At 43.7% G+C, this 115,343-nt stretch carries 93 protein-coding genes and 1 tRNA gene (2 of these 94 only partly in view); 36 read left to right on the top strand and 58 right to left on the bottom strand.

Going from position 1 to position 115,343, the window contains the following annotated elements; all coding sequences use genetic code 11:
- From ACX0G7_RS05830 to ACX0G7_RS05735, 20 genes are all read right to left on the bottom strand, one after another.
- Window positions 1-473, bottom strand: the beginning of a protein-coding gene (locus ACX0G7_RS05830) for an exopolysaccharide biosynthesis polyprenyl glycosylphosphotransferase (RefSeq protein WP_458922491.1). The gene continues 592 nt to the left of window position 1, outside the view; the window shows 473 of its 1,065 coding nt (coding positions 1-473); it begins with the start codon at window positions 471-473; its stop codon lies beyond the left edge, outside the window.
- A gap of 94 nt (window positions 474-567) precedes the next feature.
- Window positions 568-1,635 (bottom strand): DUF354 domain-containing protein, encoded by a 1,068-nt coding sequence (locus ACX0G7_RS05825; protein WP_458922490.1) that lies wholly within the window; start codon window positions 1,633-1,635, stop codon window positions 568-570.
- Between the two features lie 26 nt (window positions 1,636-1,661).
- Complete coding sequence (locus ACX0G7_RS05820; protein WP_458922489.1) at window positions 1,662-2,633, bottom strand: polysaccharide deacetylase family protein; 972 nt, start codon at window positions 2,631-2,633, stop codon at window positions 1,662-1,664.
- A gap of 66 nt (window positions 2,634-2,699) precedes the next feature.
- Window positions 2,700-3,695, bottom strand: a complete 996-nt coding sequence (locus ACX0G7_RS05815) for a glycosyltransferase family 4 protein (protein ID WP_458922488.1) — start codon at window positions 3,693-3,695, stop codon at window positions 2,700-2,702.
- Between the two features lie 72 nt (window positions 3,696-3,767).
- Window positions 3,768-5,645 carry an asparagine synthase (glutamine-hydrolyzing) gene (gene asnB, locus ACX0G7_RS05810; RefSeq protein WP_458922487.1) on the bottom strand — a complete coding sequence of 626 codons (1,878 nt, stop codon included), beginning with the start codon at window positions 5,643-5,645 and terminating at the stop codon, window positions 3,768-3,770.
- A gap of 108 nt (window positions 5,646-5,753) precedes the next feature.
- Window positions 5,754-6,596, bottom strand: a complete 843-nt coding sequence (locus tag ACX0G7_RS05805; protein ID WP_458922486.1) for a class I SAM-dependent methyltransferase — start codon at window positions 6,594-6,596, stop codon at window positions 5,754-5,756.
- Window positions 6,597-6,695: 99 nt separating this feature from the next.
- The gene (locus ACX0G7_RS05800; protein ID WP_458922485.1) at window positions 6,696-7,862 is read right to left on the bottom strand and encodes a hypothetical protein; all 1,167 of its coding nucleotides are present in this window, start codon (window positions 7,860-7,862) and stop codon (window positions 6,696-6,698) included.
- A gap of 3 nt (window positions 7,863-7,865) precedes the next feature.
- Window positions 7,866-9,038 carry a glycosyltransferase family 4 protein gene (locus ACX0G7_RS05795; RefSeq protein ID WP_458922484.1) on the bottom strand — a complete coding sequence of 391 codons (1,173 nt, stop codon included), beginning with the start codon at window positions 9,036-9,038 and terminating at the stop codon, window positions 7,866-7,868.
- Window positions 9,039-9,075: 37 nt separating this feature from the next.
- Window positions 9,076-10,185, bottom strand: a complete 1,110-nt coding sequence (locus ACX0G7_RS05790; RefSeq protein WP_458922483.1) for a glycosyltransferase family 4 protein — start codon at window positions 10,183-10,185, stop codon at window positions 9,076-9,078.
- A complete protein-coding gene (locus ACX0G7_RS05785) occupies window positions 10,160-10,966 on the bottom strand; it encodes a hypothetical protein (protein ID WP_458922482.1) in 807 nt (268 codons plus the stop codon). Before ACX0G7_RS05785 ends, ACX0G7_RS05790 begins: the two co-directional genes overlap by 26 nt.
- A gap of 7 nt (window positions 10,967-10,973) precedes the next feature.
- A complete protein-coding gene (locus tag ACX0G7_RS05780) occupies window positions 10,974-12,254 on the bottom strand; it encodes a hypothetical protein (RefSeq protein ID WP_458922481.1) in 1,281 nt (426 codons plus the stop codon).
- Window positions 12,255-12,301: 47 nt separating this feature from the next.
- A complete protein-coding gene (locus ACX0G7_RS05775) occupies window positions 12,302-12,994 on the bottom strand; it encodes a hypothetical protein (RefSeq protein ID WP_458922480.1) in 693 nt (230 codons plus the stop codon).
- A 67-nt stretch (window positions 12,995-13,061) separates the two neighbouring features.
- The gene (locus ACX0G7_RS05770; RefSeq protein WP_458922479.1) at window positions 13,062-14,189 is read right to left on the bottom strand and encodes a glycosyltransferase family 4 protein; all 1,128 of its coding nucleotides are present in this window, start codon (window positions 14,187-14,189) and stop codon (window positions 13,062-13,064) included.
- Window positions 14,190-14,209: 20 nt separating this feature from the next.
- The gene (locus tag ACX0G7_RS05765; protein WP_458922478.1) at window positions 14,210-15,784 is read right to left on the bottom strand and encodes a lipopolysaccharide biosynthesis protein; all 1,575 of its coding nucleotides are present in this window, start codon (window positions 15,782-15,784) and stop codon (window positions 14,210-14,212) included.
- A 56-nt stretch (window positions 15,785-15,840) separates the two neighbouring features.
- Window positions 15,841-17,397 (bottom strand): nucleoside/nucleotide kinase family protein, encoded by a 1,557-nt coding sequence (locus tag ACX0G7_RS05760; RefSeq protein ID WP_458922477.1) that lies wholly within the window; start codon window positions 17,395-17,397, stop codon window positions 15,841-15,843.
- A gap of 77 nt (window positions 17,398-17,474) precedes the next feature.
- Window positions 17,475-18,557, bottom strand: a complete 1,083-nt coding sequence (locus ACX0G7_RS05755) for an NAD-dependent epimerase/dehydratase family protein (protein ID WP_458922476.1) — start codon at window positions 18,555-18,557, stop codon at window positions 17,475-17,477.
- Between the two features lie 64 nt (window positions 18,558-18,621).
- On the bottom strand, window positions 18,622-19,167 hold the full coding sequence (locus ACX0G7_RS05750; protein ID WP_458922475.1) for a UpxY family transcription antiterminator: 546 nt from the start codon (window positions 19,165-19,167) through the stop codon (window positions 18,622-18,624).
- A gap of 119 nt (window positions 19,168-19,286) precedes the next feature.
- Window positions 19,287-21,629, bottom strand: a complete 2,343-nt coding sequence (locus ACX0G7_RS05745; protein ID WP_458922474.1) for a GumC family protein — start codon at window positions 21,627-21,629, stop codon at window positions 19,287-19,289.
- Window positions 21,630-21,690: 61 nt separating this feature from the next.
- Complete coding sequence (locus ACX0G7_RS05740) at window positions 21,691-22,479, bottom strand: polysaccharide biosynthesis/export family protein (protein ID WP_458922473.1); 789 nt, start codon at window positions 22,477-22,479, stop codon at window positions 21,691-21,693.
- Between the two features lie 473 nt (window positions 22,480-22,952).
- Window positions 22,953-24,155, bottom strand: a complete 1,203-nt coding sequence (locus ACX0G7_RS05735) for a hypothetical protein (protein ID WP_458922472.1) — start codon at window positions 24,153-24,155, stop codon at window positions 22,953-22,955.
- A gap of 692 nt (window positions 24,156-24,847) precedes the next feature.
- Here ACX0G7_RS05735 and ACX0G7_RS05730 point away from each other — a divergent pair.
- The 12 genes from ACX0G7_RS05730 (at window position 24,848) to ACX0G7_RS05675 (ending at window position 36,866) form a co-directional block, all read left to right on the top strand.
- Window positions 24,848-25,174, top strand: a complete 327-nt coding sequence (locus ACX0G7_RS05730; RefSeq protein WP_458922471.1) for a DMT family transporter — start codon at window positions 24,848-24,850, stop codon at window positions 25,172-25,174.
- 217 nt (window positions 25,175-25,391) lie between these two features.
- Window positions 25,392-25,465: transfer RNA gene (locus tag ACX0G7_RS05725), tRNA-Asp, on the top strand.
- 35 nt (window positions 25,466-25,500) lie between these two features.
- Entirely contained in the window at window positions 25,501-25,770 is a 270-nt protein-coding gene (locus ACX0G7_RS05720; protein ID WP_458922470.1) for a GIY-YIG nuclease family protein, read from the top strand.
- Window positions 25,771-25,806: 36 nt separating this feature from the next.
- A complete protein-coding gene (locus ACX0G7_RS05715) occupies window positions 25,807-26,145 on the top strand; it encodes a GIY-YIG nuclease family protein (protein WP_458922469.1) in 339 nt (112 codons plus the stop codon).
- 174 nt (window positions 26,146-26,319) lie between these two features.
- Window positions 26,320-27,249, top strand: coding sequence for a 1-phosphofructokinase family hexose kinase (locus ACX0G7_RS05710; protein WP_458922468.1), 930 nt, complete (start codon window positions 26,320-26,322; stop codon window positions 27,247-27,249).
- A gap of 531 nt (window positions 27,250-27,780) precedes the next feature.
- Window positions 27,781-29,154 (top strand): DUF1254 domain-containing protein, encoded by a 1,374-nt coding sequence (locus tag ACX0G7_RS05705; RefSeq protein WP_458922467.1) that lies wholly within the window; start codon window positions 27,781-27,783, stop codon window positions 29,152-29,154.
- Window positions 29,155-29,173: 19 nt separating this feature from the next.
- Window positions 29,174-30,145, top strand: coding sequence for a DUF1254 domain-containing protein (locus ACX0G7_RS05700; RefSeq protein WP_458922466.1), 972 nt, complete (start codon window positions 29,174-29,176; stop codon window positions 30,143-30,145).
- A 228-nt stretch (window positions 30,146-30,373) separates the two neighbouring features.
- Window positions 30,374-30,796 (top strand): META domain-containing protein, encoded by a 423-nt coding sequence (locus tag ACX0G7_RS05695; RefSeq protein ID WP_458922465.1) that lies wholly within the window; start codon window positions 30,374-30,376, stop codon window positions 30,794-30,796.
- A gap of 368 nt (window positions 30,797-31,164) precedes the next feature.
- Window positions 31,165-32,019 carry an N-acyl homoserine lactonase family protein gene (locus ACX0G7_RS05690; protein ID WP_458922464.1) on the top strand — a complete coding sequence of 285 codons (855 nt, stop codon included), beginning with the start codon at window positions 31,165-31,167 and terminating at the stop codon, window positions 32,017-32,019.
- 470 nt (window positions 32,020-32,489) lie between these two features.
- Window positions 32,490-33,659, top strand: a complete 1,170-nt coding sequence (chrA, locus tag ACX0G7_RS05685) for a chromate efflux transporter (protein WP_458922463.1) — start codon at window positions 32,490-32,492, stop codon at window positions 33,657-33,659.
- 290 nt (window positions 33,660-33,949) lie between these two features.
- Window positions 33,950-34,927, top strand: a complete 978-nt coding sequence (locus tag ACX0G7_RS05680; RefSeq protein ID WP_458922462.1) for an ankyrin repeat domain-containing protein — start codon at window positions 33,950-33,952, stop codon at window positions 34,925-34,927.
- A 601-nt stretch (window positions 34,928-35,528) separates the two neighbouring features.
- Complete coding sequence (locus tag ACX0G7_RS05675; protein ID WP_458922461.1) at window positions 35,529-36,866, top strand: porin; 1,338 nt, start codon at window positions 35,529-35,531, stop codon at window positions 36,864-36,866.
- 135 nt (window positions 36,867-37,001) lie between these two features.
- On the opposite strand, the gene ACX0G7_RS05670 is transcribed toward ACX0G7_RS05675, so the two are convergent.
- Together ACX0G7_RS05670 and ACX0G7_RS05665 are read right to left on the bottom strand one after the other, a co-directional pair.
- Window positions 37,002-37,307 carry an antibiotic biosynthesis monooxygenase gene (locus tag ACX0G7_RS05670; RefSeq protein ID WP_458922460.1) on the bottom strand — a complete coding sequence of 102 codons (306 nt, stop codon included), beginning with the start codon at window positions 37,305-37,307 and terminating at the stop codon, window positions 37,002-37,004.
- Window positions 37,308-37,464: 157 nt separating this feature from the next.
- The gene (locus ACX0G7_RS05665) at window positions 37,465-37,908 is read right to left on the bottom strand and encodes an SRPBCC family protein (RefSeq protein ID WP_458922459.1); all 444 of its coding nucleotides are present in this window, start codon (window positions 37,906-37,908) and stop codon (window positions 37,465-37,467) included.
- A 248-nt stretch (window positions 37,909-38,156) separates the two neighbouring features.
- On the opposite strand from ACX0G7_RS05665, the gene ACX0G7_RS05660 reads away from it, so the two are divergent.
- On the top strand, window positions 38,157-39,233 hold the full coding sequence (locus ACX0G7_RS05660; protein WP_458922458.1) for an NAD(P)H-dependent flavin oxidoreductase: 1,077 nt from the start codon (window positions 38,157-38,159) through the stop codon (window positions 39,231-39,233).
- Between the two features lie 38 nt (window positions 39,234-39,271).
- Here the strand turns inward: ACX0G7_RS05660 and ACX0G7_RS05655 are convergent, their stop codons facing one another.
- Window positions 39,272-41,227: a family 10 glycosylhydrolase gene (locus tag ACX0G7_RS05655; protein WP_458922457.1), complete on the bottom strand. Its 1,956-nt coding sequence runs from the start codon at window positions 41,225-41,227 to the stop codon at window positions 39,272-39,274.
- A 713-nt stretch (window positions 41,228-41,940) separates the two neighbouring features.
- Here ACX0G7_RS05655 and ACX0G7_RS05650 point away from each other — a divergent pair.
- Both ACX0G7_RS05650 and ACX0G7_RS05645 read left to right on the top strand, forming a co-directional pair.
- Entirely contained in the window at window positions 41,941-43,071 is a 1,131-nt protein-coding gene (locus tag ACX0G7_RS05650; protein WP_458922456.1) for a ScyD/ScyE family protein, read from the top strand.
- A 196-nt stretch (window positions 43,072-43,267) separates the two neighbouring features.
- Complete coding sequence (locus ACX0G7_RS05645; RefSeq protein ID WP_458922455.1) at window positions 43,268-44,449, top strand: FG-GAP repeat domain-containing protein; 1,182 nt, start codon at window positions 43,268-43,270, stop codon at window positions 44,447-44,449.
- A 24-nt stretch (window positions 44,450-44,473) separates the two neighbouring features.
- Here ACX0G7_RS05645 and ACX0G7_RS05640 read toward each other — a convergent pair whose 3' ends face one another.
- Window positions 44,474-44,920, bottom strand: a complete 447-nt coding sequence (locus ACX0G7_RS05640; protein ID WP_458922454.1) for an SRPBCC family protein — start codon at window positions 44,918-44,920, stop codon at window positions 44,474-44,476.
- Between the two features lie 513 nt (window positions 44,921-45,433).
- On the opposite strand from ACX0G7_RS05640, the gene ACX0G7_RS05635 reads away from it, so the two are divergent.
- Entirely contained in the window at window positions 45,434-47,983 is a 2,550-nt protein-coding gene (locus tag ACX0G7_RS05635) for a TonB-dependent receptor (RefSeq protein ID WP_458922453.1), read from the top strand.
- Between the two features lie 307 nt (window positions 47,984-48,290).
- On the opposite strand, the gene ACX0G7_RS05630 is transcribed toward ACX0G7_RS05635, so the two are convergent.
- From ACX0G7_RS05630 to ACX0G7_RS05605, 6 genes are all read right to left on the bottom strand, one after another.
- Window positions 48,291-49,409: a vWA domain-containing protein gene (locus tag ACX0G7_RS05630; RefSeq protein ID WP_458922452.1), complete on the bottom strand. Its 1,119-nt coding sequence runs from the start codon at window positions 49,407-49,409 to the stop codon at window positions 48,291-48,293.
- Window positions 49,406-50,320 (bottom strand): AAA family ATPase, encoded by a 915-nt coding sequence (locus tag ACX0G7_RS05625; protein ID WP_458922451.1) that lies wholly within the window; start codon window positions 50,318-50,320, stop codon window positions 49,406-49,408. The genes ACX0G7_RS05630 and ACX0G7_RS05625 overlap by 4 nt, the downstream gene beginning before the upstream one ends.
- Window positions 50,321-50,345: 25 nt before the next feature.
- A complete protein-coding gene (locus ACX0G7_RS05620) occupies window positions 50,346-51,179 on the bottom strand; it encodes an FAD binding domain-containing protein (protein ID WP_458922450.1) in 834 nt (277 codons plus the stop codon).
- A gap of 9 nt (window positions 51,180-51,188) precedes the next feature.
- The gene (locus ACX0G7_RS05615; RefSeq protein WP_458922449.1) at window positions 51,189-53,567 is read right to left on the bottom strand and encodes a xanthine dehydrogenase family protein molybdopterin-binding subunit; all 2,379 of its coding nucleotides are present in this window, start codon (window positions 53,565-53,567) and stop codon (window positions 51,189-51,191) included.
- The gene (locus ACX0G7_RS05610) at window positions 53,564-54,037 is read right to left on the bottom strand and encodes a (2Fe-2S)-binding protein (protein WP_458922448.1); all 474 of its coding nucleotides are present in this window, start codon (window positions 54,035-54,037) and stop codon (window positions 53,564-53,566) included. The genes ACX0G7_RS05615 and ACX0G7_RS05610 overlap by 4 nt, the downstream gene beginning before the upstream one ends.
- 147 nt (window positions 54,038-54,184) lie before the next feature.
- A complete protein-coding gene (locus tag ACX0G7_RS05605; protein ID WP_458922447.1) occupies window positions 54,185-54,637 on the bottom strand; it encodes a CoxG family protein in 453 nt (150 codons plus the stop codon).
- Between the two features lie 296 nt (window positions 54,638-54,933).
- Here ACX0G7_RS05605 and ACX0G7_RS05600 point away from each other — a divergent pair, with 296 nt between their 5' ends.
- Window positions 54,934-56,418, top strand: coding sequence for a Gfo/Idh/MocA family protein (locus tag ACX0G7_RS05600; RefSeq protein ID WP_458922446.1), 1,485 nt, complete (start codon window positions 54,934-54,936; stop codon window positions 56,416-56,418).
- Window positions 56,419-56,559: 141 nt separating this feature from the next.
- Window positions 56,560-57,552 carry a 2-hydroxyacid dehydrogenase gene (locus ACX0G7_RS05595; protein WP_458922445.1) on the top strand — a complete coding sequence of 331 codons (993 nt, stop codon included), beginning with the start codon at window positions 56,560-56,562 and terminating at the stop codon, window positions 57,550-57,552.
- Window positions 57,553-57,668: 116 nt separating this feature from the next.
- Here the strand turns inward: ACX0G7_RS05595 and ACX0G7_RS05590 are convergent, their stop codons facing one another.
- The 3 genes from ACX0G7_RS05590 to ACX0G7_RS05580 form a co-directional block, all read right to left on the bottom strand.
- Entirely contained in the window at window positions 57,669-59,123 is a 1,455-nt protein-coding gene (locus ACX0G7_RS05590) for a RagB/SusD family nutrient uptake outer membrane protein (protein WP_458922444.1), read from the bottom strand.
- A 51-nt stretch (window positions 59,124-59,174) separates the two neighbouring features.
- Window positions 59,175-62,489 (bottom strand): SusC/RagA family TonB-linked outer membrane protein, encoded by a 3,315-nt coding sequence (locus ACX0G7_RS05585; RefSeq protein ID WP_458922443.1) that lies wholly within the window; start codon window positions 62,487-62,489, stop codon window positions 59,175-59,177.
- Window positions 62,490-62,732: 243 nt separating this feature from the next.
- Complete coding sequence (locus ACX0G7_RS05580; RefSeq protein WP_458922442.1) at window positions 62,733-63,092, bottom strand: hypothetical protein; 360 nt, start codon at window positions 63,090-63,092, stop codon at window positions 62,733-62,735.
- Window positions 63,093-63,644: 552 nt separating this feature from the next.
- On the opposite strand from ACX0G7_RS05580, the gene ACX0G7_RS05575 reads away from it, so the two are divergent.
- Genes ACX0G7_RS05575 through ACX0G7_RS05560 form a run of 4 tightly spaced genes read left to right on the top strand, consistent with a single transcriptional unit; the run spans window position 63,645 to window position 67,825 of the window.
- Complete coding sequence (locus ACX0G7_RS05575) at window positions 63,645-64,208, top strand: hypothetical protein (RefSeq protein WP_458922441.1); 564 nt, start codon at window positions 63,645-63,647, stop codon at window positions 64,206-64,208.
- Between the two features lie 21 nt (window positions 64,209-64,229).
- Window positions 64,230-65,552 carry a Dyp-type peroxidase gene (locus tag ACX0G7_RS05570; RefSeq protein WP_458922440.1) on the top strand — a complete coding sequence of 441 codons (1,323 nt, stop codon included), beginning with the start codon at window positions 64,230-64,232 and terminating at the stop codon, window positions 65,550-65,552.
- Window positions 65,553-65,570: 18 nt separating this feature from the next.
- Window positions 65,571-66,593, top strand: a complete 1,023-nt coding sequence (locus tag ACX0G7_RS05565; protein ID WP_458922439.1) for a hypothetical protein — start codon at window positions 65,571-65,573, stop codon at window positions 66,591-66,593.
- A gap of 26 nt (window positions 66,594-66,619) precedes the next feature.
- Complete coding sequence (locus tag ACX0G7_RS05560) at window positions 66,620-67,825, top strand: DcaP family trimeric outer membrane transporter (RefSeq protein WP_458922438.1); 1,206 nt, start codon at window positions 66,620-66,622, stop codon at window positions 67,823-67,825.
- Window positions 67,826-67,873: 48 nt separating this feature from the next.
- On the opposite strand, the gene ACX0G7_RS05555 is transcribed toward ACX0G7_RS05560, so the two are convergent.
- Entirely contained in the window at window positions 67,874-68,854 is a 981-nt protein-coding gene (locus tag ACX0G7_RS05555; RefSeq protein ID WP_458922437.1) for a GlxA family transcriptional regulator, read from the bottom strand.
- Window positions 68,855-68,998: 144 nt separating this feature from the next.
- Here ACX0G7_RS05555 and ACX0G7_RS05550 point away from each other — a divergent pair, with 144 nt between their 5' ends.
- Window positions 68,999-69,508 (top strand): SRPBCC family protein, encoded by a 510-nt coding sequence (locus tag ACX0G7_RS05550; protein WP_458922436.1) that lies wholly within the window; start codon window positions 68,999-69,001, stop codon window positions 69,506-69,508.
- Window positions 69,509-69,572: 64 nt separating this feature from the next.
- Here ACX0G7_RS05550 and ACX0G7_RS05545 read toward each other — a convergent pair whose 3' ends face one another.
- Genes ACX0G7_RS05545 through ACX0G7_RS05535 form a run of 3 tightly spaced genes read right to left on the bottom strand, consistent with a single transcriptional unit; the run spans window position 69,573 to window position 77,615 of the window.
- On the bottom strand, window positions 69,573-74,687 hold the full coding sequence (locus tag ACX0G7_RS05545) for an adenylate/guanylate cyclase domain-containing protein (RefSeq protein ID WP_458922435.1): 5,115 nt from the start codon (window positions 74,685-74,687) through the stop codon (window positions 69,573-69,575).
- Window positions 74,688-74,693: 6 nt separating this feature from the next.
- Entirely contained in the window at window positions 74,694-76,817 is a 2,124-nt protein-coding gene (locus ACX0G7_RS05540) for an NAD(P)-binding protein (RefSeq protein ID WP_458922434.1), read from the bottom strand.
- Window positions 76,818-76,820: 3 nt separating this feature from the next.
- Window positions 76,821-77,615 (bottom strand): acetoacetate decarboxylase family protein, encoded by a 795-nt coding sequence (locus ACX0G7_RS05535; RefSeq protein ID WP_458922433.1) that lies wholly within the window; start codon window positions 77,613-77,615, stop codon window positions 76,821-76,823.
- 775 nt (window positions 77,616-78,390) lie between these two features.
- Between ACX0G7_RS05535 and ACX0G7_RS05530 the strand changes: the two genes are divergently transcribed.
- The 6 genes from ACX0G7_RS05530 to ACX0G7_RS05505 all read left to right on the top strand — a co-directional run bounded on the left by ACX0G7_RS05530 (window position 78,391) and on the right by ACX0G7_RS05505 (window position 85,060).
- Window positions 78,391-78,957, top strand: a complete 567-nt coding sequence (locus tag ACX0G7_RS05530) for a helix-turn-helix domain-containing protein (RefSeq protein ID WP_458922432.1) — start codon at window positions 78,391-78,393, stop codon at window positions 78,955-78,957.
- A gap of 365 nt (window positions 78,958-79,322) precedes the next feature.
- Window positions 79,323-81,584, top strand: coding sequence for a heavy metal translocating P-type ATPase (locus ACX0G7_RS05525; protein ID WP_458922431.1), 2,262 nt, complete (start codon window positions 79,323-79,325; stop codon window positions 81,582-81,584).
- Window positions 81,585-81,616: 32 nt separating this feature from the next.
- Entirely contained in the window at window positions 81,617-81,832 is a 216-nt protein-coding gene (locus ACX0G7_RS05520) for a heavy-metal-associated domain-containing protein (protein ID WP_458922430.1), read from the top strand.
- Between the two features lie 36 nt (window positions 81,833-81,868).
- A complete protein-coding gene (locus ACX0G7_RS05515; protein ID WP_458922429.1) occupies window positions 81,869-82,366 on the top strand; it encodes a DUF3347 domain-containing protein in 498 nt (165 codons plus the stop codon).
- 20 nt (window positions 82,367-82,386) lie between these two features.
- Window positions 82,387-84,660 carry a multicopper oxidase family protein gene (locus ACX0G7_RS05510; protein WP_458922428.1) on the top strand — a complete coding sequence of 758 codons (2,274 nt, stop codon included), beginning with the start codon at window positions 82,387-82,389 and terminating at the stop codon, window positions 84,658-84,660.
- 49 nt (window positions 84,661-84,709) lie between these two features.
- Entirely contained in the window at window positions 84,710-85,060 is a 351-nt protein-coding gene (locus ACX0G7_RS05505) for a four-helix bundle copper-binding protein (protein ID WP_458922427.1), read from the top strand.
- 137 nt (window positions 85,061-85,197) lie between these two features.
- Here ACX0G7_RS05505 and ACX0G7_RS05500 read toward each other — a convergent pair whose 3' ends face one another.
- Window positions 85,198-85,761, bottom strand: a complete 564-nt coding sequence (locus ACX0G7_RS05500) for a D-sedoheptulose-7-phosphate isomerase (RefSeq protein WP_458922426.1) — start codon at window positions 85,759-85,761, stop codon at window positions 85,198-85,200.
- Window positions 85,762-85,773: 12 nt separating this feature from the next.
- Entirely contained in the window at window positions 85,774-86,703 is a 930-nt protein-coding gene (locus ACX0G7_RS05495; RefSeq protein WP_458922425.1) for an ROK family protein, read from the bottom strand.
- 306 nt (window positions 86,704-87,009) lie between these two features.
- On the opposite strand from ACX0G7_RS05495, the gene ACX0G7_RS05490 reads away from it, so the two are divergent.
- The gene (locus ACX0G7_RS05490) at window positions 87,010-88,272 is read left to right on the top strand and encodes a sensor histidine kinase (RefSeq protein ID WP_458922424.1); all 1,263 of its coding nucleotides are present in this window, start codon (window positions 87,010-87,012) and stop codon (window positions 88,270-88,272) included.
- A 25-nt stretch (window positions 88,273-88,297) separates the two neighbouring features.
- Here ACX0G7_RS05490 and ACX0G7_RS05485 read toward each other — a convergent pair whose 3' ends face one another.
- The 3 genes from ACX0G7_RS05485 to ACX0G7_RS05475 all read right to left on the bottom strand — a co-directional run bounded on the left by ACX0G7_RS05485 (window position 88,298) and on the right by ACX0G7_RS05475 (window position 91,309).
- Window positions 88,298-89,146 carry a glycoside hydrolase family 16 protein gene (locus ACX0G7_RS05485; RefSeq protein ID WP_458922423.1) on the bottom strand — a complete coding sequence of 283 codons (849 nt, stop codon included), beginning with the start codon at window positions 89,144-89,146 and terminating at the stop codon, window positions 88,298-88,300.
- 126 nt (window positions 89,147-89,272) lie between these two features.
- Entirely contained in the window at window positions 89,273-90,742 is a 1,470-nt protein-coding gene (locus ACX0G7_RS05480; protein WP_458922422.1) for a PQQ-dependent sugar dehydrogenase, read from the bottom strand.
- A gap of 174 nt (window positions 90,743-90,916) precedes the next feature.
- Window positions 90,917-91,309, bottom strand: a complete 393-nt coding sequence (locus ACX0G7_RS05475; RefSeq protein WP_458922421.1) for a winged helix-turn-helix transcriptional regulator — start codon at window positions 91,307-91,309, stop codon at window positions 90,917-90,919.
- Between the two features lie 81 nt (window positions 91,310-91,390).
- On the opposite strand from ACX0G7_RS05475, the gene ACX0G7_RS05470 reads away from it, so the two are divergent.
- The 3 genes from ACX0G7_RS05470 (at window position 91,391) to dapA (ending at window position 94,354) form a co-directional block, all read left to right on the top strand.
- Window positions 91,391-92,272, top strand: a complete 882-nt coding sequence (locus tag ACX0G7_RS05470) for an NmrA family NAD(P)-binding protein (protein ID WP_458922420.1) — start codon at window positions 91,391-91,393, stop codon at window positions 92,270-92,272.
- Window positions 92,273-92,417: 145 nt separating this feature from the next.
- A complete protein-coding gene (locus ACX0G7_RS05465; protein WP_458922419.1) occupies window positions 92,418-93,419 on the top strand; it encodes an acetyl-CoA carboxylase carboxyltransferase subunit alpha in 1,002 nt (333 codons plus the stop codon).
- 41 nt (window positions 93,420-93,460) lie between these two features.
- Complete coding sequence (gene dapA, locus ACX0G7_RS05460; RefSeq protein ID WP_458922418.1) at window positions 93,461-94,354, top strand: 4-hydroxy-tetrahydrodipicolinate synthase; 894 nt, start codon at window positions 93,461-93,463, stop codon at window positions 94,352-94,354.
- Between the two features lie 15 nt (window positions 94,355-94,369).
- Here dapA and ACX0G7_RS05455 read toward each other — a convergent pair whose 3' ends face one another.
- Both ACX0G7_RS05455 and ACX0G7_RS05450 read right to left on the bottom strand, forming a co-directional pair.
- Window positions 94,370-95,725 (bottom strand): Nramp family divalent metal transporter, encoded by a 1,356-nt coding sequence (locus ACX0G7_RS05455; protein ID WP_458922417.1) that lies wholly within the window; start codon window positions 95,723-95,725, stop codon window positions 94,370-94,372.
- 47 nt (window positions 95,726-95,772) lie between these two features.
- A complete protein-coding gene (locus ACX0G7_RS05450; RefSeq protein WP_458922416.1) occupies window positions 95,773-96,678 on the bottom strand; it encodes a ribonuclease Z in 906 nt (301 codons plus the stop codon).
- A gap of 229 nt (window positions 96,679-96,907) precedes the next feature.
- Between ACX0G7_RS05450 and ACX0G7_RS05445 the strand changes: the two genes are divergently transcribed.
- Together ACX0G7_RS05445 and ACX0G7_RS05440 are read left to right on the top strand one after the other, a co-directional pair.
- Entirely contained in the window at window positions 96,908-97,378 is a 471-nt protein-coding gene (locus tag ACX0G7_RS05445; protein WP_458922415.1) for a CHRD domain-containing protein, read from the top strand.
- A 997-nt stretch (window positions 97,379-98,375) separates the two neighbouring features.
- Window positions 98,376-99,308: a nucleotidyltransferase domain-containing protein gene (locus ACX0G7_RS05440; protein WP_458922414.1), complete on the top strand. Its 933-nt coding sequence runs from the start codon at window positions 98,376-98,378 to the stop codon at window positions 99,306-99,308.
- A 16-nt stretch (window positions 99,309-99,324) separates the two neighbouring features.
- On the opposite strand, the gene ACX0G7_RS05435 is transcribed toward ACX0G7_RS05440, so the two are convergent.
- From ACX0G7_RS05435 to ACX0G7_RS05410, 6 genes are read right to left on the bottom strand one after another with little or no spacing between them, the layout of a single operon-like run.
- Entirely contained in the window at window positions 99,325-100,146 is an 822-nt protein-coding gene (locus ACX0G7_RS05435) for a class I SAM-dependent methyltransferase (RefSeq protein WP_458922413.1), read from the bottom strand.
- Complete coding sequence (locus tag ACX0G7_RS05430; RefSeq protein WP_458922412.1) at window positions 100,146-101,597, bottom strand: B12-binding domain-containing radical SAM protein; 1,452 nt, start codon at window positions 101,595-101,597, stop codon at window positions 100,146-100,148. The genes ACX0G7_RS05435 and ACX0G7_RS05430 overlap by 1 nt, the downstream gene beginning before the upstream one ends.
- 23 nt (window positions 101,598-101,620) lie before the next feature.
- The gene (locus ACX0G7_RS05425) at window positions 101,621-102,673 is read right to left on the bottom strand and encodes a radical SAM protein (RefSeq protein ID WP_458922411.1); all 1,053 of its coding nucleotides are present in this window, start codon (window positions 102,671-102,673) and stop codon (window positions 101,621-101,623) included.
- The gene (locus ACX0G7_RS05420) at window positions 102,670-103,371 is read right to left on the bottom strand and encodes a class I SAM-dependent methyltransferase (RefSeq protein WP_458922410.1); all 702 of its coding nucleotides are present in this window, start codon (window positions 103,369-103,371) and stop codon (window positions 102,670-102,672) included. Before ACX0G7_RS05420 ends, ACX0G7_RS05425 begins: the two co-directional genes overlap by 4 nt.
- A gap of 50 nt (window positions 103,372-103,421) precedes the next feature.
- Window positions 103,422-104,096, bottom strand: a complete 675-nt coding sequence (locus ACX0G7_RS05415; protein WP_458922409.1) for a HemK2/MTQ2 family protein methyltransferase — start codon at window positions 104,094-104,096, stop codon at window positions 103,422-103,424.
- On the bottom strand, window positions 104,096-105,595 hold the full coding sequence (locus tag ACX0G7_RS05410; protein ID WP_458922408.1) for a B12-binding domain-containing radical SAM protein: 1,500 nt from the start codon (window positions 105,593-105,595) through the stop codon (window positions 104,096-104,098). The genes ACX0G7_RS05415 and ACX0G7_RS05410 overlap by 1 nt, the downstream gene beginning before the upstream one ends.
- 182 nt (window positions 105,596-105,777) lie before the next feature.
- On the opposite strand from ACX0G7_RS05410, the gene ACX0G7_RS05405 reads away from it, so the two are divergent.
- Window positions 105,778-106,887, top strand: coding sequence for a glycosyltransferase family 4 protein (locus ACX0G7_RS05405; protein ID WP_458922407.1), 1,110 nt, complete (start codon window positions 105,778-105,780; stop codon window positions 106,885-106,887).
- Window positions 106,888-107,038: 151 nt separating this feature from the next.
- On the opposite strand, the gene ACX0G7_RS05400 is transcribed toward ACX0G7_RS05405, so the two are convergent.
- The 8 genes from ACX0G7_RS05400 to ACX0G7_RS05365 all read right to left on the bottom strand — a co-directional run.
- Window positions 107,039-108,097, bottom strand: coding sequence for a glycosyltransferase family 4 protein (locus ACX0G7_RS05400; protein WP_458922406.1), 1,059 nt, complete (start codon window positions 108,095-108,097; stop codon window positions 107,039-107,041).
- A gap of 41 nt (window positions 108,098-108,138) precedes the next feature.
- Complete coding sequence (locus ACX0G7_RS05395) at window positions 108,139-109,311, bottom strand: Ig-like domain-containing domain (protein ID WP_458922405.1); 1,173 nt, start codon at window positions 109,309-109,311, stop codon at window positions 108,139-108,141.
- Window positions 109,268-110,365, bottom strand: a complete 1,098-nt coding sequence (locus ACX0G7_RS05390; protein WP_458922404.1) for a hypothetical protein — start codon at window positions 110,363-110,365, stop codon at window positions 109,268-109,270. The genes ACX0G7_RS05395 and ACX0G7_RS05390 overlap by 44 nt, the downstream gene beginning before the upstream one ends.
- A gap of 154 nt (window positions 110,366-110,519) precedes the next feature.
- Window positions 110,520-111,404, bottom strand: coding sequence for a fructosamine kinase family protein (locus ACX0G7_RS05385; RefSeq protein WP_458922403.1), 885 nt, complete (start codon window positions 111,402-111,404; stop codon window positions 110,520-110,522).
- Between the two features lie 39 nt (window positions 111,405-111,443).
- Window positions 111,444-112,187: an RraA family protein gene (locus ACX0G7_RS05380; protein ID WP_458922402.1), complete on the bottom strand. Its 744-nt coding sequence runs from the start codon at window positions 112,185-112,187 to the stop codon at window positions 111,444-111,446.
- A 34-nt stretch (window positions 112,188-112,221) separates the two neighbouring features.
- A complete protein-coding gene (locus tag ACX0G7_RS05375) occupies window positions 112,222-112,986 on the bottom strand; it encodes a LamG-like jellyroll fold domain-containing protein (protein WP_458922401.1) in 765 nt (254 codons plus the stop codon).
- A gap of 16 nt (window positions 112,987-113,002) precedes the next feature.
- Window positions 113,003-114,289, bottom strand: coding sequence for an MFS transporter (locus ACX0G7_RS05370; RefSeq protein WP_458922400.1), 1,287 nt, complete (start codon window positions 114,287-114,289; stop codon window positions 113,003-113,005).
- A gap of 11 nt (window positions 114,290-114,300) precedes the next feature.
- Window positions 114,301-115,343 carry the 3' end of a glycoside hydrolase family 2 protein gene (locus tag ACX0G7_RS05365; RefSeq protein ID WP_458922399.1) on the bottom strand. 1,807 nt of this gene lie beyond the right edge of the window, so the window shows 1,043 of its 2,850 coding nt (coding positions 1,808-2,850); the start codon falls outside the window, past its right edge — the gene reads right to left on this strand; it ends in the stop codon at window positions 114,301-114,303.

Genomic DNA, 115,343 nt, shown 5'->3' with positions numbered 1-115,343 from the left:
TATGCCGAGTCCAGGGGCGATTTATGAATGCTGAGCGCGTCTATCTGTCCGAAACGGGTAAGCTGATAATCGGTACCAAACAGATCATCGTAATCCGGTATATACTTAACCCGTATCCCATAATAGTCTGCAGCTGACAAAATACTTTGGATCTTGTGAATCGGCTTACCCGGTAAAGCTATCACGATCTCATCCACGGGGTTATCTTTGAGAAAGTCATTTAAGTTCTGCAATGTGCCTATCACCATGCTGCGTTCAACCCGGCATTCTTCATGATTAGCACAATTAATGAAGCCCTTAATCTCGTAACCATTTACCTTATGAGCCATCAGTTGCATCTGTACTTTCATTGCCATGCTACCGGTGCCGGCAATTAATGCATACTTGGTATTTTTATTCCGTTTTAAAGGATTAGCCATCAGTTTATATCCTACGGAGCTGACGACACTGCCTCCCGGCTTTGCACTGATCATAAACTTTAAGTTGAGGGGGTTTAAGAAAATGTGTTTGATTAAATAAAAAATAAGACTGGAAAATCAAACAGGAAGAAACTGCTGCGTTACAGTTTTATACAAAATCCTTAGCGTAGACAGCAGGATGTGATTCATACTTCAGGACTTCATCTACCATATACTGGGTAGTATCAATACAATCATCCAGTAGCTTTAGGCTTTTCTGTTTATATTCTTTCTTCCCAATAGGGTCGGTCAGAATCCGGATACATTTGTCGATTGCCATTTCCTGTTCTCTTTCACTATTACCGAAATTGTAAATCAATCCATACTTACTTTCAAGATCGTCCAGGTATCCCAGTTGATTGTAACTGATCCGGACAACCGGGGTGCCAAGTATGGCAGCCTCCGAAGACATTGATCCACTTTCACCGAAAACAAGCGAGCTGTAGTAAAGAGCATCATGCATTCGGTCGAATGGAATATTTATTTTAAATTTTTCAAGATCTTGTGGCAACTGGGATTCCGATGAAATAAACACTTTGGCCCACTTTGATAATTCCATGACCGCCTTTCTCTTATTTTTAAGATTCATTCCTGACTGACCAAAATCGTGGGTGGCGTGCCAGGACACAAAACGCATAATGACAAATTTTTCCGAATGCTTGATTCCCATTGTTTCCAATATTGTGGGATCGGGTTTGAAATAATTCGGATGCAGATATGCTAAATCCATATATCCCCGGAATCTTACATGTTTTTCCCCCAAATCAATTTTATAACAGTCGGGCGTAAATATCTTAGTTGCATAAGGAACGGTGAGTTTGTGATGAAGTCTTGCATGTTCGCTATCACTGAACACCAAAGATGTTTTGTTCAATAACTTTGCAACCTGTGATGGATATGGATGAAGAAAGTTTATAAAAAGATCAATCTTCAATTTGCGGGCAATATTAAAAAGAACGACGTCAGCATAGATCATATACAAAAACTTACCGAATCTCCCACTCTTACCTTTTCCCCTGTCAATAAAAGGAATGCTATATAATTGCAAAAGTTTATGTTCTATCTCTTTATTACGTGAAACACAATATACTTCGTGCCCGTGCGCAACCATTAGCTTATAAAAATTTCTAAAATAATGAACATGGGATGGGTGATTAATGTCAATTAATATTCTCATATACTTTGGGCTTTATAAGGAATTGATTATTTGAAGTCTGAAAACTTTCTAAGGATTGGCAGCACTTTAAACCTAAAAAGCATTTTATTCATAGGAAATTCCAGGTTGTCACGTTGCCACCGCAGGGGATTCTGATAATTTTCTAACCTGTTTTTTGTTCCGAGAAATGTTTTTACCGGAACGCGGGTTTCGTTTAGTAATTTTTGTTCAAACACGTCACTGGACTTTCGACCGAATGGATAAGAGAAAGAATTTATTTCCGTGTTGAACCTCGCTTGAAGAGAATTCACGGACACCAAAATTTCATGTCTGAACTCTTCATATGAAAGCTTCGAAAAATCCGGGTGAGATAATGAATGGGAACCAATTTCAAATCCTTCATTCAGCAAGCTATTAATCTCTTTTGTTGTAAGATATGGTTTATGTAAATCCAGGTATTCTTCAAGTGGACCAAGTGCAGCAGCATTCCAGAAATAGTTAGCTATCTCATCTTTTTTGTTCATCGGCCAGGTCCTCAGGCTCCATCTCAATATATCCTCATGGTAGAAAATAGCAGGCAAAGAAAATATGCGGGTTGCGTTGGCTATCAGATCAGGCAAGGGTGCTGAATTCTTACGTTTCACTACGATCAACTTATTTCTCCACATCAGATCCTTATTATCAATACAATTCCCTATCAAAAAGAAAGTAGCAGGGATTCCCGCATCCTTTAGAATTGGAGCTATTACACTGTAGTTTTCTGAGAAGCCATCATCAAAAGTCAATACCAGCTTTCGTTGAAGTGATTCTCCTTGCTCTGCCATTTTCATGGCTTCATTTAACGTGACTATCTCAAAATGCCTGGCAAAAAAAGAAAGATGTTTTCGAAATACTTCCGGAGAGATGATTTTGTTGTCGAAATAATAATCCGGGCTTTGACTGGCTACTATGTGGTAGTATGCAATCCGGAGGCTATCTTTTCCATAGCTTAAACCTGTCGATGATAGAAGAAAAGCCATAAAAGAAAATGCTTGAAATTGTAGCTTAACGTGCCTGTCCAATGAGACTTTTATATCAGCATATCGTCAGCCATGGACCTGAAGCATAGTAGCACGGCTTAATACTGCGTTATACACTTCTATAACCCTTTTTGCAATACAGTCTTCATCAAGTCCGAGCCTGATAAGCCGCTGGCCCCCATTGGTCCTCCCTTTTGTTTCAGCAAATTTCAAAGCCAGACCAAGTTTGGCGGCAAATTCATGTATGTTGAAAGAAGACACATAACAGCCCGGGGTGTCACCTATTACCCATTTTACATCCCCGGTGTCGGTAGCAACTATTGGACAATTACATGCCATAGCTTCCTTTACGATGTTAGGAGAACCCTCCATCAGTGAAGGAACTGCAAGAACATCCGCAACACTTAACAAAGCCGGGACATCGGCATGTTTTACCGGATAGGGATTCACTAATTCCACGTCCGGGCATTTCATGAGACCAACTGCCGCTTTAACTAAAGAATAGTTCTTTCGCACGTCTTCTTTGTTGCCGAGAAAAAGAACAATTTTTTTATCGTCAGAAAAATAAGCTGACTTCTTAAGTTCTTGCCGGGTTTGAAACTTTACCGTATCTATACCGTTTGGAATTGTGTAGGATTTGCTTTTCAGGAATACGTATTTTTCAATATTGTGCGATTTGGAAATTATAGCTTTTACAAAGGGTTGGATGCACCAGGTCAAAAGAGTATAAAACCTGCTACTGATTCGCACAGTATTTACGCCAGTATAAGTACCATATGCGTCATCACCCATAAGGGACAGCACAACGGGAATACCCCTGCTCCCTAGTACAGCAGCCCACCCTGAAAGAACAAAATGAGCATGAATCAAATCATATTTGTTTTGTCGCAAATAGTTGCGAAGGCGTATGGCCGACTGTAAGTAGCCAGATATTCCTTTTCCAACAACCGGAAAATAATCCACCTCGACGCCCTTTTTTGTAAGAGATTCACCTTGTTGCTTAATAAAAGGCGCAATGCCTATCTTCTTATCATTACCACTGCACACGAAAAGTACTTTCATAGTAAATTATCAAAACAGTCTAACATTTATAATTCTATGATCTCAGGATTCCTTGATACTTTTTTTTCAATTTTATACTGAAACCAAAACAGGGTTGCTTTTTTTTACTGTCAATAAATATATACTCATGATCAATATCAATTCTTTCTCCCGATTTCCATATTGGCCATGCTCCCTGATCAATTCAAAAATCTTGTTTCGATTGAATATTTTCCAGAAAAGCTGGTTTTCATTTACAAGGAACAACTCCCTCACCTCCCCTACATGATCCTGAAAATATGCTTTTGATGGAGCATGAAAAGCCAGCTTCTTCCGGGAAATCATTTCTGCAGGTAAATATTCTCTTGCAAACGCTTTGTGTATGATCTTGCTGTTTCTGAAATCGAATTTCTGAACCCTGGGCAAAGACTCTATAAATTCCACTAAATCATTGTCAAGCATTGGAACCCGGCATTCCAATGAAAAGTGCATAGTGATTTTGTCAGTATACTTCAGCAACGTTTCCGCGAGTTTGGTTCTTGTGTCGAGGTATGTGTATAGATCACTTCTTCTGACTGGCAGATTTTTTCTGGCTTGCAATGCGTCGTGAAAACGATTCAATGCGTCATAGTGTTTCAATGAAATCTGGTGTGCATCCTCTGTATTTAACAATTTCGTGATAGCGTGATTGCCGAAAAGGCTGTTAAACTCGAAATAAGCATGCAGGTCGTCCCTCGTTCCCGAAGCGGACAGAATTCTCCGCAAGTCCTGATTCGCGGTTTTTCTTGAAAAAAAGCGGAATAAAGGATGCATTTTGTTTGCGGACGACAATACATCAATAAAGGGCAAAGCTTTATATTTCCTGTACCCACCTAATGGTTCATCCGCCCCCTGACCGCTAAGCACCACTTTTACTTTAGATGAGGCCAATTTTGAAAGCGTGTACATTGACAGTAGTGATCCTGAATCAACCGGCTCTTCGACAATATCTACGATTTGCGCAAACTGTTTCAGAAGGTTGCCGGATTTTACCTCAGCACAATAATGGTCCAATTCGAGATAGCCGGCTGTGATACGCGCATTCTCCCTTTCATCAAGTTCTTTATCATCGAATCCCACAGTAAAAGCCTTGATGTTTTTCACCTTCGATTTCGCTATTGCAGCGATCAGCGAAGAATCAACCCCACCACTTAATAATATCCCAACTTCTACATCAGAAAGCAGCTGGCGTTCTACTGCCCTCTCCAGGATTTGTCCATACTCTGTCACGAGTTGCTTGCGGGTTGTATTGCCTCTTCTTTGTATTTTAACGAGGTCAGCAAAATACCTTTTTGAAACGATGAGATTGTCACCCAATTTTATTTCGATGACTTGTCCAGGTTCAACTTTGAATATCTGTTTGAATAAAGTTGCGGGAGCTGGAACATGACGTAGCTCCAGTGCAGAAGTGATTGAGCTCACTGAAAATGTTGCACCAATTGTTTCTGCTATAGGCCTGATTTCAGAAGAGAAAATTGCCTGGTTTTGGTGAAAATAATAATATAGGGGCTTAACTCCAAAGCGATCGCGTACGAGATAAAGCGATTTATTTTGCGTATCCAGGTAGGCAAAGGCAAAAATCCCGTTTAGCTGTGAAAGAAAGTTCTCAGTACATCCAAGTCTGCACAAATTAACAAGGGTCTCCGTATCCGAATGACCTCTGAAATGTATACCAGGCATTGCTTCGCGCAATTCTGAATGATTATATATTTCACCATTAAAGATGATCAGACCTTTCCCGTCAAAAGACTCCATTGGCTGACTGCCATTGGCACTTAAATCCAATATAGAAAGCCTGTGATGAAAAAATCTGACGATATTATCGTCAATAAGAACTTCTTTCGCTCCGAATTCATCCGGCCCTCTGTGCCTGATTGATTGTACCGCTTCATCAGGCATATGACAATTGATACTACCAACGATTCCACACATATTTAGCGTTTTAGAGTGAGTTTGTTTTGGATCGCAGTTAGAAGCGATAAAAGACAAATAAAATTATTTACCATAGAAAGTATCGAACATGTACTCAGGATTACGTTGTTAGTGCCTTTTAGTGAGCACCGCCAGACTCGTAGAATGCGAGTTTATTTTTGTTTTCCATGGCAATTCGCCCAATGGAAGTACTGCAATATCCTTTTGCTTGCTGACAATTTTACGAATTGCCAGGTATGGCCCTGGGATTGTTGGCTTATCTTGCCAGATTGGCTTGTTGTGCGGAAAATAGTCATGAAGCAATACTACTCCGTTGTCATTCAATACCCCCATGACCAATGGAATTTCCTTGAATATTGTCTTCGCTATATGAGATCCATCCAAAAAAACAAAGTCAAACTTTTGCCTGCAATTTTTCAGAAAATGAATAGAATTATCTTTGACGAAACTAACCTTAGTTAGGGCTCCGACCATTTCAATAAGTTGGCATGGGGCATATTTGCAGTTGAACCCTTGCCAATGTTTAATGACAGGATCATTTACGTCAATTAAGTCGACCGTTGTAAGATGACTGTTTATATTTTTCATCAGTGCCAAAGCGATGTGGACGGTTGAACAACCTATATGTGTCCCGATTTCCAGGACGTTATTTGGCCTTATAGCATTGATCAAATAAAAAATAGCTCTTTGATCCCCGGGATTAACTCCGCCCTGCATTTCGGGCAACTCCAGTTTTTTTATCAATTCAGTAGATTTGATCCACTCCGTCTCGTTAACGGGATCAGTAAAGATCTCTTCAAGATCATTGTGCGATAGATACCGTAAATGGACTTCCGGAAAAATGTCATTTGTTAACATTTTCAGCTCCATTCTTTCTTTGTACCCGAGCATATGCCGCGCAACTACGGAGTTGCCCAGGTGCCCCATCAAAGCGTTCAAATTAGCTTTCATAAAACCCGTTTAGAAGATTCAATTAAAATGATTGTATTTTTAGTCAACTTGAATACCTGTGGCAAGATTCGATCTTATCCACAAACAGATATGAACTAACTAGATAACGTGTTGTTCAAGAAAGAATTTGTCGTACGTGGCATTTAATGAATTTGTTCCTGCAGCTTCTCTGAGAAACATGTATACGCGATTGTCCAGTTCAAGCAAAGCGTTCTTGTACGCCAATCTGCCACCCTCGGCGATACTGGCATAATTCGCTTTGTGATTTGACACGGAATTAATTATCTCGTCTAAATTAATCCCATCCCAGTCAACAGGCAGGTAAGTTTTCGAGTTCAGATATACATCTGGCCAGGTTTCCAGGTGACTCATATCGGGTTTAATCAATAACGCGCCATTCAAAATAGTTTCAAAATCCCGGAAACAAACTTCTCCCCAGCCAAAAGGACTTAAAACTGAAGCAACTTTTCTGATTTCCCTGTTATATAATTTTGAATTTATCTTTCCAGACAGAACAAACTCGTTATTAACACAACTCTCCAGGAACAGTCTTCTTTGAAACGCAACAGTCTCAGGCAGGACATTGTTTCCAAAACGAGCCTGAACTTTATTTAGCTTTGTGGAAGTCTCAACGGGTCTACTCAAAGTCTCTATCATTTTTCTATAGCTATATAGAAACCACGGCCTAAGCGATTTTGAAAAGCCAATTTTTGCCGCAGTTTTTGCAAGTCCTACCAACTTTTTGCCAGGCATGGGGAACATTCCATATCCAAGGTTCCAGGATACCCGTAGTCTTTTCAACAGATCCGGATCATCCGGTATTTCCCTTACTTTTTCATTAGCATCAACAATATCATACCGCTTATGGTAGTAATCGGTGAATAACTGTCTGCCATACATTGGCCTTAAATAATTAGTACGGTCCCTAAGTAGCTTTCCTTTATAATACAGATCAACCAGATCCATGTATTCAAAGTGAAGACTGTCGCTTCCCGCACCATCGTCAAGCATAATTATCCTATCAAATCGTTTCCTTAAGTTTTCAATATAATCTCTCTTCTTCTGATTGTTTGATGCCAGGCTCCTATTACCCTTAAAAACCCGGATCAATATGACACAACCGCCAGATATTATGTTTACTTCTCTGGAATCAACATGGATATAAACCATAAGATGATTAAAACGGGAAACTATCAGTGGAAACAATGTATACATTGTTTCTATTGTAGACCCTGAATGAATCACATATATACGATCCTTTAACATAAATCAGGTTTTTTGAGTTAAAACGGATTGTCTTATTTCTCGAATCACCGTTCCATCTACTAAAGCATCCATGTAAACCTTTTCAAATGCCTTTCCCATGACATCGCTTGAAAATTCCTCATGAATTTTTCTTTTGCTTCTTTCTCCGAATAAACGTGCTTTTTCAGGATCGTCAATTAATCCGATAATAAGATTGCAGATTTCACTGACGGTTTCAGTGCCAATCAGGTATCCGTTATTACCGTTCCTGATTAACTCAGAGTTGCCCCCTGCATCAGTGGCCAGCACGGGTTTACCGAGTGCCATATATTCCAGGATTGAATTAGACGTACCTTCCCCGTTTGTAGAGAATAAGACTCCTATGGTACATGCATTAACGAGCGCTTCTGGATCCCGAATTTCACTTTGAAAGATAATTCGTGGAAAATCTTCACTTAATTTGCACATCCTTTGATACTCAGAATCATTTCCATCATAACCACCTACACCAATAAAACTTATGTCATCCCGGAGCCCGGTTACCATCCGGGCGAGCTTAAAAAACAAATCATAATCTTTAGCGGGGGAAAATGACGCTAACATTATAACTGTATATGGCGTGGTGATTTTATACTTCGTTTTAATAGCTGTAGTCGGAGGAAGATTTTCAAAACGAGACAGATTAAGGCCGTTAAGAATAAGTTTTCGTTTATTAAAGGGTGGCTTGAATGCATCAAATCCCTTCCTGGAATTGGCAAGTATAATATGTGAAAAACGGAAATTGATAAGGTCAATCAGCCGGTTTAGAGTCAGGTTATTGATTTCCGCGGGAGCACTGGTAATCTGGCCATTTACCATCGGCGTGTTTTTCATAATAACTGCAGGAACGGCATATAAAGACTGCATTCTGCCCCATGTATGAATGATATCCGGATTGAATTCTTTGCATATTTTATAGAACTGAATAAAGACAGTAATAGCATTTTTTCGCCATTTTTTTCTTATGATCCTGTATTCTATGTTCAGGTTATAAAATTCTGAATAATGAATTTCATTTTTGGTCATTACAACAAGAATGCGAAACGAATTCCTGGCTTTGAGGTAAGACAATAATTCAATTAAGCGCCTTTCTTTGCCACCAGCACGGAGGCTTCCGATAAAAATCAGGATACGGGGTTTTTCTATATAAAATGGCATTCGTTCAAATTAAGTCTTATGATTCACTAAGATCTGGTCAGTTTGCAGAAAGCATGCCCAGCAATTTTTTTGACAGTAATTTATAGTCATGCTGCTCTATATAACTCATCACGTTTTTCGCCATCGATGTATAAATTTCCGGCGAAATAGAAGAAAGTTTTTGCTGCAGATCAGCAAGATCTCTATAGACAATCCCCAGCTGATGATTGGAAATTATACTATCCGGGTTAACCCGTTCACTCGTGATAATAGGGGTTGCAACGGTCATCGCCTCTAAAAACGTATTGCTGAAGCCTTCATAATGAGAAGTATTTAGTAAGTACTTCGCTTTTGAAAAAAAAGGTAATACCTGGTCTCTTTCTAAAAATCCTACAAATTTTACATTCGGTAGCTGACCTAATTTTTGAAGGTAGTCCCGGGTTGTTGCATCACATTTTGGGTGCTCCCTGCCTGCAATAAGGAAATTTTCATTTTTCATCGAAGAGGCAATTTCAAATAAAAGCGGAATATTTTTTTGGTATTGGTATATGCCCAGCCAGGCAATGTATTTTTTTGCTGGAAGTTCGTCAAGAAACCCATTGGGTTTTAAAAACAGAGGATTTGAAATCTGAAATATTCTTTTCCCGGGAAATTGTTTTTTCACCTGATTAAACTGATAATTGTTCTGACAAAGAATGCAGTACGACAGTTTCATTCCTAATCGCTGAAAAAACAGATGAAGCCGTGAGCGGGTCTTGTATGCCCGCTTATCCAACAGGCAATCATTAGAAATTCGCAGGATATATTTAACGTTCAACCGGCGACAAATCAGGGCCAGAAAAAATGACTGCCAACAGGGAATACCTGAATAAAGATAATCAGGCTGGCTCCTTTTAACGGTTTGGTATAAATACGGCAAGCGGTAATATAGCCACCGGACCCAACGCAAACCCTTTTGTTGATTATATAAGGGCAGTAGTACAATATCCAGGCAGTCTTCTTTTACTATCCGGTTCTTTGAGACATTAGTGAGTACGTTAATCTCTTCTCCTGCATCTAAAAGTCCTCTTATCCATCCATAAGCCTGGACAGCAGCGCCACCAGACGGCCTTTCATCTTTAGCGAGGATGTTAATGATCATATCATCGTAGAACAGGAATTTTGCCATGGGGGTAATGATTTGAAATTTCAAAATTCTTTTCTTCCTCCAATCGTTCTGTTATAATTGAAACATTCTCTTTAATAGATCTGGCACCATCAATAGTGTATACCGGAACGTGATGGCTAATTAGTGCTGCGCAGATCAGGCTAAGTTGAAACTGCCATTTGATAATATCTTTATGCAAATCATTATTATTTTTTCCAATATGCGAAGCGATAACTTTTGGGCGTTTGATCAATCGATCGACAATTAATCCGATATCGTCAGTATTAATAGAAACAATGGCCCTGGGCAAGGGAACAAGAGACAAGTAGGTATCGATCACATCCGGTAAAAGTTTGATGTCAGCTTGTACCAAAAAAGACTTCTGTAACAGACCCTCGTTAAGAAGACAGGGAACCCTTGGCCGCAGTTCTGTAATCGCCTGGTACCGGCAAAAATCCTGATAAAGAAGATAGCCGGAGCGAAACCGAAGCCCTCCCATTTCATCCGGAAACACATTTTCATCCGACAATTGTCTCCAGCAAAAATTGACCAGTCGGGGGTTACATTGTGCAAAGCGTAATCCAAACTCAAGAGGGACGCTTTTGGAAAGATCCATATTGAAAAGCTTTTTAGCCTGGTAACGGATCCACTTACTTAAATCAGATAACGAAGGGGCAGGATGTAAAATCGCGTTCTGGTGAGTCCATTTCATCGAGCTGCGCCAATTTTTACACAAAGCATTATACAACGTCGTTTTGCCAATACCAGGGGGCCCGATAATCTCTATTATTTCAACAGACATAAATTACTTAACTGTGTAACGAGAATTGTGATTCATTGTGATCTATGCCGGGCGCCGGGACTTGGGTTTGTCCTGCTCTCTCATCACGCGCTAATGGTAGCATTAATACAAGGAAGATAAGCGACATTGCACCCGTCTCTGTGAAGCGTCCGGTGATATCAAATACCAGGAATGCCACGGCAGCGAAAAATATGATTGATTTATCTATGAGTGCGGAAGCCGAGCGTATCGACATTTTGAAGACTGTAATGATCATCAGGCAATACAATATAACCCCAAGAATGCCACTTGAATGAGCTATACTCGGCAAATCTCCGTGGAGTGATCTCAATTCAAAAACGCCTCTGCCATAATTTCCTGCGCTATTGAAAAGCTCAAAGCCAATTAGTGGACTGTATGCATTATAGACGAACATGTCGGTATAAATAAGGTCGTATTCGGCGAACCTCGGTTCATTCTCTAGCTCCCTGTCATCCAGCTGCCGCAACTCATACCGTTCCTTGAATTCATCCTTGAAACCTGTATTCGAATAAATTAATATTCCGGCGATAGCAACCAGGGCTCCTATTAAAATGAACTGTTTAGCTTCTTTTTTAAACAATAGAGTTAACATGGCTACTGCAATGCCTATAGTAGTTACCATCATTACCGACCGCCTCAAACTAAGCAGAATGAAAGTGTAAACAACCAGAACAACCAGCAGATACAGCAGCTTCCGGCTCATCATCAATTTCAGAGCCACAATAAAAACCGCGACAGACAGTATGTTGAAACCTGCGGCATAAACATTTCCATATAATACTCCCCTGGATATTCCATACATATTTGCAGGTGAATAGTGGTTTATAGTTGACATCAGCACATTGGCAATGAACAATAGCAATATCAATAATGCAGAATTAGATAGCTCAGTAAAAATGACATGGGCCGGATACTTTTTGTATACTGCAGCGATCAAGGGAATCGAGATAAATAGCCAGAAAACAGAAAAGACATGTGGGCGGATTGCAACCAGATCACTCACCCTGGTTAACAACAGTAAAAAGTAGCAAAACAAAACCAGGGCAAAGATATTGTTCTTATAAAATGTTCCATTCCGGAAAATTGCGTACAAAATTAAGAAAGAGACTGTGCCATAATAAATAGATGCTGAGAATACCGGCTCAATTACGTTATTAGAAAAGACTAAAACCGGCAGATAGACAATGCCCAGGTCTTTCTTTTTCGAAAGAAGATATCCTGCAAATAAGTAACTTAAAACCTCTATAATTAAAAAAAAACGGTCCATCTGGTTTAGGAATATGGCATTTCCTGCATGATCAATGAATAGTTTTATCAGACTGTTTCAAGAGAATATTCGCTTAATAATACTCCGAGGTTGGTGACATCGATATTCCTTTTAATCCGGAAAGCAACCAGGCTTTCGGCTGATTCTATCTCCTCAAGAAAATCAAGAACTACATGATATCTGGTGCGACGCCAAAAATCATGAATTACGAAAATAATATCGGTCCAATTGAACTCTATTGCTTTCAGTATGGAGTATAAGCAGCAACATACACGGAAACGGCCATCAATGAAAATTACATCTATTTTATGCAAGGCCGGATCTATTTCCTGCCAGATTTCTTCGTAATAATAAGGCCAGTTATCACTATGGTCCGCAGATAGCGGCTTTCCCCATTGATTCGTAGGACCCAGGTCAATAAATTTGTAGAGCAGATTAACGTTTAAAGCTTCTTTCACAAAACTTATTGAACACATATACCGGAAAAAATAGGGATTTGATTCCACGGAAAACACAGTTTTTTTATGTTTGAGGAGAAATATCGTAGATCCCCCGGACCCATATTCTAAAAAGACTTTTTTATTTTTGCAAAGTTTTCTGAAAAGGAAATATTCTCTCTTCTCCATATGTGGATAAAATAACAGCTTGGGAAATCGTCGCATAATATCCCATTTGGATTCAGGACTTTTGACGGTCTTAAGGACCTTGAATACTGCTTTTGAAAAGTAATAAGCCTCCATATTATTTGTTTAGAGATCGATGGATGTTGTATTAGGACCATCAGGGCAGGCTAATGAACAGATAATGTCAGTTACTACAAGTAACCTGAAATCGTTGCTGAAGCAGATACGAAAAACGCCGGTAAAAAACATCTCCCGACAACTGCGCCCGGACATAATTTTCTGAATTTCTGCCCATCTGTTCAAGTTTGCCCTTATCACTGATAAGCGATTCAAGCGCCGTTGTGAGAGCAGACAAAGAATTAGATTTGACTATTAATCCATTTACTCCGTCTTTTATATTGAAGCGAGCACCGCATGTGTCTGTGCAGATAACTGGCAGCCCGTAACCCAGAGCTTCTGTAACTGAAATTCCATATTGCTCGTCGACTGCCGGCAAAACAAACAGATGATGGCTTTTGTATAACTCTCCTATCTGACTAAACGGAACATCTGTTTTCATATCAACAATATCTGATAACCCTAACCTGTAGACGGACTCCTTTATTTTTTCGAATCTGAATACCTGTTGGTCCCTCGAACATTCACCAACCATCGTGAGTTTCAATTTGTATCTCTCCTTCAATGTATTAATTGCGTTTAACAGCAGCAGATGGTTTTTTCTTTCCTGGTTATACTTTCCGATCATCAGAATTTTTATCTCATCAAAGTCGCTATGATCGCGGGAAAATGATTTAACCGGAATCGGTAAAGGAATGTGATACATATGTCTGATCTGGCTACCATTCCCGTTTTTATCGCTTTTGATAGGCACCATCCATGCGGCTTTGAAAAACGAAATCATCATCTGTTGGGCTACTTTCGTCTTTATACCACGAGGTCTAAAAAGATTTTCCTGGGTATAAAAAATTATTTTAGCCTTCAAAAGAGCAGAATAAAAAGCAGCGATAAGCGAAAAGTACTTGAAAGGGTCGCGGATGATAACAATATCTGGCCTGAGACAACGCAACGTTTTCCAATATTGAAGGAGCCCGGGAAAATAATTTGGACGGTTAACGCCTCCCTTTCCATATATCCTTTCAATGAGAACAGATAGCCTGCTTTGCCTGTAATTCGACGGCGTCAGTAAGCTGTAATCTTCTGTATATCCAAGGCTGGCCACATGGAACGAGACGTCATGGTTTTGTTCCTGTAAGGTTTTCACCATCTGGTATTGATTAGTATGAAACCTTGGGCCAACCAATAAAACTTTCATAAAATACAAATCTGGTATTGTCAATTTGATTTGAAGAATTTCAGTGAAGAAACAATCTTCACCAATTCCTGTTTCTGCGTTTTTCTCAGGCCAACCAGGTAGAAGACTATAAACGAAACAACAAAGGCCAACAGACCAAGGGGCGCCATCTCAAGCAGGCTTACCGGTTCGAACGAAGTTGCTACATACAACGCTGATGTCAGCATCAAAGCTGCTGTGATCAGGGGGCGGGCCCGCTGAAAAAATGACATTTCAACCCTGTGTTGGATTTTATTCCGCAAAAAGTTTCTTTGTCCGATAAAAAGTAAAAATTTCCCACAAATCAGACTAACACAAAGGCCCGCGATGCCCCACCTGCTCACAAGCGCTATACCGAGGCCAATAAAAAGCAGAGAGGAAAACAAGGATAGATAAACTTTTTTCCGGAGGTCTAAAGTCGCGTTGATAATGTATCCATCATTTTTTATCAGCGTGTCCTGCAGTATCATAATAATAAGCAACAAGTTAACAAAGTTACCTGCAAAAAAGCCATCACCTACCCATGCTTTTAAAAATGAATGGTTGAAAAGTAAAATTGAAACTCCAGTTGATGTTATTAAGAGAAAGATTAAACCTGTCAGAGTATCCCAGACCCTATAAATTTTTGCGTATTCACTCAGTCCAAATAACTTACCGATCCCCGGAATAGCTCCTATTACTATTCGAAATAACAAACCCTGTATCGCTAAAGGCAAAAAGGTGCTTAAGGCATACGAAGAGACCAGAACGGGGCCTGCTATAAATCCAAGCAAAACTTTATCGCTACTGGTAAGTATCGTATCAGTTGCAGTATTGGCCATGTTCCAACCACTTAGTCTGCAAAATGACAGGACCTTTTGAAAATTTGTTTTTCCGAACCCAAACCAGGAAACACTCTTTCTGACAATGAAGTAATAACTTAACCCGGTCACAAGACTGATAAAGATCTGAACTAGGGCAAGGCCAATTAAGCCATGGCTTTGTGTAATTACAAATACTTTGAGCGCGCCGCCTACGACAATAATTCCCGAACGAAGCCCCATTCGCTTAAAACCGAGGTTCATTCCACGTAATACCGCCTCGAACAGGTCAAATACTTTGGAGATAATCAGTGAGAAAAGTAATAGCGAACAAGTAATGCGGATGAGGCTATAATGGATCGTTTCAACCCCCGTTATGTATGGCGCATACCAGGATAAAACTGATCCGGCTATCAGTATTATCGGCAATATGAAGGCAGTTACAAAAAGCGCACTCGTTACATCACTCCTCAACTCCTCTTCGCTGGCGATATCTTTTTTCCTGGCGACTGTCCATTTGAGCACCTGGGTCGCCCTTGAATCAGCCAGGGTTGCATAGCCGGTCAATTGACCGATAATTTTCCATGCGCCATAAAAAGAACTGCCAAGCCCCTTTACGATAACAGGGCTTACCAACAACCCTGTTAACTGAACCGCAGCAAAATCTATGACACTGGTTAGCCCGTTGAGATAGGCTCTCTGCCTGAGATTTTCTTTTTGCCGGGGAGGCGGTTCGGCCTGAACCTCCCTGGTCTTCTCTACAACTAAATCAATCATATAAAACTAATTCCTGACTCGTAAAAGAAATCCTATTCTAATGGACTAATAACCGATTATTCCCACGAAGACCAAAGATGACGCTTCACTGATACAAGCACATTATTTAAAGGCTGGTGGGCATCGATGGCAATGGCCTGGCATTGGCCAGCGTACTGTAAATTTTTTATCCCTTCAATCTTTAATTCAAGCATCTTTAGTGAAGCATTGCTGGGCTTTCTTTTGGCAATTACATCAGCGTTGGCAATTAGCTTGAAAACGAGGTCAGGCGGATTATCTTCAGCTAACTGGTAGGTCTTAGCCTCATATCTTGCCATGAACCTCAACAATATATTTTTTGATTGAAGCAGATAGCTTAAAGCTGGGCCATCATTGTAGCCCATAGTTTGGTTTTGTGGAAACCGGTCACAAATGACCAGCATACCTTTGGCCTTTGCAAGCCTGATCGCTGTGAGATTTCTCCGCCTCTCCCGGGCAACTGCCAGCGCCTCAAAACATTTAAATAGGTTGTACCTGAAACTCTGCTTGTGAGTAGATGGAATATCTTCTTTCGTTTTTGACTTCCGCGGTTGCTGGTACTGTGTATAGCTTGTTTTCAAACCCTTTAAAAATCTTCGCTGCCATGATCTTTCGCCTGATTTTCCACGACCCATGTATAAACCATATACATCAATTTTTTTCCTGAATGTTGCCTGCAGGTTTGCTATAACTGTAGACTTACCCGACCCGTCCGCCCCAATAATCGCCACGACAAGACCTCCCTCCGGACGGATGCGCTGCAGGATAGTTGGCCTACCGGAATATTTTGCCCACTTGCGGTACACCTTAATGGCAATTTCCCTATACCATCTTCTAAGCATTGCCTCTAAAGAAGAGTAGAGACGCTGATCTCTTAACTGTTTGTGCAATAGAGCTGAAAGCTGTAATAATATTTTGTGGGTAAACTCCTGTGTTACCAAATTATATATTGGGAAATAATCTGAAAAAACTGATTTGAGGATTAACTCAATATCATTATTTGTGCATCTGGTCTTCAGCCACTCATACTCGGCCAATACATTTTTGCCGTACCTGATATCCTTTTTGAAATAGCTTTTCAGGATATCCCTGGTTCGCAGCTTCAGGGCATAGCGAAAAAACAAAAGTATAAGTTCGAAGGCCGGTGCGCTTCGATAGATACCAAACTCAACATCAAAGACACGGCTGTCCAGGATCTTCTGTTCAAGGTTCAATTGATAACCTTTCAGATAAGATTCACCGAGGGTGAGCTTAAAGTGAGTGTGCAAGTGAATGAGTTTTCCGGAAGAAAAGTCAAGTCCGATATAATCGTCAATATCCCTGTACTGCTTTTCCTTAGCCGGAGTAAACCTTTTAAAGCCATGTTTGCTCATGATGATTTTGAACGCGGCCTTATCCTTTTCGTCGAACAGAATGTCAAGGTCAGTGTCGCCTGACATCGATGCAGCAAGGTGCTCATTACTTTTCCAATGACAATACCTGATATCCAGGTCATGAAAATCCTGTAACACTTCTTCGATCAACGCAAGCCGCGCATGACGTTGTTTCGACGCATCTAAATTTGCTGAAAGGGGCTCAATGATTATGTTGTTCATTTGATGATATTGCGGTAAGTTATCCGGTTTCTTAGGCTAAAAACGGTTGGAGACAAAGCGGTCGAGATAGACACCTGCTAGCTTTGGATTTCTGCCTGTAAATTGTAAGTCGTGCTATAATATTCCCGATACCATTTAATAAATTTTTCCAAACCAATGTCCAAATCCGTATCGGGTGAATAGCCAAAGTTTTCGGCCAGGTCATCCACATTAGCCCAGGTGGTCATCACATCGCCGGCCTGCATAGATTTCATCTCCAGAATAGCCTTCTTATGTATTGCCTTTTCGAGCTTATTAATAAATTCAAGCAATTCAACAGGACGGTTATTACCAATATTATATAGTCGGTAAGGCGCGGTGGATGTCGAAGGGTCAGGTTCATTTGCATTCCAGCTTGAATTTGGTTGGGCCGGGGTATTGACTATCCTGGTGATGGCCCCAACTATATCGTCTATATAAGTGAAGTCTCTTTTCATTTTGCCGTTATTGAAGACCTGTATCGGCTTGTTAGAATAAATGGCATCAGCAAAAAGAAAGGATGCCATATCAGGTCTGCCCCATGGACCATAAACCGTAAAAAAACGCAAGCCTGTTGTTGGCAAATTGTACAAATAGCTATAAGCATGTGCCATTAGTTCATTCGCCTTTTTGGTGGCCGCATATAAGGAGGCAGGATGATTTGTTGCATGTTTGACTGAAAACGGCACCTCTGCATTCAACCCGTATACACTGGAGGAACTGGCATAGATAAGGTGCTTTGCCTTAATTTTCCGACAGGATTCAAGAACATTCAAAAAACCGACAAGATTGGATTGGGCGTACGAGTCCGGATGGGTTATTGAATGTCTTACACCGGCCTGAGCCGCGAGGTTTACGAAAACATCAGGCCGGTGGCGCTCACAAAGTTCGATCAATTCGGGCTTATCCTCAAGGTTCAGCCTTACAAAAAGATAGTTGCTGAATATATGGCTGCGGGTTTCCTTAAACCAGATAATTTCTTTTTTTTCGATGCCACATTCTTTTAACCGGCGATACTTTAGTTTCACATCATAGTATTCATTAATATTGTCGATTCCAATTACTTCACATCCATTTTTAAGCAAAGCAATGGTCAAATGAAACCCAATGAATCCCGCACTTCCTGATACTAATATTTTCATACTTGCCTGAGAGCAGTGACTATAACAATTGAATCAATATATTTGGGAACAAAGTGATTATTTCCTATTCTGTTTTAATAGCTGAGCCGGCTGTGTCCGAGCGCTTTGATCTTTTTACTATCTTAACGTTGCCTTTTTCTATTTCAGCCACCATTGCATAACCGAGTGTAGGCAGGTAAACCTTGACCCTCTTCCTTCCAACAGATAAAATGCTTCCTTCTGCCTCCATTAATGGACCACTAGTGATCCGAACAACATCATTTACATTTACTTCGGCTTTCTCAAGATTAACATTGTCGTATTCGTTCAGGAATCTTTTGATGATATTAATTTCCTCGTCTTTAATCACTGCCGGTTTGCCCAGCCAACAGACAAAATTGATAATTCCATTAATGCCTTTTACTTTACCTACTTCATCGGGACTTATATACACAAAAACGTAGCAGGCAAATAGTGGCTCAATGATCCATTTTTTGCGGTCGCTCCATTGCCTGACAACCCGGTTAAGCGGACAATATGTGACGATTTGTTCCTTAACCAACAAATCAGACACCTTTTTTTCCCATCGTGGCTTGGTATACACCGCGAACCATTTCTTAGTTTCGGCCATATGAAAAGTTTTTTAGTTTCCTTTGATACAGAAAATGGCTTCGCCTATCTCAGTCACAACCTGTAACGAGCATTGAAAGAATAGCAAAAAACTAAAACTGAGATGTAAAGAAACCTGGATCAATCCCTGGCTGAGATGCCTCTTCCTGTATAAAGCTTGTTAGCATAAATTCCTTTCGCTCCATAACCGTTCCCTGCACCATATCCTTTTCGCATAAAACCCCTTGGTTTTATGTCATTGAAAACTATTGCAATGTTTTTTAAAGCGTTTACTTTCCTGCTTTCCTGCACTAATTCCACCATTGCCTTTGGAGTATGGTTATGCCGCACTATGAATAATGTCATATCGCAATGTTCCGTTAGCAGATAGGCATCGGCAAGCGGATCTATAGGAGATGCATCAAGAATGATAAAGTCAAACGATTCAGTTAGTTTGTCAAACAACTGGTCAACGTTGCCATTCAGAAACAGTTCTGTCGGATTAACTTCGCCAACCCCGGCGGGTATAACAAACAACTTTGGATGTTTTGTATGGTACACTATTTCATCAAAATCAACGTCTTCATTTTGTAATATATTGGCTATTCCAATGCTGGTTTCCAATCCATAAAGCGTTGACACTTTCGGACTGCGCAAATCCATATCAACAATAGCCACCTTCGAGCCAGAAAACGCGATACTCAGGGCCAGGTTATTGCTAACGAACGTTTTTCCTTCGGAAGCAATGCCCGAAGTGATCAATATCTTTTTGGCCGACGACTGCCGGTTACTTATGGTCAGCGCAACCCGTAACTGACAAATTTGTTCATTGAGTACTGAGCGGTTGGTCGCACTAACGAAATGCGGTTTTTTGCCACTTACCCGGGCAATTTCAGCGACAACGGGTATATCAGTGATGGCCTCTATGTCAGCCCGGAACAAAATCTTGTCTGTAAGTATTTCTTTTATGTTCACAATTCCAATTCCAATCAGCAAAGCAACAGCAGTGGCAACACCAAACACGAATTTTTTGTTAGGACTCACAGGTCCCGGCGAAGCATAGGCACGTTCGATAGTTCTGCTATCTGCAATTGAAGCTGCATACGTTAAAGCCACCTCCTCGCGTTTTTGCAGAAGAAAAGAATATACATTGTTCTTGATGCTTTGCTGACGGCTTATATCCAGAAGGCCTCTTTCATTTTTAGGTATACCGCGCAGCATAGATGCATACACACCAGCACTTTTGCTCAGTTGCCTTCTTCCAGCCATTACACTCTTTCGTTGATTCTGGATATTCTCCAAAATATGAGGACGCAGATTCTGAATTTCGTTTTCCAGGGAGATCATAGTGGGATGCCCGGCGGGAACGGTCTTCCGTAAACGCTCATACTGCACCTGCGAATCAAATAACTTTTGCAGCAACTGTGAAAGCAATACGTCTTTGAGGCCCGTAATTGCCGGAACAATGCCGATTTGGTTATCTTTTGACTTTACATATTGCTCTGCTTCATCAAGCATAGAAAGCTGCATATCGATATCCATCAACTTTGTATCGTTTTCTCCGACACTTTGCAGATAAAGCTTGCCCTGCTCACTCAAATTGACAACGGCTTTTTCCGTTCTGAATCGCTGTAATTGATCTTCAACGGAATCAAGTTCCCGGACCACGTGCTTCATTCGATTTTCAACAAATGCGAGGGTATTTGCGGCAATCTGATTTTTGTCATTGATGGCTTCCCGGTTATAAATATCTATTAACAAGTTTAGTATGTCCTTACCTCTATCAGGCACAACATCCCGGTATGAGAGGTAAAGTACCGAAGACATTTTACCGGCAGGAGACACATTTAATTTCGAGGACACATTGTTGAGTATGTTACTCATTGGCACAAGTGAGAAAAACAGCGGATGTTTTGCTTCGCCAACAAAGTTTGGATTCTCCGTAAAGCGAATCGTCCCAAATGGCGAAGGAATCCATTTATCCAAAGCATAGTTATTCTCAGCAATAGTCACTTCCCGTATCTTCGGGTCATAACAGAAATCGACCCGGGGAGTTTGCTTTATCGTCTCAGTTTCCAACAACTGCACAACAACCGGTGAAGATTTATAAGCTGATTTTTTGATAAACGCAGCATCTTCAAAAAGAGGCGCATATAGCCGAAGGCTGTCGACAACCTTTCTTAAAAGATCCTTGGACCTTACAACCTCGACCTCATTTTCCACTATCTTGGTCAATCCATATCCGTTAATAGCATCTGATATTCGCTCCGCGTCTGCGCCTTTTTTCTCATCCTTAATTAAAATGCTGGCTGTTACTTCGTAGACTGGCCTTGTCATATACAAATACAGATAACCTGCTCCCAGGCAACAAACAAGCAGTAACAGGAACAGTGGCCAATAAGGCAAATATTGGTTTAAGACTACTTTGACTGGGTTGCCGTGTTTTTTTGCACTTTTAACCGATATGTATTTGTTATCCTCCATAAAAACAACTTGTAGAACTTACAGATAATTAATTGTTCGCCGTTATCACTATAATTATCCCCTAATTGTTCGCCGTTATCCCTAAAACAATCGCCACAAAAGACATTGCGCTCAATACAACCGGCCACCATTGCTTAGAAGTGCTGGTTCCGGCCGCTTTAGCCCTGTTAGGGGCCACATATACGATATCATTTGACTTCAGAAAATAGTAAGGAGAAGTGAAAAGGTCATCAGACGTCAGGTCAATTCGTTTTGTCGTGCGCACACCAGTTTCATTGTCACGAATGATCAAAATATTGGTTCGGTTTGCAAACGATGTAATATCACCGGCTACCCCCAATGCCTCAAGGAGAGTGATTTTTTCACCGGGAACATTTATAACTGCAGGACGTCCGACTTCACCGAGTACAGTGATCTTATAATTCAAATAGCGGATGTTTACGATCGGTTCATATAAAAGGTTCTTGCGGATCAGACTTGCTGTGATAGTGTCTGTTAATGCCTTTTTCGTCATGCCCGCGGCTTTTATCGTACCGATCATTGGGAATTGTATATAACCTTCCTGGTTTACCAGGAACCCGGAAGCCTGGGTTACAGTTCCCGCATTAACATTGCCCTGGGATGCAGAGATAGTATATAAATTAAATGGCTGGGTAGCGTCAGTATTCAGACTGCTTACAGTTATACTTAGAATATCATTTTTCTGAATTACCGGCTCGAGGCTTTCAACGGCGTACTGAATAGTTGTATCAGCTATTGTATGAAAACTTGTAACGTCTTTTGTATTAAAACAGGAAGGTAAAACCGAGGAGAAAATGATCAGCAGACAGATGAGGGACCTTGTATTCATATCTTTGCGATTAGCTTGACTAAAAGATGTAAAATGATAACACGGATGTAAAATGATAAGACGCTGTGTTGTCTTTACTAAGTGTGCAAAGGGTAAAAGATTATTCTGCCACGAATGGGCATTAATATAGTCTTGCGCATTCCGATTGCATGATGCAACAGTTGCACTTTTGCTCTGAGAGCACCAGGGTTAACAGTAACGCCGTAGCGGACCTGATCCCTGCACACGATTGTACCATGCAACACAATTACTTTGTGCAGCAAAATATCAGTTGTGTCCGCAGCTGATCTGCCGAACTGTCACTGAACCAAAATAGAATGATGTATAATTTAAATTAGGGTTTCAACCAAAAAGGGATATTGGTAGTAAAATGGGTTTGTTAAACAAGGGTTATGTTTGAGTTAAATTATTGTTATGTCCAAATTAGATACACGTTCGGAAAGTCCATTGCCCATTTTTGCCCACAAGTCCCGTTATCCTTCCTGAACTGACTTAACAGATATTTCCGGATAAGCAGCAACTAATTTTATAAATCCTGTTTGCTTGATCAAATGATCTATCTGCCCCTTAAGAAATTCATTTTTATGGAACGATTGTTTTTGTAATAAGAATAGAAGCATGTTTAATTTTTTTGACAAAAAGTAAAAGTTAGATACACTTATCATCTCAAAAATTTCTTTTGCCTTTTCGGCTCTGCCTGTATTTTTTAACGCGATAGCATGAAAAAGGTAAATCGACTCAAATAACTTCATATCGACGTAAGGCGGAACATAATTATTTCTTTTTTTAATCGCTTCGATGATGTAAAATAATGCCTCCTCGTATTGCTGTGTGAGAATGAGTGTTTGTGCTAGAACAAACTCGAAATAGGGAAATCCCTGCCTTATTTCTTTTGCATATTTCGGATCTAAATAATAATCCCTGGCAGCCGACATGATTGGCTCTAAATCATAATCATAGATTTCAGCCTGGTATAGATGAGACGCAAAATATCTTCCACAAACTGCGGGTGGAATGGTCTCGTTAATATTATATTGGATTAATTCCTGGCAATGTTTGTGAACTTCATCTTTCCGCATAGATAACCATGCACGAAAGCAGAGCAGCGAGTGCCCAAATATCTGTGCCTGTGGATCTTTTCGTTCGTGCAGATAATACCGCAACCCCTCTCCGTAATAGCCATTTAGATTATCAATGTTTACGGACTGCTCATAATAAAAAAACTGTCCGTTAGCGGTTTTAGCAATCTGGCTTTGAAAATCGTCAATAACATGGGGCCATTTCTCCAGGTTGTTGACTATTTCATGAATAAGATTTATGTAAGTAGTGTCGTCTAAGCTTCTTATGTTGAAATCCCTGAACAGTAAAATCAAAAAGTTTAGCAAATCGGGATCGGCATTTTCCTGTTTTTTACTGAGTTGTTCTTTATGATTGATAAGATCATCCAATGAAGAAAATCCGCAGTATTTGCAGAGTAGGTTCAGTGTGAAGGAAGAAGGTTGATATTTGGTGGCTATCAGATGAAAAAGGCGCCGTAGTGTATTAAGACTTACTTTTTCTTTTGTTTGATTGTATATGTCATTACTTAGATCCTGACAATCAGAAGCCGTTAATATCTTTCTCCCGAATATTCGCTCAACTTCATCTTTCAGATTCTGTAAAACTTCCTCACTCATGCTCATATGTCAATGGTTAGGCAATCGTTGTTTAAAAATTCAGGGCAGGAATTCAGGGCAGGAATGTTATAGGTCAATTTTTTCATTTTCACAGTTACGGGACTTGAAACCTAGCTTGTTTGTTCGGCTAATACATGCCGTACATTTTTTAATATGCCTCATCAGGAGCACTTTCTTTTGTTTCAGGACAAAGCTTACGGTACTAACAATCACCTCGGAGAGCATAAGCTTGCTCTATGTATTGACGAATTTACCTTTGTTAAATTTTATTATGTTTAGTTCGTCAGGATGTATCGTAACGACCCGACTAAACATGGCAGTTTCCAATGATCATGCCGATCAATAGGGAACAGTAGAAAATAAGGGGAGGATGAAGATAGAGGCGGTTCTTCCAGGAGTAGATTCCAGACTTTGTGGTATACGAATATAACACTAAAATTTTACAGTGAGGTCATTTTATTGATCGGGTGGAGCACCTGGTTGAACAGCGGCTAATTGGTTATTTAAGAATGTAAACCTGGTCCCCAAACATTTGTAGAACCCTGGCACCAGGCCGGTAATTGCAAAATTTTTGCATACTCAAACGGTGGAACCGAGTAGGAAGAAACAACATTGAACAAAATATCGATATTTTTATTGTTTGTAGAGTCGCAAGATCTGTTTTACGTATTTGCTACCAAAAATCACCGATCATGAGTTGGATTATCCTGATTATCGCGGGCTTGTTTGAAGTCGCTTTTGCATCGTGCCTTGGCAAGGCCAAAGAAACTGAGGGGACTGCTGCATACTGGTGGTATGCAGGATTTTTCGTTTCGTTGACCATTAGCATGCTTCTGTTGATGAAGGCTACGCAAAGTCTTCCGATAGGTACGGCATATGCGGTGTGGACCGGAATTGGTGCAGCCGGGACAGCTATTGTTGGCATTCTTTTCTTTAAGGATCCGGCTAATTTCTGGAGAGTGTTTTTCCTGATGACCCTGATTGGTTCTATTGTCGGACTGAAGGCAGCTTCACAATAAGAATGGCCGGGGTGTCCGGCTGTCCGTGGTGAAGAGGAGGATTAAGTAATGATACGGTCATTATATAAATAAAGATTGCCATACCATGGCTGTGTAAGGTACAGCGAAGTGCAGAATAAATTTTTCTTTCACAAAACGAAAAAACAGTTGTTTGAAAAAGTTTTTCACCTATCTTTGCCCTCCCAAAATAACTACTTCTTGTAGAAATGAGGGAGTTGGATCGGTAGTTCAGTTGGTTAGAATGCCGCCCTGTCACGGCGGAGGTCGCGGGTTCGAGTCCCGTCCGGTCCGCAAAGGCTCTGAGTAATCAGGGCCTTTGTTATTATATGCCATTTTACGTCTACGTCATACAAAGTCTGCACGACAAATCGTACTACAAAGGTTACACCGAAAACCCAACTCTTCGGCTTATAAGGCATAATAACCGCGAGTCAACATATACTTCGGGCAGGGTTCCGTGGGTTCTTGTGTATGTTGAGCAACTTGACAGCAAGACACTTGCTCTAAAGCGCGAGAAGACGTTGAAGAAGTACTCACATGATCAACTTCATAATTTGATCGGAACGTCGAACAATATTGTAAATCGGTTCCGGTAGTCAGCTGGTTTGAATGCTGCCCTGTCATCCCCACCGATGGTGGGGACGGGTTCGAGTCCCGTCCGGTCCGCAAAGGCTCTGAGTAATCAGGGCCTTTGTTATTATATGCCATTTTACGTCTACGTCATACAAAGTCTGCACGACAAATCGTACTACAAAGGTTACACCGAAAACCCAACTCTTCGGCTTATAAGGCATAATAACCGCGAGTCAACATATACTTCGGGCAGGGTTCCGTGGGTTCTTGTGTATGTTGAGCAACTTGACAGCAAGACACTTGCTCTAAAGCGCGAGAAGACGTTGAAGAAGTACTCACATGATCAACTTCATAATTTGATCGGAACGTCGAACAATATTGTAAATCGGTTCCGGTAGTCAGCTGGTTTGAATGCTGCCCTGTCATCCCCACCGATGGTGGGGACGGATTCGAGTCCCGTCCCGGCGCAACCGCGTTGAATGAGTCAGGGCCTTTCTCACTATATTGCATGTTGCGTTTACGTCATATAATATTTCCGCATAAAACAGCTTAATAACATCACAATTTGCAACATGTCAAAAATTATAACCATCACATTCAACCCGGCTATTGATAAGAGCACCACAGTGCCTGCGTTAATACCTGAAAAGAAATTAAGGTGCACTACCCCGGTTTATGAGCCGGGCGGTGGGGGCATTAATGTGGCAAGGGCTATAAAAAAACTCGGAGGACGGGCAACGGCCATTTATATGGCCGGGGGCTATACTGGTAATGCATTTACGCAATTGCTGAATAAGGAAGGTATAGATTCAATAGTATCGCAAATAAAAGAAAATACAAGGGAAAACCTTATTGTGGTCGACACCTCAACAAACCAGCAATATCGTTTTGGAATGCCTGGTCCATCCGTCCTTGAAGATGAGTTAGAGCAGTGCCTGGCACATATCGAAAATGTCACGGACGCAGGTTACATTATAGTAAGTGGCGCTTTGCCGCAAGGTGTACCGGCTGCTGTGTATTCAAGGATTGCATTAATAGCACAAAAGATAAATGCAAAGCTGATTGTTGATACATCCGGTGATCCTTTAAAAGAGGCGGTGCAGGCAGGTCTGTATTTAATTAAGCCCAACCTCGGCGAGCTGAGTTCATTGGTGGGTAAAGAAGATCTGCATATTGAACGGGTGGATGATGCAGCGAGGGAAGTAATAAATAAAGGAAAATGCGAAGTGGTAGTGGTGTCAATGGGCGCGGCGGGAGCCATGCTGGTTACCAGAGATCTTGTAAAGCACATAATGCCCCCGGCCGTCAAAACAAAAAGTACAGTAGGCGCCGGCGATAGTATGTTGGCAGGCATCGTCTTAAGCCTTGCACAAAACAGAGGCATTGAAGAAGCTGTACAATATGGTGTAGCCTGTGGCACAGCCGCTACCATGAATGCAGGAACTGAATTATGCAGAAAAGAAGTTGCAGACCATTTATATAAACTGATAACAGGCAGATAATTTCGAAGTATACTTCTCCCGTCAACCCGAAACAGGAAACACCCATTTCACTAGTCCGCCATGGACTTCTCAAATCTTTTCCTTTTGCAAGAAAGGCAGTATACATCAGCCCCCGAGAATGGTACAGTTGTATCCCGTAACGGATTTGTTGGCCGAAACGGATGAATGTACGTTATGTTAAGTTCCTTTGGTCTAAGTATTTAGTTTTTTTCTTATTTTTATTGAATCCGGTGATTAGCCTAACGTTACCCGGCATCCTACGGAATAAAAGATTCGGTATTTTCCTTTATGGTGGATCAGTTAAGGAAGACATCAGGGAAATACGCTAACCACCCTATGAACATTCTTTATTATTAGGACATGAACTCCCTAACAACGGGAAGGCTTCGATGATGTAGATTAGTTAAGCTTTCATAATTCGTTATTTTTTCTGGCGCCCGAGAATTGTCTCTGTCACCATGTTTTCAGATCGGTGATGTCGAGAGCATGCGTCATAGTCAAAGAATTGTTTATAAAGCAAAACAGAAATTTATGTCAATTGAAACAAAACGTCAATCGGACCACCCCCCTGGCATAACCGATGACGAGATCCGCGCCATTGCTAAAGAAGCATATATCTATGGCTTTCCTTTGGTTGATAACATGCGCATCCAATACGCATATTTCGTGGATAAGGGTAATCCGGAGTATAAAGGACCGCGCAACAAAATATTCAATATTCCACGTGTCTATACGCCCGATGATAAGGCGATTCAGACACCGAACTCGGACACGCCATATTCATGGATCGGGTTGGATCTACGCGCGGAACCAATCGTATTTACAATCCCTGCAATTGAAAAAGAAAGATATTGGAGCCTGCAACTAATCGACCTTTATACGCACAATTTTGATTACTTAGGTTCACGTACGACTGGTAACAGCGGAGGCAGTTTCCTTGTTGCTGGCCCCGATTGGCATGGAGAAACGCCTCCGGGAATAGCTAAGGTTATTCGCTGTGAGACTGAACTTGCCTCTGCGCAATTTCGTACGCAGCTTTACAATGCCGGCGACCTGGAAAATGTGAAGAAGATCCAGCAGCAATACCTGGCTCAACCACTTTCCGTCTTTCTCGGGCAACCAGCGCCTGTTACAACTCCCGCTATCGATTTTCCCCGGGTACTGACTCCTGCTGAGCAAAAAACATCGGTCAGATTTTTCGAGCTCCTGAACTTTTATCTAAGGTTCTGCCCAACTCATTCATCCGAAGTAGAACTTATGAAACGGTTTGCACGGATTAATATCGGGCGGGGCAAAGTCTTTAATGCAGTTGAATTATCAATTAAGGTACGCACAGCCATTGAAGCGGGCATAGCGGATGCATGGGCGGCGCTTGATGAATTCAAACGTACTATGGTTGATACTGGCATACGAACGGCCGCCGATGGTTTCGGCACCCGTGAATTTCTAAAGAATGATTATATCGGTCGGATGTCTTCAGCAGTGTTAGGTATCTATGGTAACTCGGCCGCAGAAGCATTATACCCGGCTTACTTCGTTGATGCTGAAGGCCAGCCGATGAACGGTTCAAACCGGTATGTACTACGCTTTCCGGCGGGCAAATTACCGCCAGTGAATTCGTTCTGGTCACTGACTATGTACCAGATGCCGGAAAGCCTGCTCGTTGCCAATCCACTGAATCGATACCTGATCAACTCGGGGATGCTATCTGAACTTAAGCGCGACGCTGACGGTGGTATCACTCTGTATCTCCAATATGAGTCGCCAGGCAAAGAAAAGGAATCGAACTGGTTACCTGCGCCTGCCGGTGTATTCATTGTAATAATGCGGCTGTACTGGCCAAAGGAGGAGGCATTAAACGGCGCGTGGAAAGCGCCTAAACTTGAGAGACAAAGGCAAAGCTAAATAAATCAAAAGTAAGGACATGAAAACAGAATCGAATACACAACTGGTACCCGTAACCGCTGAGAACTTCGTTCGTGCCGAGTCTGATTTGTATTTCAATGGAATTGTGAAAAATGGGGGTTTCGGCAAGTTTGATCACACCCGCGAACCGGCACCGCTCGATAAACAAACGGTGATCCGTTTGAACCGCGACACGGTCTATTCAGCAGCCATATTTGACCTGGAAGCTGCGCCCGTGACGATCACAATGCCTGATCCCGGCAAACGTTTTATGTCGCTTCAGGTGATAAATGAAGATCAATATACGTTTGGTGTTTTTTATGGCGCGGGAACTTATACCTTAGACCTTGAAAGCGTGGGTACGCGTTACGTGGTTGCTGCGGTACGAACACTTATTGATCCGTCCGATCCGGATGATGTCAAAGAGGTACATGCACTGCAGGATAGTATAAAGGTGGCACAGGCAAAACCCGGATCATTTGAAATACCCGCGTGGGACCTGGCGAGCCAGAAAAAAGTCCGCGATGCGCTGTTGATCCTGGCAACAACCCTGCCCGATACGAACCAAATGTATGGTCGAAAAGAAGAAGTGGACCCCGTTCGGTTTTTAATCGGCGCAGCCAACGGTTGGGGTGCTAATCCGCCAAAGGAAGCGCTGTACCTGAATATCGTGCCTGGCCAGAACGATGGCAAAACCATCTATCGTCTCAATGTAAAAGAAGTTCCTGTGGACGGCTTTTGGTCGATTAGCATTTATAACCAGGAAGGCTATTTTCAACTTAATGATCAGAACATGTATTCGCTGAATAACATCACGGCAAAAAAAAATGCTGATGGATCGGTAACGGTGCAGTTTGGCGGTTGTGATGGCAAAGTCCTAAACTGTCTTCCCATCATGCCAGGCTGGAACTACATGGTGCGATTGTATCGGCCACGCCCAGAGATTTTGAACGGAACCTGGCACTTTCCAGAAGCTCAACCAATGAGTTAATTTTTAATACAGTAGCCAAATTTGTTATCTTTAAAACATCAATAATAGCATCCTGCCTAACGGCTGCTGGTTGTCACTCATATTCTTTCCAGGTAAAAGAGTAGCCGCCGGTTAATTGTTGAATGGTTTGTCGCGGCACGGTGGGTAATATTAACCGCAATGATGCCTGTAGCTGATGATTCATCCACGGACACAGGCAAAAACATCGACACTTAAATAGTTATCGATATGAAGAGGATCCTATTCGTTCTTGCAATTTTATTCGTGGTGTTCTCAATGACTTACTGCGGTAGCACCCAACGTACAGCCGCATCTGCGAACGCCCTGTTCCGCGATAAATGGAAGCTTAAGGAACTGGAAGGCCAGGTGATACCCGATTCAACAAGATCCAGTTTTGAGTTTAGTGAGGGTAATATATCAGGGAATACCGGTTGTAACCAATTATCCGCAGGTTTTATGCCCGGTAGAAAACAAACGATCACATTTACGCCACAAGCGGTGACTAAGATGGCTTGCCCGGACGAAAAGGCGGCAGCTCTTGAAACAAAATTTTTGGATGCGCTGTCAAGATCTACCAGGTGGAGCATGAAAGGGAGCGAATTATGGCTGGGGAACGAAGATACTACCCTGATTAAACTGAGGCCGCTTTAGATGTTCTGCAAGTCAGCTTTGATTAACCCGCAAAAAGATGTATGCTTAGCCAGCAGTTTGTTAACTGCACTAAATTATTGTTATCAATAGAAAGACGTGGCTGCAAATGGTTCCATCTGCATTTTCCTTATGGTGACACCAGATTGGTACATCCGTATATCAAAGATGGCTTCTGAAATACTTTCAGGCCTGCACGCTATACATCAAATCAGAAACCTTAATAAGGATATCAGATACCCTCACGAAATTATGTTATAACTAAATCAGTAGTAGCGAGAGGCAATGACGACAATTTTGATTAAATTCAGTTAATATCCCGGTTGTGGGCGATGCCACTCTTCAGGCAAATCATATTAACAAATCCACAAATGATCAAACTATTCATCACTTCCCTCCTGATGTTGACATTATCGGGACAAACCTTTTCACAGACTCCGAAATATGAAGTTTATGCGTTGAGGTTCGGTGTAATGAGTAACGGTAAGCCGCTTCCGTTATCCATTGCGGTCTTGAATGCACCCAAAGACGAAACGGTAAAAGGCGATTTTATTATATGGTTGATAAGAGGAGATAATGGTAGAAATATTTTAGTCGATGCAGGTTATATCGGTGATATCGAAGAAGGGAAAAATTTTGGCGTTGTCAATTATGTGCGGCCGGATTCTATGCTTATGAAGCTGGGTGTAAAACCTACTGAGATTACCGATATTATCATAACACATGCACATTGGGACCACATCGATGGTGTCGACCTTTTTCCGGATGCACAAGCCTGGATGCAAAAGGAAGATTTTAATTATTATGTAGGTGCGATGTGGCAAAAAGACGGACGAGCCGACGGCTTCAATAAGAGAGATGTACTAAAAATTGTTAAGCTGAATTTATCAGGTAAATTAACGCTGGTTGACGGAGATAATAAAGAAATCATTCCGGGTATTGTTGTATATACAGGCTCCAGGCACACTTTCAATTCTCAATACGTACTCGTTAAGTCGGGAGTGGATAAAATAGTTATTGCATCGGATAATGCATATACATACTATAATATAGAACAGGTAAAGTCGGCGCCGGCTAAAAGCACATTTGATACTACAGCATATGCACAGGCAATCGCACGAATGAGAACACTTGCTTCGGATATTAAGTATATCATTCCGGGACATGACGATCTGATGTTCTCAAGATTCCCGACAATAAGCGAAGGTATTATTAAGATAAAATGATACGGTGCCGCACTGCCACAAAAACCAGTACTCCACAAACAAGCAAACTCATGTGGAGGGATTTAAACAAAAATTATAACCTAAATGCAACCCTGAAAAACTATAAAGGGAAGTGTATTGTGATAAAACCGCGACAAGACATCATACCCGAGGAAATGTCTTACCAGATCAAAGAAATTTTGCCGCAAACTAAATTCATCATTATCGAACAATGCGGGCACTTCCCTGACATGGAAAAGCCAAAAGAATTCTTCCCCATTCTGAAACAGTCATTAAGCAACTAACTTCTGTAAAAAAAGGCATTAGCTAATTATATCGTCAGATTAGTGTCATATATCAAAGACCCGCCCGAGCGGCTCTACAAAATTGTCAGCATATTAAAGTGTTACCGTCAGAGATATATTTGCAAAAAATATTCCTCAGTGTTGCCCTGATGGGCTTACCGTATTTTTAAAGAAAAGAGACTTTAAATGAATGATCCCTCCATCATTAGTCAAAAAAATAAATCAACTGCCCCTGATAAAGATTTATCTGATCTCGCGAAACTATTTCTTAAGTTAGGCTTCATTGGTTTTGGAGGTCCGGCTGCGCATATAGCTATGATGCAGGAGGAAGTAGTAGTAAGGCGAAAATGGATGACCGAGCAGCACTTTATTGATCTTATCGGCGCCACAAATTTAATTCCCGGGCCCAATAGCACTGAACTTGCCATTCACATTGGTCGTGAAAAGGGTGGTTGGAAAGGGCTTATAGTAGCCGGCTTATGTTTTATATTACCTGCTGTCCTCATCACCGGCACATTTGCATACCTCTATGTTCGTTATGGAACCCTGCCAGCGGTTCATCCTTTCATTTATGGAATAAAACCCGCTATCATTGCTGTGATTATCGCGGCGGTTTTTCCGCTGGCGGGACGATCCCTAAAAACGTTGCGGCTATGGATCTTCGGAGTGATAGGCCTGACGCTTCATTTGTCAGGACTTAGAGAGGTTTACATCATTTTTGGGGCGGGTTTGATAGCCATACTATTTCATTTATTGGATGGAAAGTTTGGAAAAAATCGATATTCCTTCTTCCCGCTTTTTCTATTACAAATACCTGGAAGTACCTGGCTTTCTATCTCCCATCTAAAGTTATTCCTGGTGTTCCTGAAAATAGGTGCTATACTTTATGGCAGCGGTTATGTTCTGTTTGCATACGTTGAAAGCGAGTTGGTGGCTAAAGGAATAATTACCCACCAGCAACTGACAGATGCTATTGCGGTTGGACAGTTCACACCAGGTCCTGTGTTTTCGTCAGTAACATTTATTGGCTACCTGGTGAATGGCTACATGGGAGCAGTTGTTTCAACCATTGCCGTATTCCTGCCTTCATTCCTCTTTGTGGCGCTGTTAAATCCACTGGTCAGACGAATGAGGAAGTGGCCTGCGTTTTCAGCTTTTCTCGATGCAGTGAATGTAGCCTCCATTGCGGTCATCTTAGGTGTTTGCTTTGAATTAGGTAAAACCACATTTACTGACTGGAGGTCAATCCTGATAGGAATAGTCAGTCTGTTATTAATCATAACTATAAAAAAAATAAATACGGCCTTCATTGTATTGGGAGGCGCCCTGGCAGGTTACCTATTGACCCATGTTTAGGTACATTTCAGGTAGAAATTCTTAGTCGAATAAAGAAAGCCCGGAAGTACTGCACAGTGGAGGTTGAATAGATAGAGAAACTTGAACTTTACGCAATATCCGGTCACTTTCGCCTTTGCCAGTTTGATTTGTTCATGTACACTTATATGAAACATAAAGTTTCGGTATTTGATCGCTTAGAACAGTTGTTGCCACGATCATTCAAATAAAGTCAATAACTAACTTTAACTGTAAAAGGCTGGTGTACCTGTTTGAAGGGAGCCTGCCAGCTCTACACTAACTGAACAGCCATGATACAGCCCAATGAGATGAGTCTTGGTCTTGCAATGAAGATTGCAAATGAAGTTATTACAAGTACTTCAAATGTCTGGAACATACTTGTTGCCGCAGAAGACGGGAACCTTAATGCAGTCAGGCAACTTGCAGGCGATTGCCCTGAACTGCTGTTTGCAAAATACAACTACGCACCACCGATCCATTTTGCTGCCCGTGAGGGGCATACGGGGCTGGTAGCTTACCTGCTGCAGCAAGGCGCTTATGACCCTTCAGACAAAAGCTATCCATTCCAGGAATCGCCGGCGATAATAGCTATGGAGAGAGGATATCAGGAAATCGCTGATGCACTGAATTCCTACCCCGCATCAGCGCAACGTTATCATTTAGAAAACGGAATAATCGATTACAATCGGACGAAATTGCAACAGGCGTTTGAAGAGACAGTTGACCGCGACGATGTGCAAGAAGCTAAAAACATGCTGCAACGCAATCCCGAATTTGCTAAAGATGAGACGTATTTCTGGGGAGAGGGTATCCTGCTTTTCGCTGCAAAACAAAATAACCGGGAGATGATTGATCTCCTGCTGCGTTACGGGGCAAGCGTTCCGAAAATTTTGAAGTGGGCGCCTGCCTATTATTTCGAACACCTGGAAGGAACAAAATACATGATGGAAAAGGGCATGGATCCTAACACAATGAGTTGTCACCGGGTAACGATACTGCACAATATGGCCCAGAAGGGAAATCTTGAAAAAGCGGAGCTGCTTATCAGGTATGGAGCCCAGCTGGATCCAGTCGATGAGGAGTACAAATCAACGCCACTCGGTATGGCCGTTAAATGGGGTCAAACGGAAATGGCCAGGTATCTTTTAGAGCAAGGCGCCGACCCAAATAAAGCTGGCGCAGACTGGTCAACTCCCCTGGCGTGGGCGAAAAAAAAGAATCACCAGGATATTGAGGAAATGCTGTTGAGATCCGGGGCGGTGCATTAGTCCGCGAGAGACAGGCTTTCGGCCATATTCAAGCCTATAGGAATATCAGACATCAACATCAAAACTTAATTATAGCGGTCCAGTGTAACAGTTTAAAGACCAATTGGGTTTGTTTATAAACATTGAATTCAAGCTCCCTGCCACCACGCATCACTTCAAGGTGGCTGCTCCAACATTACAGATGGTAACCTGGATGAGCCGCATTTACCAACATTGTTAACGGGCGAATCCGCCGACAAGCAGGCCAACGATGGCGCATATCCGATAATCAAGGGGATAAAACTGAAGACCGGTGTTTCTTTGACCCTTGCGCACTGGATAACTTTGCCAGGATATTGTCGGGTTAATTCCACATTCCCATACTATACTATTAATAAGAGAAATGGTGGATTAAATTTCATCATTCAACGTTGTTTAACCGTTAACTGGCCGCAAATAACCTAATTGTCTGTCGATTGCAATAGTTTTATAAGAATGTACTGAGTAACAACAATAGCAAACATATTTTCGGTTTCAACACCAATTGAAAGGGGATAAATCAAATTTTTTCAAACAACACTTTAGTTACAGACAATGTGATTGCAGTAAAAAATTGAACAAAATGATGACAAGAATTATCTCGTCAGTTAAGATGAGACCCTGGCTATTACTTTCTCTCTTTTTAATCCAGGCCTTAAGTGGCAGCGTGTTCGCCCAACAGGTAAATCCGAAGGACACAACTGTCCTTCCAAACGGTACCGATGGTATGGTATTTACCCCCCGGAAGGCAGATTCAACCTATATAAGAGTCAAGAGCGATTTGCCCTGGAACGAATTCACAGGTTTATATTCAACTTTCAAAATCGGGGCGGGTTATATCGGTGATGTTGTAACGCATATCAAGGATGATGTGTTTAATAAACAGATGGACTCATTGGGACTTGATGTGAAACCTGCATTTCAAACAAGAGATTTTCGCATTTTGGGCAGTGGCCGGTTCATGAGGAGCAAAAGATACCTTGCTTATAAATTCGCTTACATGTATGATGGCGACCGGAAGGTATGGATGATCCGGGAAACGGGTATAACGATTGGCGCTCCTGAATTAAATGGAACATTTTTTGTCGGACGTACCAAGGAAGGATTTTCCATGATAAAGGTTATGAATGGTCACTCAGGACTTACCAACGAAAGGCAGATGACCCTGGATCCAATCCCGATACTCGCAGACGGCATTAAATATTTTGGATACTTCCCGAAATCAAAAACATTCGTGAATCTTGGAGCTTTCAATGACGTGCTATCCAAGGGACAGTCCTTTTCCACTTTCCGTTGGCAATATGTTGCCAGGGCCGGATGGATCCCATTTAACAATGCTGAAAAACAAACCGTGCTGCACATAGCGGGTAACTATCAATATGGAAAAACGACGGCGGGTAAGTTTACAGTAAGATCTCGTCCCGAATCTAACCCAACGCCCCAATTGATAAATACTGGTGAATTTCCTGCAGATCGTTCAAGTAGCGTAGGAGCTGAAATTTATTACAGCAACAAACGCTTTATGATTGGCTCCGAGGTTATTCAACATCATTTTTATGCTGATAAATCTGCAAACCATAAGTTCCAGGGCGGGAATGTAGTGGTCAGTTTCTTCCTCACGAACACTCACCGGCCCTATTACACCCAATCAGGTAATATCTATGGATTTGTGCCCGTAACAAAATCAGTCTTCAAAGGAGGCCTGGGTGCTATAGAACTTGTGCTTCACGCTTCCACATTTAATCTGAACGACGGCAACCTCAAAGGAGGAAAGTTCACCCGCTTCACTCCGATGATCAACTGGTACATGTCGCGCATCATGCGAATGGAATTCATTTACGGGTATGGGATCCTCGACAGGCTGGAGATGAAAGGTAAAGTGCAGTTCTTCGAAAGCAGGATACAGTTTAGTATTTTGTAATCATCTCCTGGCTGGTCTTCCGGTAATTTTCACACCTATGCTAAGATTGAATCAACAATTTGATGGATCTTTCGGATTTCTAAAGCTTAGAAGCCTTGCATGCGTTTGGTTGAGGAGACAAGTCGTTGGAGGATTTTAATACTCAAACGTTTCGTAATGCTTTACGTTCTCCTCCATCTCCAGTAGATATTGCTCATCGCCTTCATAATATTTCGCCTTTTCATAATCTTCTCCCGCGAACAATTTGATGCTCTCATAAGAATCCCATTCCGTAACAGTCATGAAATGACAGATGTCTCCTTCAATCCGCCGCAGGAGTCGGACGGACAGATTTCCTTTTACCTTTTTATAGTCTCTGAGACCTGTATCTTCTATAAAACGAAGATATTCATCTGCATGCTCAACTTTTGTTCTGCCGTGCCAGGTCCGCGTAATCTTCATATTCCGAATTTATTTACTCATGTACATCCACCGAAAATACAAAGACAAGCCGACTTATAATGGCATCATGCCATTATAAGTCAACTTGTCTATTAACGAAAACCGAAACAAAACCGGCACGTTATAGCACCAGTCAATTGCTCCGGATGGTGAGCCATTAAGACCCGTTTTCTGACAGCTCTTTCAACTTATCCAGGGCTTTTGGCCATGCATCTAAAAAGTAATTCTCGAACTCCTTTGGGATGTCTGCGCCACTCAGTGTGACCTTTAGCTCTGTTCCACCATTTGACTGTTGCAGTGTATAATTTTCCATTGCACCGGCCCATTGTCTTGCTTCCTCACTTTCGAGGTCTTCTACGCCCTTCTGTACAACACCCAAATGTTTAATGGACATAAATTCATTGGGAACCTTATCAGCCACCAAAGAAACCATGCCTGAATTGCTGCCATCGACAAACAACACCTTGCTTCCTTTCTCCCAGTCTGTCACCGCCATGGATCCCTCTGAAAAGGGTGCGGTCCATTGACGATAGGTATCGTCATTCCACAAAACTTTCCATACTTTTTCACGTGGAGCGTGAATCGTTTTTGTAAATTCCATAGTTTATAGTTTTAAATACAGGCCAAAGGTCTCCAGACTTTTTTATATTAAGGTGTACCGAAAGTGACAATTTGAAGGGGTAAATGCGACATTGTCAACCAGTCTTTGTTGAAAGTGTAATTATTTATTGAGCCAGGTATCAGTCCCCGATTTTTTTAGAATGTCCGGGAATTTTAGTTCATAACTTCGTCCCCCGCTGGATTGCCAATCTTAAAATGATCAGTCATACAAACCGATAGGATTAATTTATGTGGAACAAGACTAAAGTAACAGAAATGTTGGGTATTGAATACCCGATCATGCAGGGCCCATTCGGTGGAAATTTTTCGACCGTTGAGTTGGTTGCTATTGTTTCTAATGCAGGCGGAATAGGCGGCTATGGCGCATATACGCTGAGTCCGCATGAGATCATTGAAGTAAATGATAAAATCAGGGCAGCCACCGATAAACCGTATAACATTAATTTATGGGTTTCGGACCATGACTTACCAAACGGCACCGTCAGCGATGAAGAATATGAAGCAGTTAAGAAAGTGTTTCAGCCCTATTTTGATGACGCTGGAATTCCGTTGCCCGAAAAACCTGGTCCTTTTCAATCCAGGTTTGAAAACCAGGTCCAGGTGATCCTGGATATCCGGCCTAAACTATTCAGTTTTGTATTTGGTATACCTTCTCCTGATATTTTAGAACAATGCAGAAAGTCTGGTATCAAAACTGGCGGTGCAGCTACCACATTAAAGGAAGCGATTGCCCTGGAAGAAGCAGGTGTAGACCTGATCATTGCTTCGGGATTTGAAGCCGGCGGTCATCGTCCATCATTTCTGGAACCTGCGGAACAATCCCTGACAAGTGGCTTTGTATTATTACAACTAATCCGGGAAAAAGTAAAGATCCCCGTTGTTGCTGCCGGGGGCATTGCCGATGGCCGTGGCGTGGCAGCGGCATTGATTTTAGGTGCGCAGGCAGCACAGGTAGGCACAGCATTTCTGGCGACTGACGAATCAGGTGCACTACCTGTGCACCGTAACATGTTGTTATCCGGATCATCTAAGTCTTCAACATTATCGCGGGCATTCACGGGCAGGCTCGGCCGGGGGATCACGACCACCCTAGCTCAGGATCTCACCGGCAAAGAAAAATTTTTCTTACCATTTCCGTTGCAAGCCACTTTTATGTCATCATTAAGGCAGGCAGCGGTGGACAAACAAAAATGGGATCTGCTGCTTTTCTGGGGTGGGCAGATTGCCCCGGTTGTCCGTCACACCAAAGCAGCCACATTGATGCAGTCACTCATTGATGAAACATCTGCGATTATGAATCGTTAAGCAACTTGGGAATCATTTCTGCAACTTCGCAATCATTCTCAATTAACGGCGGATACCACAGTTGCTGCAGAAGATTGCAACAATAATTCCTTAACCTTTGTTTTGATATACCCATTCGCAAAATATGGATAGATGTTTTTTCCGGGACAGGATGTCTGAGTACTATTATCGCGATGCGTTGAAATGGTGTCCGGGGAAATTGAATATTTTTGGCAGAAGTGTGCAATGAGACGCGTCAACACATCCAGCAGTTGCGGATTCAACTGCTGTTGCTCGTAATTACCAAGGAAACAGATCAGCAAATGACCAGAGGGATCAAATTCCGTATTGGTTTCACCCACAGTGTTTACGTTTCTACCTTCATATACCGTACCGTCGGCAGCAATCAGGAAATGATAAGGCACATCTGTCCAGTTGCGGTCCTTGCCCATACTCCAGACCTGGATGTTCTTTAACCTTTGCCCGCCGTCAGCAGAGGAGTCGAGCACCTTCCCTCCCTCATGATGAACAGTGATCCGAACCGGTACCTGTTGTTTATAAGGCCTCGCTTCATTGGCCTTCCATCCGGACCTTGGTACGATGGCCACCAGGTCAGGATGCAACGTCTTAACAACACTTTCATTCCCCATACGATCAACAGCTGTTATGGCCACACTGTTGAGCTTATCTTTTCCCCGCAGCTTATTCAGCCTGAGCTGCCTGTCACCGCGATTTAAAATAGTATAGCCCTTCGTTTTACCATATTGATAATAAGCTACCCAGTGAAATACATCCTTTTCATTTGAATGTTTCCAGGTCAGGGTGACGGCATCTTCCTGTTGAACAAGATTGGAAACCGGTGCTTCGGGTGCTTTATTATCTAACCATGGACTCGCGGGAACCAGAGCCTGTTCCCGGTAAGGTCCTTCAATCAGCATCCTGGCCATGTTTGGATTTTTCGTAACAGAAGAAATGCTCCAGTGCACTACTCCGTTGCTTTTTGGAAGCATGCCCCGGGAGATCATGATTTGATTCAGGGTTTCGGTCGTCGATTTCGCACTGGTATCACGGCTAACGCTGATCCCCGGCCAGAGATGCCGTTTCATTTTGTTTTCATCGGACCACCAGCCAAGCAACACTGGAAAACTCTGTGGCAACCGGGAAACCGGCCAATAGAGCTGCGGAGAAAAATAATCGATCCAGCCTTTATTTAACCAGAGTTTCGCATCAGCATACAACTGGTCGTACTGATCAAACCCGGCAACAGAAGCAGGATAGCCCGGCCGCCAGATGCCGAAAGGACTCAACCCAAACTTGACATGTTTTTTCTCTGCTTTGATATTATCATACAGGCGATGAATAAAAGTATTTACACTTTCCCGACGCCAGTCGCCCCTTGCCAGTTTGCCACCTCCTGATCGGTACCTGGCAAAGCTTGCACTATCCGGAAAGTCGTCATTGCCATTATAAGATGGATAAGGATAAAAATAATCGTCAAAGTGCACACCATCTATATCATACCTTTTCACGATATCCATCACTACGGCTACGCCATGGTCCTGCGTTGCTTTTTGTGAAGGATCGAACCACCAATACCCTTCTTTGAGTTTTACAACTTGTTCCGGCATTCTCTTTACCATGGAGCTGTCACTCAGTGCACCTCCTGCCACATGATGTGCACGATATGGATTTAGCCACACGTGCAGTTCGAGTCCGCGCTCATGAGCCGCTTCTACCCAAAATGCCAATGGATCATAATATGGATCGGGTGCTTTTCCCTGTGTGCCAGAAAGATAATATGACCATGGCTCCAGCGAGCTCTGATACAACGCATCGGCCTGCGGTCGAACCTGGAATATAGCTGCATTGAAATGATGCTCTTTCAGGAAATCAAGTAATGCTATAGCCTCTTTTTGTTGTTCATCTGTTGAAAGACCCGGCTTACCTGGCCAGTTAATGTTCGCAACCGTGGCTATCCAGGCTGCGCGGAATTCTCTTGCCGCGCGGGCCTCCATAGGTGCAGCTGTACTTGCTGATCGCCGTCCAGAGGCACAGGAAAAGGTTATTGCACAAATACAAACTAACTGAATAAACCGGATCAGGCTGATATACATAGGCGGGAGTTGATGGATAAAAATACTTCAAACGATTAAAGGGTACAACTTCTAATTCATGTTCTATCCGGAATTCTCACTGAGTGTTTTTAGACAGGTTGCTCTGCAATGCAAAAAAGATTAACTTCTATTATCAGTGCTTTATCGGATTAACGCTATACGAACTTTACTGCTCTATAACCTGGTCTTGTTCAGAGCTTCCCACAACATATGATCGCATACCAGGTAAGGCTCAAACCGAAAACACTGAGCCGGGTGAGCAAAAAAGTAATCCGGAAATAGAAATAATGATGACATAGTTTTGTCCCTCAGTATCTTAACCATGACCCGCAAGTTTTTTCGCTCAAATGACAAAAAATTTTATCCGGATTATTCATCATCATTATATTTCTTATTAATTTTAAGAAAGATTAATGGCACCAGTTAATTTTCCTCTTGTCAATACCAGTCCCTATCCTGCTGATTTCTATATTCACATCTAACTCTCTTCGTACATGTGAATTCAACGAGACACATCATCCACTATCCATTCTTACACCTTTCTTCTGTTCTGGTTTAACATTCATACATAGTTTAAGGCATTTCATCCATTCAATAAAACAAAGGAGGTCTTTATGCTTAAACACTACGTATGGCGCTTGTCAGCCATATCCCTGATGATGGTCCTTGCCAGCGGTTGCAAGAAACATGAAGTCTGCGATGATTCGAAAGGAGCCCCGGCAACGGTGACGGTTTACGCCACCGGGTTAAATAACCCCCGTGGCCTCAAATTCGGACCGAATGGAAAATTGTATGTTGCCGAAGGTGGCCTTGGTGGTACAATGTCCACTGCGGGACAGTGTGAGCAGGTTCCTCCCCCCGTCGGACCGGTACTCGGAAGCCCTACAGGTGGCCGTATATCAGTGATTGGCACAAACGGGGGGCGGGCAACGGTTACAGACAAACTTCCATCTGCCACCAATGCCCTTGGTGACGTCGTTGGCGTGGGAGATGTTGCTCTTGTTGGCAATTCCCTTTATGCTTTACTCACAGGTGGGGGCTGTTCGCATGGAGTTCCCACAATTCCCAATGCTGTTATCAGGATCGGACCCAATGATACCTGGACGCCCATTGCAAACCTGAGTAAATTCCTAATGGAAAACCCGGTCAAGAATCCCAACCCTGGCGATTTTGAGCCCGATGGTGACTGGTACAGCATGATAAACGTGGGAAATGATTTTTATGCAGTAGAAGCAAACCAGGGTCAGCTTGTAAAAATTTCCTCCAACGGAACTGTTTCCCGCATTATAGACATCTCCGCCGCGAAAGGACATATTGTACCAACTGTGGTCGATTATCTTGACGGTAGCTTCTTTATTGGAAACCTCAATACTTTTCCGATTGTTAATGGTAGTTCGAAAATATATAAGGTCAGTTTAAGCGGCGACATACAGGAATGGGCCTCCGGCTTTACAACAATACTGGGTCTTACCCACGATAAAAAGGGCAACATGTATGTTTTAGAGAACACAGTCGGGTCGCAGTTTCCAGCACCTGGTCTCGGTCGGATCGTACGCGTTAACAAACATGGCCTTAAAGAAGTAATAGCTACCGGCTTTTCATTGCCGACAGGTTTAACCTATGGGCCCGATGAAAATCTATACGTTTCAAATATTGGCTTCGGTCCTCTCGCGATCGGCGGCGGCCAGGTACTCAAAGTAACGCTCAATAAATGTGGTTGCGATGATAAGGGAGACACTGATTAAAATAACTAATCTTGTTGAGACTGGCCCTGAGCAATCAGGGCCTTTCTTTTGTACCATACATCCACCGCAGCTTCAGCAACCCGGAAAAGTTATCCCAACTGGTGATCAAGAAAAACATGTCATTCATCAAATCATTTTCCAGGCAAGGTTGCTGTTACTGAATTTGTGACCGAACTATCTTAAAAAAAACCCGATAATGACTTCAACAACCAGCTTCGGAAACAAAGGAAAAAAAGTTTCGATTATCTCAACCGGTATCTTTTGGATCAGCTGCTGCTCCTGCCTGTCCCAAATCCCAAAGCCGCCAATCTTTGAGTCCGCTCCCGGCTCACCGGTTGCGATGAATTGCGGACCGGGAAACATCGTGGCTTCGGACCTGAACAATGATAACAAAGCAGATCTTATTATTACTTGTGGCCAAACACGCACATTAACGATATACGCAGGCAAAGGTGGTGGCAGGTTTGAGACTACGGCCCGCAGCAAATTAACCATGCGGGAGGCTCCGAACGAAATCGTGGTGAGCGATATGAATAATGATGGCAAAGCTGATATCGTCGTTGGTAGTCATGACAGTTACCGCGTTTACATCCTTAAGGGAGATGGTAATGGAAATTTTGATACTGCCTCACGTTCAACCGTCATCATGAGAAATGGCAAGGATCCACATACCCACGGACTCGGAGCTGCGGACCTTAACCATGATGGATTAGTGGACCTTGTGACTGCGAATAGTTCGGACCATGATGTCTCTGTAATGCTTCAAAATAAAGATGGAAGTTTTATTCCTGGTCCCGGCTCACCGTTACAGGTTGCTCTCTCACCTTATCCGCTCACCATTGGTGATGTTGACGGGGACAAACATCCCGATATTGTGTCCACTACCTCGGACCGCTCCAAACAGATAGTTACCCTATTACTGGGAGACGGCCGGGGTAATTTCAATCGCAAAGATATTCTGGTCCGTACGGCTAGTCCGTGGTATGTTGCCATCGCTGATATCAACAATGACAACATCGCGGACCTGGTGATGACTCACACCGAACGCAATGAACTGACTGTGCTCACAGGTAATAAAAATCGTGATTTTACGGAAGTGATCGGTTCTCCGTTTGATCTTGGTCACAGCGCATGGCACGTCGCAATCACCGATGTAAACGGTGATAAATATCCCGATGTCCTGGCAGCGGCTAATAACGGCGTTCGCGTAATGTTGGGTGATGGAAAAGGACTGTTTACGCATGCTCCAGGATCACCATTATTAACAGGTAAAGGTACCTGGCATCTTGACCTGGCAGATTTCAATGCCGATGGCCGGCCTGATATTGTGACCAGCAACCTCGAAAGCAAAAACGTTTCGGTTTTGCTGGCCAGGTAACAAGTCTCCATCCTTCAAAAAAATCTAAGCCAATACCGGTTTGTCTACCTTGCCCGTCGTAATCAGGTGAAATAAACTTTGATGAATAAGCATGCTCCATGAATTGGAACAGCTATCGAAACATTCAATGGAGGGATCAAGGCCAACATGTGTAAAGCGGAGTTGCGTTTTATTGTCAGACTCAGTTATTTCAAAAACGATCTTTGTACCTGTCCATTCCTTTTTATCCTTTGCATAATTAATTGCACTCTCCGTCACAAGCCACACTACCTTTTTGTTCGGGATCATTTCCACCACTCTTTGCGTCGATTCGTGAAATTCCTTGTATTGATAAGTAAATTCATCACCGACTTGTGATGACTTCCCTTCAATTTCACCCGACCACCAGTTCTGTGGATTCTTAAGTGCATTAAAGACCTGATCCGGAGATTGATCTACTACAATAGTTGTTGTAAAGTCCTGATTTTTCATCTTACAGTGTTTTATTGTTAAGCATATCACTAATATATTGTTAAGCGACTTTGCAAGTTGATGAGCTGTATTTACAGGAAACCTTCCTTAATAAATGGTGTCCTTGTATACCAGGCTAACCCAAATTTAAGACCGGTATCTGAATGCTGACGGGGACTATGAGACAGATTAGCGGGCTGTTTTAGACAAAATCGCCACGCAGGTGCCGCAACTTTTGTTTTTAATCGTAAGGCCTGCGTGCAAGGGTCCGGAATACCCGGTGAGGGTAACTAACAGTCGTTAGCCATAATAAAAAATAAGTCTATTAATTTTATGGACTATTAAAAAACCATTATGTTTGCAAATAAATAATTTAAAAATTTGCTATGCGTTCATCAAACTGGTGCGTTTCACGATGTAGTGTCTTACTCTTAACATTGAAAAAATAAGGTCTTACATTTTTTTTGCTTACATAGTCTACTAAATTGATAGACATACAACTTAACCGAAGTGGATACATCCAATCTTAAAACAGTGAAACGAATTTTATTATTATCCGGATTACTATTACCCATACTTACATTTGCCCAATTGAGAGGGCGCGTAGTTAATGAGGCCGGTTCTCCCTTACCATTTAGCACAATAGCAGTTAAAAACAACTCGAACGTCACCGTCGCAGATTCTGTGGGAGCCTTTTCGCTCGTTGTCACCGAAAACTTTCCATATACGCTGGTTATTACTTCTGCGGGATACGAAAGGCAGGAAAGAGTGATCAGGAACAGTACCACAAATGATATTGTCATCCAACTGCAGGCCCTGTTTCAGAGGGATACTGTTGTAATCACCTCGAGGCGCCGCCGCGAATTGCTACAGGATGTACCCATCCCGGTGTCAGTAGTGACAGGTGCCCAGGTGGAAGATGCGGGCGCATTTAATGTGAACCGGGTTAAAGAATTTGTACCGTCCGTACAGCTTTATACATCAAATCCGCGTAATACCGGAATAAATATCCGGGGACTTGGATCTCCATTCGGTCTGACCAATGATGGCCTGGATCCAGGTGTCGGTTTTTATGTTGATGGAGTGTTTTATGCACGACCCGCAGCCGCTACATTTGACTTTATTGATGTGGAGCGGATAGAAGTTTTGCGCGGTCCACAGGGAACTTTGTTCGGCAAGAACACCACATCAGGTGCGTTCAATATAACTACTCGAAAACCAAGCTTTACCCCGGCGGCCAATTTTGAAGTGAGCTATGGTAACTTTGGATATATCCAGGCAAAGAGTTCTGTCACCGGACCTTTGAGCAAGAAGTTTGCGGCAAGGCTTTCATTTTCCGGTACCCAACGTAATGGTCTTGTTGAAAATATCCGAACCGGAAAGTATACAAATGATATAAACAATCTTGGCTTTCGTGGCCAGATCTTATATAAACCTTCAGCTAACACTTCAATCATACTTGCAGCAGATGCGTCGCGTCAGCGTCCGGATGGATACGCACAGGTTGTTGCCGGAGTGGTGCAGACCAAACGTGCAGGTTATCGCCAGTTTGACGCCATCATTAAAGACCTCAACTATGCGTTACCTACATTAAATGCGTTTGACCGTAAGATCGATCATGATACACCATGGAACTCAGGCAATGAATTGGGCGGTGCTTCGATAAATGCAGAAACAAAGCTGGGACCCGGAACACTTACTTCCACCACAGCGGTACGCTTCTGGAACTGGGATCCTTCCAATGACCGCGACTTTACAGGCCTGCAGGCATTGGCGAAATCACAGAACCCTGCGGAACATCGCAACTGGTCGCAGGAAATACGGTACGCTGGTGAGTTATCGCCAAAACTGAGTGGGGTAATCGGCTTGTTTTATATTGACCAGGAGGTAAAGATCGATGGTACAGAAGAATCCGGTTCAGCTCAGTGGCGCTTCTCACAAAGTTCCACCAGCAGTCTTTGGAAAACACCAGGCCTCTTTGAAGGATATGGTATCTATACCAAAGCATCCATAAAATCCCAGAGTGCCGCCGCCTTCACCAATGTTGACTGGGAAGTGGTAAAGGGCTTGCACGTGTTACCGGGGCTGCGCCTCAACTATGACAAAAAAGACGTAGTGTATGACCGGGTTGCAGCCGGCGGACTTCAAACCACAGATCCTGCCCTGCTTGCTTTGAAGAACAGTGTATACACCAGTCAGGCTTATGTTGCAGACGCGGATGAGACCAACCTCACTTATCAGCTTACCCTTGCATACCGCCCAAATAAAAGGCTGAACACTTTTGTTACCTATTCTACCAGCTTCAAGCCGGTAGGTGTAAACGTAGCCGGCTTACCTACGGTCAATGGGGCACCCGCAACGGACCTGGCCGTAATAAAACCAGAAGATGTAAAGCATTATGAAGTGGGCATAAAGTCTACACCGTTTGATAACTTTACCCTGAACGTAACGGTACACAATACTGATATTGACAACTACCAGACGAATGTACAATCACCTGAGCTTGGCGTAAACCGGGGATATATTGCCAACGCTGAAGAAGTAAGGGTGCGTGGCTTCGAGGTAGATGCAAATTTCAGAACCCAAAAGCACTTTACATTCTTCGGAGCACTTGCTTATACTGAAGCCGAGTATCTAAAATTCACAAATGCACCGCTTCCCCTTGAAGAAACAGGTTCAACTGAAAACGGATTACAGCTGGCTTTCAAAGATATTTCGGGAGGTGTACTTCCAGGTATTTCAAAATGGGCCGGATCACTCGGATCGGAATACAATACGCCTGCCGCATTTTTTGGCAAACCTGGGAAGTTTTTCCTTGCATTGGATGGGTATTTCCGGTCATCGTTCTCATCCAGTCCGTCTCCATCAGCTTACCTGAACATCGATGGATATGCACTGTTCAATAGCAGGGTTGGTTTCAGAACAACAGATGGGCTGTCTGCTTTCATCTGGGTCCGTAATATGTTTGATAAAAATTATTATGAACAACTATTACCTGCGGGTGGCAATGCTGGTCACTATGCCGCGGTGCTTGGCGATCAGCGTACTTATGGAATAACCCTGCGTTATAACTTCCGCGAGTAAGAAAAATATTTAGTGATGATCACCCCTCGTGATACAACTTTATTACAATAGATAAGAAAGCCTGCAAAGTAAATTTTGCAGGCTTTCTTATTTGCTGACTGCTATGCAATGAACCTTATAACGTAAACTATTTTACGTCATGGCATTTGTTTTTTTCAGCTACACCTGTAACAGAAGCTATTCTACTTCATAGCCATGTAACAGCAGCTATTTTACCTCATAGCCATGTAACATCAGCTATTTTACCTCATAGCCATGTAACATCAGCTATTTTACCTCATAGGCATGTAATAGCAGCTATTCTACTTCATAACCATTTAATTAAATGCTTAAGGCTCGCTAAATTATGCACAGGTGCGAACACATCCACATGGGGCATGGCAGCCTGCATTCCCGCTGTATCGGGAGAAAACAGCCGGTAACCCGCCAGTGGATTTAGCCAGATTACTTTCTTAGATCTTGAGTGGATCAAATGCATACTTTTTGCCAACAACGGAACCTGGCCTGTATCCCAGCCATCGCTGAGAATGATCACTACGGTACGTTTATCCAGGAAGCGGGAATAACCGGTTACAAGGCTATGAAGGCTTTCACCGATTTTTGTTCCGCCGCCCCAGCTATTATTTTCTGAACTTAATTGATGAAGGGTTCCCGCAAAATCATGCTGTTTCAATATTCCACTGATGTGATGCAACGATGTGCTGAAAGCAAATGTTTCTATCCTGCTGAATACCTGCTGAAACGCAAACATAAACTGGAGCAGGAAAGACGAATATAATTCCATTGACTTGCTTACATCGCACACCAATAAAAGTCTGATCCTGTTGCGCACGGGTTTCTTAAAAGCAATACTAAGCAGTTCTCCACCAAGCCGCATGTTTTTTCGCAGTGTTCTCCTGATATCCGGACGGTTCACTTTGTCAGACTTTTTGTATCGCCTGTTAAGGTCTGCCGCAAAACGCCTGGATAACGCTTTTATACTAAGTATCAGCTCAGGTATTTCATCGGCAGGAACTAAAGAAAAATCTTTACGGGACAGATGCTCGGTAACACTATAAGATGCCATCTCCTCGGTTTCTTTGTTCTGGTTTCCGTTTAACCATGATTTCAGCGCCTTATATGAAGCGGCCTGGGTTGCTGGCTTAGCGACCGGTTTAGTTTCATGCTTTACTTTTGAGTCTATCGCTTTAGCTAACTCTTTCCAATACTCGTTAAATAGATGCTCAAATTCTTCTGATTCTTTCCGGCTTCCCGTTAATACGGCTTTTAGGGCCGATTTGAAGACCATTGGGTTTGTGAAATCAATGAAACGCAAGGCATCCAGGACCATTAATTCTCTGTCAACATTTATGGAGAAACCACGATACCTGAGAAACCGGCAAAATTGCACAATGTTTTTGGAGATGGAGGTATGCCGTGCTATCATTTATTAAATATTGTTGAATGGACCCCTGTTTTCTCCAGTATGTCACCCAGGGATGTTTGCACATGCCTTGTATCACGCCAGTCCTTTAATATTACTCCCAGGGTTTGTTCAATAATTGTTCTATCAAGATGATCAATATGCAGCGAAGACAAAGCCATGGCCCAATCCAATGTCTCCGAGATACCGGGACCTTTCTCGAGTTTGAGTGTACGCAGCATTTCCATAAACCGGCAGATTTGTTCAGCTAAGCGTGTATCGATGGAAGGGACTTTGCTGGTAACAATGGTCCATTCTTTTTCAAAATCGGGGTAGTCAATATAAAGGTAGAGACAACGTCTCCGTAATGCTTCAGATAGCTCACGGCTCCTGTTACCTGTTAAAATTACCTGTGGAATATGTGTTGCTTTGATAGTGCCGGTTTCGGGAATCGTTATTTGCCAGTCACTTAAAATTTCCAGTAAAAAGCTCTCAAATTCTTCATCTGCGCGATCAACTTCATCAATCAGTAGAACAGGTTTCCGGTGATGCGTAATTGCCTGCAACAACGGTCTTTTCATAAGGAACTCATCACTGAAAATGGTTTTTTCTTTTTCATCTACTGACTGCCCGTTGTGTTCGACCATTTTCAAATGCAACAATTGGCGCTGATAATTCCATTCGTATAAGGCATGCGTTGAATCAAGTCCCTCATAACATTGTAAACGGATAAGATCCGTTTGCATAGCGGTGGCCATCACCTTGGCAATTTCGGTTTTCCCTACCCCGGCCGGGCCTTCAATCAATAAAGGCTTATTCAGTTCCAGGGAAAGAAAAACGGACATACATACACTTTCATCACTTATATATCCCTGCCCGAGCAACATATTTTTTATATCATGCAGCCCGATGTTATGACTTTGACTACTATCCATCTAAAGAATTATGATCTCAGTGAAATTACTTCAAGGAGTTTAATGCCCGTTTCAAATACACCCTGGCTAAGTGTGTACGGTATTCTTCCGATGCGAAATTATCACTCAGTACATTAACGCCCTGCACCGCAGCTTTGGCCGAAGCTTCTATATTTGATTCGTCCAATGGTTTGCCGGAAACTTCCAGTTCTGCTGCGCTATCCCTGAACGGGGTTTCAGCAACTCCCGTAAATGCAATATTTGTTTTTTCGCCAGGGTAACGGAGCACCGCACACCCAACTATGGCAAACCTGGAAGCAGGATGAGAAAACTTCAGGTACACCATCTTAGAACCCGGCTCTGGCACCGGGATTCTTATTGCTGTAATGATTTCACCATCCTGGAGGCTGGTAGAAAACAAGCCTGTGAAAAAATCCGTGATTTTGATACTTCTTGTTCCGGCGCTACCCATTACATCCACAATGGCATCTGCAGCAAGCACGAGCGCGGGCCAGTCAGCAGCAGGGTCCGCATGGGCGAGACTACCTCCCATTGTACCACGGTTACGCACCTGCACGTCACCGATCATACCTGCAGCGTCCGCAAAAAAGGGAAGTTTTGTTTGGATGATATCATTGTTGCCTATATCATGATGGCTGGTACCTGCACTTATAATAATATGGCCATTCTCTTCTTTTATTCCTTTCAGAGATGGAATGCCGGCTATATCAATAAGTTTTGCCGGCTGGTTTAAACGAAGCTTCATTGAAGGCAGAAGGCTGTAACCCCCGGCAAGTAATTTACTTTGGCCGCCGGATAACGCTGCAATGGCGTCTTCAACAGTTTTTGCTTTTTGATATTCGAATGCGACTGGTATCATGGTAATGATTTAAGAGTTTTGCATAGCTTTCCACACGCGCTCACTTGTTAAAGGCATGCGGATATCTTTTATTTTATGTCCACCACTCCACAACGCATCGATGACCGCATTTACAACGGCCGGGGTTGACCCGATCGCTCCTGCTTCGCCGGCGCCTTTCACTCCAAGTGGATTGTGAGGACATGGCGTCACCTGGTGGGTGGTCTCAAACATAGGCAGGTCGTCGGCACGGGGAATACAATAATCCATATAAGATCCATTTGTCAACTGCCCGTTCGTGTCATATTCTGCACCTTCGAACAAAGCCTGTCCTATACCCTGCGCAAGCCCGCCATGAATCTGACCCTCCACGATCATTGGATTGATGATATTACCAACGTCATCAACTGCGATAAAGCGTTTCAGCCTGACTTCCCCGGTTTCTTTGTCTACTTCCACTACGGCGATATGACATCCGAAAGGATAAGTAAAATTGGTGGGATCATAAAAGGTATTGAAATCGAGCCCCGGTTCAAGGTCCTTCGGATAAACATGCGGAACGTAAGCGGTTAATGCAATGTCACCAAAGCCCACCGATTTATCGGTGCCTTTGACAGTGAATTTACCTGAGGCGAAGTCTATATCATCTGCATTGGCCTCCAGTTTATGCGCGGCAATCTTTTTCCCTTTTTCGATAATTTTTTCAACGCTTTTTACAATGGCTGTGCCACCCACGGCCAGACTTCGGGAACCATAAGTTCCCATGCCAAAGGCTACGCTGTCGCTATCTCCATGAATTATATCCACATCTTCCATTGAAATACCAAGTTTATCTGCTACTATTTGTGCGAAGGTGGTCTCATGCCCCTGTCCATGTGAATGGGACCCGGTAAAGACACTGACTTTACCTGTGGGCTGCACGCGAACATGTCCCACTTCGTATAACCCTGCCCTTGCACCCAGTGCACCCGCAACCGAAGATGGGGCGAGGCCGCATGCTTCGATATAGGTCGAGAATCCAACACCCAGGAGTTTTCCGTTCTCGGATGCCACTTTTTGTTCTTCCCTGAATTTTGCATAGCCAAGTATCTCCAGGCCTTTGGTGAGTACTCCATGGTAATTTCCGCTGTCATACTGCAGTGCTACCTGCGTTTGATATCCAGGTTGATTGACCCCATCAAATGGCGGGATAAAATTTTTGAATCGCAGTTCTGCCGGGTCCTTGCCCATCTCAAGGGCAGCGAGGTCTATCAGACGCTCGATCAGGTATGTCGCTTCCGGACGTCCGGCACCGCGGTACGCATCAACCGGTGTAGTGTTAGTAAAAACGGCAGTGAGATCAATATTGATCTTTGGAGTGGTGTACAGACCCTGGAGCAAGGTTCCATGAAGATAAGTTGGAACACAGGTGGAAAAAGTAGATAGATAAGCTCCGAGGTTTGCAAAGGTGTCTATTCGCAATGCCGTTATATTTCCATCCTTATCAAAGCCCATCTCGGCAGTCGTTATATGGTCTCTTCCATGAGCATCGAGCAGAAAGCTTTCACTTCGCTCGGAGGTCCATTTTATTGGACGTCCAATTTTTTTCGTTGCCCAGGTCAACAGGGCTTCTTCCGTATAGTGAAAGCCTTTACTTCCGAAACCTCCTCCAACATCAGGACTAATAACACGGACCTTATGTTCAGGTATACCCAACACAAATGCACACATCAATAGCCTGATAAGATGCGGGGCCTGCGTACTTGTATACAAGGTATACCTTTCGTTTGCCGCATCATAGGAACTGATGTAGCTGCGGGGTTCAATAGCGCTTGCGACCAGCCGCTGATTTACAAATTCGAGCTTAGTTACATGTGCTGCTTCTGAAATTGCCTGATCAACCTCTTCCCTTGGATTACCAAATGTCCAGTCAAAGCAAATGTTACCGGGCACATCATCGTGGACCAGTGAAGCGCCGGGTTTCGTTGCTTCCATCGCATTAACTACAACGGGTAATTCTTCATATTCTACGCTGATAGCTTCCGCCGCGTCTTTCGCCTGGTCGCGCGTTTCGGCTATCACCACAGCGACCGGATCACCTGTTTGCCTGACTTTGTTAACCGCCAGCAAGGGATGTTTAGGCTCCTTCATCGTGTCACCGTTTTTAAAATTCACCTGCCATCCGCAAGGCACGCCGTTAACTTCAGCCACATCGGCCCCGGTGAATATTGCAACAACACCAGGCATAGTCCTTGCAGCTTCTACATCAACACTGATAATCTTTGCATGTGCGTAAGGACTTCGTACGAACGAAGCATATGTTTGACCCGGCAATACAATGTCGTCGGTATAACGTCCTTTACCGGTAACGAATCTTTTATCTTCAACCCGTTTAACAGATTGACCGATTATTCCATTTGTAGTACTCATACGTTTACCTCCTTCATGTTTTCAGCAGCGTGCTTAATTGATTTGACAATATTGTGATAACCGGTACAACGACATAGATGGCCCTTCAGGGCGTGACGTATTTCCTCCTCTGAAGGATCGGGGAAGCTTTGTAAAAAATCCACAGCTGTCATGATAATACCGGGCGTACAAAAACCACATTGAAGTCCGTGATTTTCTTTGAATGCCTCCTGCAGGGGATGCAGACTACCATTTTCTGCCAATCCTTCGATGGTTAAAATTTCGGTGCCATCTGCCTGTACGGCAAGCATGGTACAACTTTTCGTGGCTTTATTATTGACCAGTATAGTACAGGAACCGCAAACACTGGTCTCGCAACCTATGTGTGTGCCCGTTAGCCGAAGCACATCGCGCAGGTAATGGACAAGCAACAATCTTGGTTCGACCTCATGGCTATATTCCAGGCCGTTGACCTTTACGTTGATCTGCATATTTTTGGGATTTAGGTTAAAGATTTTTTTATAGCGTTAATCTATAGCTTCCTGAATTACATAATTGAGAAACCCATTTCTGTAATCTTCGACTTTCAGCAAAACGCTTCCCGCAATTCTTCAGCGGCCACTACATTCTTTATCCCATCAATCTTTTTTCGATGCAGTAATTTCGTTTTGCAGATTATTGAAAAACTGATTTGTAAGGGTATTTGCAACTCCGCTTACAATACGCTGCCCCATGGCAGCCATCATACCTGATAATTTAACGTCACCATCAAATGTGACCTTTGTCTGATTGCCATCAACCGGATCAAGCTTAATGTTCAGGGCGGCATTGGCATTTCCAATCTTACTGTTCTGTTGCGTCTTTAGTGTGAAACTGTTTTGATCGACTATGTCTTCCAGTTGTAGTTTTCCGGAGAATGTACCGTTGACCGGTCCAATCTTGATGTTGATTGAGGAAAGAAAGGAATTTTCTGCTATAGGTTCCAGGGTGGAAATACCAGGCACTACCCTGGACAGTGAGTCGGGACTCATTAACAGCTCCCAAACTTTAGAAGGAACGGCATTGATAATTCTATTTCCCTTAAGTTCCATAACTATAATTACGCTGGTATAAAAACTCGGCTAGATAACTTTATTCCCTGCTACTAAGGAGGAAGCTGTAGTTTTTATAGAGTAATTATTAACCTAAGGTCAACCAATACGTTAAAAATAAGGAGTAGTAAAAGGTACATTTTTTTTATGATTAATGCTGAAAATAAAATATTACCGGGCGACCTTTTAGAAAGGTATCTAAAGCAGAAACATTTTTTGCCGGTGGGAATGTAACTGGTGCATTTTGTGTAATTTCAGGGGGTCATTTGATTTTGCGCATAAAAAAAATTGCTTCCATGAAACAGAAGGAAAATAATCCAAATTCTCGTAGAAAATTTATAAGAAATACGGCCTTATCGCTCGCAGGTTTCTATATTGTTCCAAGGCATGTGCTAGGCGGCAAAGGTTATATTTCGCCCAGCGATAAACTAAATATTGCAGGTGTTGGCGTAGGTGGTAAAGGTACCTCGGACCTGGCCAATGCTTTCAACAAGGGAGCGAACAATGTGGTTGCCATGTGTGATGTAGATTGGGGGAGCGGTAAAGCGTCCGCTACAAAGTTTCCTGATGCCAAACGTTATTCCGATTTCAGGAAAATGCTGGAAACAGAAAAAGGGATTGACGCCGTAACCGTTTCCACACCAGATCACATGCATGCTGTTATAGCGATGGCTGCTATGCAACTCGGTAAACATGTTTACGTACAAAAACCGCTCACTCATGATATCTATGAAGCAAGAATGCTGACCGAGGCGGCCAGGAACTATAAAGTAGTCACCCAGATGGGTAACCAGGGAGCGTCGGGCGAAGGAACTAAACAAATGGGTGAATGGTTCGATAAGGGGCTTATCGGAACAGTAAGCGAGGCCCACGTCTGGACCAACCGGCCGGTCTGGCCACAAGGCATCCCGGTACCTACTGATAAACCTAAACTACCGGACACCATGACCCCCGAGAACTGGGATCTTTGGGTCGGAACCGCCCCTATGGTTGATTACCATCCGCTTTACCATCCCTTCAAGTGGAGAGGCTGGTGGAACTTTGGCACCGGCGCCCTCGGCGATATGGCCTGTCACCTCCTTGACCCGGCATATCGTACACTTGGACTCGGATATCCGACAGAGGTAGAATGCAGCGTCGGCCAGGTCTTTATCAAAGACTGGAATGCCGAATATATCCCCGAAGGATGCCCGCCCTCATCTTTGGTACAACTGAAATTTCCGGCTTCAAAGAAAAATAAATCAATTGTAAAATTAAACTGGCAGGATGGAGGATTAAGACCATTCCATCCGGATCTTATCCCTGCCGATGATCCATTAGGTGAACCAGATAGTTCCAACGGCGTTTTGCTGATCGGTACCAAGGGTATCATGGTTTGCGAGACTTACGGTATTAATCCGCGTATCTATAAGAATAATGGTGAGAAGATACAAATGCCCAAAGCAGAAAACGACCCTAACGTGGTCAGGCTTCCGGAGAACGGACACCAGGCCAAATGGGCAGAGGCTTGTAAAGCAGGTTTCGGATCTACCTTACATAAAGGATTAACTTCCTCCTTCGATTTTGCCGGACCACTTACAGAAGCGATATTAATGGGTAACCTCGCGATCAGAAGTTACAATCTTCGCAAGCCAGGTGCAAACGGTCGGGGTTTTGTTTATCCTGGTCGCAAGAAACTCCTGTGGGATGGAACAAATATGAAGATCACAAACTTTGACGATGCAAATCAGTTTGTAAAACGCACATACCGGGAAGGCTGGAGCCTTGGCAAAGGGTTTTAATCTTTACAACACGTATAATATCAACGGAGGCTCTGAGTAATCAGGGCCTTTCTTATTATCAAAACATCAGGAAGCGTTAACTTTCCATTCGCTGTGTTCATAAAGTGGATTAGCGAAACAATTAACTTTTAAAATCAACAAATGAAAACAGCAGTATTTAGTTCCCACAAATTTGAGAGACCATTTCTGGAACAGGCAAACGGTGACAAACATGAACTGTTATTTATCGACGCACGATTAACCAAAGAAACTTCAGTTTTTGCCAACGGGTGCACCGCTGTGAGTCTATTTGTAAGCGACGATGCTTCGGAGAAAGTACTTACCTATTTACATGGAGCAGGTATACGCTTTATTGTTTTGAGATCTGCGGGCTTCAATAATGTTGACATAAAGAAAGCGAAGGAACTGGGCATACGTGTGGCAAGGGTTCCGGCATATTCACCTTATGCCGTCGCTGAACACACCGTAGCACTCATGCTTGGTTTGAACCGCAAGCTCGTGCGTGCACATAATCGAATTACAGAGGGCAACTTTTCACTGGAAGGCCTCACGGGTTTTGATATGAATGGTAAGGTCGCAGGCATCCTGGGCACGGGGAAAATAGGATCTATTGTAGCAAAGATTCTAAGCGCTTTCGGATGCACGCTTATCGGCTACGACCGCTATCCCAATGAGGACCTTGTGAAGAATTATGGCATGAAGTACACCGATTTCGAAACAGTATGCAAAACTGCAGACATTATTTCTCTACATACACCTCTAAACGACGAAACGCGTTATCTCATAAAACGTAACAGCATCGACCTGATGAAACCCGGGGTCATGCTGATCAATACAAGTCGTGGGGCACTGGTGAATACGAAAGATGTGATAGCAGGACTGAAAACCGGCAAAATAGGATACTTCGGGATGGATGTTTATGAAGAAGAAGAAGGACTCTTTTTTGAGGATCATTCCGAGGACATATTACAGGACGATGTTATTGCAAGGCTTATGACCTTCAAAAACGTCCTGATCACCAGTCATCAGGCATTTCTAACAAAAACGGCGCTGGAGAACATTGCCGATACTACTATTGTTAATCTTGACAACTTCGAAAATAACCTGGTCAGTGCCAATGAAATTGTATTGTGAAAGAAAGAAAGAAAGAAAGTGCCAGTTAAATTGCATTATGAAAGAATTAAAAAGTGGTGAGTGATAAGTAACTCATGACTTACTCATAACTCACCACTCTCCACTCATAACTCTTTTCAATATCCCGGGTTCTGTGTAATCTTTGTTTTGTTGATATCAATCTGGCTTTGTGGTATCGGATAGACCATATCATTTGCATTAATAAGTCTTACCAGTCTCAACTGGTCCTTTTTACTGTTCAATACCGGGATGGCGCGGTCAGTACGAACAAGGTCATACCAGCGGTGACCCTCGAAAGCGAGTTCAACCCGGCGTTCCTGTTCCATCGCAAGCCGGAATGCCTGCTGGTTGGGAATATCCGTGGAAGTCTTTACCGGCAGCCCGGCACGAACACGTACTTCATTAAGGTAATTCATTGCTTCACCTGCAGGCTGGTAGCCAGCTTCATTTACACATTCAGCATACATAAGGATGACATCGGCATACCTGATCACCGGGATATTATTTCCGTTATCATTTTTTGTTGCAGGCACGTCATAGTACTTCTTAACAAAATTATACTGGATGGTATTCCCACTGGCATTTAAATAAGAAGTAGCCAGCGACAAGGGCCGCCTCCTGTCGTTTGGTTCGTATGCATTTGTCATTTCAACAGATGGCTGATTATTGCCATCACCACCGAATGCTATTACGGCGTTACCCGAATTCTCAGGTGAAAACGAGTTCGGCCACGGGTTGCCCTCGCCGACACCGCCGGATCTGAATTGTACCTCAAATACAGATTCTTTGTTATTCTTATTTGCTACACGAAATACATCCGCATAATTAGGAAGCAAACCATAAACATTCGAAGAGATCACCTCTTTTAGCCTCGCGGCAGCTTCAGAGAATTTTTTCTGGGTAAGCAACACTTTTCCCAACAAGGCTTTGGCAGCACCTTGTGTGGCCCGTCCGATATCCGACCCGGTATATGAAAGAGGCAAAGCTGCAGAAGCTTCAGTCAGATCTTTCTCAATCTGCGCATACACTTCGGCTTTAGGATTGCGACCATATTCATATCCTTCGTCAGGATCTTTGATTTCTGTTACCACCAGCGGTACATCGCCAAACGTACGGACCAGGTGAAAATAGAGCAGCCCCCGGATAAATTTGGTTTCCGCAATCGTACGGTCCTTGAGGGCAGCATCCATTTCTATTTCCCCTATCCGGTCGAGGACGGCATTACAACGGGATATCCCGCGGTAACAGTCGTTCCACCTGGCGAGAATAAAAGGATTGGTTGTACGTATGTAAAACCGGTCAAACTCATCCTGGTCAGTTACAGATCCCGATGCGACCGGTTGTGTATCATCCGATCTTATATCGCCAAAAATATAGTTGTTGATATGAATGCCGGGGATTTGCAATGATGCATACACACCATTCATTGCGTTTTTGATGTCATTTGCATTCTGATAAAAGTTGTCAGTCGTTACAGATGAAATCGGCGTGAGATCCAGGAAATCTTTTTTGCAACTGCCGACAAGCAGGCTGCCAAAGATCATTAAACTGTATATGATATTTGATTTCATATTCCTATTGTTTGAATGATAATGATATACTTTTCTTTTCTTCAGTCTCTCTTAGAACCCAAGGTTGATACCGAGTGTGAATGTTCTGGCCAGCGGGTAAGCGCCGTAATCCACACCACCGGTAAGCGGCGAGCCAGCGAAGGTGTTTCCTGCATTATTTGAAACCGGAGTAGAAGCTTCATAATTACTTGCCTCCGGATTGTAATTCAGATAATCGGTCCAGGTGTAGACATTCTGAACAGAAAAATAGACTCTTGCCTGCTGTAGCCACACACGCTGAAGTATATGCTTCGGCAATTGATATCCAAAAGTGATGTTATTGATACGGAGATAGGATGCATCCTCTACCCAGCGGGATGAAACAGCGTTGTTCATACCAGTGGTACTTCCGTTTGCCCTGGGAATTAGTCCGTTACCAGGTTCTGACGGAGAGCGCCATCTGTCCAGTACATGAGAAAGCTGGTTCTGGGAACCTTCTACGTTTTCAAAAAAGCGCCGGCCCAGGTTAAGGATCTTTGCACCCTCAACACCCTGGATCGCAATATTCAGATCGAAGTTTTTGAAGGCAAAGGTGTTGGACATTCCATAGATGAAGTCCGGTTGGTTGTTTCCGATTACGGTCCTGTCATCTGCGTTGATAACTTTGTCACCATTTATATCTTCATATTTCACGTCACCTGCCCTCGAAGTTGGCGAATGAGGGTAACCGTTAAGATCGGCTGCGTCCCTGAAAATTCCTATTTGCTTATACCCGTAAAAGCTGCCAATGGGTTCGCCAATTAATGTAATATTGGTTTCGCCTACTCCACTACCGCTTTTGATAGCATCTCCTGTTGGCCCCAGAGCCAAAACTTTATTACGGTTAAAAGAAAAATTCAGCCCGGTGTTCCAGGTAAACTCACCAACCAGGTTGCGCGTGTTCAAAGCGAACTCCCAACCTTTGTTTTCCATTTCACCTATATTTTTGAACGCAGTGCTAAAGCCTGTGAGTGTCGGTACGTTTACAGAAAGCAAAAGATCTTTTGTATTACGCACATAGTAATCAGCAATCAGGTAAATACGATCCTTAAACAAACCTAAATCAATACCTACATCGACCTGGTTGCTTTTTTCCCAACCCAGTTTTGCATTACCCAATGAACTTGGCGCAAGTCCTGTTACAAGATTATTATTGAAACTGTAGTTATCAGAACTAACTGAAGCGACGTATGGATAATCGTTACTGAACGCATTGTTTCCTGACAAACCATAACTCACCCTGAGCTTTGCTTCAGAAAGGAAACCGAAGTTTTTCATAAAATTTTCTTCGGTGATGCGCCATCCAATTGAACCGGCGGGGAATGTACCCCAACGATTTTCAGGACCGAATACAGAAGCACCGTCCCGGCGGATGGAGGCATTCACGAGGTATTTATCCTTATAACTGTAACCAACGCGTGCAAAATAGGAAAGAGTCGCATTCTGGGTTTTAAATGATGTTACTGCCGTTGGAAGCCCCGCCGCGTTAAGCGTCTGAACAATATCGTTAGCGAAGGTTGAGCCATCAGCCCTGCTCGACTGGTAATTCGACTTATAACTTTCCATGCCTATCAGCGCATTTATGTCATGAACATCCTTGAAGGTGTGAGAATAACTCAAAGTCTGGTTAAATAACCAGCTTAATCCCTGGTCTGAAAATGCATGGGCGATGGGAAGATTAGGTGGAAGCAGCTGATTCAATACAATGGCAGAGGTGCGATATGCGTTTCTCCGGTTTGAATTCAGATTCACATTTCCCGATGCACGATAAACCAGTTTGTCTATTATATCGTATTCAACATAAGCATTTCCTAAAAGGTTAGTAGTCTGCAGTTCACTTTTAAATTCGGTGATGTTGGCAACAGGGTTAGTTATCCCGGGCCAGTTGTAAGGCGCAGCTATTGCGGTCTCTGAAGAATAAGTACCATCTGCAGCATATAGCGGAGCCATAGGTACTGCAGACAGCGCGGCATTTATGATCCCATTGTCTGCCCAGTGACCGTTCGCGTTTACTTCCTGTTGAACCCTGTATGATGGATTTATATTTACTCCAACCTTCAACTTTTTGGATACATTCACATCGACCCCGGCACGGACTGTGTAACGTTCGAATTCAGATTCTTTGATCACACCTTTCTGTTTAAGATAACCGCCTCCAACAAAAAACTGGGCTTTGTCTGTTCCACCGGAAATAGAAAGCTGGTAATTGCTGATCGGCGCCCGCTGGAAGATAAGATCCTGCAGATCATAGTCTGGCAGCTCTGCAATTTTTTGCGGGTCATCAAAATTCAACCATGGAAATACTTCACCTCTCGGATAGCGATAACGGAGTACGGGACGCATGCTGTTTGGATCTGTAATCTTTGCCCCGGGAACATTATCAAGATAGGCGTTGTTTGCTGCTTCCTTAGAAAGTTCTGCCATCTGCTCAGAATTAAGCAGGTCAATTGTTTTTGTTACCTCCTGGAAACCACCATAAACATCAAGGTTGATGTTTGTTCTGCCGGTCTTACCCTTTTTTGTAGTTACAATAATAACACCGTTTGAGCCGCGAGAACCATAGATCGCCGTAGAGGAAGCATCCTTTAAAACGTCCATACTCTGAATCTCAGAACTGTTGAGCAGACTGAAGACATTCGGGCTGACTATATTACCATCTACCACAATCAATGGCGAGTTACCGGCACTGATAGAACCAAGTCCCCTGACCTTAATGGCCGGGGTACTGCCGGGTGCTCCATTGTTTTGCTGAACCACAACACCGGGAACCTTACCCTGTAGTGCCGTTGCAACGTTGGATACAGGCATGTCCTTGATCTCTTTCATCGGCACAGACGCGATTGCTGCTGTTACGGCAGCCCTCTTCTGTGTTCCATAACCTACAACAACTACCTGGTTAAGATTACTGATAACAGGATCAAGCGTAATAGTAAATACATCCTGGCCAGCTATTGCTATTGTCTTGTCCTCATACCCCACAGATGTGAATAATAAGCTATCGTTTAAATTGGCATCAGGGACAGTCAGGGAAAACTTGCCGTTGGCGTCTGTTGTCGTTCCTACGGTTGATCCTTTAATGCTTACACTTACTCCCATAAGTGCATTTTTCCGGTCATCAGTAACAGTTCCTGTGATCGGCTTTTCCAGGTAAGCCTGAACAGGGTGTTGATCTTTAACTCCTGCAGGCACCACATTGGATTGATCTTTGACTGTTGCAGACCTGGCTAGTCCGCTGGTTTTGGTTTGAAGGGCACCTGAACCGGCAGCACCCGGCCCGGCTAAATACTGCGCATGTACCATTGAAACTGACGCTGTCATGCACAGAAAGAGCAGTAATTTTTTCTTCATAGCAAGAAGTTTGTGGGTTATTGAAAAAAGATAGAGTTAACAGATCGATCCGGTAATTAAGTCTATCATGTAAATAAACCAATCAGTCTGACCGTAATAAATTTCCCAGGGGTGGATAGGAAGGATAAGGTTGTTTAAATATATCAAATTTCAATACATCGCGAATAACCTGCTTACCATTTATGTTAAGCGGTATAAAAATTCGTCGTGCTTAACGGCGGCCTCATTTAGGTGGTGACCTACCTACCTTGATAGAAAGTTGCCGGGTAATCGCATACCTCTTTCGTCTGCGACAACTTTTTCCATTGCTTTTTGAAGTCCTTTGGGAATGACTTTTTTCTCCTCATCCGTTAGTTGCTGGGTGAGTTCATGAAACTCGTCTTCATCATCATAATAACCGAAGTACAGGTGGTAAGTATTATCTGGATGTACCCGCAACGCGATCTCCTTATCTTCTTCATAAATGTGCATACTGATAACTGACCATTGCTCATCATCCTGGAAGTCAAAATGAATCTCGACACTGTCTCTGCCTAAAACTTCATTAACAAGTTTTTCAATCATCCCACCGGCGTGGTTCTTTACCAATTCTTCGTAGTTCATACTATTTGCTTAAAGGGCCCAAGTTAGGTTTTCCGCTGTTAATCGCCTAAACACATCAACCCCGGCATTCCTGACAAACAAGTCCTGATAACTCTGAAGAACAGGCTTATCCACGTTGAATAGAGCAATGGTACTGGTAACCAAGCCTGCATTTAACAGTTAAATTCATTCTGATCTGAATATGCTTCTAATGATCGGATCAGAATTCTGGTCTTTTTTATCAATCAACCAGTTTCACAACCTGCCTTTACTCTGGCAATTGATCACTGAAAAGAAGCAGGGAGAAGATTCCAACAGCAGGTGGTGGATACAATATTCGTTTAACAGTTAAACGATTGTTTTCCGGTTAAATACAGTGCAAAGCTGCGACCTTCATGAAGACAGTTTTTCATTGTAGTTATCAATTCACAAAATCCTCTTGATGGACAAGGTGCGCTAGCAGCAGGTCAGAAATTGGTTGAGTGATCCTGAAATCGACAGGCCGCTTTTCAGCATCATTCCCTGTAAAATAAAAACACAAATGATTTCAGAATAATAATTAATCATATAAACATGTCAAACAATTCGAACAACAACTGGGCAACCCCAGCCGCTATGGCACTTCCTAAGGAAGGCTATTTTACAAAGGAAGAGGGCCGGTATGGAGCCCTGTTCCCAAAAACACCTGCCAATTACGGCTTCACGGTTATCGTGAAAGTGATACCCGGCCGGGAAGAAACAATTCGCGAATATGGTAAAACAATTGAAGCAGCAGTGAAAAGCACCCCGAATGTGCTGGCACCTTTGAAGCTGCATTATCTCCGGTGGGTGCTGTTTGATGTAGGAAATGGCCTGCATTTTATGTACCAGGGCATCTTCGATACAGATTTTGATAAATACATGGAAGACGCTATCGCGTTGTTCAACAGCACCGGACTGACAACTGTATTTGTAAACCTCGAAGGATTTCCGGAGGATTGGAAAACAAATATCAATGCTGTGGTGAAATTTTTCCGTGAACATCAGCGCCCGAGTTTTCTTGAATATGGCGAGTATCCTTTTGTGTCTGCCGACGAGGTAAAAAAAGCCTTGAAATTGAAGGATGCATTTTCTGAGATGCTGGATCAAATGCAATAATCAATCTACAACAATCTTAGTATGCTCGAATTAGAAGATGTTCAGCATTATCTGTTAACACGCCCCCATGCTGTAATTGCGCAGTATAATTTTATTTGCTTCCGGTCAGCGGAAGCAGGGCGCAACTGGGTTAATACCCTCTCGGATATTGTCGGCACGGCTAAAACGGTGATGGCCGCAAGCGAAACGGATATGCGATGGGTCAGCCTGGCCTTCACGTTTAATGGCCTGCGAAAACTAGGACTTGATGAAAGTTCGCTGGCAAGTTTTCCAGAGGCTTTTCGCCAGGGCATGGCAGCAAGAGCTGCCATGCTCGGGGACACTGGTATTAATCATCCGGATAACTGGGAAGATAAGATAACCAGTGAAGACCTTCATGCAGTAGTTATTCTTTTCGCCCGAAATAAAGAGGAAAGGGACCGATGCATTAAAAAAAATGATGACTATATTAAGGACAATCCGGGAGTTGAGATCCTTTCTTCAATACTGATTGAGGCTATCCCCCCATATGATTATGTACATGAACATTTTGGTTACCGCGATCGGTTAACCACTCCTGTGATAGAAGGCATGGGAACGATACCGACTCCGGGCTCCGGAGAACCGAGCAAAATCGGGGAATTCTTTCTTGGCTATCCCGATGAAACAGGCCTGATGCCTGTTCAACCTCAACCCGAAATTCTTTCAAAGAACGGAAGCTTTCTCGGGTATAGAAAAATGCGGGAACATGTAGGTGCGTTCCGTGACTTTCTAAAAGCAAATGGAAAAACCAGGGAAGAACAGGAACTGGTGGCAGCCAAAATCATGGGCCGGTGGAGAACGACCGGGGCACCACTGGTTTTGTGCCCCGACAAAGATGATCGCGAACTCGGATTTGATGACCAGCGCAATAATAATTTTGATTACGAGAAAATGGATCCCAGGGGTTTTGCATGTCCGATGGGTGCTCATATACGGAGAATGAATGTCAGGGACTCGCGGGTATCGCGTATCATGAACCGGCGGTTGATCATCCGCCGGGGAGGAACCTTTGGTCCCCACCTTCCTGACGATGCTCCCGAAGATGGCGCTAACCGCGGCATAGCGGTATTTGGTGGTTGTGCTGATCTTACCCGGCAGTTTGAATTTTTAATTTCTGTATGGGCCAATGATCCTGAATTTCATGAATTGAATGAACGGGATCCTTTTGCAGGAAGTATAGATGGTAAGTTTGAAATAACCATTCCCAAAAAACCAATCAAAAAAAAGCTGACAGGTTTAAATGCCTTTACAACTGTAACCGGCGGAGCATACTTTTTTATGCCCGGAATCAGGGGCTTAAAATATCTCGCCTCCTTAAAATAAATTCATAAAGCAATTCCAATGGCTGCACCAGTCTATCCCTCACCAAGGGTCTATAACCAGGTCTTGAAACCCCGTCCCTATTTAAAAGGCAAAAGACGGTTCAGTGTCTACTGGACATGGAGCTATCCCTGGGAAGCAAACCGGGATACAAGCGAACTCGATAACCGGTTTTCTACTATGACCGAGGTCCGTCGTGTGCTCTGGCCTGCATTTGAATCCATTGAATTTCGTGAACAATGCTTTCTGCAGGGGATCGCGGGAACCCTGGAATTGTTTCATCTCAGCATAGTGCGATTCCAGGAAGTAGTGGAATCCGTAACAGGTCAGCCTCTACAGGTGTACCAACGGATCGATCAGGCGGGTCAACGGTTACCCATCGATGAGAGGGTACTTGCCGATACAGATACTATGATGATCTTCGGACTTGACCATATGATAACCGAGCAGGAGGCGGAGCCAGGAGAAATTGAAGCACTCAGGCATTTTTTAAAGCGTGAAGGCACCTGCCTGATCATCGGGCCACATCACGATGTTGGATTCTCGGAAGACTGGAAGCAAAGACAACAGGAATATATCCATCATGGAGATCCGTTGGTGCCAAGACAACAGCGTTTCGGCACCTACACCCGTTCCATCATGAAGGGGTTGGGAGTGCCGGTTGAAAACAGGTTCGGGCTGCGTCCTGCCACGGTTAAGGGAACCAACAATCAGCTACAACCATTGAACAAACAAATGGACTTCGATACAAAAGGATTGCTGGCTGGGGTGAACACGTTTAATTTTCATATGCATCTCCCCCACTATGCAGTAACAACTGATGATAACAAACAAATTCATGTCCTGGCGCGTCAGCCCATTGATATGTCACACCCTCATCCTTTTATCGAAGCCGGCAACACGGAATTCAATATGTTTCTGTGGATGCCCCCCACAAACGAAAGACCAGGCGATATCCTACTGGCCGATTCAACGATCTTCACCACACTTTTCGGTGGCGATGAAAGCCTGGAACGCTTCTGGAAAAACCTGGCCATGATGTGAGTCGTAAAACCTATCATAGCAGAATCATGAGGACAACTAAACGTTTTGTTCTTCGGTTGTCCATTGTGTTACTACCGGTATTTTCTTGTGCACAGGAAAAGACAGACAACCTGGAGCTGTATGGATTCATCCTTGTAGATGGCGGATACAACTTCAACTCCATTGACCCGGACTGGTTCGACGTAATGCGTCCGACAAAACTCCCGAAATACAAAAATCAGTTCGGCACTTCCGGAAATTATTTTGTCAGTGTCAGGCAAACGCGCTTCGGGGTTAGAAGCAGTACACAGACTAAACTGGGCGAATTAAAAACCCAATTCGATTTTGACCTGTATGGCTTTGGCAAAGATGCGGGCCAGACCACGATTCACCTTGTCAACGGATTTGCCCAAATGGGTAAGCTGTTAGTAGGTCAGACTCCCTCAACGATAATGGATACTGATGTGTTCCCCGTGACTTTGGATTATTGGGGACCTTGTTCCCGTATTTTCATCTTAAACGTCCAGGTTCGTTACACCCCCGTATTTACAGAAAAACACAGATTTGCAGTGGGACTGGAAAGGCCGGGAGCAACAGCCGATGGGTATGACTATACAAATAGTGTAGATTCCCGCCAGCTTAAGCCAAGACTCCCCTTGCCTAACCTCACGGCACATTACCGGCGTAACTGGAACTGGGGTTATACACGGATCGCGGCCATTGCAAAATCAATTCAATGGAAAAACGTATCAGACACCAGCTCAATAGATCTTAGCGGGAAAGATATCGGTTGGGGAGTGAATGTGAGCACCGTAATTGATATCACCAAAAAGCTAAAATTTAAATTCCAGGGTGAGTGGGGCGAAGGATTTCAGAATCATATTGCGGACCCCTCACCAGATGTGGCATTAGAAAGTAATCCTTCGGACCCCGTTACACCAGCAAAAGGAAAAGCCCTTCCCGTATTGGGCTTTTTTAGTTTTGTCGAATATAAATGGAGCAAGAAACTTCATAGCTCAGTTGGCTATTCAATGATGGAGATCAAAAATGCGGACCTTCAATCGCCGGACGCATTCCGCATGGGACAATATGCTTTATGCAACCTGAGATATTATGCAGTTGAAAATGTAATGTTAGGTATTGAATACCAGTATGGACGTAGGGACAATTATAGTGACGGATTTCATTCTGTATGCCACAAAATTCAATTTGCTTTTAAATGCAATTTCTCGAGAATATTTACGGCAGAATAACATCCTGACAACAGACTGCTCACCTCATAGACAATCATGAACAATGCTTTATACCATCGCGGATGCTTTACTGAATTTTGCTTTATAGTCCAAAGGCGAAAGGCCGGTAATTTTTTTGAAGACCTCTCTGAAAGCCTTGTCATCTGAATAGCCAACATCATACATTACTTCAAAAATATTTTTCCTGCCTTTTTCCAGGGTACTTTTTGCTACCTCTACTTTTACCCGCTGCAGATATTCCACCGGTGTATTACCCGTTGCCTTTATGAACCGCCGGTCGAAGTTCCGCCGGCTCACTGAAAGTTTCGCCGCAAGTTCTTCGAAAGAAATCCGTTCACTGAGATTCTCCTCTATATAGGTCTGCGCCTTGCTTATCACTTCATCGCCATGGTTTTTCTGGGCCTGGAAAATAAAAAACGGTGACTGTAATGTCCGGTCAATATCAATCTGGAATATCTTTGAGCATATGATTGCCGTTTGCCTGTCGAAGTATTTTTCAACCAGGAAAAGTACCAGGTTTAAGAAAGAATATGCTCCACCGTTTGTATATATGCCTCTTTCTGCAACAAGCAATTTATCTGTCTGCAGATTGATGTTCGGAAATAATCGTTTGAAACCGGCTGCCGCGTTCCAGTGCGTTGAACATGACTTGCCATCAAGCAAACCAGTGGCTGCAACCAGGAAGGCGCCGGTACATATGCTGGCGATCTCTGCACCCTTTTTATACTGTTCCCTGATCCAGGTAACGAGTTCTTTATTATCGGTTAGGATATTGTCGTAATCGTGCGAAAGAGAAGGTATGATCACGAGGTCAGTATATGCTATGTCGTTTATATTTACGGGATTGACTGAAAAAAAGCCCCCGTCCAGTTTCAGTTCGTTCATATACCCTGCTATACAGATCTCAATGGCCGGACGGTTTCCCATTTTTTGCCAGTACTGATTTGCCCTCGTAAGAATTTCGAATGTTCCCGTTATGCTGCTCAGGTTGGCGTTTCCTTCAGGAACAATAATAGTTACATGTTTCATAAAAGGATTTTGTAAAAGCAAGTTACACCAATATGCTGTCCGAATCAACCCCATAGATTGTCTATTCCACACCCCCCAGATAATCGATTAAGCCATTAATTTTAATACTGGATTTTTATTTACTAAATCTTAAAAACAAACAAGATGAATACTCCTGACTTCAATACAACGATTGTGGTAGATCAGACTCCGGCAGGCGTTTTCCAGGCGGTTACAAACGTGAGAGGTTGGTGGTCGGAAGAAATTGAAGGAGGCACCGCTAAGCAGGGTGACGAGTTCTATTATCACTTCAAGGACATACACCGTTGCACCATGCGGCTGACCGAGGTTATACCTGACCAAAAGATAGTCTGGTATGTGGTTGATAACTATTTCAACTTTACATCAGACAAAAGTGAATGGAAGGATACACAGATCATTTTTGAGATTTCCAGGCAGGATGATAAAACACAGCTGAAGGTCACACATCTTGGCCTCGTCCCTGAATACGAATGTTATGATATCTGTTCAAACTCATGGACCCGGTATATACAAGAGAGCCTGTTCAACCTCATCACTACCGGTCAAGGTCAGCCTAACCGCTCTGACAATCCACAGACGGCTGATGAATTAAGATTAAGTAACGAGGAACAACCTGCTGCGGTAGAAAATTAGTGCCCGCTCCGATGATAAGTATCAGCATAATTACTGGCTTGTTGAGCTCAGCCGATGATTGCCTTCATGGTCGCGATTTTTCTGCAAAGTACATATCCAGTTCGCCTTTATTTTTTGCTTCAATTTTCCCCCTGTATACAAAATTAAATTTCCCTTTTACCTGTTGGTAGGTGGCCTCGGATATGTTAACCTTCCCGGGTTCCGAGTTTTGTTCCATCCTGGCTGCGATATTAACGGTGTCGCCCCAGATATCATACTGTAATTTTTTTGCGCCAACCACGCCTGCAATAACAACACCGGTATGAATGCCGATTCTAAGCTCAACCTTATCGTCTGCTTCAATACCCGCCAGTTGCATAGCAGCAAACTGTTGCATTTCAAGTGCAGCAAGGATCATCTTTTCCGCCCCATTATCAAGCGTGTTACCAATCCCTCCAATGGCCATATAAGCATCGCCTATTGTTTTAATTTTTTCCAACCCGTATTTTCCCATGATTCCATCAAATGCACGGAAGTAGTTATCAATCATCCCGATCAGTTCTTCAGGAGTAATTTTTTCAGAAATTTTCGAAAAGCCTTTTATATCGGCCATCAACACCGTTACATTTTCTAACCGCTGAGGTGTTGTTTTTCCTGTCGCTTTCAACTCTTCAATTGCTTCCCTCGGAAAAATATTTTTCAATAACTCCGAAAGTTGTTCTTTTTCGGTTTCCAGTGTAACCGTCCGCTCTTTTACGAGGCTTTCCATGTTAGTATTAAGGTTAGCGTTGTCCAGCAACATAGCTATTTGTGCCGAAATGAGCTTTAGCAGTCCAATGCGATTTGAATCAAACACGCCCTCATTTGAATAATTCTCCAGGTACAAAATCCCAAAAAGTTCGCCCTGCTTTAAAATCGGAAAGATCAGCACCGACTGGGGCTGGTGCAAAGCGAAATAAGGCAAAACACTGTATTCCGTTTGCCTCGACGGATTGTTTACTATAAAGGGTTCTTTGAGCCTTGCCACATACCTGATTGTTTTTAAGGGCAGGCGGTCAGCATCGGGATACTCAGTCACTGACCTGGCACCATCATGATTATTATAAAATGCTTTTATAACAAGATCAGCCCTGTTGCTCATCAGGATATAGCCGGTATCAGCTCCTGAATTCTGAATTACGGTTTGCATGAGTTGCTCAATCACCTGGTTAATATCTTTTGCACTGTTCACTGCCTGCGAAGCTTCCATTACCAGGTCAAGATCCATATGCTGCAATGAGCCCTCCGCACTCCCGGTTTTTATTTGATCAAGCACGCTTGGCCCAAGCAGACTACCGAACTCTTTTTCAATATGTTTCACCTTTCCGATGGCGCCCCATTGCAGATAAGACTGTCTCGCGTTGTCAAGATATGTTTTCGCAATGATCACGTTGCCGGAGCCGGCGTGATACCTGCCGGCAAGTTCGTTTGCAAGCGCCTTGAAATTAATGTAGAGATATTTGTCTGCGCTTTTGATTGCATTTTCATATAAAGTGGCAGTAGCCGCAGTGTTACCAGTGATCCTGGCGAGCTCCGCCTGTAATAAAAAGTACTTCGGCTCAAAATTATCGGGACAGTATGCACTCCATTTTTTCAACTTCGCGACATGATCATTGAGCATCCTCAGATAAGGCTTGTGTGGTGATAATTTTTTTTCATGGGCCATTGCACAGATCAATCCACCATAAAAATTGTACTCGGCATATTCATAACGGTGATAAATAAACGCCATAAACCGCCCGCTCTCGAGATAGTTTTGCAGTGCCTCCCGGATGTAACCGAACTGGTAAAGCACATTGATGTAAGCGATGTATGTATCAGCGGCACAGGAAAAGGATGATGAAGCCACAATCTGCGCGAGCCGTTCGGGCGCATTGTAAAGCTGGCCCATTAACAAAACGTTTTCGTCAATACCACGAAGACACCGGATCGCATGATAATATCCCTCCAGGAAATGTCTTGTCTCCAGGTCGCCGCGCTGATCCACTACACGCAGGTAATTTTCAAAAGATTGCTGTAACTCGGGAAGGGGAAATCCGAGTACAAATTTTTTCTGATGATAATGAAAAATGCCGTAGCCTCCATAGATCGGGTCACCGTTGGACAGACAACCATTAATGATCTCCTGCATGTTATCAAATTCCGGTCTCACGGGCTGGGTCCAGTGCTGAACAAAATTGTTGTAGCACATGCCAAGTTTCCATTTTAAAACCGTGTATCCAAGTTGCCTGTTGATCTGCATGCCGATGTCTGCAAGCTTTTTACCGGTTTGGTAATCGCCGAAAGACTGGGCGAGGATCATTCCATAACCCATATAACCAAACGAAGCAACGCCGTTGTTACCATACTTCAGAGAATAGTTAACCATCTGCATGACCCCCCAGGCAAACAGATTCTGATCGTACTGATATGACGGCGGCGAGACTGCCAGCGTAAACTCAAGGAAACGTACCTGTTCCGGATCCTTCATAACAGGGTAATCGGGCAGAGCGTCAATCCTTTTGCCTCTTAATAACCATTTGGCTTTGATGATATCTTTAAACACTGCCAGCATGATAGCAGGCTTCGATTTCGGCATATATAAACCGTAAAGCCCAAAACCGATACGACCGGCTTCAACAGCTTTCTCTTTCTGTTCATTTGAAGTGTACATATATACCTTCAGTATCAGGACCTCCAGTTTATCAAGCCTCGTTTCAGAATGTGCATATAGTTCATCCAGGTCCTTTTCAGCTTCCTCATACTTACCGGTCTGGTATTTACAAGCCGCGCCGAGGAGATAAAACTCATAAAGCTGCCGGTAATGTTGCCGGAAGTTCAAAGACTGGCGCCCGAGATGTAAATAATTGATTGCTGAATCGTAAGCAGTAGCATTGCTTGCCTTTCTGCCGGCACCCAGGTTTATTTCTATAAGATTATCCAGATCCTCTTTATTATTGATAAACTGCCTCCCTTTGTTGAAATGGCTGGCAATAATAAATATGTCTTCAGCGATTTCCGCAGCTGTATAATTTTTCAGCTTGAACTGGCCCGCCCGCAGATTTATAGCAGCAATTTCTTCTTCATTTACGAGTGAGAGACAAGCCTGTCGGATCCTGTCATGTGCAAACTGGAACCTCACATTGCCAATGCGGTTCAGATCTGTATCGCTGATATTATGGGATGAACGTATATAATGATCAAGATTGTCATCGGCTGCTACAATATAGCCGGTGTTTATTACTTCAGGCAATACATCAGCAACCTTAAACAACTTTTCATCTATCAGATTGGTTACCGTTAACAGGTCAAAGGTATCCCCCACACAGGCCCCCGTAGTAATGATCTTTTTCTGGAGATCAGTCAGATTATTTATTTTCTGTATCAGCAGATCGACTACATTATCGCCAAGGTTAAAATCCAGCAAACCTTTTTCACTCCATTCCCAGATGCCGGATTCATTTTTTGCAAGGACGCCCGTTTCATTGAGTGATGTGAGCAGTTGAATGGTGAAAAAGATGTTACCCTGTGTCTTTTGGTATACCAGGTCCACCAGCTGAGCTGGTTTTTCAACCTGGTTTTGCAGTGTATCAAGAATAAAATTGGATATGGTGGTTTTTGCAAGGGGTAACAATTTTATTTCCTTGATATCAGCCCGCAGTTGTTGCCTTGCCAGTGAGATCGCGAATGCATGGGTGGGATCCACTTCATGGTCGCGGTAAGCACCAATGAAAAAAAACTTCCTGATATTGTTATTCAGTACAACTAGTTCAATGAGTTTTATAGATGCAAGATCAGCCCATTGCAGGTCATCCAGAAAGACGATGAGTGTATGCTCATCTGAGCTGAATGCTGCAATAAAGTTTGAAAAGGTCTGCTGAAATCGATTCTGTGATTCGTCAGGTGACAGTTCGTCCACGGCTGATTGTCTGCCTACAAGGATCTCAAGCTCGGGGACAACATCAATAATGATCTGACCGTTCCCTTTCAAAAAATCAATCAGCCTTCGCTTCCAGTAAATAAATTTATCCTCCTCTTCCCGGAGGAGGTTCCTGATAAGATCCCGCATAGCAGCTATCAGTGCAGTATACGGTGAATTCCGCTGCAAGGCATCAAACTTCGCCCTGGTGATAAACGTTGTGGTTTCTACCATTGTCCGCTGAAACTCCTGGACGAGCCGCGTTTTTCCAACACCGGAATAACCACCAATATAAAGTGCCTGCTTTTTGCCTCTTCTTGCGAGCTGGTAAGCATCATTCATCAGCACAAGTTCCGCATCGCGCCCCATCAGCTTTGCAGAAATAGTGATCCTGCTTACATAATCCTTTTCTCCGAGCCTGAAGTTTTCACGGTAGTTGTCATCATTAAAAAACCTGGTACTTTGTTCAAGATCGTGCATTAATCCTGTGGCGCCCTGGTACCTGTTCTGCGGGTTCTTGGCCAACAGCTTCAATACAATATCATTGAGGACCTGCGGAAGGTAGGGATCGATTACATTCAATGCTACCGGCTGGCGGGCAATGTGTGCGTACAATAATTCTGAGGAACTGGTGCTGTTAAACGGAGGCCGTCCCGTTAACATCTCATAGAATATAACGCCGGCCGAATAATAGTCGGATCTGAAATCAATAACCTGGTTTATGCGCCCCGTTTGTTCAGGACTTATGTAGTCAAGGTCCCCGGCACTGGCGAATGCAAAAAAGTTATCAGTTTCCTTTTTAAAAACCCTCGACGCTTTCCGGAAATCAGATAGTTTGCAAATCCCCTCCTCCGGATCAATAAATATATGTTCGGGGCGCAGGTTGCCGATTATCCAACCTCCTGCATGAAATGCTGATAACATTTTGCAGATGCTCAGCGCAAGCCGGACAAAAGCAGTTGGCTTGATTTTCTTCTGCTGGGTTATATACTGCCTAAGTATGCAGCCGGCACTATTTTTAAAGATAACGGCGATGGAGTCCTGCTGCTGCACAACATTAACGGGCTGCAGCGCTTCGCTCCAGTTTTTTTCCATCACCAGCTGTACCATGTTTTTCAACGACTGTATCTGGTGCTCATTTGGATTGCGGTAAACCTTCGCGATAAATTGTTCATGGCGCAGCAAATCCTCAACCCGCATCATACTGAACAGCGGAGCATCAACCATAGTTTCGATAGCCTCAAATCCCTTAATTGTAACCACGTTCTTTTATAGATCTTTTTCTCCCGGAATCTCGAAATTTTGCCCGGATATTGCCCGGGCAGTCTGCAGACCGGCCATAGCAGTAGCTTCTATGCAACCTGCATTAAAACCATTGTTAATCCAATCGCCGGTAATGTAAAGGTTAGGAAATAAATGTGTCTGATCGGTGTTCAGGCGAAATGCCGAACTGCCGGTGAAGGACATCACATACAATTCAGTTGGGTCGATGTTGGCCCTGAAGAACTGATCGCTAAACCTTGCCTGGCCCTGGCCATTATTCAGATCGATAAGCTTACTGAAATCAAAACCGTTTTGTCCCTTCGATATCCCCGGCCATATATTCGAAGACAGCTGTTGCAGGTAATCGAGTGCGCACTGCTTCGCCAATTCCGTTTGAACACCCGGGAAATTTGTGTCCGTGAAATTTGATTGCATAACATTTTGCAGGATCTGGTCCGCGTTGGGCGCAGGTGTCGGTCCGCAGAAATATGCAATATTGGCGGGTGTGTAACCTGCCGGCCAATTTTCGCGGTCAATCAAATCACTCATATCTGCCCAAGTATCATATGGTTCCTGGAAAGAGCCCAGCAGGGCAAGTCCATCCTTTACATATGGCCATTGCATATCAGCAATACTTGTATTGAGCCACAGTTGAAAAGCGATTGTACTTACCGGAACCACATTCTTTATCATATTCTGCCAGGCCGTACTTTTGAGGATGAGTTCTTTGGCAACCGTAGGCAACGCCCCGATGGAGATACCAAGTATTACCAGGTCATAATCCTGCCCATATATCAGTTGCTTCTGTTGAACAGCCGGCCAGGTTGAATAATATGATTCAAGATTTACATTTTGCTGAAGGATCTCAGCTCCCTGGGCAAGATATTGGGTATTAGGAATATTGGGCCAGCAAGGCAGATCATTAACGGTCACCAGCGGCTCGTAGCTGGTATATCCCTCTGCCAGGGTCGCCTGTACATCTATGGAAATCGTCTTGATGTTATTATGGATATCCAGTCCCAGGTTTGTTACCTTATGGAAGAACTCGAATTTAACCCCACGTTGCTGCAACACCTGGTACATCGGGCCAAAGATAGCATCTCCCATCCCGGCCATCATCCGGTAATATACATGACCCTTGAACGTGAGCCCAAGTCTCAGTAAACCCCTCATCGCAACACCGGCTTCAAATGTGTATTGCTCCTTACCACCGAATACGAGGCCATATACCGCCTGAACAATGGTTGAATTAATAGAGATCTCAGCTGCACCGTGTTTGGCAAGCCACTCACGGTAATCGTAGTTGTTGATGACATCAAATCCTTTTTCAATCACATTATCTTCCACCATACCGATAATGGTGACCACTCCAAGATCTGCCAGTATGAAAAATCTCCGCAGTTCGGTGTCATGTTCCAACTTTTCTTCCGCAATCCCTTTTAGCCAGGTCATAAAATGGCCCAGTATATCTTTAACGAGGAGGTGTTCACCTGCTAACGCCGCTTTTAAAGCTGCATGTAACAGGAATTTCCCGGTGTTTTCGAGGGCATGCTCAACGTCTGTTACCAATTCTCCGAACTTCAACTTCAACCATGCAAACTCACCTGCAATTCCCGAAGCATGTACTTTCGCCTGCACAGGAGCTGACGCTTTCTGAGTAAAATCTTCGTGTCGTTGAAGGATAAAATCGACAATTCTCGCCACATACTGATGCATGGTTGGCGGAGGACCACCGTAACCGGGAGTCATCGAGTTCGTCGGTAAAACGAACGGCCAGCTGAGCCACTGATCGTTGATTTGTTCCTGCAAGGCAATAAAATCATACCCGGTGAACGCTTCTTCCCAGGTCGCCAGCGGGCTTCCGGGTGGACGATTATTGGCCTTGTATACCTGCTGGATAATATTGAATGCGTTATCATAAAAACCAAACCAGAGATGAAGTCCATGTTCTTCTATCCGCTGTCCTATGGATGCGTTTCTCCCGCTGGCTCCTTTGCCACCAAGCCGCCATCCCATATGATAAACGGTTATGTCGTATTTTGATTTCCAGTCCGGGTCAGAGGTTAGCTGAAATACTGAAGTCAGTGAACCCATCCCACCGCCCAAAACCGCGATTTTTTGTATAGCCATTTCTTAGAATTTTATGAATTCGATGTATGAGAGCGCCCAGTTGTAATTCATATAAAAAGCCCCAAGTGGTTGTTGGAGGATGCTGGGAGAGCTAAAAGTACCTTGCGGGAGATAGGAAGAGGCCTGGTTAACCAGTTCTAACCCGGCCGGAGCTATGTCAATATTATCAAAATCGATTTGGTAAACTGAACTTACATAACCATATGGGCCATGCTCAATAACAGGCAACACCAGCATGGGGGAAATAGCTTCGAAACCCGGCACAGAGCTGTCAGTTTGCATGAGACTCATCATTCCTGTAGTAGCTGAAAGCAGGGTGTTACCCGTAGACGAAGACCTGACGGTATAACTGTTATCATCAACCGTGAACTGCGCCATTTCCTTATTGAACTCCCAGAACAGCCTTCCGCCTGCTACTGCCGCATAACTATCCAGGTAAAGGACGGGTAAATAACAATAAGGACCTTTTGATGAATACGCACTATCGGAAAACTGCACATACGGTAACATGACTATGAATTCATAATAATGCAGTTTCATCTCGGGCAGGATTCCTCCAAGAATATGTTTCTCAACGTTTGGATTTGAGTTGAGATGCGTATCATTAAACATGATCAGCAGCGGATGTTGCCCGGCCGGCGCATAATTTTGAGGAGCAAGTACTAATTCAGAAGGCAGCAGTGACTGGGCAAAATCTGCAGGAACACTGCCAAAAGCAAACCTGCCTTTGCAGCTGCCTTCGAGCGGAAATTGCTGCAAGGCAGTCAATCTTTGATGATCGTCAATGGTTGCGGTCATGGGAGCTTCGTTTAGGGGTGATCAGATGGAATAGTAAATAGAAAGCGCTCACTCAGGGTAACGTGACGACAAATCAGGGATAAGGGTTTACACTAATTTAGGACTTATTTCAGGTGATTATAAAAATTTTTCAGGGCCAGCCTTTCTCATTCAAAGAAAATGCTACACCTACCGTTTAAACGGGGAGAAGTATAAGCCTTGTTGTATAGTTGTTGAATGAAACGCAAAAAACGACAAATGACAGGATACAAATAATGCGGAGTGTTGCAGGAGACACTAAAAAAAGGCCCGGGTAGAAACCCAGGCCGTGTTTAAATCCAATATCCTATGAAAAACCGATTAGGTATATTCCAACCACGTGCCAATTGTACGACTCAATACCAGTAAGGGTTTCAGTTTGTTGCCACTGATTTTCATTTCCATTTTGGGAAGAAAATTTTCAAATCGGGAATTACAACAACAGGAAGTAAAACAGCTGGCTGATATAACTGTACTGTCGGCGAAGGCTATTTGCTGGTCCGGGGGTGATGACCTGTACTTATACGGATGGTGGTCTGCGTGCATAAGTCGCGTAACCGGGGTTTTTAAAAACCGGGTTTACGTATAATTTATTTGATCTGAATTTTTGAATTTTTTAGGAGATCTTCGAAGCCGAAAATGTTGGTTGATTGTTCTTAGATTGATCAACATTTTTGAATGAAGTCAGGTGTCTGAAGCTCCCCTTGATTTGACAGCTGGTGCTTCAGAACGCTGAAAGGAGTAACAATTTATAAGCATGCATCTTTATATAAAAAATATGGTTTGCGACCGCTGTATCATGGCGGTCAGAACGGAACTGGAATCGCTGGATATTGACTATCAGAATATCCAACTGGGCGAGGTGGAGGTTTCGGATGACCTACCTGGTGATAAGCTGGCAACATTAAGCGCCAACCTTCAAAAGTCTGGCTTTGAACTGCTCGATGATAAAAGGTCACGCACCGTCGAAAAAATCAAAAACACCATTGTTTCCCTGATTCACCATAATGAAGATAATTCGAACCTCAAGCTTTCAGCGCTTATCGAAGATAAAATGAAGATGGACTACCACTATCTCAGTACTCTTTTCAGTTCAGTGGAAGGTATCACCATAGAAAAGTATACGATTCTTCAACGGATTGAAAGGGCGAAGGAATTATTAATGTACGATGAGATGAGTCTCAGCGAGATTGCATATGAGATGGGTTACAGCAGCGTTCAGCACCTCTCGCAACAGTTTAAAAAAATTACCGGTCTTACCCCTTCGCATTTTAAGAATCTGAAAGACAATAAACGGAAACCGCTTGATAAGCTCAACGACTGATCTGAAAATTATATACCAACCCCTCACAGTTGTATAAGGATCCCTGCTGCCCGATACGTTCTTCTGCAATACCAAAGATCAATCCCCGGCACTTCCTTTTCCTCCGGATCCCGAACCATAAATGGCGCCTTTCCGGGAGCATCTGTCCCAGGAAGCATCCGACTAAACCGGCCTGAATCCATTTCTATTTAACATGTTACCGCCCGACCGGTGACTGCCATCAGCCTGTAGTATAAGCCAGTACATAAAATCTTATACAATTCAGGCCTTAAAGTGTAACAACACTCCCTCCCCCTTTTCGGAACTTTACATCGCAAATCCGGTATAACAGCCAGGATTGAATAGACAACCAAAAAGTGTACAATATGACTACCATAAGTCCTACAAAAAAGAGCAAGGCCGGCCCCACTGCCCGCACCGTCAAAGAAACCTTTCCCGTCCTGGAAATGACATGTGCCGCTTGTGCGGTTAGTGTGGAATCCATGCTCAAATCCAGGGAAGGCGTGAAAGATGCGGGAGTAAATTTTGCAAATCAAAGTACCTGGATCGAATATGATCCGTCAACCGTTACGAAAACTGAATTGCAAAATACTGTGCGTTCAATCGGTTATGACCTGGTTATTGATGCGGAAAACAGCGAACAGATCCAGGCGGAGGCGGTACATAGCCGCTACCGGTCGCTGCAGCAAAGAACCTTATGGGCTTCGGTACTTTCGGTGCCGGTAGTGATAATCGGGATGTTTTTTATGAGTATTCCTTTTGCCAACTGGATTATGCTGATATTATCGGCCCCGGTCGTGTTTTATTCTGGCAGAAGTTTTTTTGCCAATGCATACAAACAGGCAAGGCATGGTAAAGCCAATATGGATACACTTGTTGCTTTAAGTACGGGTGTGGCCTTTGTTTTCAGCGCTTTTAATACGGTGTTTCCGCAGTTCTGGCATCAACGTGGCTTACACGCACACGTGTATTTTGAAGCGGCCGCTGTGATAATTGCATTTATTTCAATCGGCAAACTACTGGAAGAAAAAGCAAAGTCGAGAACATCATCTGCATTAAAAAAACTGATGGGCCTGCAGCCGCGCACCGTGACAATTATTCACGACGGTGGACACCAGGCCGAAGTACCGGTAGCAGCCGTCAAAGTCGGTGACACATTGCTGGTGAAACCCGGTGAAATGATACCTGTTGATGGCATTGTGAAGAGCGGTGAATCTTACGTAGATGAAAGCATGATCAGTGGCGAACCCTTACCAGTACTGAAAACAACAAGCGACAAATTGTTTGCAGGCACTATCAATCAAAAGGGAAGTCTGCAGTTTACTGCGGAACTGGTGGGTGCAGATACCGTCCTCGCCAGGATAATAAAAGCGGTGCGTGAGGCACAGGGAAGCAAGGCTCCCGTACAACAGCTGGTTGATAAAATAGCAGGCATTTTTGTGCCGGTTGTGATTGGCATTGCAGTGCTCACATTTCTAATGTGGATGGTTTTCGGTGGTACGAATGCGTTTACGCATGGGTTGTTAAGTGCACTTACTGTGCTGGTAATTGCCTGCCCCTGCGCCCTGGGACTAGCCACCCCTACTGCCATCATGGTTGGCATTGGCAAGGGCGCAGAAAACAATATATTAATAAAGGATGCCGCAAGTCTTGAAGCAGGTTACAAGGTGGATACTATCGTTCTTGATAAAACAGGTACAATAACAGAAGGTGAACCCGCTGTTGTTGAACTCAAAATATTGATGGAGGCACGCAGGTCCGAATTAATCTCAATACTGCATTCACTTGAAAGTCGTTCTGAACATCCTCTTGCAGCCGCCGTGATAAATCACCTCGGGACAGAAAACCCCGCGCCGGTTTCTTTTACCAATCTGGAGAGTATCACCGGGAAAGGAATTACAGCAGATTATAAGGGAAATAAATACAGCATCGGAAACCTCAGGTTGATGCATGATCTGGGCATTACCATTCCGGCTGGTCTGTCACTCGAAATTGCATCGCTCCAGTCGAAGGCGAACACAGTTGTTCTGTTTGCTGAAAACCGGGAAGTCGCTGCGATCATTTCGATAGCAGATAAACTCAAAAAGACGTCACGGAGGGCCATAGATACTTTGCTCAATAACGGCATAGATGTATATATGCTCACCGGTGATAACCTGCAGACTGCAACAGCCGTGGCGGCTGAGGCCGGAATAAAGAATTTCCAGGCTGAAATGATGCCCGGAGAAAAGGCGGTATTCATCAAAAATTTACAGGAACAGGGAAAGATTGTTGCGATGATCGGTGACGGCATCAACGATTCACAGGCCCTGGCACAGGCAGATGTCAGTATTGCCATGGGCAAAGGTTCAGATATCGCCATGGATGTGGCAAAGATCACCTTAATCAGTTCAGATCTTAATAATGTTCCCAAAGCATTGAAGCTGTCTCAAAAAACGGTTCGTACTGTTCGTCAGAACCTGTTTTGGGCATTTATCTATAATATAATCGGCATTCCGCTCGCTGCCGGAGTCCTTTACCCTGTAAATGGATTTTTACTCGATCCGATGATCGCCGGAGCGGCAATGGCTTTCAGCTCGGTCAGTGTGGTTGCAAACAGCCTGCGCCTGAAGATGAGTACATTATAATAAATATTATTAATCAAATAAAAAATAGAAACATGGAAACGTTAAAATTCAAGACAACAATTAAATGTTCCGGATGTGTTGCTGCAGTGACCCCGGTACTGGATAGCAAGGTAGGAAAAGATAACTGGCAGGTAGACATTCAATCTCCGGAGAAGATCCTGACTATTGATACCAACGAGGCCATCAATGAGACACAACTCGTAAAAGCGATTGAATCTATTGGGTACAAGGCTGAACGAATACAGTAAAAAAATAAAGGAATATTAATGCACAAAACAGAAATTATGAAAAAGTTATTGATCAACATCGCGGTACTGGCAATTGTCATTGCATCACATGTTGCTACGTTCGGCCAGGACAATACATCAACACCAGCAACCTGGCTAACAAAATACTATACGCTAAAAGATGCACTGGTGAACAGTAACGCTACCGAAGCTGCAAGGGCGGCAAAAGAACTCTCGGTTGCTATCAACAATTTGCCGGGCGAAACAACCGGTGCTGATAAGGGTCAGGAGTATAAATCACTACAAAAGAAGATATCATCCGCTGCTAACAACATCGCCGCAGGTAAAGACCTGGTGAAACAAAGGGGATCATTCCAGGAACTTTCTGAGTCCGTCATCACCCTGGTAAAAAAGCAAAAACAAGGAAGTCCTGCTTACATTATGTATTGCCCAATGAAAAAAGCGTACTGGATAAGCCAGGTTGAACAGGTTAAGAATCCATACTATGGCAACAGTATGTTGACTTGTGGCAACATCACCGAAACATTAAATTAATCCGGGGAGGATAAATGCTGATGAAGACCCAAATTGATAAGTACAAGTCTATCCTGCTGTTCACCATGTTGAGTATTCTTTGGCTTGATTCGCGTTCGCAGCATACAGGTACGCATTCACAGGATATTAACCATGGTGGAAAAGCCTTCATGCTCAGGACGGGCAATAAGGTTACCTACCATCTTTATATAAAGGATACGGTCGTAAATTATACCGGCAAAACCGCCAAAGCCATCGCTATTAATGGTAGCATTCCCGGGCCGGAGCTTCATTTCAATGAAGGCGATAGTGCAGTCATTTATGTGCATAATATGATGCATATGGAAACATCTATTCACTGGCATGGCCTCATACTACCAAACGATCAGGATGGTGTACCCTATTTAACTACCTCACCGGTCAAAGGCAATTCCACCTCGGTATATCGATTCTCCCTTGTCCAGAACGGCACTTACTGGTATCATTCTCATACGATGCTCCAGGAACAATCGGGCATGTATGGTGCGTTTATCATTCATAAAAAAGGAGAAACAACAGGCAATGAACAAACCGTTTTGCTAAGTGACTGGACCAACGAAAAACCGGAACAAATTGAACGCTCGCTTCACAATGCCACCGACTGGTACGGTATCAGGAAAAACGCCACACAGGACTATCTGCAGGCGATAAAAGAAAAACAATTTTCGACAAAAATAAAAAATGAGTGGAAAAGGATGGCGGCGATGGATGTTAGTGATGTGTATTACGATCTGTTTACAACCAATGGGAAAGCGGAAGCGGAAGCAAAACAATTTAAACCAGGTGAAAAAGTAAGATTACGCATCATCAATGGAAGTTCATCCACATATTTCTGGCTAAGGTTTGCAGGAGGTAAAATAACAGTAGTAGCAAGCGACGGAAAAGATGTAGAACCGGTGGAGGTAGACCGCCTGATAATCGGAGTTTCCGAAACATATGATGTCATCGTTACCATACCTGAAAATGGCAGTTATGAGTTTAATGCCACTTCCGAGGACAGGACCAACAGTACAAGGATGTGGCTGGGTGATGGTCCCAAACGTCCCATGACGCCTCTGCCCCGGTTAAAATATTTCGAGGGGATGAAGATGATGAATGGCATGATGAATATGGATGGAACTATGAACGATATGGGCATGAACATGAGTCTTCAGCAAATGGACATGAATACGGTAATGTACCCTGAAATAGCTGACAGCAACGCAAACATAACCACGCTGAATTATGCGATGCTCAAATCACCCGAACCCACTACGCTACCTGGCGGTCCCACTCGGGATCTCAGGTTTGAGTTAACCGGTAATATGAATCGTTACGTATGGACGATAGACAACAAAACGGTTTCTGAAACTGATAAAATATTAATTCGCAAAGGCGAAAACATCCGGATAATCATTTACAATAATTCAATGATGCGGCACCCAATGCATTTGCATGGTCATTTTTTCAGGGTGCTCAACGGACAGGGCAACTACTCGCCATTAAAAACTGTGTTGGATATCATGCCGATGGAAACGGACACCATCGAATTTCACGCATCTGAAAACCGCGGCGACTGGTATTTTCATTGCCATATCCTTTACCACATGATGGCAGGAATGGGACGTATTTTCAGCTATGCTGATTCTGCGACAAATGACGATATCAACGCTGACTCTACCGACCAGGCCCGGACATACCGGCAGCAAAATAATACTCCATCGCCTGAACCTTTCAAACAGAATCTCCGGAAAGTATATCGCGATGACAAAAGATTTTATTCCTATGCCCAGGTGGGACTTGAAAGCAACGGTAGCGATGGTGAAATTGCTGTCAGTAATACAAGATGGGTGTTCCAGACGGAATGGAGACTGGGCTTTAACAGTGAAAAAGGTTTTGAAAGTGAAACGCATATCGGGCGGCTGGTAGGAAGAAATCAATGGTTGATGCCCTATATAGGCTTCGACTGGCGCTACCGGAAACACATGGAAGCTGAAAAGAATTTATTCGGCCAGGTGAACACGAAAGATCAAAGGGCAGCGGTTTGTTTTGGATTCCAATATACTCTGCCTATGCTTGTGACAGCTGATGCCAGAATAGATACGGATGGCAGGGTAAGGTTGCAACTGGGAAGAGAAGATCTTGCAATGAGCAAGAGGCTGAGACTCAGGTTTTTCGTCAATTCTGACAAGGAATATATGACTGGCCTGAGATACATTGTTACAAAGCATTTTGCGGTTTCGACTCACTATGATAGTGATATGGGATTGGGCGCTGGTCTGACTATTACTTATTGACTGTATACCAGCGGCACGTTCTTGGAGTAGATTTTCAAAACCCAGCATCATGGAAAGATATCACAACTACCAAAGCTGTATCGAAGCATGCCTGAGATGTGCTGCGATTTGTAATCATTGTGCATCATCCTGCACCCAGGAAGATGATGTGAAAATGATGGCGCGATGTATCCAGTTGGATATGGAATGTGCTTCCATTTGTTATGCAACAGGGCAGTTGATCAGCCTTGGATCGGACAAAGCGATGGAAATTTGCCGTATCTGCGCAGATATGTGCGAGGCTTGCGCTGCAGAGTGTGAGCATCATAGCCATGCCGAACATTGCAGGATTTGTGCCATCGCTTGTCGTCATTGTGCGCAGGAGTGCCGGGAAATGGCCGGCGTCGCAGCATTACCCTGAACCGGAGAAGGCAAGAGTGAATCATGCACCGCTTTTGGTAAGTGGCTGGCCCTTTATGCAAAATTACCGTACCAGCCACAACGAGGCAATTTTCTAAATACAAATGTGGTTAAATAGTTACAATCAGCACCGGTCACTCATTTAACTGCTCCTTCAATGAATGAATAACATATCATATGGCAAATGCCCATCTGAGCATCCTCCACACGGCCATAATGAAATGAATCAATCACAATAGTGAAGTCTGCAAGCTCAGCAACTTTCCCCCGCTTACCACCCGTTAATGCAATTACATAAACACCATTGTGTTTAGCCCATTCAACAGCATTGACCACATTTGGTGAACTACCGCTGACACCAAGCACAAACAAGGTATCACCGGGGCGGGCAAAATTCAGAAGTTGCCTTGTGAACACTTCGTGATAAGCATAGTCATTTCCGATTGCCGTCATCCAACTTACATTATCATTCAAAGACATACACCTGAAGGGCTTTCCCATCGCGTCGGAGGCACTCTTCCCCAGGTCTGTAACGAAATGGGATGCATTTGCTGCACTTCCACCATTACCCACCACAAAGAGCTGCCGCTCCTCTTTCCAGATCTCATGGAAACGCCTGATGATGATTTCAACCTGGTCAAGAGGAATTCCAGCCAGCGCATCCTGCTGTCCCTTTATATAGGTTGCTAAATAATCCTGCATAAAAAAAACGATTTAAGATTGATGGTTTATTTGGCTTGCTAATATCAGGCTGCCTACGGGTACGGCCTGTTCCCGGAGCTTCGATAAAGTGATCAGTGGTGCAGGAATAAAAGCTGTCATAAGGTATGAAGGCAATTTTTCAGCTACCGCATCCCGGAGTTGCTGTCCGATAAGTGAAAGACCACCCCCAAGTACAATTATTTCCGGGTGCAACAGGTGTACCGCATGAGACAGGCCAAAAGCAAGATCATCCATGGTTTCGTCGAAGATACGTAAGGCCGTGGGGTCGTTGGCATCCATAGCGGATTTCAGATGTTTTGCTTCTCCCTTATTGAGCCCGCGGGCTAAGCCGGCCAATATCCCGGTCGGGTGTGTTTCAATAACGTCCCTGATCTTTTTGTCAACTGCCCATCCTGAGCAGAGAGATTCAAAAATGGTTCCTGCTTTGTCCATCCGCAGATGGCCGATTTCCAACTCACCGGGAAGCACACCGTGATATACCTCGTCATTTATCACAAGTCCAGCTCCAACCCCTGAACCCAGTGTTAAATATAATACCGGGTTATATCCTTTTCCCGCACCAAAGATTGCCTCTCCCAATGCTGCAACATTTGCATCATTGTCGACAGTAACGGGGCAACCCGCAATCGCTTCGAGCCAATCCTTTATCGGGAAGCCCGACCACCCTTCAACATGAAACGAAGTTGCAATCTGCCCGGTAATTCTGTTGACTGGTCCTCCGAAGCCAATGCCGATTCCGGAAAGCTGGTTCTTAAAATCCTGCCTGATCGTCGACTCAATCCTGTCCTGTATACCTGCGGCTCCTTCATTGCCGACTACTTCAAACCGATGCAGTGAGAGCACCTCGCCGTTTTTGTTACCAGACACGATCTGGAGTTTGGTACCCCCTATCTCTATACCGGCAAAAAGTTCCTGCTTCAAGTGTAAGTATTAATAATGAAATAATAAGTGATTTCCTGCTATTGGCACCACAACAAGCATTTCCCGGATTCGTTAACCAATGGTACAAGATACAATAATCCATATTTGAAACTTAATCACTGTCCGGTGAATGTCCGTAGTGTGTTGTAAATTTGGAAAAATCTTTGTTTGGTTGGTAGTCCATAATTTGGACCAGGAGAAGCTTAGGCATAAGTGTATTTGCTTACGATCATTACTCAGTTCTCAGATAACCTGTCACCGGAATGCATGAACAACAATAGGAGTTGTCGATAGTAAACTTGTATTATGCCAGAAAAAGATATAATGAAGCATACCTCACCGGGAGATTCTGTCAAACAATCTGAAATTGATCACCCGGCGACTGGTAAAAAGGAAGCGAATGACCAACTGAAGGAATTCACAGAAGCTTTACAACGATCGAATGAGGCATTAAAAAAAAGCGAGGAGCGATATCAGAAAATGATCGCTGAGGTAGAAGATTATGCCATAATACTTTTAAACAGGAACGGAGATATCGAAAACTGGAATATTGGCGCTCAAAAAATAAAAGGGTATTCAGCTGCTGAAATTGTTGGCCAAAACTTCAAGGTATTTTATCCTGCTTCTGACCGCGAAAATAAGCTTCCGGAACAACTGCTCGCAGAAGCCGCGAAAAATGGTAAAGCCCTTCATGAAGGGTGGCGCGTGCGGAAAGACGGCAGCCAGTTCTGGGGCAGTATAGTAATTACTGCTATACATGCAGACGATGGGGCTGTTATTGGATTTTCGAAAGTAACGCGGGATTTAACAGAAAGAAAAACTGCGGAAGACAAACTGCGCGAATACCTGCAAGAACTTGAAACAAAAAATACAGAGCTCGAACAGTTTGCCTATGTCGCTTCTCACGACCTGCAGGAACCTCTCAGAAAAATTCAAATATTTGCAGACATCATCTCCAAAAATCTGGGTAATGAAGCCGCAATTTCAACATACCTTGACAAACTAAAAGGTTCCGCATCCCGCATGAAGGCATTGATTCAATCAGTGCTGAATTACAGCCGCGCATCCAGCAGCGGTGAAGATAAGGTTGATACTGATCTCAATTCAATCCTTCTTCATGTTATCCAGGATTATGAACTTCTTATCATTGAGAAAAAAGCGGAGGTTGAAACAGAACCACTGCCGGTGATCAAAGCAATTCCGCTCCAGATAAACCAATTGTTTTCGAACATCATTGGAAATGCATTGAAATACTGTGAGCGATCACCCGTTATAAAGATCAAAAGCAGCCTGGTTACCTCAAAAAACGCCTATAATCTTCCCAACAACATACCGGAGAGACAATACCTGGAAATTCAGTTCATCGATAATGGAATCGGGTTTGAACAGAAATATGATAAAATTATATTTTCAATGTTTCAGCGCCTGTATGCTAAACACGAGTATTCAGGCACTGGCATAGGTCTCGCACTTTGTAAAAAGATCATGGATCTGCATGATGGATTTATCACCGCAAAAAGCGACCTTTCAAGCGGCTCTGTGTTTTACGTTTATTTCCCTGTTGAGTAATTCGCATTAAGTTTAGTGACTGCCGTCATTTCTGATACACTCTTACATAATCAACTTCAAACCTGCGTGGAAAGGTTGTTGAGTCAGCATTGCCACCATTCATCCCTCCTACTGCCAGGTTCAGTAACATATAGTGAGGCTGCCTGAAAGGATTTATAGCAGATCCATCTTTGTTCATCAGCTTTGTGAGTTCCACTTTGTTCAGCAAAACATCATCAAGAAATAGCGTTATCATGTCTTCATCCCAATCCATCCGCCAGGTATGAAAGTCTTTCGCCCAGGCGATGCCGCCCAATGAATCAACCGGCTTTGTAACGCTGAACCATTCTGCTTTTTTGTCGGGTCCCATGCAGGCAACATTTGCAAGGATCATCTTTCTGTAGTATTCCATGATATCTATTTCACCGTTAGCAGGCCAGTTACCTGAAACCCCAAGGGTCCACCAGGCTGGCCACAAGCCTGCGCTTATATCTATTTTACCCCTCATAACAAACCTGCCGTAAAGCCAGGATTTACGACCCGATGTATTGATACTGGAAGATGTGAATTCAATATTCCTTCGTTTGGTTCGCCAGTCTCGTCCATCTGAATTAAACCGGGGATTGGGCCTGCTTTCTCTTCTTGCTTCTATAATGAGTTTGCCATTTTCACACCATGCATTGTCCTCCTGGTACCACTGGGCCTCTTCATTCCTTACAAAGCCTTTTTCGAATTGCCAGGATGAACTGTCAACACGGCCATCCTTGTTGAATTCATCTGCCCAAATCAATTTATACCCATCATCCGAAATCTGGGGGTGACCTTTGGTGGTTTTGCATGCATGGAATAGCAATACAATTGTCGAAGTCAATAAAAAGCCGCAGATCTTCTTCATCGGGCTAAGTTAATTAACTATATCACTTAAACACGGCATCTGACTATATCACTTAAACACGGCATCGTTTCGCTGGTGCGACAACGTTGTTCCCGTTGAAAGGATACTCAATCCCCTTTACGAATTTCAATCCTTAGTGTAGGTATATTCAACTACAGCACCACTTAATTCATTTGCTGCTTTATTTCCTGCACTGGGGCCAGATGTAACCGTTGATTTGTCAGTGACAATATATAACCGCTTACCATCGGTAGAAACCGCGATATCACGGTAGCGACCGCCTGCTTTAAACAGCTCCTCCTGGGCAACTACGCCGGTACCCGCCGGGTTAAGCTTAAGCCTGGTTATCTTTCCATGTTTCAATGAAGTGACCAATAGAGAAGGTTTCCATCCCGGGATCGCATCGGAATCATAACCGGCATGGCCCGATGGCGCCAGTGATTCCCATCCCTTGTCCTGTACGGCGCCGGTCAGCATACCCGTAGCAACAGCCGTCAATGCTTTGTTTCCTGTAGGATAAAAGCTTTTTAATGGATCAACATAGTTTTTGATCCTGGCAGCACTGGCAACCTCATTAGATATAAGCGGATAGGTTGTGTTCCACTTCCCGGGAAGACTGTCCACCTGGGTAACACCAGCAGCCAGCCCGTTGTAATTCCCATCAGCATAACCAATAACCAGTGGGTGCCCGTAGTTGCTGCCCCTTGTAACAATATTTATTTCATCATCAGAAAATGGTCCATGCTCCGCCGCATAAACTATTTCCTTATCGGCTATAAGTAGCTTTGTAAGTCCCTGTGCGTTCCTATGACCGGAACTCCACACCGCATTTTTCTTGCCGTTGCTGAGAGGATTATCATTTGGGATCCATGATTCAGCAGTATTCCCTGCATCCAGCGGTTCTGTCTCAAATCGCAATAGTTTCCCTTCAAAATTCCCCGGATCCTGCGCATGATTTTGTCTTCCGCCGTTTTGGAATTGTCCTGCACCCATATCACCAACGGAATAGAATAAAAAGGGTTTGTTATTGATCAGGGTGATGAGCAGCCGGCCACCGTTATGATCATTTGATCCGGGTATCGAATCGCAGACGGTCACCGGGTCAACAAGTTTAATGTTTGTTGTGTCATAGCGGTAACGGACAACACGGGTCAGAAAATGAAAACCACCATCTTGTTTATTTTGCCCGTTACCGGGTGAATTTTTTCCTTCGAAATCGTAGAGGTATGCAAGGTAAACGAAGGGCTTTCCCCGCAGCATTCCGGGATGTAATGCCATGCCCATAAGGCCTGCCTGTGGCCAGGGCTTTCCGCCGTCAATCCCATCATTAAGGGTGTCATAGCGTGGAAATTCTCTCAGGCTGTTTAAATCAATCAATGTATCCCTGGAGCCGGTCTGCGGATTGATGCGGAGTACCCGGTACCCTTTCGCTTCGGTGATCCAAAGATGCTGATCCGGGGCGCAAATGATGGTCCAGGGATCATCCAGATCCTGCGCGATCACCTTTTTTGTGAATACCTTATCACCTGCCTGTGCAGATACCGATGTTTGGGTCTGAAGGAACCACAGCAATAGAAAACAGAAATGTAAACGCATATGGACCCATATCCACCAAAATCATTCCGGGGATATCCGTGGATTACAAAATCATTCCGGGGATATCGGTGGATTACAAAATCATTCCGGGGATAGTCATGTTGCGCAGAGCGCAGCTGGCGCATCACTGCCATATACCCGGTAGCGATCCGGCTTCACTATTTATGGGGACTATCAGACCGCTGCCGATGCCGGCTTTTGCCTCTTGCGTGACCCTGACTTCACATCATCACTTGCCCAGGCTGCCATTGCATTCAGCACAGGAGTCAGCTTTTTTCCGGAATTGCTTAAAGTATAATAAACTACGGGAGGTATAACCGGCGAAGCATCTCTCAGCACAAGCCCGTCTTCCTGCAATTGCTTCAGATGCTGAATTAACATTTTTTCGGTGATCGCAGGAATGGCTCTTCTTATTTCACTATATCGTTTGGCGCCGGTCATGAGTTGAAAAAGTATTACCGGCTTCCAATGCCCGCCGATTTTTTCCATAACATAAGACACCGGGCAGGCAAGGACCGCTTTTTTTTTGTTTGCGTTTCGGGTGGAACTTTCTTTAACTTTCGTCATGGGAACATACTTTAGGGTAAGTACTTGTATAAAAGTAAGTACAAATATAACTTTGACTTTTCAAATATAAAAACAACAGCTATGAAATTTGTTATTACAGGATCCACAGGCAACGTCAGTAAACCATTATCTGTTAACCTTGTAAAAAATGGTCATGAGGTAACCATTATCACCTCGAATGCAGACAAGATCTTATCTATAGAAGAGCTCGGCGCAAAAGCGGCAGTGGGAACGATCAATGACATCGACTTCCTGGTCCGATCCTTCACTGGCGCAGACGCGGTGTACACTATGGTACCGCCTACTCTTTCTGCGACTAATTGGCGGAACCACATCGCAGGCGTGGGCGGGAACTATGCTGCAGCTATTCAAAAATCAGGAGTAAAGCGCGTGGTGAACCTAAGTAGTGTTGGAGCCGACCTGCCCGATGGCACCGGACCCGTTAAAGGTCTCCACGACGTTGAAAATGTATTGAATGCGCTGGAGGGGGTTTCCGTTGTGCATATAAGAGCCGGATTTTTCTATTATAATCTCCTTAGTAACATTGGCCTGATCAAACAGGCGGGAATCATGGGCGGTAATTATGGTCAGCATACACAGATAGTTCTTGTGCACCCGGTTGATATTGCTAATGCAATTGCCGATTCTATTCAACAACCTTTTGAAGGGAAAGCGATCCGCTATGTGGCCAGCGATCTGCGTACCACCGATGAAATCGCCAAGGTGATTGGTGAATCCATTGGTAAACCAGAACTTCCCTGGGTCGACTTCACCGATGAACAAGCGCTCGATGGGATGTTGAAAGCCGGACTTCCTGCTGAAATTGCTTCAAACTACGTTGAGATGGGTGCGGCAATCAGATCCGGTAAATTATTTGGCGATTTTATGAAAAACAAACCAAAAACCGGTGGGACAGACCTCGAAACATTCGCTAAGGAGTTTGCCCTGGTCTACAACCAATAAATATTATTGTAAATATGGACTCTTAAAACAGCTTTATTGAGGTAAGCAGGCAATGAGTGTGCACCTGGGGGTAACAGCGGCGGGCAAAAAAAAATAAACATAAAACGACTGTTACCCTTAATTTTACACCTCATTAAAATTGCCTATGCCTCAGGATAAAAACCGTCAGTTTCTGGATTTCGAAAAGCCGATCAAAGACTTATTTGACCACATTGAAATTCAGAAACAGCAGGCTGAAAAAAGTAAGATTGACGCGACAGATCATATTCAGAAACTCGAAGCAACAATAATACAAAGACGCCGGGAAATTACGCAGCAACTTACCCCCTGGCAAAAAGTGCAGTTGAGCAGGCATCCTGATCGTCCTTATACGCTTAAGTATATTGAAAAAATGTGTTCTGATTTTGTGGAGCTGCATGGCGACAGGAATGTGAAGGATGACAAAGCTATGGTTGGTGGTTTTGCGTCGTTGGATGGACAGACTGTGATGATCATCGGGCAGCAAAAAGGGATCAATACAAAAATGAGACAGTTGCGGAACTTCGGGATGGCCAATCCGGAAGGATACCGCAAGGCACTTCGCCTGATGAAGCTGGCTGAAAAATTTAATAAACCCGTTATTACACTTATTGATACACCAGGAGCTTATCCCGGGCTTGAAGCGGAAGAACGTGGACAAGGCGAGGCAATTGCAAGAAATATTTATGAAATGATGCGGCTTAAGGTGCCCGTTATATGTGTAATTATCGGTGAAGGCGCCTCGGGTGGTGCGCTGGGTGTAGGTGTGGGCGATCGGGTTTTTATGCTTGAGAACACCTGGTATACCGTAATTTCACCGGAGAGCTGTAGTTCGATTTTATGGCGGTCATGGGATCAAAAAGAAAAAGCAGCGGAACAACTAAAACTCACACCGGATCATATGTATCAGTTTGGGCTCATCGACGCGATAGTTCCTGAACCTATCGGCGGAGCACACTGGGATTATACCGAAGCGGCCATGCTTTTAAAAGCACAATTATTGAAATCACTTGAAGAACTTAAGGCTATTCCTGCAAAAACAAGGGTAGAGAAGCGGATCGAGAAATACAGTAAGATGGGCTTCTATGATGAGATCCCCGCAGGTGTTTATATAAAAGAGCACGACTAAGTTCAAATCAATCAATAATCATTATCTAATAAAAGAATCTCTTGGCCATTCAAAACAACCTCCTCACTGCTCTCAGGGGCACAGGAGTAGCAATCATAACACCATTCAAATCAAATTTTGAAGTAGATCTCCAGGCTCTCGGAAACATGATCGATTATGTTATCGGTGGTGGAGTGGAATATATTGTGAGCCTTGGCACAACCGGGGAAACACCAACCATCAGCAAGGAAGAGAAGATCGCAATCATTCAATACACATACGAAAAAGTAAATAACCGGATTCCCGTGATTGTTGGTATCGGTGGGAACAATACGCAGGAACTTGTCAACGACCTCCAGACCTTTCCCTTAGCAAAAGCAATGGCGGTGCTGAGCGCGAGTCCTTACTACAGCAAACCTTCACAACAGGGGATATACGAACATTATAAGATGCTGGCAGAAGCATCTCCCCGACCTGTTTTACTTTACAACGTACCGGGAAGAACCGGCCGTAACATGACTGCTGCCACAACGCTCCGCCTTGCCAGGGAGATTCCAAACATTGTTGGTATCAAAGAAGCCAGTGGAGATATGGCACAATGCATGGAGCTGCTTCGCGACCGCCCGGCAGATTTTCTTGTTATCAGCGGTGATGATGCGCTCACCCTGCCACAGATCGCATGCGGTATGGACGGGGTGATCAGTGTTGCGGCAAATTGTTTTGCCAGGGAATTTACCGACATGGTCAGGTTTTGCCTGAAGGGAGATTTCAAATCCGCAAAAACGCTCAACGACAAGCTTATTGCCGGGTATGAATTACTGTTTGCTGAAAATAATCCCGCCGGTGCAAAGGCATTTTGTTTTGAGTTGGGGCTGATACAAAACTATCTCAGGCTACCTGTAACTCCGGTAAGCGATGAATTACATCAGAAGATCAGGACTTATCTGGGTAAGTGAAATGGCGCATAAGAGCTAGTATAATTTTGCAATGCCGAACAAGGCGACCATCAGAATTGCTATAACACTCAGCCAGAAACAAAGCTCATACACAGCTCCTGCTTTGAAATATAGCTCCCTCCGTTTATGAAAATTGATCGCTGCGAATACAACGACCAGTAACATAAATGATCCTACGACACCTCCAAACAGGATCATGAATACCGGCAGGTTAATGAAAAGGAATGTGATGAGCCAGATTAAAGGGAACACCCATGACAGCGTGGCTATTGTCCTTTTTCTCTGCGCAGTATTGTGAAAATTGATCCAGCCGAGCTGGCCAAAAATATCAGAGAATAACCTCGACCAGGCGGCAAGCGTTGCGAATACGCTGGAAAACAATACAAAAAAAGCACCGACCAGGTATGCAGATTTGATACCGGCGCCTAACGACTGGGTATACATCAATGCCAGTGTTTCTATTACCTGGTTGCCCTCGGGAACAAGTCCGCGACTGTGTAATACTGCTGCACCCAGCAGGTAAAATGCTGCAGTGACCATCGTATAAATGATCATTGCCACAAAAGCATCGAGATACATCACCTTAATCCAGCCTCTCGCTCTTTTTTTCCAGGCTTCATCGCCTGTTTTAGGACCGGTGAAAGCTGCATAACCTTTTTCAAGGCACCAGTAATTATAAGCGATTATTTCATCACTCCCCACCCCGGTAATACCAAAAGCAGCAACCGCAATAAGCACAAGATGTGGAGGCAGTTTGAATTGGAGGCCGCTAAACAATTCAGCCCCGGTGATATTGTACTCTGTGAAGTTAAGTGCGATAAGTGAAGCAAAGGTAAGAAGCGTGAACAGGGCTATCATTACCAGGGAAGATTTCTCAATCAATCCATAAAGGCCGCGATAGATAAGCAGGAAGGCCAGCACCGCAATAACAGCGGCCCAGACAATGATGCTTACGGATGGAAAAAGCATACTCATGACTATTGCGGTGCCACCCAGCATGCCGCCCACCTGTACGATTTTCATTAAGGTGAGTAAAAAGATCGCCCATACAGCCCAGCTGGCTTTGCCCAGCCGGGGTCCGGGTAAAGTGTTGAAAGACTTCATAGCTGTTTCACCGGTAAGTATGGCGTACTTTCCAAACTCAAGCTGAATGGCCACTTTAACCAGGCAACTCACGATGATCACCCAGAATGCGATGAAACCAGCTTTCGCACCGAGTGTTGTGGTGGCAATTAATTCGCCCGAACCAACAATAGACGCAGACAAAATAAATCCGGGTCCAAGAAATTTCAACGATGAGCTGATGCTTCCCGGGGGCTCTTTTATAGTAGCAGCCGTGGCGGTATAATGATCGGGTTTCTGTTCAATCAAGAGATCTGTTTTCGTATGTCAATGCAAAAAGTGGTCAATGAATTCCGTCAGGGCACCCTGAAGGTAACTCCTTCAATCGCAAGATCTGTGTCTTCAAAGATCTCCCTCGCTTCCTGTTGAAATATATCGAGTTTATCGTATTTAGAACTGAAATGGCCGATAAGTAAACGTCTCACTTTTGCTTTTTTCGCAATTGTTGCCGCTTGCCATGTGGTAGAATGAAACCGGGTATAGGCCCTCTCGGCGAGGTCTTTCAGGTAAGTGGTTTCGTGGTAAAGCAGATCCACATTTCTGACCTTATCGATCAGGTCCTCATCATAAAGGGTATCGGCACAGTAAGCATAAGACTTAGGCCGCGGAGCTTCTTCAGTAACTGTTTCATTAAAAATCACACGCCCGTCTTTGGTAATATAATTTTCGCCGAGTTTGAGCCGGTCATAAAAGATCGCGGGGATTCCATGTAGCACCGCTTTTTCAGGATTTACCCTTCTTGGTGCTTTCACCTGCTGAAAGCGGAAACCGTAACATTCAACGCGGTGTTTGGTGGCGAAAGCTTCAACCTGGAACTTGTCATTTTTTATCAGAATACCACTTTTTTCGAGCGGATGAAAATGAAGCTGGTAGGGAAGAACTGTGTTTGCAGCCTTGAATTGCAGCTCAAGTATTGCTTTAAGCGGCGCCGGTGCAAACAGATGCAGTTCGTGCTCTCTTTGTAACAAACCCATGCTGTTGAGAAAACCAGGCAATCCAAAATAATGATCTCCGTGCAGATGAGAAATGAAGATGTAATTAATCCTCCCCCACCGTATCCGGTATTTTGAAAGTTGAACCTGTGTACCCTCTCCGCAATCGACAAGAAATAACTGATCATCCAGCGTTACAAGCTGGGCCGTCGGATGCCGGTCGTAAGCCGGCAAGGCGGAGTTATTTCCTAAAATGGTGACTGCGAGCATCTGTAAATTTATAAGGTAACGATCGTATCCTTCGTCAGGGCACGGGTCAAACTGCTACATTAGGTTGTAAAATAACAATTTACGGGAAGTCTTGCAACTTAAGATTCATTATTGGATTTAAAATGATGACCGGTCGGACACATTATATATAATTACTCAAAAACAAGGCAACCTGCTGCAACATAACTCCGTTTTATCTTCCTGGGTTATAACCTATAAAATTTTTAGCATGAAATCAAAAGCCTATTTACTGTTAGCAACTTGCCTCTTCCTGTCTTCGTTGACTGCCTGCGACAAAGACGACGATGACGAAAAAAATCCGAACATCGTTACCAAAACAGGCCTGCCGGTGACTGGTGCGCAGGAAGTTCCGGCCAAAACGAGCCCGGCAAGCGGTACTCTTGATGTCTCCTATGATAAGTCAACAAAAATGCTCTCGTTCACCGTGGTTTACCAGGCACTGACGGCCGTACCATCAGGTGCACATATACACGGACCGGCTGCTAAAGGGGCAAATGCGGGCATCAAGTATGATTTCTTTTCAATTTTTCCAAAAACACAGGCTGGCACTTTCTCTGATAAGGTTTTGGTTGACGGTGTCAAACTGAAAGAAGATAGTTTACTGGCCGGATTCTATTATGTGAACATTCATACCTCAACGAACCCGGGTGGCGAAATCAGGGGCCAGATAGAATGGTAAGCATTCGTTAGCGATCAGCGTCCATTAAGTAATGAGTGTTGATCAATGGATGAATGTCATCAACGGATAAATGTTAATAGACGCATTAATGTTACTAAGGAGATGAACGCCGATTTTGCGATTAGCATTCGCAAAAGAGTATTAAGTAACGATTGGTTGCAGAGTGATGAGTGCTTGTCGGGTAATATCGGGCATTAAGTGACGATTGGTTGCAGAGTGATGAATGCTTGTCGGTCAATGCCAGGCATTAAATCACGATTGGTAGCAGAGTGATAAGCGCTTGTCGGGTGATGAGCGCTTGTGAGGTGATGAGCGCTTGTCGGGTGATGAGCGCTCGTCAATTAATAAGATTGCAGATAATTTGACCACGTAGAAAAGAACAGGTGCAGGCTGTTTTGAATGGCCTTGCACCTGCTTTTTTATTTTTCCTTCGTTCTTTTTGTTGCAGTGATTCAGTTAATTGAACAGGTCAATCTACCTGCTAAATATTTTTTTACCCTGTCTTACTCATTTTCCATCTCAGTTTATCCCGGGAAACGTTGTTACACAGAACAAGTACTCTTGCCGGTCTTGTTGCTCAGATCTCCTTTATCTAACAGAAGAAACAACCTCCCCAATCTTGTACGCTGACCTAAGTTGTCTGCACAAAAACCTTGTTCAATCTTGCACGCTGATCTACGTTGTCTGCACAAAAATCTTGTTCAATCTTGTCCGCTGATCTAGGTGAATCAGCAGCTCAAATACCACTGCCGATCTTGTATGCTACTATACGTCGCCAGACCCGGTACACTCTATTTCGGTTGTTGACACTTTAATCTACACTGGTATAATCGTTGTGTTGTTTATTGTATCAATCTTATTGTTCTCATACCCCCGTACTATCTTTTCAATTGTCAACGACCGGATGTTGTTTAGGAATTCGCCGTCTTGAAATTAATTCAGCAGGGCAACCACCTCAGGTCAACCGTCGTATTAATTATCAAACCCCCTCCCAGATTTGTGCGTTAAAAAAGAAATATTAGCTACGCTCTCCTATTTCGATTTGTTCAGTTATCCATTAACCCCGATTGAGATAGTAAAGTTTCTAAGCATTGATTGCAGTGTACAGGAGATTGCACTTCCATTACTCGAACTTGAACAGGAAGGATCAATATTTAAACTGGATGATTTTTATGCATTGCATAATAACCCGGCCCTTGCAACAAGAAGAAAAAATGGCAATATAAAGGCCCGTCAACAGCTGGTTACGGCTGATAAGATTGCCTCCTTCCTTGCAGGCTTTCCTTTTGTAAGTGGTGTAGCAGTATCCGGTTCTTTGTCAAAGAATTTCGCCGATGAAAACTCAGATATCGACTTTTTCATCATCACCAAATCAAACCGGCTCTGGCTGGCAAGGACCTTCATGCACCTCTTCAAAAAACTCACGTTCCTTGTGGGAAAGCAGCATTACTTCTGCATGAATTATTATATTGATCATGAGATGCTCAGGATCAAAGAACAGAATGTTTACACTGCAATAGAAGTGGCTACTTTAATGCCCCTGAGAGGCATAGAAACTTTTGGACTTTTCTTTCAACACAACAAATGGGTAAGTCAGTATCTGCCTAACCATAATATGCATATCACTTATGTGAAAGCAAATAAAGACTCACTTGTTAAAAAATTTATTGAATTCTTTTTTAATAACGCAGCAGGAAATTATCTGGACACCCTCCTCATGAAGATCACTGCAAACAAATGGGCAGAGAAAACAAGGCGAAAGAAATTAAACAAAAATGGTAATGTTATGGGCATGGATGCGGGCAAGCACTATGCAAAACCGCTACCCGCTAACTTCCAGGTCAAATTGCTTGAACGATACGAAATCAGACTTTATGCACTCTACAGGCAGTTCGAAGAACAATCCGGATCGAACATTCTGAATATCTAGCAGCAATTCATTGGGGCTATTTTTTCTTTTGCAGCGTAATGATAAAATAGTCGCCAATATATTTCCATGGCAAAGACGTCTTCCACTTATTCTCCTGCCTGCATAAATAATCAAACAGGCGAGGATATTTTTCTGGAAATCCAGCGATATATGAAGGGGGCACGATGGTGCATAAACCTTCCGTTGCAATACAAACGAATTGGTCTTTTAACAACCCGCTCACATCAGAAGGGCTGTAATACCAGCATTTGAACCTGTTCCCTTCCACATTGGCCTGCCTGCCATTTGCACTAAAGAATCTTCTGAAAGCTGTACGGAATCTGCCTTTAAAAATCAGCATGCTTTCCCATAAACAAAACTTAGAAATTATTACAAGGGTAAGAAACCCACCCGGAGCCACCAGTGGTACCAGCTCAGTCAGCACGTTACCGAGTTTACCGGTACAATTCAAACCACCGAAATTTGAATAGACATAATCATAAGGGCCTTTGCGTTTTAACGATGCGAGATTTGTAAATGAACATTGCTCTGTGGTGATAGCTTCATCTAAAGGAGTACCTGATTTCTTAGAAATTACTTCATCCAACATACCCGCCGACACGTCCGTTGCATGGACTGTAAAGCCCAGCTTTGCAAAATATAAGGCATCTTCTCCGGTACCGCAGTTCAGCTCCAGCATGTGGCTGCCCTTTTGCAGGTAGCCAGATATATGTTTGCGCACTCTTGACCTTTTATAAGCAATCATCGGATCCATACCATACAACTTGTCGAACAAAACCGACTGTGCTGTAAACGCTGCCTGGACATTTTCCTCATTGATATCCTGAAGGAGGTTCATTATTTTTCAAGTTTTCTTAATGCTGTTTCTGAAAGATATACGGCAGGTAAAAGATAAAAAAACGAAAGCGCCTTACGCGTCATTTTGCGGTTCGCACTCAAAGGTTTCCTGATCAATGAGCGGAGGTTTTCAATGGCAAGATGTTTCCTGTAATTTTTATGCACGTAATGATGAAGCTGTTTGTAAAATGAAGGCGAATATGTATTCCGGAACATAAGTGCCATTTCATCAGAGTCTGTCCAGTTGGACTTTTCTTTCAGTTCAGTCTTCACCTTTTCGTAAAATAACGTTCCAGGCAGCGGGTAAGACACAGAAATACCTATCTCATGAGGCAGTAAGCTGTTGATCATTTTAATCGTGAGTTCAATGTCTTCTCTTGTTTCACCCGGATATCCGAATTGAATAAAAAAGCATGGTTTGATGTTATTGGCTTTAAGCAGCGCAGTAGCTGCCCTGATCTGGCTGACCTGGATCCCCTTATCCATGGCGTCAAGTATTTTCTGTGACCCGCTTTCCGCACCCATCCAGACCTCTTCACATCCTGCCCTGGCTAGCGCTTTTACATAGGCTTCGTCAGCAAGCAGATCTGCCCTCGATTGAATTTTAAACCTGAATGTTATTTGTGCTGCCTCCACTACATCGGCAAACTCTTCTACCCACCCCGGTTTCAACCCAAAAATATCATCACAGAACCACACATGATCAAGGCCGAATCTTGTCTTAATGTCTATGAGCTCCAATAATACATTTGCCGGGGTTCTTGCATTATACCTGTTGCCATAAATCGGCTTCGCACACCAATTGCATTTATAGGGACAGCCCCTGGTTGTACCGACATTGATGGAAAAATAACCTGCGGTTCTGTTCCAGGAATCTTTATATGGATCAATATCCAGCAGGGACCAGGCGGGCAGTGGTAGCAAATCAAGGTTTCGGATCACCGCACGTGGTGGTGTTTTGACTATGCGTTCATTTTGTATAAAAGCAAGTCCAGCTATGTTGCCTGGATCCGAGTTCTTTGAACCGGCCATACTAACGAGTTCGAGCAGGGTTGCTTCACCCTCACCCAGGATAATAAAATCGGCGCCGGCCTCCAGGTATTGCTGGTAATGATCTGTAGAATCCGAACTCGAAACTATTACTCTGACACCTGCCGAAACAGCTAACCCGATCATAGCAAAGGCGGCTTCACGCATATTGGTAAGGCACATTTTTGTGAGGTAATTGAAGCCGTCATCATAGATCACAAGTAGATCCGGGCCGGCTTCAAGTGCCGGAATAATGTCCTTGGGTGAATGGAAAAACATGCTGTCAACAAAGGTTACATCATGATTTGCCGATCTAAGTGAGGAAGCCGCATACAATGTTCCGAGTGGCGGATATGGCCGCCCGATCTGCCACTGCTTTGCATCAAGGCGCAGAAAATATGAGTGCGTAATAACTATTTTCATCACTTCTTTTTAATTATGACATTCTACATCCGGGCCGGATTAACCCGTGGTGGAAGATTCAGGGAACAGACACATTTTTTGCAAACAGGGTCGTGATCCATATCCAGTTTTTTCCGAAAATTCAAACCAACATTACCGTTCAGGATGTTCTGCAAATCATTGTCCCTGATGTTTCCAATCGTCTTGTGAAAAAAACAGGGTTTCACTCCACCATCCGGCTCAATCACCGTCGAGACCCAGGGTGCATTACACTGTTTATAGGGATAATCTTCCAACCCGTATCCGGCCGCATAGTACCGGTATATGTTCATCAATTTGGCCGGAGACTCCGCAATAAACCTATTCCTGAATTGTTTCTCGAAACGGGGCGACAGGCTTTCGATTATAGCTTTCAGTACTGGCAACTCCTCCCGGTTGATGGCAATTTCCGATTGCCGTTCACGGGTCCATGGTACCTCCCTGTTAAATGCATGACTGGTGAGATCCGCCGGCAAAAAACTGATCTGGTCAATCCCGATATCTGAAGCAGATTCAATGATGCCTGCCCACGCCTGATAATTTAAACCGTGGATCACCGTTCGTGCAGTGATCCGGTAAGACTTATCTTTCGATTTGAGAACGGCTATTCCTTCAGTCAGTTTATTGAAAGCGCCATTGACTTCACGAATGGAATCATGGATCTTTTCCGTTCCATCCAAAGAAATAATAATGTCGTCAACCAGTTGCAAAAGCCGGGCAGCATGTTTCTTTAGCAACAACCCTGTGGAAAGCAAAGTAATTTTGAGGTTTTCCTTTTTTAATATTTCACATAGTTCAAAAAAGCCTTCGTGTAACAAAGCTTCCCCGCCGGACATCACTATTTGTTTGGTACCCAGCTCCCGGAAACTTTTCAGCAATGGAATGATATCGTCTTTCGTTAGCTGTTTAAGATGCTGATTACCTTTCCATATATCGCACATGCGGCAGCGGCAATTGCAGGAACTATGTGGCATCAGGATAGCAATAGGTAATGCACTTACCCGATGCGTGCGTAAGGTATGATATCGTTTCAGCGTATGATATATCGACTGTTTCACAGGTTACCAGGTTTGATGAGGATCCTGTGAAAGGGATCATTATGCTTAAAAAACCTACTCATGAAGGTTCCCGGCCGGTACAAAATCTTATAATTGAAACAATCCAGCGCTGTGATCGAATGATGAAAATACCAATTCGACATTTCCGGGAAACCAATGGAATCAAAGTAAGTAGCCGACCTCGCTTTCGCGTTTTTGAGATCCTGCTGATCATAAAACATCGAATCAGTGATGTATATTTCGCCACCTGTCTTTAAAAGTGTTTTTGCCTTGCTGATGATCTCAATCAGCGAAGGAAAGTATTGGATAGAAGCAGCAAAAACAATTAGATCAAAACGGCTATCGCCGAGAACTCCCTGCCTGAGATCGCCCTGTATAAAGTGAAGATTTCGTTTATCAGCAAACACTCTTTTTGCCTGGTCCAGTTCTACCGCATTGATGTCGAGCCCGGTTACTTCTGTAGCGGGCACAGAGGATAGGCGGTTTGACAGCCAGCCATTGCCACAACCTATTTCCAGGATGTTCAAAGCCCGTTTTTTTTTCATAACATAATGAAGAAGGAGATTGCATGAACGTCTTCTTATTTCCCATTCTTTGTAATGGTGATGACGACCGTCGACCTCCGGCAATCTCAATAATTCTTCATCATTAACCAACCGGTTTTCCTTCTCCCTCAAAGCGATATAAAGCTGAGGCATTATTTGCCGGTCCGGGTCCGTTTCATGACGGCCAACGTGATATGATTTGTTCAGTTGACCCATTTTAACGATGATATATTGTATATGAAATGTTTTTCAAGAAACCGATCGCCGGTTGCAATGCATTCCATTTTGAATTGGTTATTCGCAGCTGCATGATGGATCATTTCAAGATCACAACCTTCACAGAGTACCATTAAAATTTTTGAGGTGCTGTCAAGATACTGACCGAGCGATTCAAACAACCTGTAAAAATACTCGCCATTTTTTCCGCAATACCAGGCATAATCTGAAACTGATGCGGGTTCTTTTTTATAGTAAGGCGGATTCAGTAAAACAAATTGGTAAGGCTTCACAGGTACGCCGGCAAACATATCCGCTTCTAAAACTTCAAGCATGACCTTGTTTTTATGCATGTTTTTTCTGAGACAACTTACCGCAACCGGGTTAATATCTGTGGCCGTGACAATGCCTCCCCTGGAGGCTGCATAAATACTGATCAGGCCACTCCCGGCACCAAGCTCCAATACTGACTGATCCGAAAACTTTTCGTTTCTTACCTGGTTTAGGAGAAATTTCGTGCTAAAAAAGAAACGTGGGTGGAATACTCCTGCCGGAATTTCCAGCTCTATCCCTTGGTACCGGTAAGTTCTTGTGCTGGAAAGATATACTTCCAGCACTGGTTTATAAGTGTGACTCACCAGGTATTTGACAATGCTGCGCATTAGAATCCTTGTATTTCAGGTTGCCTGTATTTCCATAAAATCTGTAACAATTTCAATTCGTAGGGTTTCTTATAAAGCCGTAACTGGTAACGCAAAGTAGCTGCTACCCGCATCGTGAACCGTTTAGCTGATGTTAACCTGATATCTGAAACCGTGGGATAATAACTGTTAAGTACGGTTTCAAAATCCTTTATCTTATCTATCATAGCAGGCGTCAGCCACGGTGTCAGGGGATTTTTTCTCAGATCGAAAGATTCCCATTGAGGACTGATCCATTCCTCGAGTTTCTCCGGGAAACGAAAGCCGGTTTCCAGTACTTTATTGTACATGTCAGAACCTTCCGTAGCGACCGGGCTATAGACATATATAACAATCTCCGTTTTTGGATTGATCGACTTGATTTCACGGATGAAAGCAATGTCTCTGTCAATCTGCTTCATCACCAGTTCCGGGGTGGCGGCTGGAGTACCAAGCACAAAGGAATATTCCGGGATGATATCAAACTTTGCGAGCCTGGCCGCAAATTCCCTGATCTGTTTTGCAGACTGTGTACCACCCTTATGCATCGCTTTGAGGATATCATCATTGCCCGTCTCAGCACCAAAAAAGATCATTTTACAACCCGATTCCCGCATCAGCGCGAGGGATTCATCAGTATATTTATTTATAGTGTCGATCCTACCCTCTCCCCACCAAACCATTTCCTCTTTTTTGATAAGCCTGGCAAATTCAACGGTTCTTTTTTCAGAAACGAAAAAATTGTTATCATGAAACTCGATTGCATTACCCCCATATCGATCTTTTAACAGCTTGATGTCGTTGTAAACCAGATGGGCTGATTTAGCTTTCCAACGCCCCTGGTAAATGGGCACCACGGCACAAAAAGAACAGGTAAACGGACAACCAACACTCGAGTGGTAAGCAATGGTTTTCGTTCCCAGGTAAGACTTACCCAGGTATTTTTGCAACGGGTAGAACGTATTTAGTTTATGATAGGGCAACTGCGGTAGTTCATCCTGGTTCAGCAGCTCACTTTTCTGTGTTTTTACGATTTCACCTTTTAGCCTGAAAATTAAATTCGGGATGGAATCAAATGGCTCCGCTTTTTCAAGCGCGTTAAGCAAGGCAGGAAAAGATTTATCACCGGGTCCATTGATCACAAAATCCACATAACCGGAATTCAACACGACATTGGCCTGGTTCGAAGCAAAATATCCACCCCATACTATCTTTATCCCCGGATAAACGTTCCTGATGCTTTTTGACACCGGGATTGCCTGCTTCAGCTGTGGTCCCGGCATCGTGGTACAACCAAAATACCTGATGTTACCCGCCGCGAGATATTCCATTATTTTTTCAGCGGGATTTCTTTCGAGATTACCGTCAACAATTACATACTCAAACTGCCCTTCAATGGAAGCAGCGATACTTAAGATCGAATTCGGAATCCGCGGTTTGTTATTTGCGCTCCTTGGATTGAATAACAACACTTTGGCCATATGATTGCGTTGACAGTCAGATTTAAATACGGATACCCGGCAAGAGAGTTGCCTGCCCCGGGAATATGTGCCCGACAGATAACTCACAACCCTGGCAACCCGGAAGATCAATTCAACGTTTCGTCTGGTAACAGTTGGGACAACCCCCGGATTGCCGGGGAAAAAAGACTGTACTTGCAGACATGCACTTTCTATTCACCAGCTACCAGGGTTCGCCCGAATTTAATGCACCGGGGCCGTGGCTCGACCGTATAGCCTTTTACACCGGTATCCCTGAACATCTCAGCAAAGCGCATACAGTAACGGCCATTGAACATATTGACTACTCCGGTGAATTCAGGCATAAAGGGGTAAGGTACCTGTTCATCCCTTTGAAAAGCAGGATAAGCCGCTTCCCTTTTCGAAAACACAGGCTGATGAAAAAACTGGCTCCTGATGTTGTATTCATCAACGGATTTATCTTTCCCTTGCAGATAATCCTGCTTCGCCTCCAGCTCGGCAAAAAAACACGGATAATTATCCTGCACCGCGCAGAAAAACCATTTCATGGCTATAAAAGTGTTCTTCAAAAAATTGCAGACAAATTTGTATCAGCCTATTTTTTCACTTCCTTCGAATCAGGGCAACCCTGGATACGACAACGTATTATCGAAAGCGAGAAAAAGGTGTTTGAGATCATCCAAAGTTCATCCATCTTTTTTCCGGATTATGAAGAAAGAAGTTACAGACATTATGATGTGATGAAGCCACCAGTTTTTCTATGGGTGGGAAGATTAGATAGAAACAAGGATCCCCTTACTGTGGTTGCGGCCTTCATTGAGTTTCTCAGATATGTACCAACCGCGAAATTGCAAATGATTTTCCAGGATGGGGATCTGCTGCCTGAAATTGAATCAACAATTAATGCATCACAAACAGGCGCGGACGCAATCTTACTGGTCGGAAAGGTAAAGCACCATGTCCTGGGAGAATATTTCAGGTCAGCGGACTTTATCATCTCAGGCTCACATTACGAGGGGAGCGGAATCTCGGTGGTAGAAGCCATGAGTTGCGGATGCATTCCCGTAGTGACCAACATCGCTTCCTTCCGCAAGATGACCAAAAATGGCGAGGTTGGCTTTTTGTATGAACCTGGTGATGTAAAGGGCTTGCTGAAAACTTTGCTGAAGACAACCAAAATTGATCGGCAAAAGCAACAGGAAAAGGTTTGTCTTCATTTCCAGGAAGAATTATCCTTTGAGGCCATTGCCAGGAAAACAAACGAGGTAGTAAATGGATTATTCAAACACTGATACAAAAACAGACGATCATAATCGTTCAAAAAAGTATGGTTGAAAACGACTGACGAAAAAAGAATACTTAGGCATCATTATTTAAAAAAATTGTTGATGATTTCCGTTCAACAGAAAAAGAGTTGATCATCCCTGGTAAAAGAACAGTTGATCACTTGTCAAAAAGACCAATGATGTTTTTTGCTGTCTCATCAATATCATAAACTGGCTTTGTATTAACTGTACTCTGCGGGTCCTTAAGAATTGCTATCGCACTTTCCAGCATCTGCTCTTTTGAATTCACTATCGTCCAATGATCAATGTCTGTATTCATTGGTTTGCAAAAGCTAATGACATGAGCCCCCGCTTGCAGTGCCTCCAGGCAAACCCCGGAGAAGCCCTCGTAAGATGATGGATGCAATAAAACTTTGGCTCGTCTCATATGCTCCAACACCCCGGTATAGGATAATTGGCCCGATAAGGAGATTGTCGACACTAAACCTGCCGCCTTTATCTGTTGCTCAAGCCTCTTTCTCTCCGGCCCTTCACCAACAATCACCGCTTTCAGGCCAGGAAATTTTTTCCGGATCGAAGACACGAGTTCAATGAACAAATCGAAGTTCTTCAGGGGGATCAGTGAACCCGCAGCCAGGAGATCAATATCCCTGGTTTGCGGTAGGCTAAGTGCTTCGCTCCTGACGCCTGGTACGATAACGCGCGCCGGCTTTACGCCGTGGTTCCGCTCAAATTCGGCCTGAAGGAAGTCAGATAAAGCAACAAGTTCATCTCCCCTCATTGAAATGCGACCGGGATATGGATTTGAAGACCGCGCATCCTGGCCAAGTAACCAGCAATAGTGTCTAAGGTTGTGCTTGTCGGCGAATCTTTTTCCTACATACGCGCATTCGCCGAACCAAAAACTGAAAATGCCATCAATATGTTGCTCCCCGTGCACCTGGCGGAGCTTGCGCATTACTTTCCTACGAAGGAAAAGCCTCCATATATGCCCCCTGTTCTTTCCACCAAAACTTATGACTGTATTGCCATACCAGCTATATGTTTTCGATTTAAAAGGATATTGAAAGCTAAAGATCATGATGATCCAGCCAGGGTGCACCCTGTTTAAAGCCAGGACAAGCTGCTGTTGCATCGGCAGACAGGCAGTATCATTTTCATCCGACGGAAATCCGGGCGTAAGTATGATCAGCAATTTATGTGGCTTGTTGGTCATCAGGCATTGATGGTAGTCTCATATCTATACGACTATTTCTCCTATCGGTTGCCGGTCTTTCCATTACGTTTCATTATCCTGAACCTGATGTCGTGGAAACGTTCATTTTTAGCCACTGGATGTTTAGAAATATCTTCTTCAAACAGCCTGTTGATATTATTACCTGCCAGGTCCTCCAGATATGTCCCTACCCTGATAGTATAATCTCCTTCCATCCAATCTGACCCGGGATGATATGTTATCTGCTGCTGCCCGGGTGTTATTTTCAAAACACCCGGTACAATGGATCCGTTTTTGTCAATGACTGTTATCACTTCTTTCAACAGGAAATAATCCAGTGATTCCGGAAACCGGATGATGAGCGGATCATTGGTTCGGGAAACCGGTACGTCTATTATCCAGTTTTTGGGATCAGGTGAGACACTGTCCCTCGTCGTGACAAAAAAGCTTCGCCGGTAAGCTTCCCTGAGCTGCAGACCACGGGCATCTTTCCAATCTGTTTTGATAAGGATCGTGTATTGTTCACCGCTTTTCAAAGGGTTCCCAAGAGCCCGGTTCGGGATCAACTCGCGTTTTATTCTCCCTGGATCGAACCAGATCGTTAACACATCTCTTTCGGTATTCCATAGTTCTGGTTGCAGGTCCAGGAAAACATCATCAAGCGTATCGCCATGGTTGTTCAATAATGCAATATGTTTCAGGGCCTCACCCTCACGCATAGGCGCAGAAAATTGCAGGTATAGTTTCAATACATTTTCCGGGAGCGTATCTACAGATGGATAAATATTCACTACGTTCGGGGCATCAGCAGTGTCAGGAAACGGAACCGCAATCTGTTTTAACAACTTTTGTTTATAGAAAATGTCGTAGGCCTTTCCCGGGGTGAAAGGAAATGCCGGAGTGAATATTATCCGGTCAGTAGAAAGGTCATATTCCCCAATGATTCCATTCGGCTGATCTTTTAATCGCACTGCCAGATCCTGGCGAATCAGATCCAGTTGATCATCCTGGAGAAGATTTAGTGGAACAGCAACAGCTTTCGCCTTTTCGCCCTCATACACCAATGAAATTTCGGTACTGCTCTTTTGTGAACACGAGAACTCCGATAAAAGGCCAAAAAAAATCAGGCTAAGCATTCCGCCTAACCTGATCATTTTTGTAAACCGGGAATTATAATGAGCTTTCATCAGTTGTGCGTAAGTCAATGTCTCCATTTGCCTGCTTTTGGATCATTACCACCTGGCTACCGTTAAGTTTATCCATTTGTAACACATTGAGGGTTGGTGTTGCAGTAAAGTTCACGCCGGCAGTGCCTTTCACGGGCTCGGTCAACGTGCCCTGGAAAGAAGCAAGATTTTTATAGTCAACTTTAGCAACAGGGTGCCTGGTATTGGCCATCAATAAAAATGATTCACTTCCTTTTTGCAGGGTGATCATATCAATTGGAGTGTTACCGCTACCCATCTCCGCGACTGTTCTTCCTTTTACATGCGCCCCTGGTTTTAATTCATCCATTGGGAACAAAACAAGAGGAGTACAGGTGTAGCTGGCAACCAGGAATTTTTTATTATTTATTGTGGCAGTTGTAAATGTTTTGATAGGAGCAGATGTTTCATATTTACCATGTGCACCGTGATAGATCTCAAGAGTGGATTCATCCTGCCTGCTGGTGAATGGGTAGGGAATACTTTTGAATGATGAGCTGAACTCGTGATTTGACAACCCGCTCACAAGCAACTTCCCTTCATCGTAACCAAGATCCGAGATTGTCGACATCCTCATCGGGCGGCCGCGTTGATCTTTTGCATCTTCTGCCGGAGAATTATTAAGCAAAACAGAAGTTGAAGGCATGTCTTTAAGTGATACTGCTTCCAGCCTCGCTCCGTCCAGCTTCAAAAGTACCGGGGTGCCATCGCTGTTCTGAACGCTGATAAAGAGTTTCTGACTCACTGGACTTACCGCCATATCGGTAATGGTAATATTCGCAACATCGGTCCCAAGCGCAGCTGCGATCTTTTGATCGATGTTTTTCATTTCGATTGGTGCTGCTTTCTTACCAGATTTGGTTTCGTTCATCTTAACAGCAAACACCGTTGCAAGCTTTGAGTCGCCTACGAACAAAGTGCCATCCGGACTGAAGGTCAGTGCGGTGATGGATTTTACATCCGCCCCCGCTTTGGCAGCTGATTGTTGCCGGGGTGCTTTAAAAGCTGCAATAACAGTAACGCCGGCAATAAATGCGACGAGGTAGAAATATGTTTTCTTCATAAACTGAGTTTGATTGATTAATCGGGAGAGAAAAACGCACCATAAGTTAATCCTTTATTTTCAATTACAGGATCAAAAACATGCGGCGGCTTTGCCGGCTGGAAATTACACACCCGACCTTCCACGCGTAACTGCTCCCCCGGAGTCACCAAAATCAGTACCGGCCCACGATGGACAAAATATCACTCAGATAACTGCGGCCAAACAGATTGAGATGAACAAGCAATGGATAGAGATTACAACAATCCCATTGTTCAGCATGATTTACCGGCAGCGGATTGTAATAGTTATAACTATCGTAAAACGCCTTATCAAAACCCCCGAAAAGTGTCGTCATCGCCAGATCGATTGCAGGGTGACCGTAGTAAACAGCTGGATCAATAAGTACCGCGTTTTGCTCCTTATCACATAAAAAATTTCCGCTCCACAGATCGCCATGGAGCAGGCAGGGCTTTGCATCAGGGAATAAGCAGGGCAGAATTGATGGTAATTTTTCAAACAGCCTCGTCTGTTCTGCGGTGAGCAATTGTTTATCGACGGCGAGTTTAATCTGTGGTTGAATGCGCCGGAGGTAAAAAAATGCTGACCAGTCTGCAGCTTTTGAATTTGACTGGGGAAGCGCGCCCATGTAATTGTCATGATCAAGACCAAAATAATCGGAGTGCCTGTGGTGAAGCAGGCTCAGTTGTTTACCGAAGTTCTGCCAGAACTTTTTGGTTTGCGAGCCTTGTTCTATCCATTCCATCACCAGCACCTGGTAGCTGCCGATCCGGGTAGATAAGACAACTGGTGGCACCCTTATTAAATGCTGGGAGGCAATGAGAGACAGGCCAGCCGATTCTGATTCGAACATGCCGGGGAACCGACCTGTTGAATTGACCTTGCAACAAAACTCTGTCGAGTCATTAATTTGCAATTTATAAACGGCATTGATGGATCCACCCGACACGGCCTTTGCCTCGACAGCCCTGATCTCAATGGTTAACAAGGCGGATAACTGGCGGATGAGTTCATCACGGATTACATCAAATACATTCATTCTTCGATAAAATCAGAACGGATAGCGTAATGATTATGATCAGAAATATCCACCTTTTTTTGTAATCTCCTGTACGGATTCACCGGCATTTACCCAGTTGAAGATCTTTTTTTCATTTTCATATATTTCCTCTGCCCGGATCAACACTTCATAAGCAATCTCTCTCGGCACCACCAGTACCCCGTCTATATCGCCCAGGACAATATCACCCGGTTTAACAGTCACGTCGCCAATCTGTAATGTGATCTGATAGTGAGTTATGAGACATCTTCCAAGGCTACCATTTGAAGTGCGGTACTTATAAAAAACCGGGAAATCAGCTTCTATGATCTGGTGAGTATCCCTTATCCCGCCATCAATACAGGCAGCCTTAACTTTTTTGCCTTTGGCTGTAGCAGTCATCACACCTCCCCACAACGTCGCCTTCGAATCGTTAGTGGTGTCCCAGATAACGAAATTGTCTTCACCTAGTTCATCCAGCATCTGAACCCGGTACTCCATTTCGCCGCTGATCATGGCATTTGGGGCACTTTTTACGGTAAAGGCGAATCCTGCGACCGTCCGGTATTCGCGAAGCGGAACAATATGGCCGGGAAGCGCCTGGTTCAAAAGGCAGAATTCCCTCAGCACATCATTGATGGCACCGGTATATAGTTTCTCAAATCTGTAAAGCAGTTCCTTTGATGGAATGGGTATTTCTCCCTCAGCCTTGCCTTCCCTGGACTCGATTAATTTCTCCAGGTTCATCATTCCAATTTCTTTTTTATACTGATCTACACTCATAATCTTTGGCTTTAGATGTTATATTATTAATGTTTTATCTACCTGAATCATTTTTTGTTATGGGATTGAGTTTATGAATCAACTGTATTTCATCCGCACTCAGTGCACGGTTGAACACCGCCAGACCTGCAATCTTACCAACAAAAAAATTACCCATCTCACCGCCCCTGTGAACCGCACCAACCGTGAAGTCGGACCCGGTAATGCCGCCATCGAAAATGCCTTCCGGGTATGGATAAGGATTTCTGCCTTCGCGTTCATCATAACGACCATCGAGGTAGGAACGGATTTCGTTTCCATCATAAGAAAATCCTACAAAGCTCCATTCGTTGTATAAGACTTTATGTTTACCTACCGATACATCGATACACCATTTCTCACCGGGGGTTGGTCCGCCTACTCCTGAAATATGGCCGCAAACCTGGTCGGCACTTTCGTAGAGTTGAATATCCAGGAACAAACAATACTGCCGCTGTTTCCGGGTTTCATTCCACATACCGGCGATGGCCTCGCATTGAGAATAACTTTTGCGTTGGCGCCTGACCCATGCAAGCACAGTGACCTGCGCATCACGACCGTGAATATCCAGTGCAGGACATTCATTCCTCGGGATATACAGATATTGTGTTTCGTTGATCATAACCGAAGAACCACTAAGTATTCCGTCATCGGTAATTTCGTTCCTGCCATTGCCCTCAACTAACGTATATGGATACCTGCCTTTTGAGACAAACGGGTTAACGCGGTCAAAGTCCCAGCAGCAAATAAGATCAGGTATCGTAAGAATATCACTTAGCATAATGGATTGGACGACGTCATGCGTCTTTTAATAGTTTCAACATAGCGGCCCTGTCTTTTTGGAAGAACCTCAAAAACCCAATTAAAATAAAAGTGCCCCCAAGGAAATAACTAACCCAGAGCCATGACATGCCTGTCTCCAGGCCAAGGCCTGGTTTCAATATTCCCAGGATATAAGGAGCAAAAGCGCCGACAAGAAATGCACACATTAACATTAAACCGGCAGCCGACGAACGGATTGCGGGGTTGACCACTTCAAATAAAGAAGCAAAAATATTCGAGTCATACACCCCGCGGAATACACCAAAAAGAAATAAAGCTATATATGTGGCGGTGGTCGTTTCACCCATAGCGATATAATAAATGAAGGGTGCACCGCCAAACAGGGCGACTGACTGAAGCAACAACCTGTTCCCCGGTTTTTCCCTAGCGAATCTATCAGCCAGGTATCCGCCGATAATTACCCCTAAAAAGGCGCCAAGATGATGATAGAACATGGATGAAAAACCAGCCTGCGTAATGGTCATTCCAAACTTCTCAACTAACAGTGAAGGCATCCATGTGAGGTAACCTACATTTACAAAAACCATACATGCAAAGGCCGCAGTTAACAGGATAATCGTTGGAGTCTTTCCCACCAGCCTGGCGGTTTTAACAATACCGACATTGCTTTCCGATTGAGCAGGCTTGTCTTTTTTCAGCCTTAAGAAAATGACTACCGAAATAATTATTCCAAAGCCTCCAAAAAGATAAAACGCGTTTCTCCACCCATACTGTTCTGCTATATAACCCGCGATGAGACCGCTAAGTATAATTCCGAAATAAACAGCGCTTTGATGTATAGCCAGCGCCAGTGAGCGTCTTTTCTTATGCTCCTCGCTGATCAGCGCGTTTGCTGCGGGCGCATAGAAGGCCTCCCCTCCACCCGTGGCAACACCTCTTAATAATACAAACTGGGTAAGGGTACTGCTGATGCCCGTTGCAAGTGTTGCAAAGCTCCAGAAGAACAGGCTGGAACCGATGATCGTTTTCCTGCTAAACCTGTCACCGATGAATCCTGCAACCGGAACAAGCAACCCATAGGTCCATACAAGCGAAGAGGCAATTAAACCCAACTCCGAGTCGGTAAGTTTCAGATCCGCTTTTATCAAGGGTAATACCACGCTAAAAATCTGTCTGTCCGCCTGGTTCAGGAAAAAAGCGATCCATAGCAATACCAACATCTGCCATTTGTAACTTGCAGTGCCGCTATCGATTTGCAGTTGCTTCGAAGCTTTCGGAGTAAATGTGTCACTTATGGCCATCGGCTGATAATTTATTGTAATTTCTGTTTAACCCCGGGTGCATTCCATGCACTCACAACTGCAGTTGCATTCCGGTTTGCTTCCCGCCACAACACATTCATGATTACCTTTTTGCTTTCTCCTGGTTGCAACCATAAATAATTATCTGTAGCATAAAAAGATCTTTTCACTCCTGCAACATCAACCTTTGTCATGAAGGCAGGTAACTTACCGGTATTCTTTACAACGAGGGTCAATTCACTTTCTGTATCTGTAAGTTTTTTATTTCCTGCTACATTTATAGAAAGAGATGTTTCCGACTGCTGAACCACCGGTTTCAGCCATGGGCCTTTTTCCAGCGTTATCCAGGCTATTGGTTGGCTGATATATTTATTATAAAAAGCAGTATCCTTCATTTTTGTAAGTACCCGCGGATAATAATATGAACGTGATATAAGCTTACCGCTTGCATCATGTAAATCAGCAAGCAGGAATAAAAACTTGTCTGCATAAGCTCCGGGTATATCCAGGCTTCCGGCTGACACTGAAGTCACCGAGGTACCGGGTTTAAGTGTCACAGGCTTTTCGTTGCGGAATAGTTCTTTAAAAGTATCGTCGTAAGCCTTTATGCTGGTCTTTAATCCGTTTGCAGGCGTACCGGGAGCACTGGTGACTTTGAGGTTGAGATTGATTTTTTCGCCGGGTGCCCAAAGAAGTCTTTCGATATCTACTGATATATGTATCGGCTCGTAGGTGCGCTTCATAAAATAATACGGCGCTCCGGCATGGCCGAACCAATCCATGAGCTGGATCGCAATAACGGGCCAGTGTCTTTTGAATACCCATGGCATCAGGCCGGTCGTGACTGGATAGTTTGCCTGTGTTTTTTCAGAGAAGACCTGGTAGAATTCCGCCGCGCCGATCTGAGTGGCTTCGGAAACAGACTCTATCGTCGGGTCATTCATATCACTGATATGAGAAGCACGGCTTAACATCCGGGGTACACGGCCGGGGCCGTATTCAGTAAAATGATGAATGAATTCAGGATGGGAACCACCGAAGGCAGTATCCCACA

The sequence above is a fragment of the Flavitalea antarctica genome (assembly GCF_054461535.1).
This window is presented reverse-complemented; position numbering and strand designations above follow the sequence as displayed.

Coding starts and splice junctions, on each gene's coding strand:
- ACX0G7_RS05825 (WP_458922490.1), bottom strand. CDS start 1,635: ATGAGAATATTAATTGACATTAATCACCCATCCCATGTTCATTATTTT.
- ACX0G7_RS05820 (WP_458922489.1), bottom strand. CDS start 2,633: ATGGCTTTTCTTCTATCATCGACAGGTTTAAGCTATGGAAAAGATAGC.
- ACX0G7_RS05815 (WP_458922488.1), bottom strand. CDS start 3,695: ATGAAAGTACTTTTCGTGTGCAGTGGTAATGATAAGAAGATAGGCATT.
- asnB (WP_458922487.1), bottom strand. CDS start 5,645: ATGTGTGGAATCGTTGGTAGTATCAATTGTCATATGCCTGATGAAGCG.
- ACX0G7_RS05805 (WP_458922486.1), bottom strand. CDS start 6,596: ATGAAAGCTAATTTGAACGCTTTGATGGGGCACCTGGGCAACTCCGTA.
- ACX0G7_RS05800 (WP_458922485.1), bottom strand. CDS start 7,862: ATGTTAAAGGATCGTATATATGTGATTCATTCAGGGTCTACAATAGAA.
- ACX0G7_RS05795 (WP_458922484.1), bottom strand. CDS start 9,038: ATGCCATTTTATATAGAAAAACCCCGTATCCTGATTTTTATCGGAAGC.
- ACX0G7_RS05790 (WP_458922483.1), bottom strand. CDS start 10,185: ATGGCAAAATTCCTGTTCTACGATGATATGATCATTAACATCCTCGCT.
- ACX0G7_RS05785 (WP_458922482.1), bottom strand. CDS start 10,966: ATGTCTGTTGAAATAATAGAGATTATCGGGCCCCCTGGTATTGGCAAA.
- ACX0G7_RS05780 (WP_458922481.1), bottom strand. CDS start 12,254: ATGGACCGTTTTTTTTTAATTATAGAGGTTTTAAGTTACTTATTTGCA.
- ACX0G7_RS05775 (WP_458922480.1), bottom strand. CDS start 12,994: ATGGAGGCTTATTACTTTTCAAAAGCAGTATTCAAGGTCCTTAAGACC.
- ACX0G7_RS05770 (WP_458922479.1), bottom strand. CDS start 14,189: ATGAAAGTTTTATTGGTTGGCCCAAGGTTTCATACTAATCAATACCAG.
- ACX0G7_RS05765 (WP_458922478.1), bottom strand. CDS start 15,784: ATGATTGATTTAGTTGTAGAGAAGACCAGGGAGGTTCAGGCCGAACCG.
- ACX0G7_RS05760 (WP_458922477.1), bottom strand. CDS start 17,397: ATGAACAACATAATCATTGAGCCCCTTTCAGCAAATTTAGATGCGTCG.
- ACX0G7_RS05755 (WP_458922476.1), bottom strand. CDS start 18,557: ATGAAAATATTAGTATCAGGAAGTGCGGGATTCATTGGGTTTCATTTG.
- ACX0G7_RS05750 (WP_458922475.1), bottom strand. CDS start 19,167: ATGGCCGAAACTAAGAAATGGTTCGCGGTGTATACCAAGCCACGATGG.
- ACX0G7_RS05745 (WP_458922474.1), bottom strand. CDS start 21,629: ATGGAGGATAACAAATACATATCGGTTAAAAGTGCAAAAAAACACGGC.
- ACX0G7_RS05740 (WP_458922473.1), bottom strand. CDS start 22,479: ATGAATACAAGGTCCCTCATCTGTCTGCTGATCATTTTCTCCTCGGTT.
- ACX0G7_RS05735 (WP_458922472.1), bottom strand. CDS start 24,155: ATGAGTGAGGAAGTTTTACAGAATCTGAAAGATGAAGTTGAGCGAATA.
- ACX0G7_RS05730 (WP_458922471.1), top strand. CDS start 24,848: ATGAGTTGGATTATCCTGATTATCGCGGGCTTGTTTGAAGTCGCTTTT.
- ACX0G7_RS05720 (WP_458922470.1), top strand. CDS start 25,501: ATGCCATTTTACGTCTACGTCATACAAAGTCTGCACGACAAATCGTAC.
- ACX0G7_RS05715 (WP_458922469.1), top strand. CDS start 25,807: ATGGTGGGGACGGGTTCGAGTCCCGTCCGGTCCGCAAAGGCTCTGAGT.
- ACX0G7_RS05710 (WP_458922468.1), top strand. CDS start 26,320: ATGTCAAAAATTATAACCATCACATTCAACCCGGCTATTGATAAGAGC.
- ACX0G7_RS05705 (WP_458922467.1), top strand. CDS start 27,781: ATGTCAATTGAAACAAAACGTCAATCGGACCACCCCCCTGGCATAACC.
- ACX0G7_RS05700 (WP_458922466.1), top strand. CDS start 29,174: ATGAAAACAGAATCGAATACACAACTGGTACCCGTAACCGCTGAGAAC.
- ACX0G7_RS05695 (WP_458922465.1), top strand. CDS start 30,374: ATGAAGAGGATCCTATTCGTTCTTGCAATTTTATTCGTGGTGTTCTCA.
- ACX0G7_RS05690 (WP_458922464.1), top strand. CDS start 31,165: ATGATCAAACTATTCATCACTTCCCTCCTGATGTTGACATTATCGGGA.
- chrA (WP_458922463.1), top strand. CDS start 32,490: ATGAATGATCCCTCCATCATTAGTCAAAAAAATAAATCAACTGCCCCT.
- ACX0G7_RS05680 (WP_458922462.1), top strand. CDS start 33,950: ATGATACAGCCCAATGAGATGAGTCTTGGTCTTGCAATGAAGATTGCA.
- ACX0G7_RS05675 (WP_458922461.1), top strand. CDS start 35,529: ATGATGACAAGAATTATCTCGTCAGTTAAGATGAGACCCTGGCTATTA.
- ACX0G7_RS05670 (WP_458922460.1), bottom strand. CDS start 37,307: ATGAAGATTACGCGGACCTGGCACGGCAGAACAAAAGTTGAGCATGCA.
- ACX0G7_RS05665 (WP_458922459.1), bottom strand. CDS start 37,908: ATGGAATTTACAAAAACGATTCACGCTCCACGTGAAAAAGTATGGAAA.
- ACX0G7_RS05660 (WP_458922458.1), top strand. CDS start 38,157: ATGTGGAACAAGACTAAAGTAACAGAAATGTTGGGTATTGAATACCCG.
- ACX0G7_RS05655 (WP_458922457.1), bottom strand. CDS start 41,227: ATGGAGGCCCGCGCGGCAAGAGAATTCCGCGCAGCCTGGATAGCCACG.
- ACX0G7_RS05650 (WP_458922456.1), top strand. CDS start 41,941: ATGCTTAAACACTACGTATGGCGCTTGTCAGCCATATCCCTGATGATG.
- ACX0G7_RS05645 (WP_458922455.1), top strand. CDS start 43,268: ATGACTTCAACAACCAGCTTCGGAAACAAAGGAAAAAAAGTTTCGATT.
- ACX0G7_RS05640 (WP_458922454.1), bottom strand. CDS start 44,920: ATGAAAAATCAGGACTTTACAACAACTATTGTAGTAGATCAATCTCCG.
- ACX0G7_RS05630 (WP_458922452.1), bottom strand. CDS start 49,409: ATGATAGCACGGCATACCTCCATCTCCAAAAACATTGTGCAATTTTGC.
- ACX0G7_RS05625 (WP_458922451.1), bottom strand. CDS start 50,320: ATGGATAGTAGTCAAAGTCATAACATCGGGCTGCATGATATAAAAAAT.
- ACX0G7_RS05620 (WP_458922450.1), bottom strand. CDS start 51,179: ATGATACCAGTCGCATTCGAATATCAAAAAGCAAAAACTGTTGAAGAC.
- ACX0G7_RS05615 (WP_458922449.1), bottom strand. CDS start 53,567: ATGAGTACTACAAATGGAATAATCGGTCAATCTGTTAAACGGGTTGAA.
- ACX0G7_RS05610 (WP_458922448.1), bottom strand. CDS start 54,037: ATGCAGATCAACGTAAAGGTCAACGGCCTGGAATATAGCCATGAGGTC.
- ACX0G7_RS05605 (WP_458922447.1), bottom strand. CDS start 54,637: ATGGAACTTAAGGGAAATAGAATTATCAATGCCGTTCCTTCTAAAGTT.
- ACX0G7_RS05600 (WP_458922446.1), top strand. CDS start 54,934: ATGAAACAGAAGGAAAATAATCCAAATTCTCGTAGAAAATTTATAAGA.
- ACX0G7_RS05595 (WP_458922445.1), top strand. CDS start 56,560: ATGAAAACAGCAGTATTTAGTTCCCACAAATTTGAGAGACCATTTCTG.
- ACX0G7_RS05590 (WP_458922444.1), bottom strand. CDS start 59,123: ATGAAATCAAATATCATATACAGTTTAATGATCTTTGGCAGCCTGCTT.
- ACX0G7_RS05585 (WP_458922443.1), bottom strand. CDS start 62,489: ATGAAGAAAAAATTACTGCTCTTTCTGTGCATGACAGCGTCAGTTTCA.
- ACX0G7_RS05580 (WP_458922442.1), bottom strand. CDS start 63,092: ATGAACTACGAAGAATTGGTAAAGAACCACGCCGGTGGGATGATTGAA.
- ACX0G7_RS05575 (WP_458922441.1), top strand. CDS start 63,645: ATGTCAAACAATTCGAACAACAACTGGGCAACCCCAGCCGCTATGGCA.
- ACX0G7_RS05570 (WP_458922440.1), top strand. CDS start 64,230: ATGCTCGAATTAGAAGATGTTCAGCATTATCTGTTAACACGCCCCCAT.
- ACX0G7_RS05565 (WP_458922439.1), top strand. CDS start 65,571: ATGGCTGCACCAGTCTATCCCTCACCAAGGGTCTATAACCAGGTCTTG.
- ACX0G7_RS05560 (WP_458922438.1), top strand. CDS start 66,620: ATGAGGACAACTAAACGTTTTGTTCTTCGGTTGTCCATTGTGTTACTA.
- ACX0G7_RS05555 (WP_458922437.1), bottom strand. CDS start 68,854: ATGAAACATGTAACTATTATTGTTCCTGAAGGAAACGCCAACCTGAGC.
- ACX0G7_RS05550 (WP_458922436.1), top strand. CDS start 68,999: ATGAATACTCCTGACTTCAATACAACGATTGTGGTAGATCAGACTCCG.
- ACX0G7_RS05540 (WP_458922434.1), bottom strand. CDS start 76,817: ATGGCTATACAAAAAATCGCGGTTTTGGGCGGTGGGATGGGTTCACTG.
- ACX0G7_RS05535 (WP_458922433.1), bottom strand. CDS start 77,615: ATGACCGCAACCATTGACGATCATCAAAGATTGACTGCCTTGCAGCAA.
- ACX0G7_RS05530 (WP_458922432.1), top strand. CDS start 78,391: ATGCATCTTTATATAAAAAATATGGTTTGCGACCGCTGTATCATGGCG.
- ACX0G7_RS05525 (WP_458922431.1), top strand. CDS start 79,323: ATGACTACCATAAGTCCTACAAAAAAGAGCAAGGCCGGCCCCACTGCC.
- ACX0G7_RS05520 (WP_458922430.1), top strand. CDS start 81,617: ATGGAAACGTTAAAATTCAAGACAACAATTAAATGTTCCGGATGTGTT.
- ACX0G7_RS05515 (WP_458922429.1), top strand. CDS start 81,869: ATGAAAAAGTTATTGATCAACATCGCGGTACTGGCAATTGTCATTGCA.
- ACX0G7_RS05510 (WP_458922428.1), top strand. CDS start 82,387: ATGAAGACCCAAATTGATAAGTACAAGTCTATCCTGCTGTTCACCATG.
- ACX0G7_RS05505 (WP_458922427.1), top strand. CDS start 84,710: ATGGAAAGATATCACAACTACCAAAGCTGTATCGAAGCATGCCTGAGA.
- ACX0G7_RS05500 (WP_458922426.1), bottom strand. CDS start 85,761: ATGCAGGATTATTTAGCAACCTATATAAAGGGACAGCAGGATGCGCTG.
- ACX0G7_RS05490 (WP_458922424.1), top strand. CDS start 87,010: ATGCCAGAAAAAGATATAATGAAGCATACCTCACCGGGAGATTCTGTC.
- ACX0G7_RS05485 (WP_458922423.1), bottom strand. CDS start 89,146: ATGAAGAAGATCTGCGGCTTTTTATTGACTTCGACAATTGTATTGCTA.
- ACX0G7_RS05480 (WP_458922422.1), bottom strand. CDS start 90,742: ATGCGTTTACATTTCTGTTTTCTATTGCTGTGGTTCCTTCAGACCCAA.
- ACX0G7_RS05475 (WP_458922421.1), bottom strand. CDS start 91,309: ATGACGAAAGTTAAAGAAAGTTCCACCCGAAACGCAAACAAAAAAAAA.
- ACX0G7_RS05470 (WP_458922420.1), top strand. CDS start 91,391: ATGAAATTTGTTATTACAGGATCCACAGGCAACGTCAGTAAACCATTA.
- ACX0G7_RS05465 (WP_458922419.1), top strand. CDS start 92,418: ATGCCTCAGGATAAAAACCGTCAGTTTCTGGATTTCGAAAAGCCGATC.
- ACX0G7_RS05450 (WP_458922416.1), bottom strand. CDS start 96,678: ATGCTCGCAGTCACCATTTTAGGAAATAACTCCGCCTTGCCGGCTTAC.
- ACX0G7_RS05445 (WP_458922415.1), top strand. CDS start 96,908: ATGAAATCAAAAGCCTATTTACTGTTAGCAACTTGCCTCTTCCTGTCT.
- ACX0G7_RS05435 (WP_458922413.1), bottom strand. CDS start 100,146: ATGAACCTCCTTCAGGATATCAATGAGGAAAATGTCCAGGCAGCGTTT.
- ACX0G7_RS05430 (WP_458922412.1), bottom strand. CDS start 101,597: ATGAAAATAGTTATTACGCACTCATATTTTCTGCGCCTTGATGCAAAG.
- ACX0G7_RS05420 (WP_458922410.1), bottom strand. CDS start 103,371: ATGCCTCAGCTTTATATCGCTTTGAGGGAGAAGGAAAACCGGTTGGTT.
- ACX0G7_RS05415 (WP_458922409.1), bottom strand. CDS start 104,096: ATGCGCAGCATTGTCAAATACCTGGTGAGTCACACTTATAAACCAGTG.
- ACX0G7_RS05410 (WP_458922408.1), bottom strand. CDS start 105,595: ATGGCCAAAGTGTTGTTATTCAATCCAAGGAGCGCAAATAACAAACCG.
- ACX0G7_RS05405 (WP_458922407.1), top strand. CDS start 105,778: ATGCACTTTCTATTCACCAGCTACCAGGGTTCGCCCGAATTTAATGCA.
- ACX0G7_RS05400 (WP_458922406.1), bottom strand. CDS start 108,097: ATGACCAACAAGCCACATAAATTGCTGATCATACTTACGCCCGGATTT.
- ACX0G7_RS05395 (WP_458922405.1), bottom strand. CDS start 109,311: ATGGAGACATTGACTTACGCACAACTGATGAAAGCTCATTATAATTCC.
- ACX0G7_RS05390 (WP_458922404.1), bottom strand. CDS start 110,365: ATGAAGAAAACATATTTCTACCTCGTCGCATTTATTGCCGGCGTTACT.
- ACX0G7_RS05385 (WP_458922403.1), bottom strand. CDS start 111,404: ATGAATGTATTTGATGTAATCCGTGATGAACTCATCCGCCAGTTATCC.
- ACX0G7_RS05380 (WP_458922402.1), bottom strand. CDS start 112,187: ATGAGTGTAGATCAGTATAAAAAAGAAATTGGAATGATGAACCTGGAG.
- ACX0G7_RS05375 (WP_458922401.1), bottom strand. CDS start 112,986: ATGCTAAGTGATATTCTTACGATACCTGATCTTATTTGCTGCTGGGAC.
- ACX0G7_RS05370 (WP_458922400.1), bottom strand. CDS start 114,289: ATGGCCATAAGTGACACATTTACTCCGAAAGCTTCGAAGCAACTGCAA.